Here is an 89,959-nt window from a genome sequence, read left to right as displayed (position 1 = left end):
GCCCGGTCCCGTTCCGAACCCGGAAGCTAAGCCCCATCGCGCCGAGAGTACTGCGGGGCCAGCCCGTGGGAGGCCAGGGCGCCGCTGACCGGTGGACGGCACCGAGCCGTCGAAGGACCTGAGAAGGGGGAGGCCTCGCGCCTCCCCCTTTTTCGTTTCTCAGGCAATTTGTCTCACATAGTAGCTGTGTTTTATAACCCTCGTTTGTCGCATCTTCTTTGAACGGGCTACAATATCGTAGTCTGTGTAGCATGGAGGTGAACATGGCTGAAGCTGGTATCGGCGTTGATATCGTCGAGATTTCCCAAATGAAATCAATCCTTGAGAAGACGCCGTCGTTTGCCCGGCGCGTGTTTACCGATGAAGAGCGTGCGTATTGCGATGCGTCGTCTCGCCCTGCCGCTCATTATGCCAGCCGCTTTGCCTCTCGCGAAGCGGTACTTAAGGCACTTGGAACGGGGTTTAGTCAGGGCGTTGGACGTAAGGACGTTTCCGTAACACGCGATAGGCTCGGCAAGCCAAAGGCTCTGCTTTCTGGTCGCGCTCTCGAAATCGCTCAGGATTTGGGTGTTGTCGAGGTTGCTCTTTCTATTACCCTTACGGGTGACTTGGCTGTCGCTAATGCCATTGCGATCACCGAGGATGCTCGACCTAAGCCTAAGGAAGAAAAAATGAGCACCAAGGAGCGCGTTGCCCAGACATTTAAAGAGGCTCGTTCTGTATTGGATGAGCTTGAACAGCTGCAACAATCTGCTTTGTCGGAGCATTTGATCGATGATCCGCAAGATACGCAAGGAGCATAGATGAAACCGGTTTTGAGTTCCGAGGAAGTCGTTCGCCTCGAGGATATCATCGAGCGCGAGGGCACCTCGAAGGCCGAGCTCATGGAGTTGGCAGGTGAATTTGCCGCCAACGAGATTTTAAAGCTCAACCCTGATCGCGTTCTTGTGCTGGTCGGCTTTGGCAATAATGGCGGTGATGGTTGGGTCGCTGCGGATATCCTGACCCATAAGGGCGTTGATGTTGATATCGTTTCTCCAGTTGAGCCGGATGAGATTCCTGCTGCCCTTGCTCGTCACGTTGCCCGTCGCACCGCCGGTCGCGACGTTCATGTGTGCGTTGGGCCTTCGCGAGACGAGCTAGAGGTTCTCATTAACAAAGCGGATGTCGTGGTCGATGCTATTTTTGGTACCGGTTTTCACGGCAACCTTCGTGCGCCGTTTTCTATTTGGATTCCTACGGTTAACGAGTGCGCCGATCACGTTGTTTCTATCGATGTTCCCTCGGGCCTGAATGCCGAGACGGGCGTTGTGGATGACGACTGCATCCGTGCCGAGCGTACCGTGACGATGATTGCCCCTAAGATCGGCCTCTACAGCGCTGACGGTCCGGAGTATGCTGGCGACCTGGTGTGTGGCGGTCTGTACGACCGCCTCGACGAAGTTATCGATGATGTCGATCATGCTGCCGAGATCGTTGAGCCCGGTGATCTGGTGGACTACTTTGCCCCGCTGCCCACGAATATCGATAAGTATTCGCGCGGCTCTGCGCTCATCGTTGCCGGGTCGGCACAATATCCTGGTGCCGCCATCATGGCCGCAAAGTCTGCCGCTCGTGCTGGTGCCGGTTATGTGGCCGTTGCGACGCCCGATGCGTGCGCCAACCTTATTCGTATGGCGCTCCCGTCGATTCCCGTTTTCGCCATTCCGTCTGATTCCCGTGGATCTTTTGGTGCTGCTGCGCGTATGACAGTGTGCGAGATTGCTAAGAAGTACAGCTGCGTTGTGTGTGGGCCTGGCATGACGACGTCTGCCGGATCGATGCAAGTCGTTTCGGGCCTGCTTGAGCTCGATGTGCCGCTTATCCTAGATGCAGATGCGCTCAACTGCCTTGCCAAGATTGCAATCGACGGCATCGACAGTAATCCCGAGATGTACCGTCGCGAGCAGCCGCTCGTTATGACGCCGCATTATCGCGAGCTTTCGCGTCTCGTTGCCGGCGACGAGGTCAATGATCTTGGCACTGCTATTGCCGCTGCTCAAAAGATTGTCTGGGCTGCCGGTTCCGATAATCTCGTTGTTATCGCTAAGGGCCCGACGACGGCCATTTGCGGCGTCGAGCGCGTGCTGCTGCCGCTTTCGGGCCCAGCGTCGTTGGCGACCGCTGGCTCGGGTGATGTCCTCGCAGGTATCCTTGCAGGAACGCTTGCGACCATGCGTGACGAGATGGACCGTTGGGAGCTGCTGTACTCGTATGCCGTCGCACTCCACAGCTATGCCGGCTTTGCTGCGGCGACGGAGTATGGCGAGAAGAGCGTTATCGCGACTGATCTTATCGACTTGATCGGTCCCGCCATGGAATTGGCGGCAAAGGATGCGCTCGATGATCTGGGAATCATGGACGAAGGGTCGGATGACTAATCATGAATAAAGCCGATTTGACGCGTTGGTCCTGGGTCGAGATCGACCGCGGGGCGCTCCGCCGCAATACGAGGGCCTATAAGAACTTGCTAGATCCGCGTCAGCGCCTGTGCTGCGTGGTTAAAGCCGATGCTTATGGTCATGGAGCCGTCGAGTGCGCCAAGATCATGTATTCGGCCGGTGCCGACATGTTTGCCGTGGCGACGGTCAGCGAGGGTATTGAGTTGCGCCAGGGCGGAATCACCAAGCCCATCCTGATTCTAAGCGAGCCTCCCATCGAGGCTATTCCTTCATTGCTCGAGTTCGATATCATGCCCTCGGTCTATACGTCCGATTTTGCTCTTGCGTATGGTGAATGTGCCGTCGCGGCGGGCAAGGTGGGCAAGTATCATCTTGCCATCGAGACGGGTATGAACCGCATCGGCGTTCACTACACGCAGGTGCTCGACTTTGTCCGCGGTATTAATTTCCATCGCGGTATTCAGTGCGACGGCGTATTTACGCACTTTGCTACGGCCGACGAACCATCGGGTTGGGACTACAAGCTGCAGTGCCAGCGTTTTACCGAGGCCGTTCAGGCCATTAAGGATGCGGGTTTTGAGTGCGGTATCGTGCACTGTGCCAACACGCCGTCCTCGATGCTCGACCCCTCGATGCATTTTGATATGATTCGCGCTGGCGTTGGCTTGTATGGCATGCAGCCGTGCGAGCTGAGCGGCCGCGTGATGCAGCTTGATCCCGTTATGAGCGTTCATGCGCGCGTGACGCGCGTGGCGCATCCTGCGATGGGCGAGGGCGTAGGCTACGGTTTTACCTACCGCGTACCGCGCACACGCGTTCAGATCTGCACGCTGCCGATCGGATATGCCGACGGCCTTTCGCGCACGCTTTCCAATCGTATGGACGTGCTGTATCGCGGTGAGCGCGTGCGTCAGGTCGGTAATATCTGCATGGATCAGTTTATGGTTGCCATTCAGTCCAACCCGGCTCACGAGATTCCCGAGGCCGAACATGGCGACGAGATGATAATTATCGGTCGCGATGGCGATGCCGAGATTACCATGGATGAGATGGCGCGCCTGCGCGGCACGATTAACTACGAGGTCGCCTGCGGCTTTGGCATGCGTCTCGACAAGGTCTACGTGTAGGAGCCGCTATGGGCGTTATGCACATCCCCGGCCATAGCCATCAGGCGCCGCGCGAAGTTGCACTCGAGGAGATCGAGGCCGTCCTGGGTGATTGCCACCTTTGCCAGCTTTACCAGTCGCGCCACAATATCGTGTTTGGGGTGGGAAACCCCCGCGCTCGCGTGATGTTTATTGGTGAAGCGCCGGGCCGTAACGAGGATTTACAGGGCGAGCCCTTTGTGGGGGCGGCGGGTGAAGACCTCAACGGCATTCTGTCCCTGGCGGGCCTTAAGCGTGAAGATGTCTATATCGCCAATGTGCTTAAATGTCGCCCGCCGGGAAACCGCAATCCGCGTCCCGAGGAAGTGCTTGCTTGCTCACCGTTTTTGCGCGAGCAGATTCGAAGCATCTGGCCCGATATCATCGTGACGCTCGGCAATCCCGCAACGCACTTTGTGCTCAAGACCGAGATTGGCATTACCAGGCTGCGCGGCAGGTTCCATCAGATGGGGCACTTTGTGGTGATGCCGACGTTTCATCCCGCGGCGGCGCTGCGCAATCCGGCGTGGCAGGAGTTGCTGGAGGAAGACTTTAAGATGCTGGGCGACTATCTGGTGCGACACCCCGCGCCAGAGGGCGCCTCGGAATAATAAGGAGCGTATATGTCCCTGGAGCGCCTGGGGCTAGGTACCTATAAAACGGCTCGTACCGCCGATACGGAGCATTTTGGCGAGCTGGTCGCACCGTGTCTAGAAAATGGCGATGTGCTGATACTGACCGGCGGCTTGGGCGTGGGAAAGACCCACTTTACCAAGGGCGTCTCGCGCGGCTTGGGCGATGAGCATATGGTCACGAGCCCTACGTTCGCGCTCATGGCCGTTCACGACCAGGGGCGTATTCCGCTGTTCCATTTTGATCTGTACCGCTTGGAGCATGCCTACGAGCTCGAGGATACGGGCATTTTTGACGTGCTCGGCTATGAGGGCGCTTGCCTGTTGGAATGGGGCGAGCAGTTTCAGGACGAGCTGACGGATGAGTATCTCTCGGTGACGCTTAGGCGCGATGAGGACGATAGCGACGTGCGAACGATCGCGCTCGAGGCGCACGGCGAGCGCGCGACGGAGCTTTTCGATTTGATTGATAAGGCTGTACAAGATGAGCTTGCATAACGACAACGCGCTGGTAGTGGCGCTCGATACTTCGACCGACATGCTTGCCTGCGCGGCAAGCTGGATTGATGAGCAGACGGGCGAGGCGAAGCTGGTGAGCGGGGACCATCTGTGTCGTCGCCATGCCAACGTGGAACTTGTGAATACCGTCGATGGCGTGTTGGCGCAGGCCGGGCTGAATCGCGGCGATGTCGGCTGTTATGTGGTTGGACGCGGCCCGGGTTCGTTTACGGGCGTTCGCATTGGCATCTCGACCGCTAAGGGTCTGGCGCGCGGTGCCAACGTGCCGTTGCTGGGCGTGTCGACACTTGACGCTTGCGCCTGGACGGCGTGGAAGGCTGGCGTGCGCGGCAAGCTTGGTGTTCTTGCCGACGCCATGCGTGGCGAGGTGTATCCGGCTCTGTACGTGCTGGGGGACGAAGGCCCCGAGCGTCTGTTTGAGCGCGAACACGTGGTCAAAGCCGCCGTGGCGCTTGATGAGTGGCGCCAGGCTGCGGACTGGCGCCAGGTTAAGCTGACTGGTGACGGTCTCGTACGTTATGGCAAGCTGCTGAGTGAGGACGAGACTGCGCGCTGCGTGGAGCGAGACCTGTGGTGGCCCTCGGGCGAGGGCCTTCTGATGGCGCACGCCGCGGGCGACGGTAATCCGGCTCGCGTTTTGCCGATCTACACGCGTCTTTCGGATGCCGAGGAAAATGAGCGTAAGCGCCTTGGGCTTGCCGAGAGCGCCCAGAGCGAGATTACGGGTGTTGCCGACGAGCTCGCCGGTCGCCATCTGCAGTTCCGTCCCATGGGCGCGGCGGATGCCGAGGGCGCGAGCGCATTGGAGGCCGCCTGCTTTGAAGGCGCCGGACACGAGGCGTGGACGCCGGGCATGTTCCTGTCCGAGCTGGGCGAGGGCGTTGCCGCACCGCGTAGCTGGTGGGTGGCGCACGACGACGGTCAGCTGCTGGGACTTGCCGGCGGCATGGTCGTCGACGGTGACGTTCAGATTATGGACGTCGCGGTTGATCCTGCTCATCGTCGCGAGGGCATCGCCCGCAAGCTGCTGTCGCACGTGAGCTATGACGCCCAGATGCTCGGCTGCACCACTGCTTCGCTTGAGGTTGAGGACGGCAACGAGGGTGCGATTGCGCTCTATAGCGCCTTGGGCTTTACCGAGGCGGGTCGTCGCCGTGGCTACTACGGCGTCGGCAAGGATGCCATCGTCATGACGGCGTCGCTGCCCCTGGTGCTTCCTCTCGACAATGCCTCGCCCGAGCCAACGGCTGCCGAGCAGCGCGTCTGGCCGCTGCCTGAGCCCGAGCGCACCGCCGAGGAGCGTGCCGAAATCGAGCGCCGTCGCCTAGTTCTTGCCATCGAGAGCTCTTGCGACGAGACGGCTGTGGCGATTATCGATGCGGACGGCAATATGCTGGCCAACCAGGTGTCGACGCAGATTGATTTTCATGCGCGCTTTGGCGGCGTGGTGCCCGAGATCGCCTCGCGCAAGCATGTCGAGGTGATTGTAAGTGTCGTAGATGCGGCGCTTGAAGATGCCGCGGTATCGCTTGGCCTTGAGGGTGGAGCGATTGCGCCAAGTGAGCTTGCCGCCGTGGGTGTGACGCAAGGCCCGGGCCTGGTGGGTGCCCTGGTGGTGGGCGTCGCCTTTGCCAAGGGCTTTGCGTATGCTGCCGGTAAACCGCTCGTGTGCGTCAATCATCTGGAGGGCCACCTGTTCGCCAACCTGCTGGCGCAGCCCGACCTTAAGCCGCCGTTTATCTTTACGCTTGTCTCGGGTGGGCACACCATGCTCGTGCACGTAAAGGCATGGGGCGACTACGAGGTGCTTGGCGAGACGCTGGACGACGCCGTGGGCGAAGCCTTCGACAAGGTTGCCAAGGCGCTGGGCCTGGGCTATCCCGGCGGCCCCATCATCTCCAAGCTCGCCGAGACGGGCAATCCCCGCGCGATCGATTTTCCCCGTGCGCTTAACAGCAGGGGAGACTATCGATTCTCGCTTTCGGGCCTCAAGACGGCGGTGACGCTCTATATCGAGCAGGAGACCAAGGCTGGGCGCACGATTCACCTGCCCGACCTTGCGGCCTCGTTTGAGGCGGCGGTCTTTGACGTGCAGTACAAGAAGGCCAAGAACGCCCTGCACGCCACCGGGTGCAAGGAGTATTGCATCGGCGGCGGCGTCTCGGCCAACCCGCATCTGCGCGAGATGATGATTAAGAAACTCGGGCGTCAGGGGATTCGTGTAACGGTGCCGCCTCTCTCGGCCTGTACTGACAACGCCGCCATGATTGCGGAGGTCGCTCGCCGCAAATTCGACCGAGGTGAAATCTCGCCGTTCGACGTCGACGCCGATCCAAACATGACGCTGTAGTCGTATGGGTGCGGTCCCCGACGCTGCCCGGGCGCCAGCGGCCGCATATGAACTTTCCTGCTCTACAGTCCTGCTCACGACGGAGGCCACATTAAGTGGCCTCCTGTTCGTGCGGAACTCGCGATAAAGTTCATATGCGGCCGCTGGCGCCCGGGCAGCGTCGGGGACCTTTCTGTATCGATGCAGCTACTGAGCCGGATCGGCGTCGACAACGTCCGGCAAGGTTAACAGGTCAGCGTCAAATTTCCGGCGTGCTTTAGCTGAAAGAAACCTACCTGATAATCGACTCAATATCTCGGCTTTTATATAGCAGTCGGCGGACTTCCATGACGTCGTCGATGACGACATAAAAAACCATGTAGTTGCCAACGTAGAAGCGGTAATACGGGTGCAACCGTCTTCTTGTCGAAGGGTATGTTGGTGACATGGTTGGATTCTTGAGATGCTCGAGTATGCCTGCTTCAACATTGTCGACAAGCCTATTTGCTGCAGCGGGGTTATTGAGATCAAAGGCGATATATGACGCTGCTTGGCTGAGGTCCTCCCAAAATAGGGGAAGATAGCGGAGCTTATAGTGCCTGTTCATCGAGACCGCCGTCGAGCATTTTTCTGACAGAGCCAAAGACATCGTCGTGTGTATAGCGAAGTTGCATGCTGGCAGCCTGACGATCAGCGGCATCAAGTGCGCTCTCGATTGTATTGCTCAGTGACTTGTACTGCTCAAAGCTCATGACGACCATAGAGCCCCGCCCGTTTTTAGTTAGAAAAACCGGACCCTCCTGTTCGACTTCGCGTTCAACATCCGGGTAGTGATTTCTAAGATCTGAGACTGGCCTAATATTCACAGCTACCTCCTGAGCTATCAGGATATTATCGTAATTATGATAACAGAGTTGAGATTTGGGATGGGAACTCCTCGGGGGCGGGGCGGGCGCCTGCCGCCATATATGAACTTTATCGCGAGTTCCGCACGAACAGGAGGCCACTTAATGTGGCCTCCGTCGTGAGCAGGACTGCCCGAGCAGGAAAGTTCATATATGGCGGCAGGCGCCCGCCCCGCCCCCGAGGAGCATCTCTCAAGCAAAAACTGTCGTGGGGTAAAGTCCGAGGTCAGTGACGTTTTATACCGAGAAATTCAAATAAAGTTGAAAATCCATTACATATTTGCGTTGACTTTAGGCAACTAAAGTTTCATACTCCTTTTCATCCACTGGGGGATGTGAACACGCACGGATTGTTCGCATCATGATTGAAGAGGATTTCTTAGACATGTTCACGCATCAGCTAAACATTATCAGCGTAGTAATTATCTGATGCGGGTTAGCGCATACAGCTAGCCCGTACGATAACGGGCGGCTGATGAAGATGAGGGCCGTCGAGCGCAACCGACGGCCCTCATTTTTTATGTCTAGGAAGTTCTTTTTAGAGGAGGAAATGTAATGAACGGAGTTTTGCTCATGGTTGTGGCCGCGGCGGTGCTCGCCTGCGGCTATCTGGGCTACGGCCGCTGGCTGGCTAACAAGTGGGGCGTTGATAAAGAGGCCCTCACGCCTGCCAAGCGCATGAAGGACGGCAAGAGCTTCTCGCCCGTCTCAGCCTTCACCGCGTTCTCGCATCAGTTCAGCTCGATCTGCGGTGCTGGCCCTGTTACGGGTACGATCGTCGCCATGGCCTTCGGCTGGCTGCCCGTCGTGCTCTGGGTCCTCGTCGGCGGCATCTTCTTTGGCGCCGTTCACGACTTTGGCGCCCTGTACGCTTCGATGAAGAACAACGGCAAGTCCTTGGCTCAGCTCATCGAGAAGTACATCGGCAAGACCGGCCGTCGCCTGTTCCTGCTGTTCTGCTGGCTGTTCTGCATCATCGTCATCGCCGCTTTTACCGACATGGTCTGCAAGACGTTCATGTTCACCCCGGTCGTTGACGCCTCTGGCGCTGCCACCGGTGCCATCGACTTCACCAAGTCCTATGCCGCTGGCTGCGCTGGTACCATCTCCATCCTGTTCACCTTCGTCGCCATGGCCTTTGGTTGGGCTCAGAAGAAGTTCAACCTCACCGGCGCTGCCGAGTTCGTCACCGGCGTGGTGCTCATGGTCCTCATGTTCGCCGTCGGTATGCAGTTCCCGGTTTACCTGGACAAGTTCCAGTGGTTCGCCGTCGTCATGGTCTACCTGGTCTTTGCCGGTGCCATGCCCATCCAGATGCTCAAGACCCCTCGCGACTACCTCACTTCCATCATGATGATCGTCATGATTGTCTGTGCTGTCCTCGGCATCGTCGTCCTGGGCGTTAACGGCCAGGCCACCATCACCGCTCCGGTTTTCACCGGCTTTAGCAATGCCTCGGGCATGATGTTCCCGGTCCTGTTTGTCTCCGTTGCCTGCGGCGCTCTCTCCGGTTTCCACAGCCTCGTTTCTTCGGGCACCTCTTCCAAGCAGGTCGAGAAGGAGCAGGACGCCGTCAAGGTTGGTTTTGGCGCCATGATCGTCGAGTCCTTTGTCGGCATCCTCGCCATCATCGTCGCCGGCATCATGTTCTCCGACATGAACACTGCCGGTACCGGCGCCCTCAACGCCGGCGTCGCTTCCACCCCGTTCCAGATCTTCGCTGCTGGCATTTCTCGCGGTATGCAGGCCTTCGGCGTTGACGGCACGCTTGCTACCGTCTTTATGACCATGAACGTCTCCGCTCTGGCCCTGACCTCGCTCGACGCCGTCGCCCGCATCGCCCGCACCTCGTTCTCCGAGTTCTTTGCCCAGACCAACGACGCCCTGGCCATCGAGTCCAAGGCCGGTTACATGAAGGTCCTCGGCAACCCCTGGTTCGCCACGGTTGTCACTCTGCTCCCCGGCCTCGCCCTCGCCTTTGGCGGCTATGCCAACATCTGGCCGCTCTTTGGTGCTTCCAACCAGCTGCTCGGCGGTATGACCATGATCACCCTTGCCGTGTTCTGCAAGTGCACCGGTCGCAAGGGCTGGATGCTCTACGTGCCCGTCGCCTTCCTGCTCTGCTGCACCTTCACCTCGCTGGTCCAGAGTGCTATGGGCTGCATGACCGCCGTCCAGGCCTACGGCTTCTTCGGTACCATCCCGGCTACCGCCACTACGGCCGCAGTCTCCGTCGCCGCCACCAAGGGCCTGCAGCTCGTCTTTGCCGTCCTGCTGATGGTCCTGGGCCTCATCGTTGCCGTCAACTGCCTCAAGGAACTCTTCGGCAAGGAGGCCGGTTCCATGCCCGACGAGGAGCCCGAGTGGTCCGAGATGGGCAAGGCCGAGTATGGTCGCGCTGCTGCTGCCGAGGCTCCCGCAGGCGCCGAGGCCGCCAAGGCCTAATCGACCTAAGGGATTGAACGTCACATCTATATGACTCGGAAAGGCCGGGTCCGCAACTGCGCGGGCTCGGCCTTTTTTTCCTTGCAAAAGCTAGTGTGCCCGGGTGTTCTCGCAGATGTTTTGCGTGGATAGGGGCGTGCGTTGTACCATATAGACGTATATGTGTACATATGAAAGGGGCCCCGTGGCCAAGACGGTATATTCCGATAACCAAAACAACGTCGATGCCCTGGCTGAGCGTCTGAGCAGCCAGACGTCGCTTTCTGCCGAGCGTGCCAAGCTGGTTGCCTACGACCTGCTCTGCCGCAAGGCGCTCAAGATCAAGTCGAGCGCGCTGGCACAGATTTTCCGTTCCGTCGATAAGGAATGTGACACCAAGGCGATGCGCGATGAGCTTATCGCGGCAAAGATCGTTACCAAGATCGAGGGCAGCGGCATTAACGGGCGCCCAGCGTTCTATACCATTAATGCCGAGATTCGCGATGTCCAGGAGCAGCCTGCCGAGGCTGCCGAAGAGGCCGTCGAGGACGTTGTCGAGGCGCCTGCTGCGGTGGAAACGGCTCCGCGCGAGAACGTCGACACCGATGAGCTGCTTGACGAGAGCGTCGTTCGCGCCTTTACGGCCAAGGCGGGCCGCGGCGGTTTTGGCGGGGGCGGTAAACGCGATGCGCAGCGCCGTGCCCAGCAGGAGCGCTTCCGTCGCGCCGTGGCTCAAAAGGACGAGCTCGATACCGAGACTGTTGAGACCGAGGTTGCTGCCGAGTCGCAGAAGCCTGCGAAGGAGCAAAAGCCCGTGGAGGCCCAAGAGCCCAAGCGTCGTCGTGGTGCTCACTTTAAGGCTGCGCAGCAGGATGTCGCGCATGAGGTTGAAGAGCCTTCCGAGGTTACAGACGATGCTGAGGAGTCTGCCAAGAGGGCTCCGAGTTCGTGTCGTCCCGGTCGCGGCTTTGCAGGTCGCGCGTACCCCGTAAAGCGTCAGGAGAAGGGCAATCCGGCTTCGACCGCTCAGGCCGAGAAGGCCGAACAAACCGAGAAAACCGTTGAGCCGGCGGCTCGCGAGCAGCAACCTTCCGAGTCGCAGCCTGCGACTGACACCGAGGCCAAAGCTCAACAGTCCGCTGATAAGCAGGCGGGGGAGAGCGCCTCAAGCAAGCCCCGTCGTCGTCACCGCGGCGGTCGTGGCTCAAATGCCGAGGCCGCGGCCGAGAAGGCAACGACACAAATCAGAGATGAGAAGGTCGAGACTCCGGAGGATCAGGTCAAGCGCCAGCCGGCGAAGGAGACTAAGTCTGATCGTCCGCAAAAGCACTCGTCCGCGCCCAAGCAGGAACGCAACACCCGGGCAGATTCCAAGCGTAAGCCCCGTGCACAGGCTGAGCCTGCCGCGGCCGATAATGCTGCCCAGCGGTCTGAGCCGACTGTCCACGGCGAGGTTTCGGCATTTGCCCTGGCCCACGTGCTGGGCAGGCAGCTGCTCAAGGTTGTCCCCACGCCTACGGCGCTCTCCAAGATTAAGGAGCAGCAGACCCAGATTGTAAGGGTTGAAGGCAAGGACGGTAAAAAGACGCCGCAGCGCGCTCAGCACAACGAAATGTCCAATCGCAAAATCGCGGAGGAGATTGCGATTATCCAGGCATGGATTGAGCAGAACCGCGGTGCCGATACGCCGGTTGCCTCGCGTCGCCAGCGCGCCTACCAGATTTTTAACGATGAGAAGGCCTTTGACGGCAAGCACGGCGAGCGCTTGATTCGGCGTATGACCGAAAAGGGCATCAGCATGCAGGCGATTAAGGTCGCCCCCAACCGCCCCGTGCACTTTACGGGTTTCTTTACGCTGGGCGCCGACAAGCCGTTCATTATGGTCGAGAACCTAGACACCTATGACGAGATCGTCAAGCTCTTGCGCGGCCGCAAGCACGCTAAGCTTTTTGGCACCAAGGTGGGTGGCGTGATCTTTGGCGGTGGCTGCAAGGCGAGCGTCTCGCACGCACTGGATGATTATCTGGCCGAGATCGGCTATCGCTTTAACTATGTCTACTACGTGGGCGATATCGACCGAGAGGGTGCGCGCATCGTCGAGCAGGCCCGCAATGCCAATGTGGTTGAGATTCGCTTGCATGCCGGCATGTATCGTGCCATGCTCGCCGAGCACAAGCGTCGCGTGAAAGCTGGCGGCGAGTGCGAGCCTGCGGCTGCCAATCAGGGTGTGCCGCAGAATCTGGCGGCGACGATCAAGGATCTGCCTATGGTCACGCGCGTGCAGTTCCGCAATGTGCTGCGCGAGGGAGGTCGCATTCCGCAGGAGATTCTGATGACCGCCGACTATCGGGATGGCGACTCGAGAAGCTTCGACCGCATGCTGAACAATTAGGGACGCGTGGCCCCGGCGGGCCGGGCATTAAGTTTGCTGCTCTACAGTTCTGCGCAAGAAGAAGGCCACATTAAGTGGCCTTCTTTGCGTGCGGAACTCGCGACAAACTTAATGCCCGGCCCGCCGGGGCCACGCGCCATTTTGTAGATGACGGCTCGCTTTTTGGAACGGGGCTGATATTTTCTAGATGTAAGGCGCTCTTGGTCCTTTCGGGCTTGGGGCGTCTGTCTTTTGAGGGTGGATGAGCCGGTACTTGGTGGCGTTCCTTTAGTGCCGGCACTTTGGGAACGTCCCCAAGTGCCGGTTGAGATACGGAGAGCCCGTTGTTGATATGGGACAGAGGGATTCCGCGTCCGCCTGCCGGCGGCCGCGCCCCGCTGCGTCGCTCCGCTCCTTGCGTGCTGCGCTGGAAAACGCTTCGCGTTTCCTCAGCTCCGCACCCTTGCGGGTTCGAATCCCTCCGCATGCCCACAAGAAAGCGCCCCGGGCTGATGAAAGCCCGGGGCGCTCAGTTACCTTGGCTGGGACGGAGGGATTCGAACCCCCAACAGCCGGCACCAAAAACCGGAGTTCTACCGTTGAACTACGTCCCAATGTGTGGTGCTGCCCAAAAGCAGCTTGTCTAGTTTACCTAATCTGCGAGGGCATCGCAAACGCCATCGAGCAGGCGTACGGCGAGTGTCTGTGCATCGCTTGCGGTGAAGGTTCCGTTGTAGCGCGTCATGCCCGTGAGCTCAATGCGGATGCGCGCGGGCTTTTGTTGCGCGGCGATATTGGCAGTGCGGATGCGCTGCGCCAGGTTGTGACATTCGGCAAGGGCGATCGTGGCGCGCGGCGCTGCATCTGCGGGCAGCTCATCGCTTGCGATCTCGAGTACCAGGTCCACGTCGGTCGGAACCTCGGAATCGCAAAGCATCATGCCGCTGTTGTCGGTCGTCGCCGTGGCGATGTTCCACATGCGCGATGCAACGCTGCGTGCGATGGGGTCCTCACCGATAACGGCAATCTGGAAGCGCTCGAGCACGTTGGCGGCGCGGGCAAAGCCGATGCGCGACTCGGCCTCGGTAACCGAGGGTTTGCCCTCCCACACGTGATGCAGACGGTTGATATAGGCGTAGGTATCCTGGAATGCCATGCCGTCGGCAAACAGGCCGACATTTTCTTGGAACTGCTGCAAGGCCGCCTCGGTGTGCGGGCCAAAGTAGCCGTCGTCCTCACCGCAGGCAAAACCCAAAACGTTGAGTGCCCTCTGCAGGGCCCGAACGTCGGCACCATGGAAATTGGGCATGCGCAGATAAAGCGTGCGGTCGCCCAGCTTATACGAGGCGTCTACCAGGGCGCTCCAACAGGGGATATCGACGGCGTAGCCAGCGGCAAGGCCGCTGTCGAGCCTAAAGGTGCCAACAGCCTGCTCGGTGGTGGTGCCAAAGCGCTTATCGGCGACCTCGGCGTCATCGATTGTATAGCCGAGCTGCAGAAGGCGGGACTGGACGTCCTCGACGGCTGCTCCCTGCATGCCCGTTGTGATAGGTTCCATGAACGAACCCCTTTCGGCGTACCATTCGTACTATTTGAGCGTGTGTCGGATAGACAACGCAAAGGGTTGCATAAACATGCACTCAACAGTGTAGCAAGTTGTACCCAAATGCGCTGCTGACAGGTTTTATAACCCCCGCTAGTTAAGGCGCTCCACAAAGAAATCTGCCATGGAGTCGAACAGCTCGCGTGCATGCGGGTCGAGCTCGACACCTTCGATAGCGGCCTTGGCCTTGGCAGTCAGGTTGAGTGCGTAAGTGTGGGCGAAATCGACAGAGCCGGTCTGCTGGAAGATCTCCACGGCGCGTGCGAGTTGCGCGGGGTCCTCGGTGCCCGAGGAAAGGATTGCCTCGACTTCGTCGTGATAACGCTCGTCTGACAGGGCATGCACGGCGACGAGCGTGCGCTTGCCCTCTGTGATATCGGTGCGGAAGTCCTTGTTGGCGGCCTCCTTGGCGCCAATAAGGTTGAGCAGATCATCTTGGATCTGAAAGGCAAGGCCCGTGTGCAGGCCAAAGGTACGCAGCGCCTCAATCTGGTCTTCGCTGCCGCCACCGATAATGGCTCCGGCGGCAAGTGGCGTGGCTCCGCTGTAGTACGCGGTCTTGTGCGTCGCCATGTCCAGATAATCGTCGACCGAGATGTCAAAGCGCCCATCGCGGACCCAGCCCAGGTCGAGCGCCTGACCCTCGATGGTGCGAACGATCATCTCGGTGAGCTCGTGGAGCACGCGGAGCTTCACGTCTGCCTCGAGCGTGGGGTCGTCGAGAACCGTCTTGGTAACCATGGTGAGCGCTAGGTCGCCGCAGTTGATGGCAAGTCCCGTACCCTCGGTAAGGTGCATACAGGGCTTGCCGCGGCGCAGCTGGCCGTTGTCGGCGATGTCGTCATGGATAAGCGCTCCCGACTGAAAGTGCTCGATGGCCGCCGCCGCGCTTCGGGCGCTCTCAAAGCTGCCGCCTACCGCGGTGGCGGCGAGCATGCAGATGAGCGGGCGGTGGCGCTTGCCGGCATTGGCCGTAAATGCCGAGAGCGGGCCATACAGGTAGCGCTCGATATCGGCAGAGGTCGCCTGTCCGTCAAAGAACGTGGCCAGATAGTCGTTAATCTGGTCAAAATGCTGGGCTAAAAAGCTGGTAAACGGACTGGACACGGGTTCTCGCATTCTTTCTTAGGTTGCATCGTTGCGTTATGCAGACAACATATTGCCACATTAGGGCATCGAGCGCGGCAGTTGAAGACGATTGAGCCATGTTGTCGCAAATGCGGCAAGAGGCGCGGCTAGATAAGTCCAAAGTGCTCGAGCGCGGTGACGACGCCGTCGTGGTCGAAGCTGTCGGTGACGTAGTCGGCCTTTTCCTTGAGGAAGTCCGGCGCGTTGCCCATGGCGACGCCAACATCGACCGCCTCCATGAGGGCGATGTCGTTGCTTGCGTCGCCGATGCCGTACACAGTGCCGTGATCTGGCCCCAGGGCGTCAAGCACGGCCTTGATTCCGGCCCGTTTGGTGCACTCGCGAGGCGAGATTTCCGTGACCTCGAGTTCGAGCTCGTTGAGGCAGAGCAGAGGCCCAAGCTCTTCATCTTGGGCGATGCGGTTGGCGAGCGGTGTGGACATAAGAATTTTATAAGCGTTGTAGTGCTTGAGTTGCGTGACGGCGTCGCCCACGGTGCGCGCGTATCCGTACGTCTCGGGGGCATCTGCGCTCATGCGTACGACGCGGTCGATACCCTCAAAGCGAATGACCTCACCCGATTGTTCGAGATAGGGGGCAAGGCGCTGTAGCAGACCGGGGTTTATGGCCGCATTTCGTACGATGCGTCCCTCGAGTTCGGCGTAGCCGCCCGCGAGACATACGATGCCCGCCCACGGCAGCTCGAGCAGCTTGGGATGGATGCAGCTGAGGGTGCGCCCCGTGCAGATAAAGGCTCTGTTGCCGTTGGCGACAAACGTGCGAATTGCCTGTGCAACCGTTTCGTTGGGATAGGGGGAAAGGTCTCGCTCGCCCTCGGGGAGCTCTTGGGCAAGTTTGGGATCTTGCCAGGCAAGCGTACCGTCGATGTCGAAGAAGCAGATATTGCCATGCTTTTTGGCGTCATCGGCGGCATGAGAAAGCGGGGTGGCAAATGCAAAATCCGGTTCGAGTCCCATAATCTGATCAAAGTGCTCTTTGACGCGGGGGACCGAGACGCCGATGATTACCTGGGCGGTCTTGCCGGTGACGATGAGGCCTTTGGCGCCCGCTGCGACAAAGGTTGCGTTGTCCGCGACGATAGAAGGGTCCGCGACTTCGACGCGCAGCCGCGTGGCGCAGTTGGTTGCGCCCACAATGTTGGAGACGCCGCCCAGAAGCGCCACAACCTGCTCGGCGAGCAGACGATCTTGTGATGCCTGGCAGTCGGAAGCGCCGGCTTCGGATAAGCGCTTTTCGGCAACGTCGTTTCCCGTCAAGCGCGAGAGTGCCGTGTTGCTGGCAATGTAGTCCTCGCGTCCCGGGGTTTTAAGGTCAAAGGTCAGGATAAGACCTCGAAAGCTCAGAAAGAAGATGACGCTAAAGACGAGTCCGATTCCGAGTGCCAAAAGGTAGGAGCCGGCATGCGTCCGCATGAGCGGGATAAAGTTGAAGGCAGCCATCTCCATAAGGCCACCCGAGAAGATGCCGACGACGCCAAAGAAGTTCATGGCCATGGCAAGGCAGGAGGATAGGACGGCGTAGAGCAAAAAGAGTCCGGGATAGGTGAACATAAAGAGAAACTCGAGCGGCTCGGTGACGCCGCAGACCATCGAGGCGACGATGGCGGGCAGAAGGATGGTCTTGAGGCTGGCACGGCGTTCGGGCTTGGCCGTGGTGTAGAACGCTACGGCGATGGCGGGAAGACCAAAGAGCTTGACCCAACCGGTGGCGGTGAAACCAGCCCAGGGCGCTAGCTCGTTGAGGGGGCGCGTGCTGTGCGAGAGGATGGGAAGCAAGTTGGTCCACGTGGCGTAGATGCCATCGGTAATAACCAAATTGTCGTAGTAGATTGGCATGTAGAGCAGGTGATGCAGCCCCACGGGCTCGAGTGCTCGCTCTAAAAACACAAAGGCGCCCACGCCGAAGGGACCGACGCCCGTAAGTGCATGGCGCAGTGTTTCGGTCATTGCGTATACGATGGGCACGATGGCGGCCGAGATAGCGGCAAGGGCGGATACGGCAAAAAAGCTAATGAGGTAGACCAACGAGGAGCCCGAGAAAGTACCGAGCCAATCGGGAACCTTGGCATCGTAGAAGCGGTCATGGATGGCGACGACGGTGGCCGATACCGCCAGCGGGCCGATAATGCCGGTGTCGAGCGTCTTGATGCCGTCGATGACGGTGATGCCGCTGGCGGAGGTCAAAGACGACGGGTACTTAAGTCCAAGGTTGTCGCCGCTCAGCTTAATGATCTCGCTCAAAAAGAAGCAATAGGCAAAATAGGCCACGAGTGCCTCGAGGCAGCAGCGCGCCGGTTGCTTTTGGGCAAGGCCGATGGGCAGCGCTACGGCAAAAAGCAGTGGGAGGCGTTTAAAGACCGTCCACGAGCCGCGCTGGATGATAGCCCAAAAAATATACCAAGGGGTTCCGTATACGGCGAGGTTGCCGACGATGTCCGCAGACGTTGCGAGGGCGGAGACGCCGACCATAAGGCCCGATATGGAAAACAGCATGGCGGGCGCGAACATTGCCCCGCCAAAGCGTTGGATTTTCTGCAGCATAATATGCCTTCCGGATGCAACATGCTGTGCGAGCAAGAACGTTTAAACAATGAACTCATTGTAGAGGACTGGCTGCCTGCCGCATTGACGGTTTTGATTCGGTCCGATTTGGGTGCCGGGGGAACCGTCGACGGTAAATAATCCGTGCTTTGCCGATAGACGGTTTAAACAGCCCCAAGAACTGCTATCGTGCCTAGCCATACATATTCATTAGAGGTGAAGCCATGCCAAAAGCGATTTACGAAGGAATCTACCGCGAGATCCGTTCGCGCATCATTAACGGGACCTATGCGTTTCAGGAGATGCTGCCAACCGAAGCCGAGCTGACCGCAGAGTTCGACTGCACGCGCAATACCGTCCGCCGCGCCTTGAGCATGCTGGCCGACGAGATGTTTGTGCAGCCCATACACGGCAAGGGCGTACGCGTTATTTGGCTCAAGGGCGAAACCGACATGCTGGGCGCGCTCGAGGAAGTCGAGTCGTTTGGCGAATTTGCAAAGCGCAACAATGCCGTTGCATCGACGGACGTTAAGTCCTTTGAACATCTGGTCTGCACCGAGCAGCTCTCTCGTCGCCTGGGCTTTAAGGTGGGCGAGGAGCTGATTCGCGTGGTGCGTGTCCGAAGCCTTAACGGCAATGCGCGCCAAGTAGACCATGGTTACTTTTTGGAGTCAATCGCCAAGGGCCTGACGCCCGAGATCGCCGCAAAGTCAATTTACGACTATCTGGAGCACAAACGCGGCGTCAAGGTGATGGCGAGTCGCCGTACAGTGAGCGTCGAGCTTGCCAACGATGAGGACTGCAGCTATCTTGACCTCGGCAAATACAACTGCGTTGCCGTCATGGAGAGTCAGTCGTACACCTCGGACGGCATCTTGTTTGAGGTGACGCATGCTCGCACACACCCCGAGATCTTCCATTACCGCATCAATTCCAAGCGATAGGTAACAGACGCATAAGCTTGCGTTTCGATATGAAGCGCCCCGTGCAGTCGATGGGATATCGGCCGCACGGGGCGCTTTAATTGTTTAGACAATATTTGTCAAGTACGAATGTATCAGGAACCGTTCACCGAAGTTTTTCTACCGCTCTAACAATACTTGTTCAAACAACTAGCCAAATAGCGTATTGTACAAATCAGAAAAAGGGGCAAAGTCCCCGAACCAATCTCCGAAGGCGGCGGCAAAGGGTGCCGCCACGGTGTGAAAGGGTGGATTGTAATGAAGAACGAAATGAGCAGAAGGCAGTTCCTGGGCTTCGCTGGCTCCGCGGCCACAGTCTTTGGCCTGGGTCTCGTGGGCTGCGGTGGCTCCGCCGGCTCCGGCTCCTCTGCTTCTGGTGACGCTGCCGAGGTCTACTTCCTTCAATTCAAGCCCGAGGTCGACAAGGAGTGGAAGGAGATCGCTAAGGCGTACAAGGAGGAGAAGGGCGTCGAGGTCAAGATCGTGACCGCCGCCTCCAACACCTACGAGGAGAAGCTCAAGTCCGAGATGTCCAAGAGCTCCGCTCCGACCCTGTTCCAGGTCAACGGCCCCACCGGTCTTAAGAACTGGAAGGACTACTGCGCCGACCTGTCCGATACCAAGGTCCGCGGTGAGCTCGTCGACGACTCCCTGGCTCTGCAGTCCGACGGCAAGGATCTAGGTATCGACTGGGTCCAGGAGAGCTACGGCATCATTTACAACAAGGAGCTCCTCGAGAAGGCTGGCTACAAGGCGGAGGACATCAACTCCTTCGACAAGCTGAAGGCTTGCGCCGATGACATTCAGGCCCGCAAGGACGAGCTTGGCGTTGACGGTGCCTTCACTTCCGCCGGCATGGATGACTCCTCCAGCTGGCGCTACACCACCCACCTCGCCAACCTCCCGCTCTACTACGAGTTCGAGAAGGAGCACAACCAGGAGGATGACGAGATTAAGGGCGAGTATCTCGACAACTTTAAGCAGATCTTCGACCTGTACATCACCGACTCCACCTGCGATCCTTCGCAGCTTGCCTCCAAGACCGGCGACGACGCCACCAACGAGTTCGCAACCGGCAAGGCCGTCTTCTATCAGAACGGCTCTTGGGCCTACGCCGACCTCATCAAGGCCGGTATGACCGACGATCAGATTGGCATGATGCCCATCTACATCGGTGTCGACGGCGAGGAGAACCAGGGCCTGTGCTCCGGCGGCGAGAACTACTGGTGCGTGAGCTCCCAGGCTTCCGAGGATGCCCAGAAGGCTACCGAGGACTTCATGTATTGGTGCGTCACTTCTGACACTGCCACCAGCATCATCGCTGACAAGATGGGTCTGACTGCCCCGTTCAAGAGCGCCAAGGACACCACCAACGTCTTCTCGCAGCAGGCTGTTGCCATGGCTAAGGACGGCAAGAAGACCGTCGCTTGGGACTTCGTTTACATCCCCTCTGAGGAGTGGAAGAAGAACCTCAAGCAGGCTCTGATTGCCTATGCTGCCGATAACACCAAGTGGGACGGCGTCAAGAACGCCTTCGTCGATGGCTGGAAGACCGAGAAGGCTGCTTCCGAGTAAGCAGTTGCTGCCCAAGCTATCTGATTAGCGACAGGGGGCGGGCAGACGTCGGTTTGCCCGCCCCCTGCATATTGAAAGGACCCTTCTATGGGCAAAGCACTCAAGCGCTGGTGGCCGCTCTTTATGCTGCCCACGTGCCTGGCGTTTATGATCGGGTTCGTGATCCCCTTTATCCAGGGTTTCTATCTCTCGTTCTGCCAGTTTATTACCATTAACAACACGCACTTCGTCGGTATCGAGAACTACGTGCGCGCACTGTCCGATCCGCAGTTTGCCACGTCGTTCTTCTTTACGGTGGCGTTTGCTTTCCTGTCGACGGTGCTCATCAACGTGATCGCCCTCGCCATCGCGCAGGCGCTCACCCGCAAGGCACTCAAGGGCACCAACATCTTCCGTACGATCTTCTTCATGCCTAACCTGATCGGCGGCATCGTGCTGGGCTACATTTGGCAGATTCTGATCAACTGCCTGCTCTCCAACATCGGTGCCGACCTTATCGCCCTTAACTCTGCTGCTGGCTTCTGGGGCCTTATCATCCTGACCCTGTGGCAGCAGGTCGGCTACATGATGATCATCTACATCGCCGGTCTGCAGTCCATTCCGTCAGACTACATCGAGGCCGCCAAGGTCGACGGCGCTACGGCATGGCAGACGTTTTGGAAGGTTAAGATCCCCAACCTGATGCCGACGATCACCATCTGCCTGTTCCTGTCCATCACCAACGGCTTTAAGCTGTTCGACCAGAACCTCGCCCTTACCGGTGGCGCCCCGGCGCACTCCACCGAGATGCTCGCCCTGAACATCTACAACACGTTCTATTCGCGTGCTGGCATCGCATGGCAGGGCATCGGTCAGGCCAAGGCGGTTATCTTCTGCATCCTGGTCGTAGCAATCTCCATGATCCAGCTTAAGGCCACGAGGTCCAAGGAGGTGCAGCAGTAATGAAACGCGATAAGGCTATCAACCGTGCGCTCTCGATTTTCTTTACGATCCTGTCGCTCGCATGGATTTACCCCGTGTTCATGATTGCGCTCAATTCCTTTAAGAAAGGGACCGCAATCAGCACCACCACGGCATTCGATCTGCTCACGCCCGAGACGTTCAACGGCCTTGCAAACTACGTGCACGCCCTTAACGAGCAGGGCTTTGCCTCGGCGTTTATGTACTCGCTCATCATCACGGTCACGTCGGTCGTGCTGATCTTGGTGTGCTGCTCCATGTGCGCTTGGTATGTGGTGCGCGTCAACAGCAAGATCTCGAACTTCTTCTATTACCTGTTCGTGTTCTCGATGGTCGTACCGTTCCAGATGCTCATGTTCACGCTGTCCAATTTGGCGGACCGCATCGGCTTCAACACGCCGTTCAACATCTGCTTTATTTACCTTGGCTTTGGCGCGGGCCTGGCGGTCTTTATGTTCGCCGGTTTTGTAAAGAACATCCCGCTCGAGATCGAGGAGGCGGCCATGATCGATGGCTGCAACCCGGTCCAGGTGTTCTTTAAGATCGTCCTTCCCATCATGAAGCCCACCTATCTTTCGGTCGGCATTCTCGAGACCATGTGGGTCTGGAACGACTATCTGCTGCCCTACCTCACCCTCGACTCCACCAAGTACAAGACCATTCCTATCTTGATCCAGTACTTCCGCGGCGGCTACGGTCACGTCGAGCTCGGCCCCATGATGGCCTGCATCATGATGGTCGTTGTCCCCATCGTCCTCATGTACATCCTCTGCCAGAAGTACATCATCGACGGCGTGGTGGCAGGTGCCGTCAAGGGCTGATGCCGTAACTGTTTTGCAAGTTTCTGCGGCGCCCCTCAGCGTGGCGCCGCGTATCGAAAGGTAGAGACATGGCCGAGATCGTTCTCAAACATGTTCAGAAGGTGTATCCCAACAACGAGTCCAAAAAGAAGGGCTTCTTTGGCAAAAAGAAGAAGACCGAGGAGAAGAAGCACAACCTCAAGGTTACCGAGGATGGCGTGCTCGCTGTAGAGGACTTCAACCTCACTGTTCACGACCAGGAGTTTATCGTCCTCGTTGGTCCCTCTGGTTGCGGTAAGTCCACGACGATGCGCATGGTTGCCGGCTTGGAGGACATTACCTCGGGCGACGTGCTCATCGACGGCAAGCGCGTCAACGACGTGGCACCCAAGGACCGTGACATTGCCATGGTGTTCCAGAGCTATGCTCTGTACCCTAATATGACGGTGTACGAGAACATGGCGTTTACGCTTGAGCTCAAGAAGGTCCCCAAAGACGAGATTGACCGCAAGGTTCGCTCCGCTGCCGAGATTTTGGGTATCACCGAGTACCTCGACCGTAAGCCTAAGGCGCTTTCGGGCGGCCAGCGTCAGCGCGTCGCCATCGGCCGCGCCATCGTGCGTGACCCCAAGGTATTCCTGATGGACGAGCCGCTGTCCAACCTGGACGCCAAGCTTCGTAACCAGATGCGTGCCGAGCTCATTAAACTTCGCCACGAGATCAAAGGCACATTCATCTATGTTACCCACGACCAGACCGAGGCTATGACCCTCGGCGACCGCATCGTGGTCATGAAGGACGGCGTTGTTCAGCAGATCGCCACGCCGCAGGAGGTCTTCAACCATCCCGCGAACATCTTTGTCGCCGGCTTCATCGGCGTGCCGCAGATGAACTTCTTCGATGCCCAGCTGGTGCGCTTGGGCGAGGGCTTTACCGTCAAGACCGACGACATGAATGTCGCACTGGCCCCCGAGACCTGCGCTCAGCTTGCGCTTAACTGGGACGGCGGGGATATGAAGGAGATCACGGCCGGCGTGCGTCCCGAGCAGATTCTGCTTGCCGACAAGGGCGAGGAGGGTGCGCTTCGGGGCACCATCGAGGTCACCGAGCTCATGGGTTCGACCGAGCACGTTCATGTGACGTCTCCCGACGGCCAGTTTGTCCTGATCATCCCTGTCGTCGACCTCGAGGCCAGGGGTTCGCTCAAGGCCGGTGACCCCATCTGGTTCAAGTTCGAGAAGAATGCGACCCACCTTTTCGATAAGGTCTCTGGCAAGAACCTTATCTAGACCCGATTCAATCAGGCCCTCCTTTTGGGCGACTTCGGTTTTGCCATCCTTTTGCCGTAGTCACATATAAGGCTCCCCTCTCGTCCGCTGAGCGAGAGGGGAGCCTTTCTTTGTGCTGGGGCTGTCTGGCCGGTCGTTTGTCTCGATCTGTAACAGGAGGAGGGCCAAATTGGGCCTAGATGTTACAGATTGAGACGGTTTCCCGGAACAATTCTGTTTGTCTCATTCTGTAACAGGTTGACCCAATTTTGCCGGCTAGATGTTACAGGCCGAGATTTTTTGGTCGAGGCAGGTCGCGGGTAACACGAGGGCACAAAAAGCGGAGCCGCGTTGCCGCGACTCCGCTTTCAAAAGGATGGGTAATGGAAGCGAAATTAGCTCAGGTGCCAGATCTCGTCGTTGTACTGGGAGATCGTGCGGTCGGACGAGAAAGTGCCGGCGTTGGCGATGTTGATCAGCGCCTTGCGCATCCAAGCGTCCCGGTCCTCGTAGTCTGCCAGCACGCGCTCCTTAGTCTGGATGTACTCCTCAATGTCGAGCAGGGACATAAACCAGTCCTTGTCCTTGATGTCGTCGTGCAGACGTTGCAGACGCTCGGCGTTGCCGGTCGCCATAAAAGCGGGGTTGGTAATAAAGTCCACCAGCAGCTTAATACCGGGCTTGCGGTAGAGCACGCCGGCGTTATAGCTGCCGTCGGCGTAGAGCTGCTCGATCTGTTTGGACGAGGCGCCAAAGGTGTAGATGTTCTCGTCGCCCACGAGTTCGGCGATCTCGACATTAGCGCCGTCGAGCGTGCACAGGGTCAAAGCACCGTTGAGCATGAACTTCATGTTGGAGGTGCCGCTCGCCTCCTTGGAGGCCAGGCTGATCTGCTCGGAGATGTCGGCGGCGGGAATCACGCGCTCGGCAGCGGTGACGTTATAGTTCTCGATCATGACGACTTGCAGGTAGGGAGCCACGTCGGGATCGTTTGCGATCCACTGCGACAACGTCAGGATCAGATGGATGATGTCCTGGGCGATAGTGTAGGCAGGTGCCGCCTTGCCGCCAAAGATGATGGTGACGGGGTGCTTAGGTCTATTGCCGTTCTTGATGTCGAGGTACTTCCAGATGATGTAGAGCGCGAGCATCTGCTGGCGCTTGTACTCGTGGATACGCTTGACCTGAACATCGATGATCGCGTTGGAGGGAATGGTCACGCCCTGCTCGAGCGCCATGAACTGGCGCATGATGGCCTTGGCCTCGGCCTTGGTGGCGGCCAGGCGCTCAAGAACGTCCTTGTCGTCGGCGAATTCGGCGAGCTTGCTCAGGTCGCCGGTGCTGCGCCAATCGGTACCGATTACATCGTCGAGCAGGCTGGCAAGTGCGGGGTTGGCTCCCTGGATCCAGCGGCGGAAGGTGATGCCGTTGGTCTTGTTGGAGAACTTTTCGGGATAGATCTCGTAGAACGGGCGAAGCTCGGTGTCCTCCAGGATCTTGGTGTGGAGTGCGGCGACGCCATTGATGGAGAAGCCAAAGTGAATGTCCATGTGGGCCATGTGGACGGTGCCGTACTCGTCGATGATGGCGACGCGCGGGTCGCCATGCTCGGCCTTGGCAATCTCATCGAGCTTGACGATGATGTCGGCGATGGCAGGGGAGACCTTCTGCAGGCTGGTGAGCGGCCATTTCTCGAGCGCCTCGGCAAGGATCGTGTGGTTGGTGTAGGCGACCATGGATCGCACGATGGTAACGGCTTCGTCAAACTCGATGTCGTGCTCGGTGGTGAGCAGCCGGATGAGCTCGGGAATGACCATGGTGGGGTGCGTATCGTTGATCTGGACCACGGCGTAGTCGGCCAGATCGTGCAGGTTGCTGCCGCGTTCTACGGCCTCGTCGATCAGGAGCTGGGCGGCATTGCTCACCATGAAGTACTCCTGGTAGATGCGAAGCAGGCGGCCCTGCTCATCGGAATCATCCGGATAGAGGAACAGGGTGAGGTTCTTGGCGATCTTGGTCTTGTCGAAGTCGATGGAGCTGCCGGGGACCAGGCCCTCGTCGACACTTGCCAGGTCAAACAGGCGCAGGCGGTTCTTGGTGGGCTGGCCATAACCGGGCACATCGATGTTGACGAGCTTGGAGGTGACGGCAAAATCACCAAACTCGATGGTGTAGGAGCGGTCGTCATCGATCAGGATGTCCTGCTCGCCGAGCCACTCGTCAGGGACGGCCTTCTGCTGGTTGTCGGCAAAGCGCTGGCGGAACAGGCCGTAATGGTAGTTGAGGCCCACGCCGTCGCCGGTAAGGCCCAGCGTGGCAATGGAATCCAGGAAGCATGCGGCCAGGCGGCCCAGGCCGCCGTTGCCGAGTGAAGGCTCGACCTCAAACTCCTCGATCTTGTTGAGGTCGTGGCCGGCGGCGACGAGCTGGTCCTTAACCTCGTCATAGATGCCGAGGTCGATCATATTGTTGATGAGCAGCTTGCCGATCAAAAACTCGGCAGAGATGTAGTAGAGCTTTTTCTTGCCGTTGTTGAGTGGACAGGCGGCAGAGCGCTTCTGCACGAGCTTGACCAGCAGCTTATAAATACGACGGTCATCGAGCTGCTCGAGCGAGGTGTCAAAGGACTGCTCGGCGAGTTCTGCGAGATTGATACGGGGCATGTTTCCTCCTGTGGTGAGTCGACGACATGTCAGAAATTCAAAAGAAGCCCGCGCGAGGGATTGGGATGGCCTCGCGCGGGAAAAGCGGTCGCGTCCACACGGTGGGGTGGGGTCGGGCGCGGTGGTTCCTATTGGGGAAGCTCGATTTCGGCTTCCGACGGGATGCGGAAGTAGGTCTCGGTCCAGTCGGTGAGCTTGCGCTCGAGTTCGCGGGTGATGGCGCCATCAAGCATGCGCCACGTCCAGTTACCGCCCAGGGTGGCGGGGGTGTTAATGCGCGCCTCGTTGCCCAGATTGAGCAGGTCCTGCATGGTGTAGATACAGGTGTCACTCACGCTGGCGGCGATGGTGCGGTTGAGCGCGTCGGCCATGGACTCGCCTGCCTGCTGGTGGGTATACAGGGCCGCCTGCTCGCGCTGACGCGGGGTGGCCGTTCCCTCATACCAGCCGCGTGCCGTTTCGTTGTCATGCGTTCCGACGTAGGCGACGGTGTTGGCAATGTAGTTGTGCGGCAGGTAGTACGAGTTGCTGCCCTCAAAGGCAAACTGCAGGATCTTCATGCCAGGGAAGCCCGTGGTGTCGCGCATGTCGATGACGCCGGGGGTAAGAAAGCCCAGGTCTTCGGCAATGATGGGAAGCGTGCCGAGCTTTTCCTTGAGCACCTTGAAGAGCTTGAGGCCGGGTCCCTGCGTCCATGAACCATATGACGAATCGGGAGAGGAGAACGGCACCTCCCAAAAGGCTTCAAAGCCGCGGAAGTGGTCCAGACGGATGATGTCGTACATGTCGAGGGCAGCACGGACGCGGTCTTCCCACCAGGAGAAGCCGTCTGCTTCCATAGCATCCCAGTCATAGATGGGGTTGCCCCAGTACTGGCCGGTGGCCGAGAACTGATCAGGCGGCGTTCCCGCGACGCTGACGGGATTGCCGGCGGCGTCGATCTTAAAGAGCTCGGGTGTGGCCCACATCTCGACGGAGTCGCGCGAGACATAGATGGGCAGGTCGCCGATGATCAGGATGTCGTGCTCGTTGGCATAGGCCTTGAGGCGGCTCCACTGGCGATCGAAGAAATACTGCGTCATCTGGTGGTAGAGCATGCGCTCGGGATGGGTGGCGCAGACCTTGGCGGATGCCGCGCCGCGGCGGCGGAGCTCCTCGGGCCACTCCCAAAAGGCTTTGAGTCCGCACTCCTCCTTCACGGTCATAAACTCGCAGTAGGGAATGAGCCAGTCCTCGTTTGCTTGGATAAAGTCGTCGAAATCGGCCGGCTTGTCGGCAGCAAAGCGCTCAGCGGCTCGATCGAGAATCTGACGGCGGCCAACAAAGATGGCACCGTAGTCGACGTTGCTGGGGTCGGAACCAAGGAAGACGCCGTCGATGTCACGCTGCTCCAGATAGCCGGCTTCGATAAGCTCGGCAAAGTCGATCAAGTTGGGGTTGCCTGCGCGGGCCGAGAACGACTGATAGGGCGAATCGCCATAGCTGGTCGTCGTAAGGGGCAGGATTTGCCAGTAATGTTGTTTGCACGAGGCGAGAAAATCGACGAAGTCGTAGGCATTCCAGCCAAAGCCGCCGATTCCGTATGGTCCGGGCAGAGATGAGACGGGCATGAGGACGCCGCTTGCACGCTCCATGAATGCGCTCACCAACCTTCTTGTTGTGGGGTCGGCCTGCCGATGGGTGTGCAGTCCGCCTCCGATGTTCTGATTCGATACACCTATTGTATACATGTTGTTTAAACATGTATAGGCAAGATAAAAAAGTTGGTCGATTTTCGGCGAATGGTTACATGCCATGAAAAAGCCCCGGTCTCACATCGTGAGATCGGGGCAAGAACGGTATGTAGGTTTTTGCTACTCGGCGTCGGCGAAGCCGTTGGGGTTGTGGCTCTGCCAGTTCCAGCTATCGCGGCACATGTCCGCGATGTCGTACTGGGCCTTCCAGCCCATCATGCGCTCGGCCTTGGAGGCATCACACCAGTTGGCGGCGATATCGCCGGCGCGGCGCTCGCGAATCACGTAGGGCAGCTCTTTGCCACAGGCCTTGGAGAAGGCGGCGACGACCTCGAGCACCGAGGTGCCGGTGCCGGTACCCAGGTTAAAGATCTCAACGCCGGTCTTGCCGTTCATCCAGTTGAGGGCGGCCACATGGCCCGATGCCAGGTCGCACACATGGATGTAATCGCGCACGCCGGTGCCGTCGGGGGTGGGGTAGTCGTTGCCAAAGACCTGAACGGCCTCGAGCTTGCCCACGGCAACCTGCGCGACATAAGGCACCAGGTTGTTGGGGATGCCCTTGGGGTCCTCGCCGATCAGGCCCGACGGATGGGCGCCGATGGGATTGAAGTAGCGGAGCAGCACAACGTCCCACTCGGGATCGGCGGTGTGAACGTCCATAATGATCTGCTCAATCATCCACTTGGTCCAGCCATAGGGGTTGGTCGCGGGCTTCTTGGGGTCTTCCTCGGTGACGGGCGGGTTATCCGGATCGCCGTAGACGGTCGAGGAGCTCGAGAAGATGATGGACTTGCAGCCATGGTTGCGCATAACGTCGACGAGCACCAGGGTGTTCTCGATGTTGTTGTGGTAGTACTCGACGGGCTTGCTCACCGACTCGCCGACGGCCTTAAAGCCGGCGAAGTGGATGACGCGGTCGATCTGATGGGTATCGAAGATCTTGTTCATGGCATCGCGGTCGAGCACGTTGGCCTCGTAGAAGGTGAGGTTCTTGGCGGCCTTGTCGCCCACGATGGTCTTGACACGGTCGACGGCGACGGCGCTGGAGTTGGAGAGGTCGTCGACGATGACGACCTGGTAGCCACCCTCGAGCAGCTGAACGACGGTGTGCGAGCCGATAAAGCCGGCGCCACCGGTTACGAGGACGCAGGTGTCTTTGGGGTCGAGTGCTTTGGACATGTAGTCTCCTATCGAATCAGGAACACTTCCTGAGGGAGTATAGCGCAGGCAGGGGCACCCAAAACGTGCAGGGCAGGAAAAGCAGACGAACATGCTAACGTACTCATGGAAATGTTTGGCGTGGGCATAACCTTGACTTTGACGTTTTCATACGAGCCGCCGACCATGGGGTTTGCTGCCGTTCGTGGAAATCGTTGGGACGCGTCGGATGTACGCTAATATGTATGAGTTGAGCGACATATAAATAAACATGTAACGGAGTAGATATGTCACCAAACAGCGATTCCATCCTTTCCCAGGAGCTTTCGCGTCGCACTGCCCTCAAGGCCTTGTTCGGCGCCGCTTCTGCAGCCGTTCTTTTTGGTCTGCCCGCTCGCGCCCATGCTGCGGAGGCCACCAAGGAAACCACCGACAAGCTCAATGCGGCCCAGGCTCAGCTTGACGAGGTCCAGGCCCAGCTCGACAGCATCGCAAATGAATACGCGGCGCTGGCCAACAAGAACGCCCAGACCCTCAACGATATCGAGAGCGTACAGGGCCAGATTGACAGCACGCAGGCGCAGATTGACGAAAAGAAGGCCGAGCTCAAAAAGAAGCGCGGCGATCTTTCCGATCGCGTTTCCGCCAGCTATAAGTCGGGCGGCACCAACATCCTGTCGCTGCTGCTCGCCTCGGGCTCGTTTGAGGAGCTCGTCGCCAATGCGCACTATGTTGAGAAGATCAACAAGAGCGACCGCGACGCCATCGAGGATATCCAGACCATCCAGAAAGAGCTCGATACGCAGAAGTCCGAGCTCGAGTCGCAAAAAGCCGACTTGGAGAAGCTTAAGGACCAGCAGACTGCCCAGATGCAGGACATGCAGGCCAAGCAGCAGGAGGTCCAGACGGTTCTGAACGGCCTCTCCGACGATGTCAAGGAGCTCATGGCCCAGCGCGATTCCGAGATTCTCGCTGCCGCCCAGGCTGAGGAGGCTGCCAAGAAGGCTGCCGCTGCTGCGGCTGCCGCAAACAAGAACAATTCCTACTCGGGTGGTTCGAGCTCGGGTGGCGGATCGTATGCGCCCGGAAATCCGCAACAGAATGCCGGCTCGGGCAAGCAGCAGGCTGTCGTCAACGCATGCTACTCCACGCCTTCGCCTGGCCTGAACTGGTGCGCCGCCTGGGTCACCAACGTCTTCCGCAACGCCGGCGTGGGCTACTTTGGCGGCAACGCGTGCGACATGTTTAACGCCTGGTGCTACAGCTCCGATCGTTCGGCGCTGCAGGTGGGCATGATCGTGGCCGACTCGTCGCACAGTGGCACCGGTATGCCGGGTCTGCTGTACGGACATGTGGGCATCTATGTTGGCGGCGGCATCGTTATGAGTAACGAGGGCGCCATCACGTCGAGGTCGCTTGACTCGTTCATTAGCTTTTACGGTACTGGCTCTGGCGTGCGCTGGGGCTGGCTTGGCGGTATTGCGCTGTCGTAGCTGCGGCTTGGTCCGGGACTGCGGGCGAGGCATAAGGTTGCCTGCTCGGGCAGTCCTGCGCAAGACGAAGGCCACATTAAGTGGCCTTCTTTGCGTGCGGAACTCGCGATCAACCTTATGCCTCGCCCGCAGTCCCGGACCTTCCGGGCTCAAGGCGCGACACACCGGACTGGTTGTCTGAATTAAAGAAAGTGAAGGCCCCTTTCGGGGCCTTCCTTTTATAAAAATTCGCCTACTCGGTGGACTTCGGGTTCTAGGTCTACGCCGAATTGGTCTTTGACGGTTGCTTGGATGTGGCGGATGAGTTCGTCGACGTCGGCGGCGGTGGCGTGGTCGGCGTTGACGATAAAGCCGCAGTGCTTTTCGCTCACCTGGGCGCCGCCGACAGCGTGGCCGCGCAGCCCGGCGTCCATGATGAGCTTGCCGGCAAAGTGGCCCTCGGGGCGCTTGAAAGTGGAGCCGGCGCTCGGCATGTCGAGCGGCTGCTTGTCCTCGCGGCGTTGGCGGTAGTCGTCCATGTCGGCCTTGATCATCGCGGCGTTGCCCGGGGCGAGATTGAAGGTGGCCGAAAGCACGATGAAGCCGTCGTCGGCGATGCGGCTCTTGCGATAGCCCAGATTGAGCTCGTCGACATCGAACTCGATGATGCTGCCGCTACCGCGGGTGCCGTCGTCGAGCGCGCGGGCGGGCTTATAGACGCGCACGGACTCCAAAACATCGGCCATGCAGGCACCGTAGGCGCCGGCGTTCATGTAGCAGGCGCCGCCGACCGATCCGGGGATGCCCGAGATGGGCTCCATGCCGGTGAGGCAGGCTTCGGCTGCCGTGGCCGCAACATCCGAAAGCAGCGCACCGGCTGCTGCCGTAACGTGCGTGCCGTCGACGGTAATGGCGGAGAGGCCCTCGCCTAGCGCTACGACGACGCCGCGTATGCCCTTGTCGCCGACGAGTAGGTCGGAGCCGTTGCCCACGATGGTGAGTGGCAGATCGCAGCGATAGCAGGTATCGAGCGTGGCGACGAGGCCCTGCTCGGTGTCGGGCGTGACAAAGACGTCGGCCGGGCCGCCAATCTTAAACGTGGTGTGCTCGCGCATGGGCTCGCTCATCAACACGTTGTCCTCGCCGGCAACGCCAGCGAGCGCGCACAGCAGGTCCTCGTTAAAAAAGTCGTTCTCGTGCATCCGAATATCCGCCTTTTGGTGGTCGTTGTCATCAATCGATTGCAATATACCCCACCTGGACGTATTTGGTGCGCTGGCGGCAATAAAACAGCCGTCTACCGGATTGGTAAAGTGTTTATCATCGAGGTAGAGGGGCAGTCGCTATACTTTCAAGAGATTGCGCGTAAACCTGGAAGGAGCGAGATGGCCAACAAAGTCACCCTCAAGCAGATCGCCCAGGAGGTGGGGCTTTCCCCCTCGTCGGTCTCGCTTGTTCTCAACAATCGGCCTTGTCGCATCTCGGAAGAAAACCGCAAGCTCATCAAGGAGGTCGCGGCGCGCAACCACTATGTTCCCAACCAGATTGCGCGCAGCCTGGTCATGCGCGAGTCACGCACCCTGGGTCTTATCGTCCCCAACATCGAGAGCCGATTTTTTGCCTCACTTGCCGGTAGCTTGGAAAAGCGCTGCCGCGAGGACGGCTATGCGCTCTTTATTACCAGCTCGGGCGGAAGCGCCGACGATGACTTGGAACTGCTGCGCCAGCTGGTGACGCGCGGCGTCGATGGTGTCTTCCTGGTGGTAGGCGACGAGTTCTCGGACGACCGTGCCCTGCGCGAAGAGGTCAGCCATCTACCCATCCCTGCCGTGATGGTCGACCGCGCCATTGAGGGGCTCGAGTGCGACAAGGTGATGTTCGACCACGAGATGGGTGGCTATATGGCTACCCGCTATCTGATCGAGCAGGGCCACCGTCGCATTGCCTGCTTGGTTAATGCGCGTCGTTCCAATACGGGTCGCAAGCGACTTGCCGGCTATGAGCGCGCGCTGCGCGAGGTTGGCCTGCCTATCGACGCGCGTTTGGAGTTTGAGAGCGAGTACTACATTCCGAGCGCCTACGAGGCCTCGGAGGCGGTGCTCGCAACCGACGCCACTGCCGTGTTCGCAAGCTCGGACAACATTGCCCTCGGTCTGCTCAAGCGTTTGCACGAGATGGGGAAGAGCATCCCGGGCGATATTTCGGTGGTGAGCTATGACAACTCGGCGGCCGACGTTCTCTTTGAGCCGGCGCTGACCGCCATTGAGCAGGATCCTGGTGTCCTCGCGGAACATGCTTTTGGCTGCATGTCCAAGCGTCTTGCCGGTAGGGGCGGTAGGCGTGCCGAAGAGGTCGTCCTGGAGCCGGCGCTTATCGTTAAGGGCAGCGTGCTCGAGCTTACTAAACATAACTAAACACGTTTATCAATTTGCAGAGACCGAATGTGGAGCACCTGTGGCAGACAATGCCGCAGGTGAATGTCGCGTTTTGTTGATCGATGTGATTGATAAGGGTGATAAAACGTTTTTTCACCATGATAAAACGTTTTAGCAAATATACTAGTCCCAACGAATGGTTGCCGTATTGGAGGGCGACCGCACAGCGGAGGGACATAAACAATGGCTAAAACACTGGGGACGCCGTGGCAAAAGCTGGGCCACGAGGTGCCGGCTTCCGAGCTCGAGGGCGTCGACCTGTATTGGCGTGCATCGAATTATCTGTCCGTCGGTCAGATCTACCTTCGCTCTAACCCGCTCATGCGCCCCGACTTTGTCGATGAGAAAACCGGCGAGGTGCGCGACTTTGGTCGCCCGGACGTTAAGCACCGCCTGGTCGGTCACTGGGGCACCACGCCCGGCATCAACTTCCTGTTCGGTCATGTCAACCGCCTCATCGCCGATCACAACCAGAACGCGATCTTCTTGATGGGCCCGGGTCACGGTGGCCCCGCTGGCACCGCCCAGTCGTTGCTCGATGGTACCTATCGCGAGATTCGCCCCGACATTACCAATGACGAGGCCGGCCTGCAGAAGTTCTTCCGCCAGTTTTCCTACCCCGGCGGTATTCCGAGCCATTTTGCGCCCGAGACGCCTGGCTCCATCCATGAGGGCGGCGAGCTCGGCTACACGCTCAGCCACGCCTACGGTGCCGTCATGGATAACCCGAGCCTGCTGGCCGTGGCTGTGGTGGGCGACGGCGAGTCCGAGACCGGTCCGCTCGCGACCTCTTGGCAGTCTAACAAGCTCGTGAACCCGGCAACCGATGGTATCGTCCTGCCGATCCTGCACCTCAACGGCTACAAGATCGCCAACCCCACCATTCTTGCCCGCGTGTCCGACGAGGAGCTCACCAAGTTCTTTGAGGGCATGGGCTATAAGCCGCATTTCTTTGTCGCCGGCTTTGACGACGAGAGCCATGCGAGCATTCATGCGCGTTTCGCCGCCCTGTTCGAGCAGGTCTTCGATGAGATCTGCGACATCAAGGCCACCGCTATGGCTCAGGCCACTGCGGGCGAGACCGTGGTCCGTCCGGCCTATCCCATGATCGTGTTCCGTACGCCCAAGGGTTGGACCTGCCCCAAGCAGATTGATGGCAAGAAGACCGAGGACTCCTGGCGCGCCCATCAGGTGCCGCTGGCGAGTGCCAAGGACACCCACGAGCACTTCCGCGTGCTGCGCGAGTGGCTTCGCTCCTACAAGCCCGAGGAGCTCTTTACGCCCGAGGGCCAGGTGCGCCCCGAGGTGACGGCCTTTATGCCGACCGGCGAGCTGCGTATCGGCGCCAATCCCAACGCGAACGGCGGCAAGGTACGCCGCGAGCTCGAGCTTCCCGATATTCACGCTCACGAGATCCCCATCGCAAGTAAGGGCCACGGCTGGGGCTCCACCGAGGCCGCCCGCGTCTTTGGTGAGTACACTGCCGATGTTCTGGCCAAGAACATGGATGATTTCCGCATCTTCGGTCCCGACGAGACCGCGTCCAACCGCCTGCAGGCTGCCTATAAGGTGACCAAGAAGCAGTGGGATGCCGGTTTCTACGAGGACGATGCCAACGACGAGCTGCTGGCCGGTTCCGGTAAGGTTGTCGAGCAGCTGTCCGAGCACCAGTGCGAGGGCTTCCTCGAGGCCTACGTGCTCACCGGCCGCTCCGGTGTGTGGAGCTCCTACGAGAGCTTTGTCCACGTGGTCGATTCCATGGTCAACCAGCACTGCAAATGGCTCGAAGCAACCAAGCGCGAGATTCCGTGGCGTGCTCCTATCAGCGGCCTCAACATTTTGCTGTCGAGCCATGTCTGGCGCCAGGACCACAACGGCTTTTCGCACCAGGACCCCGGCTTTATCGACCTGCTGCTCAACAAGGCCAACGACACGCATGTCGTGAATGCTTATTATCCGGCCGATGCCAATATGGCCCTTGCTGTGGCCGAGCGCGTCTACCAGTCCACCGACTGCGTCAATGCCATCTTCTGTGGCAAGCAGCCCGCCCCCACCTTCCAGACGGTCGACGAGGCCAAGTCTGAGCTCGCCGAGGGCGTAGCGACCTGGGAGTGGGCATCGACTGCCGACTCGCTCGCCGAGGCCGACGTCGTGGTCGCTACTTGCGGTGACGTGCCGACGCTCGAGGCACTGGCCGCAACCGATATGCTGCGCGGGCTGGACATCAAGGTCTGGTTTGTCAACGTAGTCGATCTGCTCAAGATCCAGAACGTCTGCGAGAACGACCAAGCTATCAGCGATGAGCGCTGGGCTGAGCTGTTTGGCCGCGGCGAGAAGCCCGTGCTCTTCGCATTCCACGCTTATGCCGGCACGATTCGCCGCCTGATCTGGAACCGCCCCGGCCACGATGCCTTCCGCGTCCACGGCTACGAGGAGAAGGGCTCCACGACCACGCCGTTTGACATGCTGCGCCTGAACAACATGGACCGCTGGGCCCTGGCCGCCGACGTGCTGCGCATGGTTGACGCCGATAAGTTTGCCGAGCAGATTGATGAGTGGGAGGCCTTCCGCACCGAGGCCTTTGAGTTCGCGTGCGACGAGGGCTTCGATCACCCGGCCTTTACCGACTGGGTCTGGCCCGATGCCGCGGCCGCAACCGCTGCTGACGGCGTACTCTCCGCAACGCAGCTAACTGCCGGCGACAACGAATAGCATCCGGGACGGTCTCGCCCGGAGGCGGCCCTCTCGACCGTTTCGATATGCGGGGGCTGATTCTATTTTTTGTAATGGGGACCTTGCTTATGCTGCCTTAGAAGCCGTGCATCTAACTATGGTCAGCCAAGATTACATTGCCGGGGGGGGGGGGGGGGGGGGGGGGGGGGGGGGGGGTGGGGGGGGGGCCCGCCCCCCCCCCCCCCCCCCCCCCCCCCCCCCCCCCCCCCCCCCCCCCCGCCCCCGTCCTCGTCCGTGAACTTTTCCGCTGGGCGAGCGGGACCGCGGGTAACCCGCTCCATTGTTTCCAAATGAATACGCTGTGAGCCGAGGGGGACGGTTCTCCCCGCAAGCACTCTAGTATGCTAAAGTACCCAGAAGATCGGCGGAGCTATGCCGGTCTTTCGTTCTATATGAAACGCAGTATGAGGAGGCTCACCAGATGACGGCCACACCGTGGGGATTCCGGGACATATTGCCCGAGGAGGCTCAGGCACGCGAGGAGATCGCGTATACGGTGAAGGGCTGCTTTAGGGAGCATCATTACCTTCCGGTCGAGACGCCGCTGCTCGAGGACAAGGGTTCGCTCGAGGAGGGCGGCCGCATTGCGGACACGCCGTTTAAGCTCTTTGATGACGACGGCCGCCTGCTGGTGGTCCGTCCCGACAACACGCTGCCGATCGTGCGTCTGGTTTCGACCCGCATGCGTGCGGCCGATCTACCCCTGCGCCTTCGCTACGAGGCGCCGGTGGTTCGCGAGTGCCAGCGCAATGCCGGTGGCTCGCGTCAGTTTACGCAGCTGGGCTTTGAGCTTATCGGTGCGGGCGATACCGCGGGCGATGTAGAGATTGTTTCGCTGGTGGCCGAGGCCGTGCGTAAGCTGGCGCTTCCCGATGCTCGTATAATCGCAGGTAGCGTGCGTCCTTTTAAGGAGCTGCTCGCGGCGTGCGAGGATCGCGAGCTGGCAGCCGAGGCCCTGCGCTGCGTGCATGCCAACGACTTTGTGGGCCTCGATGCCCGCGTGGCTGCCAGCACCGAGTCTGATGCCGTCAAGGCCGCCATTAGCGAACTGCCGCGCCTGCACGGTGGTGCCGAGGTGCTCGACCGTGTGGACGCGCTGCTGGAGGCCGCCGGTATCGCCGCGTCGCCGACGCGCGAGCTGCGTGCCCTGGTCGAGGGTTTGGCTCCCGAGGACGCCCAGGTGCTGTCGTTCGATTTCTCCATCATGAACTCTTTCGATTACTACACGGGCCTGGTCTTTAAGGCCTATGCCGGCGGCTTGCCCGATCCGGTGGGTTCGGGCGGACGCTACGACTCCATCTTTACCGGTGCATTTGGCGACGGCATCGAGGTGCCGGCTGCGGGCTTCGCCTTTTCGCTCGAGCGCCTGGAGGCCGCGCGTACCTCGGCAGAGGACACCGCTTCCGACGGCGATCACGCCGCGGGCCGTGGCGCCGAGGGTCCGCTGCGCATTGCCGTGCCCAAGGGCTCGCTTAAGGCAGACACGCTCGACGTGCTCGAGGCCGCGGGCCTGGACGTCTCTGAGTTGCGTGACCCCGGCCGTCACCTGATTGTGCGCGGTCGCGACACGCGTGCCGGTGAGGGCACGGTCGGCGATATCGAGTTTGTTATCGTGCGACCCAGCGATGCGCCCGCCTTTGTGGGCTGCGGTGGCGCCGATTGCGGCATCTGCGGCTGGGATTCGCTCATCGAGGCCGACCTCAACCTGCTGCAGCTGGTCGATTTGGGCTACGGCCTGTGCACCTTTATCGAGGCGGAGCCCGCGTGGCGCGCCGGTCAGGCCGAGCGCAACTATGCCCGCCGCGGGTCGCTTCGCGTGGCAACCAAGTATCCGCGCATCGCGAGTGCCTGGTATGCCGAGCGCGGTGTGAACGCCGATATCGTCTCGCTGCACGGCAACATCGAGCTGGGCCCCATCGTCGGCATGACCGATCGCATCGTGGATATTACCGCTACGGGTGCCACGCTGCGCGACAACGATTTGGTCATCACCGGCCGCATTATGGACTGCACGGCGCGCTTTTTTGTCAACCCGGGCGCCGCTCGCTTAGATCCGCGCGTACGCAATCTGGCAGATCGCTTGGCGGCGGCCGTTAAGGACAAACATTTTGAGCCCGTTGCGGGCTCGGCACAATAGCGCGAGCACGCACGGGCGCCCCAACGTCTGGGCTGCGGGCCGATGGGCGCCGCCGCCCGGCCTCTCGTTTTTCGAACACAACCTCGACCGATAGGGGATACCGATATGAAGACTATCAAGCTTGCTCCCGGTGAGCGTCTCGTTACCAACCAGCTCAACCGTAAGGGCGTGCTGCCGCAAAACATCGTCGACGCCGCCCGCGATATCGTGGCCAACGTGCGCGCCAACGGCGATGCCGCGGTGCGCGACTACTGTCAGCGTTTTGACGGTGTTGAGCTGCAGAGCTTCCGTCTGCCGCAAGAGCAGATCGATGCCGCGCTCGAAGGCCTCGATCCCGCTTTTGTCGCGGCGCTCGAGAAGGCTGCGCGCCAGATTCGCGAGTTCCACCAGCGCGAGGTCGAGCAGAGCTGGTTTACCACGCGTGCAGATGGCACCATGCTCGGCGTTAAGGTGACCCCGCTTGCGGCGGCCGGCATCTACGTGCCGGGCGGTCGCGCGCAGTATCCCTCCACGGTGCTCATGAATGCCATTCCCGCCAAAGTCGCCGGCGTCGAGCGCGTGGTCATGGTGACCCCGCCGCAAAAAGATGGCCTGATCAGCCCCTACACGCTCGCCGCGGCAAAGCTCGGCGGCGTGGACGAAATCTATATGGTGGGCGGCGCTCAGGCCGTAGCCGCGCTGGCATACGGTACCGAGACCATTCCGCGCGTCGACAAAATCACCGGTCCGGGCAACGCCTTTGTTGCCGCGGCCAAGCAGATTGTCTCGGGCGACGTGGGTATCGATATGGTCGCCGGTCCCTCCGAGGTCTGCGTGCTGGCAGATGCCACGGCCAAACCCATGGTGGTCGCGGCCGACCTGATGGCCCAGGCCGAGCACGATCCGCTAGCAGCCTGCTATCTGGTGACCTGCGACGAGCAGTTTGCGCGCGAGGTCGAGGCGGGTATCGACATTTTGGTGGCACAGTCCCCGCGTGCCGAGATCACGCGCGCCTCGCTCGACAACGAGGGCACCATCGTGGTGGCCGCCGATATGGCTGCTGCCGTCGAGGCGGTGAACACCGTGGCGCCCGAGCACCTGGAGCTGCACTGCAAGGATGCGATGGGCCTGCTCGGCGGCATTCGCAACGCCGGCGCCATCTTTGTGGGCGCTTGGAGCTCCGAGCCGCTTGGCGATTATGTTGCCGGCCCCAACCACACGCTGCCGACCGGCGGCACGGCCATGTTCTCCAACCCGCTTTCGGTCGAAGAATTCGTCAAGCGCTCGAGCGTCATTTGCTATACGCCCGAGGGTCTGCTCTCGGACGCTCCCGCGACGCAGCGCCTGGCCGAGGCTGAGGGCCTGTGGGCACACGCGCTTTCCGCCGCGCTGCGCCGCCGCGTGCTGGAGCAGGGCGAGGGTGCCGTGAGTGCTGAGTCTCTGGCCGCGGCCGACCTGACCAAGGTCGCTTGGCCGGGCGACGCCGTGGCGACGGTCACCGAGGGTGTGGACCTAGCGGCTGCAAGTGCGGATGGCGCTGGCGCGACCGGCGAGGAGGCCTAATATGGCCGAGCTGACGTCTCGCATGAAGGAGCTCGTTCAGCCCTACTTGGCTGGCGTTGAGCCCTACGATCCCAACTTTACGCCCACGCGCATCAACCTTTCGGCCAACGAGAACACCTATCCCGTGCCGGCTGGCGTGCGCGAGGCGGTCGACGCCGCCCTGGCTGCCACGCCGCTCAACCGCTACCCCGACCCCATGTCCAACGATCTGCGCGACGAGCTTGCCGCTTGGCATGGTGTGGCGCGCGAGAATGTCTGCGTGGGCAACGGCGGCGACGAGCTGCTCTATAACTACCTGCTGGCGTTTGGCGGTGCGGGGCGGACCCTGCTCAACTGCCCGCCGTGTTTTAGCGAGTATGCGTTCTTTGCGTCGCTCTGTCAGACCGAGGTGCGCGACGTGTGGCGCGACCCGGCGACCTTTGAGCTCGACCAGGCTGCCGTGCTCGCGGCGGCGCCCGAGTGCAACCTGGCCATAGTGACATCGCCCAATAACCCCACGGGTGACGTGGCAACGCTCGATTTTGTCGCGGCCCTGTGCGATGCGTGCCCCGGCATGGTGATGGTCGACGAGGCCTACGTTGAGTTCGCCGACGCTTCGTTTGGCGCGGCCACCACAGCGCAGGGACTTATCGCCGAGCATCCCAACCTGGTGATCCTGCATACGCTGTCCAAGGCGTTTGGCGCCGCCGGCACGCGTCTGGGCTATGTGATTGCGGCGCCCGAGGTCATCGACGTGTTCGCGGCGATTCGCCAGATCTATTCGGTCAACGTGCTGAGCCAGGCGGCGGCGCTTGCCTGCGTGCGCGCCCGCGATGCGTATGCGCCCGTGGTGGCACAGGTCGCTTCCGAGCGCGAGCGCGAACTGTGTGCCCTGCGCGCAATGGCTGCCGGGGGTCTGCCCGTGGAGGCATGGCCGAGTGCGGCGAACTTTGTGCTCGTGCGCACGCCGCATGCTACACGCGTGCGTGAGCGCCTGCGCGACGAGTATTCGATTTTGGTGCGCGACTTTAGCTACGCGCCGGGGCTTGCGGACTGTCTGCGCATTACCGTGGGCACCCCACAGGAAAACGATGAGGTGCTGGCTGCGTTTGCCGCGCTGGTGAAGGAGGAGATGTAGATGAGCCGTTATGCCGAGGTGGTCCGCAAGACGGGGGAGACCGACATTGTTGTCAAACTCGACCTGGACGGATGCGGCGTGTGCGATATCTCGACCGGCGTGCCGTTTTTCGACCACATGCTCAACGCCTTTGGCCGCCATGGCCTGTTTGATTTAACGGTGCATGCAGTAGGCGACGTGGAGATCGACGCGCACCATACCGTCGAGGACACGGGCATTGTGCTGGGTGAGGCGTTTTGCCAAGCGCTGGGCGACAAGGCGGGTATTACGCGCTTTGCCGACGCGGCGATTGCCATGGACGAGACGCTCGTGATGGCCGCCGTGGACATTTCGGGTCGCGGCCAGGCCTACTGCGAGCTGCCCGTGCCGACCGAACGTGTGGGCAGCTTCGATACCGAGCTGGCCGTCGAGTTCTTCTATGCCTTTGCGCGCGATGCCAAGCTCACGCTGCACGTGCGCGAGCTCGCAGGCGGCAACTCGCATCACATTATCGAGGCCGCCTTTAAGGCCGTGGGCCGCACGATGCGCCACGCCTGCGAGCTCGATCCCCGCGTGCAGGGCATCCCCAGCACCAAGGGCTCGCTGTAACCTACCAAAAAGGGACAGGTTTATTTTGGCAGGTTTTATCTGCGGAAATGCTGTCTCATACGGTGGGTGAACGTTTAACCGACCAAAATAAACCTGTCCCTTTTTGGCAGGTTTTGAATGGGAAAAAGGAGGGTCGCGTGGGCGAACCGAAGATCGTGGTGGTCGACTACCACAAGGGCAACTTGTCGAGCGTCGTGCGCGGGCTTGTGCGCGCCGGTGCCGCCGCCTGCACGTCGGACGATCCGGAGCAGATCCGCCGCGCCGACGGCCTGGTCATCCCGGGCGTGGGTGCGTTCTATGACGCGATCGCCTTTATGCGCCAGAGTGGCGAGGAGGCGGCCGTGTTCGACGCCGTCGCCGCCGGAACCCCGCTGTTCGGCATCTGCCTGGGCCTTCAGCTATTTTTTGAGCGCGGCAACGAGGGCGTGCCTGCGGACGAGGGCGCGATCGCCGACGGCAGCGCCCCCGAGCAGGCTGGCGGTCCCTGGGTCGATGGCCTGGGCATTATGCGCGGTTCGTGCACGCGCTTGGAGTCGAGCCGCCTGAAGGTGCCGCACGTGGGCTGGGACCAGGTGCACATGACGCCCGCCGGTGCGGCCGATCCGCTGCTTGCCGGTTTTGCCGAGGGCGCCAACATGTACTTCACCCACAGCTACGCGGTGGCTGACGACGCCGATGCCGCCGATGTGCTGGCGTGCACACACTATACGCGGAGCTTCCCGTGCATCGTGCGCCATGGCAACGTGTGGGGCTGCCAGTTCCATCCCGAGAAATCCTCCGCGCTGGGTCAGCGCATCCTTAAGAACTTTGTGAGCATCGTCGAGGAGGTTGGCCGATGATCCTGTTTCCCGCAATCGATCTGATCGGCGGCAAGGTCGTGCGCCTGGAGCGCGGTGACCGCAGCCGCTGCAAGGTATATTCCGACGATCCCGTGGCCGTTGCCCGCACGTTTGCCGAACAGGGCGCGAGCTGGGTGCACGTCGTCGACCTGTCCGCTGCCTTTGGCGAGGACGAGGGCGCACGTGCTGCCAACTCGGCGGCGATTAAGGCCATCTGCGGCGTCGACGGTCTGTCCGTGGACGTGGGCGGCGGCGTCCGCTCGCTTGCGCGCATCGACGAGTTGGCAGGCTACGGCGCATGCCGTATCGCGCTGGGCACCGTGCTGGTGACCGAGCCGGGTTTTGCCGAAGTGGCAGCCCAAGGCTTTGGCGAGTTGCTGGTGGCAGACATCGCCGCGCGCGACGGCCAGGTCAAGGTGAACGGCTGGCGCGACGGTGCAGGTGTGGCGCTCGACGATGCCGTGGCGCAGCTTTCCGAGCTGGGCTTTAAGCATCTGGTGTATACCGACATCGCGCGCGATGGCATGCAGACGGGTATCGATGTGGCGGCGTATCGCCATGTGGCCGAGGTCGCGGGCTTTCCCGTCGTGGCTTCGGGCGGCATCTCGACGCTCGACGACATCCGCGCACTGGCCGCGGTGGGCGAGGGCGCGATTGAAGGCGCCATTACCGGCCGTGCGCTCTACGAGGGCAACTTTACGCTGGCCCAGGCGTTGGCCGCCGCCCGAGGGGAGGAGTAGCCCATGCTTACCAAGCGCGTAATTCCCTGTCTGGACGTCAAGGACGGCCGCGTGGTCAAGGGAGTTAACTTTGTGAGCTTGCGCGATGCGGGCGATCCGGTGGAACTGGCCCGCGTCTACGACCGCGAGGGTGCAGACGAGGTCGTATTTTTGGACATTACCGCGACGAGCGACAACCGCGCGACGACCATCGAGATGGCGGCACATGCGGCCGAGGAGCTCGCCATTCCCTATACCGTGGGCGGCGGCTTTCGCGACCTGGCGGGCATGCGCACCATGGTTGCCGCCGGTGCCGACAAGGTGTCGCTCAACTCGGCGGCCGTGCGCGATCCGTCGCTGATTAGCCAGGCTGCCGCGGCGTTTGGCAGCCAGGCCGTGGTCGTGGCGATTGATGCCAAGCGCGTCGGCTTGCCCGGCGCATCCGGTGCCGACAAGTGGGAGGTCTTTACCGCAGGAGGTCGCAACGCCACGGGCATCGACGCGGTGGCGTGGGCCGAGGAGGCGGCTCGTCGCGGCGCCGGCGAGATCTTGCTCACCAGCATGGACCGCGACGGCACCAAGGCCGGCTTTGATTTGGCGCTCACCCGCGCCGTGGCCCGCGCGGTGCCAATCCCCGTCATCGCGAGCGGCGGCGTGGGCACGCTCGAGCATTTTGCCGAGGGCGTGATCGAGGGCGAGGCCGACGCCGTGCTGGCGGCGAGCGTCTTTCACTTTGGAACCTTCAGCATTCGCCAGGTGAAGGAGTATATGGCCTCTCAAGGCATCCCTGTCAGGTTGGACTTCTAGCGCTGCGGCTTGCCCAGGCACCGCATCTTGCCGCTCAAACCGTCGCTCGCGTACCAAAGTACGCGTCGCTCCTCTTTCGCGGCAACCTGCGGCACCTGGACAACCCTCGCCGACCTGCGAAGTTTGAATTTGGGGAGAGAAATGGAAGAGATAACCGATCCTTCAAAGCTTGCGTACGACGCCCGCGGGCTGATTCCTTGTGTGGTTCAGCAGTATGACACCGGCGAGGTGCTCATGGTTGCCTGGATGAACGAGGAGTCGGTGGGGCTGACGCTCAAGACCGGCACCACGTGGTTTTGGAGCCGCAGTCGCCAGGAGCTCTGGAACAAGGGCGCGACGTTCGGCAACATGCAGGAGGTTCGCGAACTCTGGGCCGACTGCGATAGCGATACGCTGCTGGTCAAGGTTGACTCGCCGGGTCCGGCCTGCCATACCGGCAACCGTACCTGCTTCTTTAAGAAACTCGCGTAGGGCGGGCGCTCGACCAGGCGCTTGGCCGACCAGAAAGGATTGAACCATGGGTGTGCGTACCGCAAATGTTCAGGATGGAAATATCGGCGAGACGCTAACGGGGCTGGCCGAGGTTATTCACGGTCGTCGCGATGCGTCGCCGCAGGAAAGCTATACCGCTCGACTGCTGACCGATGTGGAGGATGAGCTGCTCAAGAAGCTTGCCGAGGAGGCGAGCGAGGTGATCATGGCCTGCAAGGATAACGACCATGATCACATTCGCTACGAGGCCGGCGACCTGGTCTACCACCTGCTCGTGACGCTTGAGCGCTACGGCATTACCCTCGACGAGCTGGCCGGCGAGCTCAACGCCCGCCGCCACTAGTCGTTAAAGAACGTCCCCGATGACCATAGAAGTTGCGGTGGAATAGTTCTTGTTTGACGGTCTTAGGGCTATAAATAGGAGCTATTTCACCGCAACTTATGAAGGGATGGCTAGGCGAGGGGTGTGGGCTCCCATTCGCCGGTGGGGTGGGGGATGTCGAAGGTTCGGTAGCCGCAGTCGTAGGCATGGGCTTGGGCCTCGCGGATATTCCAGCAAATATCACAGGCGCGGTGCGCATCCGAGCCAAAGGTAATGGGCGCCTCAGCATGGGCAAAGCAGCGCAAAAGGCCGGTCGCGGGATAGTAGTCGTCGAGCCCCTTGCGCGGTGCGGCGGTCGAGACCTCAACGCGGCGGCCCGTATCGTGCGCACACTCGGCCATCTGCCGCCAAAACGGTGCGGGGTCAAAATCGGGCGCAAAGCCTTCCTTCGAAAAGCGCATGACCAGGTCGGGGTGAGCCATCACATCAAAGTTGAGCGAGCTTTCGCAGGCGCGGCACCAGTCATCGACATAGCGCTCCCACACGCCGCGCACGCCTAAGTTTTCCCAAACGTGCAGGTTGGTGTCGTCGTCGATCCAGCCGCAGCGTGAGTCGGGCGTATCGGGGCGTGCGACGCCCTCTGTCCCCGTCGTGCCCGCGGCGCCTGCCATGATATTGCCCGGGCTACCAATCCAATGCACGCTGCCCAGGCGTACGACGGCGCCCCGGGACCAGCGCTCAACCAAAGGCTCGCAGCCTTCGTACCAATCGCACTCAAAGCCATAGACAAGCTCGAGCTCCGGCGCAATCTGCGCGGCAAGCTTGCGGGCATCCTCAAAAGCCAGACGATGCGCCGGCAGGTCGCCCTCGACAACCTGCACCTCGCAGGTGGCATCCATGCTGGCAGGCAGGGTAAGGTGATCGGCCGAGACCATGGTGCGGCAACCGGCCGCAGCAGCGGCGCGGACGTTGTCTTCAAACGAGGCGTGTCCGTCCGAAAACGAGGTGTGAGTATGGCAATCGACCAGCGGGCAAGCAGGCATGGCGGCTCCTTTACGTCAAGCGAATCTGCTCCATTGTAACGGCGCGGCCCCCAGTGCGATGTGCGCGCCGTGGGCCGAAATCGACTGGAAAGGACGGGCGGCGCATAAGGGCGGGCTCGCGACATCGGCCTTGCTTCGAATCATGTACCTCAGCCTCCAAAACTGACAAAAAATGACATGTTTGGAGGCTGATGTACATGTTTGGCCGAGGCGGTGGAGTGTCGGTTCTTGCAGACAAGGAAAATCGCGCTCATCGCGCGCCGCCACACTTGCGCCGCTCGCGATGTGCTAGCGTTTGGGTGAATAAAACGAGCCCGTGCGGAAAGGAGCCGGACCGTATGCAACGTGGAACTACATCTCCGCTGTCCTGCGAGACCGATGCGCCCGAAACCATCGTCAAGCTGGAGTGCGACATCGACGACGCGTCGCCCGAGGTGCTCGCCTACGCCGCCGACCGCCTGCGCGAGGCCGGCGCGCGCGAGGTGCACTGGCTGCCCCTCTATTGCAAGAAAGGCCGCCCTGGCTGGCAGTTGCAGGTAATCTGCACCCACGAGGATATCGAGTGCCTGCAGACGATCATCTTTTTGGAAACCACGACCAATGGCATCCGCCGCCAGGTTATGGAGCGCGTTTGCCTGCCGCGCTACTTTGAGCGGGTAACGACGCCGTGGGGCGAGGTATCCGTCAAGGTGGCCACCTTGCCCGACGGCAGTGAGCGTGCGGCGCCCGAGTACGAAGACTGCGCCCGCCTTGCCCACGAGCACAATGTGCCGCTCCAACGCGTGATGCAGGCGGCCCAGAGCGCGGCACTGCGATTTGAATAACGCGGCTGGTGGCGACATTCCGCGCCCGGCCACGTCAACCCCACCCCGAAAGGACCTCCATGAAATACCTCATCGCTTCTGACATCCACGGCTCGGCATATTGGACCGAGCGCCTCTGCGCCGCCATCGAAGCCGAGCAGCCCGACCGCATCGTCCTGCTGGGCGACCTGCTTTATCACGGTCCGCGCAACGACCTGCCGCGCGACTACGCTCCCAAGCGCGTGATTCCGTTGCTCAACGCCCTGGCCGACCGCATTATCGCGGTGCGCGGCAACTGCGACGCCGAGGTCGACCAGATGGTTCTCGACTTTCCCGTCATGGCCGACTACGCCACACTGTTCGACGAGGTCGGCCGCGAGCTGTTCCTGACGCACGGCCACGTCTTTGGCGCCGGCATGCACAACAGCGTCGATCACGCGCCCGCGCTGCCCGAGGGCTCCGCGCTCGTCTACGGCCACACGCACGTCAAGGTCAACGAGGAAAGCACCGCTCACCCGGGGCTGTGGCTCTTCAATCCCGGTAGCGTGAGCATCCCCAAGGACGGCACGCACAGCTATGGTATCTACGAGGGCGGCGCGTTCCGCCATGTGATCATGGAGGAGGACTAACCATGGCCGAGCACATGGCTCAGCAAAATGCCGAAGGTTCGCGCGACCTGTCCACGCTGGTCGATGCATCGGCCGAGTTACAACATCTGGTACAGACTATCTGGCGCCTGCGTCAGCCCGACGGCTGCCCGTGGGACCGCGAGCAGACGCACCAGAGCATTGGCAAGAACATGATCGAGGAGGCCTACGAGGCGCTCGACTGCATCGAGGCGGATGACGCGGCCCATCTTCGCGAGGAGCTGGGCGATGTGCTCATGCAAGTCGTGCTGCATGCACAGATTGCGGCGGACGCCGGCGAGTTTACGCTGGCCGACGTGGCGCGCGATATCGACGCCAAGCTCATTCGCCGCCATCCGCACGTGTTTGGCGATGTGGATGCCGACAACTCCGACGAGGTGCTCAAGATTTGGGACGAGGTCAAGCTTGCCGAGAAGGCCGCCAAGGACCAGGCCGTGGCGGCGGGCGAGGCTGCGCCCGAGGGCCTGCTCGACGGCGTGCCCACGCATCTGCCGGCGCTGATGCAGGCTCAGAAGGTGTCGCGCAAGGCGGCTGCCGTGGGCTTTGAGTGGGATACGGTCCAGGACGTGTGGGACGAGGTCGCCGAGGAACGTGCCGAGTTTGAGGCCGAGGAGCCCGGCTCGCCCGAGCGCGAGATGGAGTTTGGCGACCTGCTCTTTGCCCTGGTCAACGTTGCACGCAAGGAGGGCATCGACGCCGAGAGCGCCCTTCGTGCCAGCACGGCCAAGTTCCGCCGCCGTTGGGCCGCAATGGAGCAGATGGCGGCCGATGCCCATGTTGATCTTGCCGAGCTTTCGACCCACGGGCTCAACGACCTGTGGGATGCCGCAAAGGCAGAGGAGTAGGACACGGTGTTGGTCGGCGGGGCGTAAGGGCGGCGCCCCGTCGACTTGCCCGTTGGCGACCACGCGCGCTCGAGTAATGGATTTGTCCTACGGCTCGTCCGGCTGGTCCGCCCGCGTGCTATAACTAAAGGACTTAGCGCAAACAAACCTCAACCGCACAAGGCGCACATGGATCAGATTTACGACAACAGGCACTATTCCGCCGGTTCGCGCGAACCGTCACCTCGCCGTGCGCATTCGGTGCAGCTTGGCGGGTCTGGTTATGCTGGCGCTGATCGCTCCAGGTATAGCTCGCCGGCGACTTCGCATCCCAATGCTCAGCCAAATAGTTCCTCGGACAGTCCGGTGTGCCCATCGCGTTCCAAGCATACGTCGCGCCCTTCGACCCAGGCGTCCGACAAGCCGCGCCGTCCCTCAAGCCGTCTTTCGGGCTCGGACTTTATGCACTACGCCAACGATAACGCGGTGGTCAAGGCAATCTATGATTTTACCCACGGTCCCCAGCGAGGGCTGTTTGTTGGCATTGTCGTCGCCCTGGCGCTCGTGAGCCTGTACTTCCCCGTGCGCGACCTGTATGTGGCAAAACGCTCGAGCGACATCTTGGCCAAGCAGGTCGAGATTCGCGAGCAATATAATGACGACCTGCAAAAAAGCGTCGACAAGCTGCTCTCGGAGGAGGGCATTAAGGACGCGGCGACCGAGGACCTGGGTCTGGTGATGCCCGGCGAGAAGAGGATTGAAGTGCAGGGCCTGGACGACGATTCCGATACCTCGTCGAGCCAGAAGTCGTCGAACGCCAAGAAGGCCAGCGAAGTTGCCAAGGAAATCGAAGAGGTCGGCAAGGACGCGCCGTGGTACATTCAGACGCTCGACATGCTGTTTGGTTTTAACGGCGTCGAGGGCCAGGCAGTCGTGTCCAATGGCGAGTAGCGCCCGGAGGGGGGCCGCAATGACGAATTGCAAACGATATAAGGTGGCGGCGATTGACCTGGGAACGGTGTCGTCGCGACTGGTGCTGGCCCAGGTCGAGGACGGGGCGATCGTGGAATCGTCCAAGCATACCGAGATTACCGACTTGGGCGAGGGCGTGGACGCAACGGGGCGCTTTTGCGAGGCGGCCGTTGGGCGCGTGCTCGCTGCGTGCCGAATGTTTGTGGACGAGGCCCGTGCCTTTGGGGCCGCGTGCATCTGCACCACGTGCACGAGCGCCGCGCGCGATGCGTCCAATGCCGCGCTGCTGCTGGACGGCCTGCGCGAGCTGGGGCTCGAGCCGCAGGTGATTCCGGGCGAGGTCGAGGCGCGCCTGACGTTTTTTGGCGTGGCGCACGACTTTGCCGGCGAGCGCATCATTGTTACCGATTCGGGTGGCGGATCCACGGAGCTCGCGACGGGCGTCTATGCGCCGGAGCGTGGGGTCTTTGCGCTGGAGGGAACGCGCTCGCTGGACATCGGCTGTCGCCGCGTGACGGAGCGGTTTTTCTCGGCGCTGCCGCCAACGGGCAGCGAGCTTGCCGCCGCTGGCGCGTGGGCAAACGAGCAGTTTGCGGGCTACTTTAAGAGCTTGCCGGTCGACTTTGAGCGAGCCGAGCGCCTGGTCGCGGTGGGTGGCACCGTCACCACGCTCGTTGCGCTCGTTCACGAGCTGGAGCCGTATGATTCGAGTTTTGTGCACCTGCGCGAGCTTTCGCTGGACCAGGTTTCGGCCGCTATCGGGCGCATGTTCTCGCTGGATGTCGCGGGCATCGCCGCGTTGCCAGGCGTGCAACCCAAGCGTGCGGGCGTGATCCTGGCTGGTGCTGTGGTGATTCGCGAGCTCATGCGAGCCGGCGGCTACGACGCGCTCACTGTAAGCGAGAACAGCCTGCTCGCCGGAATGGCCGCCACCATCAACGAGGTTCTCGACGGCGCGACCCCCACCATCGCCTGGACCCCCAGCCTCAGCGTCCTTTAACCATCCCCTCATAAGTTGCGGTGAAATAGTTCCTAAATGGGCTGATAAACTGCCAAAACAGGAACTATTCCACCGCAACTTAGAGGCTTGACGGTGTCCAAAAGAAACGAGCCCGCATTCCAAAGGGACACGGGCTCGTAAACAATACGTGGTAGGGGCGGTGGGACTCGAACCCACAATCCTTGCGGCGAGAGATTTTAAGTCTCCTGCGTATGCCAATTCCGCCACGCCCCCGTAAGACTAGAAGTCTAGCACAAGCCGTCCGTTACGCGTTGACGGCCATCGAGTGTTGGCCCGACTTCTCGAGGAACTCTTGGAACTTTGCCTCGTCGCCCTTGTTTTGGTACTGCAGGGCCAGCAGGTACTCCAGTCGGCAGCGCTTGACCGGGTCGTTGCCGACATCCTCGAGCATGCGCTCCAGCTCGGGAATGTCGTTGTGGCGCTTGAGGATCATCGTGTCGTACATCAGCTGGCATTCGTGCGCGACTGCCTCGGCTTGGCCACCCTCAAAGCCCTTGATCTCGTGCAGCAGCTCCTTGGACTTTTTGCGGTCCTCCTGGCCAACGTAGTAGTTAAAGGCCTTGATCACCAGATCGACGCGCTGCATCTTGGGCAGGTTGAGCCCCAGCAGCAGGTCAAACATCTCGTCGGCGCGCTCGTGGTCCTCGCGCAGCAGATAGGAGTTCAGGCGCAGGTAGTCGCGGTTGTAGCGCGGGTACAGCATGCTGGTGAGTTTGCCGTCGAGCAAACGATCGAACTCGTCCCACTGTTTGGCGGCCATGAGCCGCTGCAGGCGTTTAAACGTGGTGCGTTTTTTGATGCTAAAGAGCAGCGACACGGCGATACAGATGACAACGACGACGGTCCAGAGTGTGCGGGAATCGGGCATATTGAGCTCCTCGGTCGCTCGTAAAACAAGCGGTATGACAAAACGTACTAGATGTATTATACGCAGCGTGCAAGCAAACTGGCACAAAAGTGCATCGAGGCCGAGCGCCATCGCTCGCTGCGGTACACTTACCTAAAGTAAACCATGAAGGGAGACATTACCTATGAAGAAGATCGTTTTGGCTTGCGGTGCTGGCGCTGCTACTTCCACGCTCGTTGCCCAGAAGGTCGCCACCATGCTCGACGCCAACGGTTACGCCGGCAAGTATGAGATCGTGCAGTGCGCCATTTCCGAGGCCAAGGACGCTTGCGACGAGGGCGCCGATCTGCTGATCGCCACCACCGTTGCCCCCGAGGGCCTCACCTGCCCGTACGTGAGCGGCGTGCCCTTTATGACCGGCATGAACCGCGTCGCTGCCGAGAAGGCCGTTCTCGACGTCATGGCTCAGTAGGCGCTGCCTGTATGAACGAGCAGAACGCCAACCCGGTCGAGCTCTTTGGCATGCGCGTTGCCCATGTGGGCATTAACGCCACCGACCCGGCAGACGCCCTGGAGATCGCGGAGCTGTTCTCGACGATGATGGGCCTGCCCGTCAGCGAGACCCCGATTTCGTACTTTAACGACTCGCTGGTCGAGATCATGAAGCAGAACGGTCGTGGCGCCAAGGGCCACATAGGCTTTGCCGTCAACGACATCGATGCTGCCGAGAAGTGGTTTGCCGAGCACGGGCTCGAGGTCAACGAGGAGTCGCGCGTGCTGCTGCCCGACGGCGGCACCAAGCTTGTGTACTTTAAGCGCGAGTTCGCCGGCTTCGCCGTGCACCTGTGTCGCGAGTAGCGCGCAAGCTGCTATAACGAAAAAAAGGGATAGGGCCGCATGGCCCTATCCCTTTTTTATGCCGAGGGGGCGACCTTTTGAGGGGACATGAAATCGGGGTCTAATACTTTTCCCGAGAAGTGAACGAGCAGAATTGGACCCCCGAAGCATCGACACTTTGTGGGTACCGTTTCCTGCGGTTTTGATGCTGGAATCCTGCGACTTTCCCGTCGAAAAATGTGGATGCTTCAGGGGTCCAAATACGCTCGTTCACTTCTCCGGAAAAATATTAGACCTCGATTCACGAGGGGGCTTCCTACCGTGGCAGGCGAATCGTAAAGCGGCTACCGACGCCCTCGACCGAGGTCACGCCAATGGCGCCGCCATGGCTATCGACAATCCACTTAGCAATGGCAAGCCCCAGGCCCGAGCCCTGCGCGCCGGCATCGCGTGCGTTGTCGGCGCGGTAGAACCGTTCAAACGCGTGAGCTGCGGACTCCTGGTTCATACCGATACCCTCGTCCTCAACACTTATGTCGATCGCGCCCGTGCCCGTATCGGGAGTTATGGCAAACGTGACGGTCGTTCCCGCGTTCGAATACTTGGCTGCGTTCTGCACGATCACGCGCAGAGCCTGCTTCACAAGCGCCACGTCGACAGGTGCGTCGCAGCGCGGATCGCTGGCAAATGCAGCGTCAAAAGCCAGCCGATACGTGTGCGCGGCGTCGATCATCTGCGATTCCTCGCACACCTCGCCGGCCAGTGCGGCCAGGTTGGTATGCGCACGCCGCAGGACCGTGCGCCCGGCATCGCCGCGTGCCAAAAACAGCAGCTGCTCCACGAGCTCCTGCATATGCTCGCTTTCGGCCTTGAGGGACGCGATGGATTCCGTCAGCACGTCCGGGTCGTCTTTGCCCCAGCGGTCGAGCATGTTTACGTAGCCCTGAATCACCGCGATGGGCGTGCGCAGCTCGTGGCTTGCATCGTTGACAAAGCGCATCTGCTGCAGCTTGGCCTCTTGCATCTGGCGCAGCAGCCGGTTGAGCGCGACCTCGATGCTTGCCAGGTCGGCGTCGCCGGTGGTGACGCTCGGCGAGTCGACGCTTGCACGCTCGATGGCCTGTTCCAGCGTTTCCATTTTGCCGCCGGAGAGTTGCATGCGGCCGAGTTCGTCCACGCGCAGGGCCAAGTCGTTGAGCGGCGACATGGTGCGACGCACGTGCCTCGCGCCGCCGAGCATGTTGAGCACGCTGATGACCTGCCAACCCACAACGACAAAGTAGAGAGGCCATAGCGCGACGAGGTCCTGCGCGAGGGGGAAGGTCTTGGTGGTACGCGCAAGTTCGACGGTATAGGTGAGCGTTGTCAGGTCCCAGTCGCGCGCGGGCTTCAGCGACATGCCGTGAACGGCGGCGCTGGGGATCCATCCTGCGGTAAACGCGCCTTCGGGCAGCGTCTGGTTGTATCCATAGACGAGGATCGCCGCCGCAATCACCATCAGCAGCAGATCGAGCCAGACGTAGCTCATCAGGCGGCGCCATATATAGCTCCAGTTGATGGCGCGGGCGATGGAGGTGACACGCTTGGCCTCGGCGTTACGCACGGCAGACATAGCCCACCCCGCGCACGGTCTGGATGATGCGGGCGCCGCCGGCGTCCTCGATCTTGGCACGCAGGTGCGCGATGTGCACGTCGACGTTGTTGGTGTCGCCCACGTATTCGTAGCCCAGCGCCTCGTGCGCGATGCGCTCGCGTGTGAGCACGGTTTCGGCATGTGTCATAAGCAGGGCGAGAACGTCGAACTCGCGGGCCGTGAGCGCGATGGGCGAGCCGCCGACCGTGACTTCGCGGCGGTCGGGGTCGAGCACGACCGAGCCCACGGTGAGCGCGGCGGGGGAGGGCGCGACGGAAGCCTTGGTCGACCTGCTGACCGGGGGCACCGCAGCGGCGTCGCCGCCCGCGCCGCCCGCCATGCCCGCCCCAGCGTCGGCGCCGCCAACGCCCGAAGCCGCCCGCACGGCCTCCGCGCGCTTCAGCGCCACGCGAATCCGTGCGAACAGCTCCTCAATCGCAAACGGCTTGGTCAGGTAATCGTCGGCACCGGCATCGAGCCCGGCCACCTTGTCCATCACGGCATCGCGTGCGGTGACCATAATCACCGGCACATCCTTGTGCTTGCGGACACGCCGCAAGACCTCCATGCCGTTGAGCTGCGGCAACAGCACATCGAGCAGAATCAGATCGTAGTCGTGCTCCAGCGCCAAGTCCACGGCGGTGCGGCCGTCGGCGGCGTGCTCCACCTGGTAGCCCTCGTGCTCCAGCTCGAGCGTCACAAAGCGGGCGATTTTCTCCTCGTCCTCTACGATCAGGATCTGTGCCATGTGTGCCCCCGTCTGCGATTACTTGTCGTCGTTCAGGTTTTGCTTGATGTCGTCCGCGGCGTCGGCGGCGTGATTCATAAGGTTGTTGATGCTGCCGGGCACGTCGCCGTCGCTATCGATGCGGTAGCGCATGCCAAAGAACAGGCCAATCAGCATGAGCCATATCGTGGCGCCCCAGGCAAACAGGGCGACGATGGGGATCAGGATGGGGATGTTGAGGATGATGGCGTCGCGGCGCGTGGCGATAAACTTGGTGTCCAGGCTCAGGCGGAAGAGCTTTTTGAGGTACTCCCACACGCTGTCCATCTTCTTGGAAAAGTCAGTCTTTTCGCTCGACTTCTCGTAGGCTGCCTGCGCGGCGACCATCTCGGCCGAGGGTTCATCGACCGGCTCGGATTCGGTGGCGGCGTGCGCCGATGTGGTCTGGGTCTTGCCTTGCGACTCGAGCCAAATGATGGCGTCCAAAACGTTGCCGTCGGCGGCGTCGAGCGCGGCCTTGGCATCGGTGTAGCTCACGTTGCACTTGGTGCGGATGGTTTCAACTTTTTCGAGGTCGTCCATGACCTGTCCTTTCGTTCGATGGGCGCGACGCCGGGCGATCTGCCCGGGCGCGAGCGTTGCGTTCAGCGGTCTGCGTTGCGCGGCGCCGCCCCGCCCTTGGTCGAACTTTATAGTGCAGGTTATAGATTAAGCGATTCTTGAGCCAAGATTAATGTTGGATGAGTTTTTGGGTGCTGTGGGGAAGGAAGAGGTGCCCTTCTGGGTAGCTAGCAGCGAGGTCTAATACTTTTCCGAGAAGTGAACGAGCTAAAACTGACCCCCGAAGCATCGACACTTTAGAGGTGCCGTTTCCTGGGGTTTCGGTGCTGGAATCCTGCGATTTTGCCGACGAAAAATGTGGATGCTTCAGGGGTCCTAAAACAGACGTTCACTTCGCGGAAAAGTATTAGACCTCGATAGCGGGGGATGGGGTGCCGGTGCAAAACGGCGTTAAGGGTTGGTCGAGCAGGCGGTTTTCAGGCGACTGGGACATGGCGGGCGGTTGATCACCTATACTGGTTGGGCTCAACTGGAGAGGTGATAACTAGTTATGAAATCAATCAATGTTGCAGCAGCGGTTATTCAGAAGGACGGAAAAATACTGAGCTGCCAGCGCGGCTATGGCGAGTTTAAAGACGGCTGGGAATTTCCGGGCGGCAAGCTCGAGCCGGGCGAGACCGGCGAGCAGGCAATTGTGCGCGAGATTCAAGAAGAGCTCGAGGTCACGATCGGTAACCTCGACTATCTTTGCACGGTCGAACACGATTACGAGACGTTCCACCTGTCGATGCAGTGCTACCTAGCTACCATTCTTTCGGGGGAGTTCAAAGAGCATGCTCACGAGGATATGAAATGGCTTGATACCAATAACCTGTGGGATGTCGATTGGCTTCCGGCAGACGTTAAAGTCGTTAAGGAGCTCGAAAAGAAACTCGGGCTTATGTAAGAAAGGGGCGGGCGCCACATGGCGGCCCGCTCTTTTTTACTCGGCCTCGCTCAAATCGCTGAGCATAAACTCGTAGATGTCCTGTCGTACAGGCACATTGAGCTCATATTCGATTTCAACGGCGTTGTCGCCGCTCTTAGTTTTAATAGCTTCGAACTCACCGGTCGGATGCATTTCGCCTAAGAAATAGAACTCCTTGCCACCCTTATCGTCCTTATTCTTTCGCATAAACAAATACGTCTTCAGGCCGTTTTCCGGCCATACCTGCAGTCGCAGAATCTCGGGAGAGTTGAGCGTACGGTTGCCCTTGGAGATTGCGATAAGCTTGCTCGGCGAAACAAAGCGATCTTCATACTGAATTGACTCACTAATGTCGGGCGCCTTGTCATAGTTAATAAACACAGGGAATGTATTGGTCTTTTCGTCGTAAAAATAGCCGCCAAGATTTTGGCCGTTGATGTTCTTTTCCCAGTTCATCAAGCGGCAAACCTCTTCGTACGTGTACTTGGCGTTGAGAACGAAATTTGTGTTTTCGTACGTCTCGGCATAGTCGAGTCGGTTGCGCGCGATACCAAAATCCAGCACCTCAAGAATCTGACGTTTGAACTCTGCGTTGCGCAGGGCGGTCGCAAACACTTCGGTCAGACGAGGTCCGGTTCCATCGTCAATGAGCAGGGAAACGAAATCCTTAGGAGTGGCAAAGTCGCCCTTAAGGACTGCGATTGCCGACCTAACGGCGCTGTCCTTAAGCTGTGCGCGGTAGTTCCTAAGCGCAGCCTCGCGCATATGCCGGTAGCCCTTGTGTCCGGCTTCGACGAGCGTTTGAAGCAAATAGAGGTCCTCGAATCGCTTGCCCGCGGCAAGTTTTTGAGAAATAAATTTGAGAATCTTGGTTTGATCAGAGGAAAATTGAACCGTGTAGTCCGGCTCGTATTTGGAAAGAAATACGTGGTAGGAGCCCAGGCCGCTATTCTTGAAGATAAGCAGCGGATCGATGGAGCCGTTACGATCAAATTCGAGCAGCGAGGGAATCTTGCCGAGTTTTTGGCGCAAGTCGAGATATTCGTTTTTCAAAAACCTGACGGAGGTGAAATCGCCGCCGTCGATGGCCTTGTAAATGCGTGCCTCGGAAATACGATCGAAGCTCACGGTCGAGCATCCGGGGATCGCCGAATCGCCCTCTTGAACAAGACGGCGCAGGCGGTCTTTGTTATATGTCTTGTCACCCGAAAGCGCGATGGGCACCAGGAAGTTGCTCTGGTAGTTGCCAATAAAATCGAGCACCAGTGCGTATTCCTTACCATCATTCAAGCGCAAACCTCGTCCGAGCTGCTGAATAAAGATGATTGCGGAGTCGGTGCGTCGAAGCATGATGATCTGATTGAGCGAGGGGATGTCGACGCCTTCGTTCATGATATCGACCGAGAAAATGTACTCGAGCTCGCCGGCTTCAAGTCGGCTGATTGCGGCATCGCGGACCTCATCGGGATCTTGACCGCTAATCGCAACCGTTCGATATCCGAGAGCGTTGAATTTGCGTGACAGTTCCTTGGCCTCGGCGTTTCGATTGCAAAAAATTAAGCCCCTGCGATTGCTTTTGGTGACGCTATATTCTTCGATCTTCTCGGTGATATGACGCACGCGCTCGTCGGACGTCAAGCGCCCGAACAGGGCGATATCTTCGACCGTTTCGTCGTCAATCTCCAGATCGTGAATGCCAAAATAATGGAAGGGGGCAAGCATCTCCTCGGCCAAAGCGTCCTGCAGCGTGATCTGGAACGCGATGACGTGATTGAAAAGAGCGAAGACGTCATAGCCGTCGGTGCGATTGGGTGTAGCGGTCATGCCCAGATAAAACCGAGGCGTAAAGTGCGACATGATGGATTGGTAACCCTGGGATCCCGTGCGGTGGGCCTCGTCGATGACGATGTAGTCGAACTCATCGGGACGGAAATCGCTCAGATGTTTGGCGACCGAAGAACACATGGCAAACACGCAGGTAGCATTGCTTATATTCTTGCCAGTTTGATAGGTGTCGAACGTATAGGTACTACCTAAGAGGCGTTCGTAGCTTGCGCGGGAGGCGTCGATAATGCGCCGGCGGTGCGCAAGAAAGAGGACGCGCCGGGGTTTAGTTGCGAGCACGTCGAACGCCGAAAGGAAGGTCTTGCCGGTGCCGGTTGCCGAGACCAGCAGGGCGCGGGTCTCGCCCTTGCGGTGGATTACGCCGAGCGCCTCAAGGGCGCGCTGCTGCATTTTATTGGGCTTGATTTCTTCGAGGTCATTCTGCACCGGCGTTTCCGCAGATCTGAATGTCGGTTTCGATTTGGGCTTTGGCGGACGTGCCGATCGATATGCGGCATAGTTCTCAATCCAGTCTTGGGAAAGCAAAACAGTTGAGGTGTCGTTCCACAACGAATTGAACTCGCCCCTCAGTTCGCCGAGTAAGCGGCTGTTATCGACAGTCTGATACAGCACGTTCCATTCTTTATTACAGGTGAGGGCGGTCTGCGTCATGTTCGAGCTGCCGATGATGACCGTGCTGGTTTCGCCCTTATCAAAAATATATCCCTTGGCATGCAAATTACCTTGGAATACGCGAACTTCCATGTTGTCGTATTCCAGGAGCTTGCGAAACGCATCGGGTGAGTTGAAGTTGAGATAGGTGGACGTGAGCAGCCTGCCCTTAATGCCACGCTGTTTGAGCTCCTGGAACGCCTCGACCAGGATTTGAAGACCGCCGTCTGCAACAAACGCTACGCAAAAGTCAAAGGAGCTGCAGGTTGAGAGCTGCTCTTTGATAACGGATAGTAGTGTTCCGCCTGTCGTCTTCGAGTTGGCGATGAGCTTGGGTGAATCGTTCTCGCGTGCAAGCGAGTCGAATTCAATATCAATCTGCTGCTGCGTAGTCATCCCGGCCAAACCTTTCGAAAGACTATGTTGGCGCCAGGATAACAGATCGATCGTTCGTGTTTTGGGCATATGACGGTATTGATTGCCGGCTTTGGTCTGAGGGGCGCGGTTTCTCCATTGATGTCCGCACGGCATGTGACACTTACCCTGCCGCCCTGCTCTGCCGCGGCGGCATGTACCCAAACAACGGCCCTCTAAGGAGTCGATATTGATGAGTGATAACACCAAGCATCTCGCAAAGAAGTGCGTCAAGGACGCGGGGCCGTGCCTCGCGCTGTGCGTGGTCGGCGCAGCGGTCGCGCTGCTGACTGTTCTGGGGCCGTTCGACGCGCTCCGAAGTGCCAGCTCTCTGCACGTTTGCATGGCCCTTGCCGGCGCCATGATGACCGGCGGCGTGCTCGATCTGATTTTTTGGGTGCTTGATCCGTTTGGATGGAAGAACGAGGGGTAAGCCCTAAGGGATGGAAGGGCTGGAACGGTTGGCTTAGTGATCGTGCAGAATGTGGACTAGCTACTTACGGGGAAGTGGTAATCCGATGACGGTCTATGTGACGGGCAATATTCACGGCGGCCTCGACATGCAAAAGCTGCGCGACTGGGATCTTGGGGATAGTCTGACGAGCGATGACTATCTGATTGTCGCGGGCGACTTTGGCTTTCCGTGGGATTTCTCTGCCGAGGAATGCATCGATAACGCCTGGCTGGAATCGCGTCCCTATACCGTGCTGTTCGTCGACGGCAATCACGAGCGTTTCGATCACTGGGCGGAGCGTCCCATGGAGCTGTGGCACGGTGGGCTAACGCAACGCCTGTCGGATACCTCTCCCATACGGCGCCTGACGCGCGGCGAGGTTTTTGAGCTCGACGGCTCAACGATCTTTACCATGGGCGGCGCCACGAGCGTGGATAAGGAATACCGCATTCCCTATTCCAGCTGGTGGCCACAGGAGCTGCCGGACGAGCGCAACTTTGAGGAGGCGCGGACAAAGCTCGACAGCGTGGGCTGGAAGGTTGACTACGTGGTCACCCACACCTGCTCTACGCGCATGCTTTCGCCCACGCTCTATCCGGGGCCTGGCTGGAATTACCCCGACGTCGACCGACTTACAGCATTTTTCGATGAGCTGGAAGACCGCTTGGACTACAAGCGCTGGTACTACGGGCATTTTCATCGGGATGCCAACCCTGCCGAGCGCCATACCGTGCTCTACGACTGCATCGTTCGCTTGGGCGACGAACTCCAGCCCTGGGACGTTGCGTAGGGGCGAGGTATTTGGCTACTCGGCCGTTACAGTGATGTTCTCGCGGTGCGCGCGGATGACATTCCAGCTAAAGTGCTCGACCAGCTGCTCGGCAGAGCGCGACGTGGTGTCCGGCGCGATGCCCGTTTGCCCGGCGAGCCAGCCCAGCAGCGCCTCGGGTGTGCCAAAGCGGGCGCGTAGTTTGCCCAGGTCCAGGTCGCGGTCGCGCTTGGATAGACGGCGGCCGTCCGGCGACATGAGCAGCGGAATGTGCGCGTAGTGCGGCGTGGGAAGTCCCAGCAGATGCTGCAGATAGATTTGGCGGGGCGTAGAGCCCAGCAGATCGCATCCGCGCACGACCTCGGTGACGCCCATGGCAGCGTCGTCGACCACCACGGCTAGCTGGTAGGCAAAAACGCCGTCGCTGCGGCGCACCAAAAAGTCGCCGCACTCGGTGGCGAGTGCCTCGCATTGGGCGCCGTACGTACGGTCCACGAATTCGATCACGTCGCCGGCGAGGTCATCGACGGTAGGCACGCGCAGACGCGTGGCCGGGGCGCGCAGAACGCTGCGGCGGGCGATCTCTTCGGCAGAAAGGTTTCGACAGGCGCCGCGGTAGATGGGCGTGCCGTCGCTGGCATGCGGCGCGCTCGCGGCGTGGAGTTCGGCACGCGTACAAAAGCAGGGATAGGTGAGGTCGGCGTCATTTAGCCGGCGCAAGGCGCTTTCGTACAGGTCCAGACGATCGTGCTGGTAGTAGGGGCCTTCGTCCCACTCAAGCCCCAGCCAAGCTAGGTCATCAATCAATTGGGCGGCAAGTTCCGGGCGCTTGCAGCGATCGTCCAGGTCCTCGATGCGCAACACGATGCTGCCGCCTTGGCTGCGGGCCGAAAGCCACGAGCACAGGCAGCTGAACACGTTGCCCAGGTGCATGCGGCCCGAGGGCGACGGGGCAAAACGGCCTACGACAGGTACGGGAACGGAGGCGGGCGGCGTTGTTGGCGCGTTCGCGGCGGGCGTTGCTATGTTGCGTGCGTTGATATCCATGCGGACGAGTATAGCGCGGGGCGCGATGGGGAGGCGTCACTGTGGTACGCAAGTTGTCGAGGCCCCGCATTGCGTATGGTGGGCCGCAGGCTCGGTGCTTTGATTCCTGTCGATCAACTCAGTACCTTAGACAACAGAAACCCCGGCAGCTCTTCGCAACTGCCGGGGTTTCCGCGGAAAAGGGGGACATGATCCTCGAGCGAACGGCAAAGGGGCAAACCAGTTTCGCTCAACTGCTTTATGCCCCTCGGCTGGCGGCTCAATCAGCGCGTGCCGCGCCCACACAAAGCTGCTACACCTGTGACGGAGCTGTGAAGTGGTATCTATTGCTGGCGCGGGCCATGCCAAGGGTGTCCCTCATGACTAGTCATTTAAGAACGTCCCCAATGACTACCCAATGATTAGCTGCTGGCGGCAGGCATGACTTTCATCCCGTTTGGCGCTCCGGTCGCCTAGATGTTCGTCATGTGTACCCGCAAACGTGGGACAATGGCGCTGTTGGTTTTACAGACAAAGGATGTGCCTATGAACGCCCCCGTTGCCAATGCTTGTCGGCAGCGCTGCCCGTTTGCGCGATTTGCTTCCATTTGCGCACTCGTCGCGTGCGTGCTGCTGCTGTTGCCCGTCGTTGCACGTGCCGACGGGTATTCCATGACCCAAACCTATATCGGTGCCACGGTTGAAGCCGATGGATCGCTGACCGTTGTCGAGGGACGCCAGTTTGATTTCGACGACGACATCAACGGCGTGTATTGGGATATCAATACGGGCACCAACCAGCAGGGTGGTACGGCGGGTGTCGATGTGCTGAGCGTCGAGGAAGATGATGCCGCGTTTAGCAGGGTTGACTATGCAAACAAAGGCGACAACGGCGTCTATACGGTTGAGCAGTCCGACGGCGGCGTAAAGATCAAGGTGTTCAGCCCCCACGAGAGCGGCGACAGCGCGATCTATTACGTGAGCTACACCATGACCGGTGCGGTTATGAACTGGTCCGATACCGCCGAGCTCTACTGGAAGTTTGTGGGCGACGGCTGGTCTGCGGACTCCGATGACGTCGAGATGGAAGTTTACTTCGCAAATGCCGCTGCCGGAACGGCGGCCGTCAAGGGCGATAACTTCCGTGCGTGGGGCCACGGTCCGCTCACGGGCGACGTGTCGCTCGACGCGGACGAGCCCATGGTCACCTATACCATACCCTGCGTGCATCAGGGTGAATTCGCCGAGGCGCGCATCGCCTTCCCCAGCGATTGGGTGCCGCAGCTCGCCGCCTCGGGCAAGGAACGCATGTCGACAATTCTGAGCGAGGAGAAGGCGTGGGCCGAGGAGGCCAACGCCCGCCGCGCTCACGCCCGCATGATCGCCAATGCACTTGCCGTGGTTAGCGTTGTCGCGGCGGTGGCCTTTACCGGCACGATCGTCGTGCTCAAGTTGCGCCGCCGCAAGCCCAAACCGCTGTTCCAGGACGAATACTTCCGCGACGTGCCCTCGGCCGACCATCCCGCCGTGCTTTCGGCCCTCATGAGCTGGAACGAGGTGCCCGATCAGGCATATATCGCCACGCTCATGAAGCTCACCGACGATCGCGTGATCAAGTTAGAGGAGGCAATCGCGACCAAGGGCAAGAAGGGCCTGCTCCGTCGCGAAAAAGAGGAGCAGACGTATCGTGTGACGGTGAGCGATGCGGGTTGGAAGTCGGCCAAGGGCATTGACCGCATGGTGCTCAAGGTCTTCTTTGCCGGTGCTAAGCCCGACGAGAACGGCGATCGCTCGCGCACGTTTGACGAGCTGCAACACTATGTTAAGCAGCACGCTACGCCCGTGGGCGACAAGCTCAAGGACTATCAGAGCACCGTTAAGGGCAAACTGGCCGATAGCGAGTACGTTGCCTCGGACGGCATTGTCGCAATGGTGTTTTGCCTGGTTCTTGGTACTCTGATCGCCTTTGTTCCCGTGGGATCCATCTTCTTTACCGACGGCGCACAGGTGAACATTGTCGCCGCGGTTATCTCGGTGCCGATTGTGCTGGTGGGTATTGGCGTGGGCCTTACGTTCCGCCGCCTTACGCCGGAGGGCGCCGAGGTGGCGGCTCGCTGCAAGGCGCTCAAGCATTGGCTCGAGGACTTCACGCGTCTAAAGGAAGCCGTCCCCGGCGATCTGGTGCTGTGGAATAAACTTCTGGTGATGGGTGCGGCGCTGGGCGTTTCCAAGGAAGTTCTGCGTCAGCTTGCCGAGGCCGTGCCGCCCGAGGTGCGCGAGGCCGACGGCTTCTACGACAATTACCCCTGCTACTGGTGGTACTACCATCACTACGGAAACCAGTCTCCGCTCGATTCGTTCGATGGCGTGTATCACGAGAGCATCCGTGAGCTGGCTTCGAGTTCCGATAGCTCGAGCGGCGGCGGCGGTGGTGGCTTCTCGGGCGGCGGGGGCGGCGGCGTCGGCGGAGGCGGCGGCGGAACGTTCTAGCGGTCCTAAATTATGGGATGGGCTTTTCTCGGCAGCCGTCGGGGAAAGCCCATCCCCTTTTTATGCGCCAAAATGCGCCGATCTTTTACTTTTGCCACCGCTATTTGCAGACTCCTCTATAGGGTGATGCCAGCGAGGGCTTCGGCGACTCTTTTGTTCAAGACTGTCCCCGGCGACTAGTCATTTAAGAACGTCCCCAACGACTAGGTGTGGTTGCTGCCAAGGAGTGTCCCGGGGCGCCGGCACAAAGGGGACGTCCCTAACTGCCGGTTTTAGGCTGTTAGGTCGAGTTCGTAGAGGAAGCTTTCGCGCGGCATGTCGTGGCGGCGCTCTTCGCGGTTGGCGCGGTGCGTGGCCGTGCGCTTAAAGCCGTGCAGCTCGTAGAACTTCCACGAGCAGTTGGAGTCGGTATACAGGTGCGCTCTCGACGCTCCGCGCGAGGACAGGTGCGAGACCGCGGCATCGAGCAGAACCGAGCCAACGCCCAGGCCGTGGACATCGCGATCCACGGCAAGCAACGTGACCTCGTTGTCATGCGGCAGCGGGCTGCTCTCGAGCAGGCGGTTGTTGGTCCGAATGGTGGCGCGCACAAACGAGAGATACTCGGCACAGGCATCGGGCTCCAGCTCACGCATCTGCGACAGCAATGCGCGTTCGGTATCCATCCAATGCTCCTTAACGGTGGCGCCGCTGCTTTGCCCCGCACGTGCGAGTGCAATGCCGCGCGCCTGGCCGTCGATTACGGCGACCTGCGAAAACGTCGAGGAAGAAAGGCAATAGGCAAGATCGCACGCGGCCTCAAGGCGGTTGTACTCTTCGTTATCCGAATTGTTATGCCAAAGCTGCTGCAAGATCAGCGCGATGGCGTCGAAGTCTTCGGTATCAAACGGTCGGTAGAGAACCCGCGAGACCATAGTGCCTCTTTCTATTGCGGATGCATATCGAGCACAGTTCTACCATGCCATTGGCATCTAATTATGGTGCCCCTGTGTTCCATCAACTCACCGTGCCCAGTGGCGCTCCTGCAACCCCCGCTCGCAAGCTTTTTCTGCACATGCGCCCGTTACGGGGTGCATCGATGCGCTCGATGCGCTACATTGAATCAGTATTTTCAATGCCGCTGCGCGAGCGCTGCAGATCGACGTATCACCGACTCACAGAGCACGGCGGCGTACCAGACAGGAGGACTGCATGGGATCTGATGTGAAGATCGCACGCGCGTTGATCTCGGTTACCGATAAGACGGGCGTCGTCGATTTCGCACGGACGCTGGTTGACGACTTTGGCGTCGAGATCATCTCTACGGGCGGCACGGCTCGTGCCATCGAGGACGCGGGCGTTCCCGTAACCCCCATCGAGGAGTTCACGGGCTATCCCGAGATGATGGACGGCCGCGTCAAGACGCTGCACCCCAAGGTTCACGGCGCGCTGCTGGCTCGCCGCGATTCCGAGCAGCACATGCAGGAGGCAGCTCAGCACGGCATTAAGCTGATCGACCTGGTCGTCGTCAACCTGTACGAGTTCGAGAAGACCGTCGCCAACCCCGAGGTCACCTTCGCGGATGCCATCGAGCACATCGATATCGGTGGCCCCTCCATGCTTCGCTCTGCCGCCAAGAACGCCGCGAGCGTTACCGTCATCTCCGACCCGGCCGACTATGATGCCGTCCTGGCCGAGATGCGCGAGACCGGTGGCTGCACCACGCTTTCCACCCGTCGTCGCCTGCAGGTGAAGGTCTACCAGACCACCGCCGCCTACGACACGGCTATCTCCCGTTGGCTTGCTGCCCAGGCAAGCGACGTGGCGGACACCTCTGCCAAACTCGAGGTCTCGCTGGAGAAGGTCGACGACCTGCGCTATGGCGAGAATCCTCAGCAGAAGGCTACGGTCTACCGCTTTGCCGATGGCTGCGAGAACTCCGCGAGCTCGCAGTTCCCGCTCGTGGGCTCCGAGCAGATTCAGGGCAAGCCGCTCAGCTACAACAACTATTTGGACGCCGATGCCGCTTGGAACCTGGTTCGCGAGTTCGACGAGCCTGCCTGCGTGATCCTCAAGCATCAGAACCCCTGCGGCTCCGCCGTTGCCGAGGACATCACGGCTGCCTACGACCGCGCCTTTGCCTGCGATCCCAAGAGCGCTTTCGGCGGCATCATCGCCTGCAACCGCGAGGTTCCCTTTGAGCTGGTTGAGCACTTTGCCGATCAGAACAAGCAGTTCGTCGAGGTCATCATCGCCCCGAGCTACACCGCCGAGGCGCTCGAGCGCATGGCCAAGCGCCCCAACCTGCGCGTGCTGGCTACCGGCGGCGTGGACCACGGCGCCGAGGTGGAGCTGCGCTCCATCGACGGCGGCATGCTGGTGCAGGAGATCGACCACGTGATCGAGGATCCCGCGACCTTTACGTTCCCCACCGACCGCAAGCCCACCGATGCCGAGATGGCCGAGCTTGAGTTTGCCTGGAAGGTCTGCAAGGGCGTCAAGTCCAACGCCATCCTGGTCTCCAAGGGTAAGGCCGGCATTGGCATGGGCCCGGGCCAGCCCAACCGTGTTGACTCCGCACTGCTTGCCTGCGAGCGCGCCGAGGACTTCTGCGAGCGCGAGGGCGTGGAGAAGGGCGGCTTTGCCTGCGCAAGCGACGCGTTCTTCCCGTTCCGTGACAACGTCGACGTGCTTGCTGAGCACGGCGTGACCTGCATCATCCAGCCCGGCGGCTCCAAGCGCGACGACGAGAGCATCCAGGCCTGCAACGAGCATGGCATCGCAATGGTCTTCACGGGCGCCCGCCACTTCCGCCACTAATGATCGTTACGCGGTTTTACCAAACCGCGTAACTGCTCGACGCTGTGCCGGCCCCAAGCACCTCATCTCGCCGCTCAAACCGTCGCTCGCGTACAGAAGTACGCGTCGCTCCTCTTTCGCGGCGACCTGAGGCACTTGGGTCCGGCTCGCTGGCTTATGCTCCACCAGCGGTATTGGCTCGCCCCGAACTAAAGCTATCTATTGCCGCCTGTGCCGGTTGGTGCAGGCGGCTTTTTTGGGTATAACGGTGCGGTGTATGTTTTTGAGAAAGGTTGGATATGGCCGTTGTGGATGATGCCGAGCTGTTTGGCAATGCCGAGGACCAGCGTGCGTACGAGGACTTTTGCGCCAATCAGGAGGCGGTCGAGAAGTTTACGCTCGACAAGCCCGCGCTTGTCTGCCGTTGGCGCATGTCCAACAAAAAGGTGCCCATGCTCAACCGCCACATTCGTGCGCTGTCCGAGCGCCTGGTGCAGGGCGAGCCGCTCACCCATAACATGCTCAGCTGGGCCAAGCAGCACGTTGAGTGGTCGCTTGCCGAGGGCGATTACACCGCGCGCGACGGCGTGCTCATGCTGGTGATCGACGTTAACGGCAATGCCGCCATGACGGTGGGGGAGTACGAGCCGCTGGCCGATACTTCGGCCAAGGCGCTGCGTGCCCGCTCCGCCGAGGCCCGCTCCGAGGCCGACGAAACCGGCGTGGCACCCGAGCTGCTCGCCGCCGTCAACAACGGCGAGCTGGTCTTTGTGGCACCGGCGGACGAGTGCCTGTGTGGCACGGCGACGCTTATCGAGCAGCTGGCCCAGACCAAGGGCATCCCGGTCACGCGCGTGGACATTCCCGCGCAGCTCAAGGGCGCGCTGTTCCTGGTGAGTGACGAGCATGGCGTGGTTCCTGCCGCCGAGACGGACGCCGTCGAGTCCGACGCCGCTACGGTTGCCTTCTTTGCCGAAGGCTACGAAAAGCTCCGTGCCCGCCGCTAAATGATTTTCCTGGGACGGGGATTTAATAATCATTTGATCCTCGCTCCCGTTGCGAGCGAGGGGCGAGCCAAACGCTTTCGTTCGCGAACAGTTCTGTCACCTTGGTGCCTCGCGAGGCACGCACCTGCGGCTCCGCGGTCATAATGGGGCAAGACAACCAAGAGGGGAGCGGAATCCATGGCGCTGATCTATGTCGTTGAGGACGACGAGCGCATTCGTCGTGAGCTTGTCGACATCCTTGCCCGCGCCGGGTTTGAAATCGAGGCCTGCGAATCGTTTGAGCATGTCTCGCGCGATATCCTTGCCGCCGCGCCCGACTTGGTGTTGCTCGACCTCACGCTTCCTGTCAAGGACGGCCAACATATCTGCCACGAGGTTCGCCACGAATCCGAGGTTCCTATCATCGTCCTCACGTCGCGCACGACCGAGATCGACGAGGTCATGGCCATGACGCTTGGCGCGGACGACTTTGTTCCCAAGCCTTACAGCGCCCGTGTGCTCGTGGCGCACATCAATGCGTTGCTGCGCCGCACCGCGGCGGCGGGCGATCGCAGCACGCTCGTCCACAAGGGGCTGGAGCTCGACCTCGCCCGCTCCATGGTCACCAATACGGCAACCGGCGACAGTACCGAGCTCACCAAAAACGAGCTGCGTATCCTCTCGCTGCTCTTGGGCCGCGCGGGCAAGATTGTCTCGCGCTCGGCTATCATGCAGGACCTGTGGGACTCCGACGCCTTCGTGGACGACAATACGCTCACCGTCAATATCAACCGCCTGCGCACCACGCTCGAAAAAATCGGCATCAAGGGGTATTTGACGACGCATCGCGGCCAAGGCTATTCGGTCTAGGAGCCGGTTATGTCGTTTGCCAAGTTCTTTAAAGATGCACTGCTTCCCATTGCCGTGTGGACCTGCGGCGTGCTGCTGAGCTGTTTTGTACTGACGGTCGCCGGCGCCCCGGCATCCATCGTGGTCGTGGCGGTCGGTGTGTCCTTTATCTTTGGCATGCTGGGCATCGTGATCGAGTACGTGCGCCGTCGTCGTTTTCTGTGCCAGCTGGAGCGCGCGGCAGAGGAGCTGGGGAGCCCCGCTTGGGTGCAGGAGATGGTGCAATGCCCGACCTATGCCGAGGGCGAGCTCGAATATGAGGTCTTGCGCCGGGTGGGCAAAGCCGCTTGCGACGAGGTGGCGGAAGGCCGGCGCCAGACCGATGACTACCGCGACTATATCGAGAGCTGGGTCCACGAGGCCAAGCTGCCCCTGGCGGCGGCTCATCTGATTTTAGAAAACCTGGACGGCAGCGAAGACGACCTGTCGCGCGTGGATGACCTGGGTCGCGAGCTGGCTCGCGTGGAGCGCTATATCGATCAGGCGCTGTACTATGCGCGCTCGGAAGTCGTAGAGCGCGACTACCTAATTCGCCGCTGGGGTCTCAAGAGCTTGGTGACGGGCGCGATTAAAGCCAACGCGCGCGAGCTCATTGCGGCGCACGTGGCTCCGGTGTGCGAGAACCTCGACTTTGAGGTGTTCACCGACGAGAAATGGCTCGAGTTTATTCTGGGCCAGCTCATTCAGAACAGCATTAAATATGCGCGTGAGGACGGCGCGAAGATTGTGTTTTCGGGTGCGTTGCTGGACGAGGGCCTGGCAAGCGAGCGCATCGAGCTTACCGTCGCGGACAACGGCTGCGGCGTGAGCGCGGCTGACCTGCCGCGCGTGTTCGAGAAGGGCTTTACCGGCGATAACGGCCGCACCACCAAGCGCGCAACGGGCATCGGCCTCTACCTGGTGGCGCGCCTGTGTTCCAAGATGGGCATCGACGTCACCGCGGCATCGGAGCCGGGCGAAGGCTTTGTCGTAACATTCGCTTTCTCGACCAACAAGTTTCAATACTTCGAGTAGTCGGGCCGTCTTGTGGTGCGGATGGCCATGTTCCCGAGCGTGAACATGGCTATGAGGCTCTAAAAAATCACCCAAACAAAACGTGCCGCCCCGTTTGGGGCGGCACGCCATTTTTTATCAGCCAACTCGTTGAAGTAAGGCTGCGAAGGCCGCGGGGCCGGGAGGGGTTTCCTAAGGGCACATCCCGCAGCCGCAACGCGGCGAGGACGTGCCCTTAGGAAACCCCGCAGGCCCCGCGGCCGGTGGGAGCAACGCTACTTCACGACCAAGATGTCGCAGTCGGTGTTGCGCAGCAGGAACGTCGAAATCGAACCCAGGAGCGCATACTTGATCGAGGAAAGGCCACGAGCGCCGCAGAGCACCAGATCGGGCTTGACCACGTCGAGCATCTCGTCCTTGAGCGTCTCGCGAATACGGCCGGCGCGAATCATGACTTCGACCTCGGGAATGTTGGGATTAGCCTTGGCCTCTTCGAGCTGCTTGGCGATGGAGTTCTTAAAGGCCTCCTCCAGGCCGTTGACCAGATCGACCGGATAGGAACCGGCGCTCTCGAGCGCCGTGGAATCGATGACGTGACCGATGATCAGCTTGGCGCCATTGTTTGCGGCGACCTTGATAGCGCGTGTGAGCACAAAATCCTGCTGCTCAGTACCGTCGAGTGAAACAAATACCTTGGTATAGCCCTCGTTCATGGTTTCCTCCTTGGTCTATCGCACGGGCGCGGGGCTCGTGCATCGGACGACGTGTTGGCTGCCGGACACTTTAGCTTGTTGCAGTTATACCCAAGGATTTCGGTTTGACCGCTCGCAATTCTGTGAACGGGCGAGATTTTTGGTAAGGGTGGGCGCGGCCGCGGCCGAACGGTTGATAATGGGACATCGCCCGCAACCGTCCGCAGAACAACTATCGGCGGGTGACAAACGAGGGGGTCCCTTTGGATATCATCGAGCTTCTAAAATCTGCCTTCATGGGCCTGGTCGAGGGCATCACCGAATGGCTGCCCGTTTCGTCGACGGGCCACATGATCTTGGTGGACGAGTTCGTCAAGATGAATGTGAGCGAGACATTCTGGAATATGTTCCTGGTCGTGATTCAGCTTGGCGCCATTTTGGCCGTTTGCGTTCTGTTCTTCTACGACTTAAATCCGTTCTCGCCCAGCAAGGGCAAGGAGGGTCGTCGCGACACCTGGGTGCTGTGGGGCAAGATTGTGCTTGGCTGTATTCCCGCCGCGGTGATCGGTCTGCCGCTCAACGACTGGATGGAGGAGCATTTCTATAACGCTCCCGTCGTGGCGCTGGCGCTCATCGTGTACGGCGTGTTGTTTATCGTGATTGAGAACTGGCGTGCAAGTAAGCGCGAGAACGCCGCTCTTGCCGATTCGTTTGGTTCGCGTGCTGTGGTGGCGGGCGGGCGTCCCGCCGGTGCACACTTCGCGGCGCCTGCGGCGGATATTGCCGAAGACAATGACAATGACGAGGATTTGGATTTTGGATCCATCGCCACGCTCGAGGACCTGAGCTGGAAGACCGCATTGGGTATCGGTTGCTTCCAGGTGCTTTCGTTGATTCCGGGCACATCACGTTCCGGCTCCACCATCATCGGCGGCCTGCTGCTGGGCTGCACGCGCTCGGTGGCGTCCAAGTTCACGTTTTTCCTGGCCATTCCCGTTATGTTTGGCGCGAGCGCGCTCAAGCTGGTCAAGTACTTCGTTAAGGGCGGTACGTTTGGCACCAACGAGATTGCCATTCTGGGCGTGGGCTGCGTCGTGGCCTTTGTGGTTTCGCTTATTGCCATCAAGTGGCTCATGGGCTTCGTTCGCCGTCACGACTTTAAGTGCTTTGGCGTCTACCGCATTATTCTGGGCATCGTGGTGCTCGCGTACTTCTTTGTTCTGGAGCCTATGCTCGGTCTGTAACTTGGTTGACGCTGCGCGGCGGCCAGAGCGCGGCGCACGGAGTCGTGGGGTGATTTGCATCGGTGTCCGCGCGGCTCGGTATACTGGTACGGCTCAAACTATGGCGCCGCCCGCAGGCGCGCCGTCCGTCAGATGAGGAGTCGCCCATGACCCAGCCCTTGCCCTGGGAAAAGAACGCCGCGGTACCCGTGCCGCCCGCGCCGGAACCCGTGCCGCTCGATGCATACACCGCCCCCGCTGCGCCGGAGCCCGAGCTCGTTCCGCTCGACATCTACGACGCTCCCGCGCCGGCACCCAAGCCCGTCAAGCCGCTCGTCGACATCGACAGCCTTAATCCCGCCCAGCGCGAGGCCGTCCTGACCACCGAGGGCCCGTTGCTGGTCCTCGCCGGCGCAGGCTCGGGCAAGACCCGCGTCCTGACCTTCCGCATCGCGCATATGCTCGGCGACCTGGGTGTTAAGCCTTGGCAGGTTCTTGCCATCACGTTTACCAACAAAGCCGCGGCCGAGATGCGCGAACGTCTGACGGCGCTCATTCCCAGCGGTACCCGCGGCATGTGGGTGTGCACCTTCCACGCCATGTGCGTGCGCATGCTGCGCGAGGACGCCGACCTGCTGGGTTACACCGGTCAGTTCACCATCTACGATGACGATGACTCAAAGCGCATGGTGCGTGACATTATGCAGGCGCTCGGCATCGAGCAAAAGCAGTTCCCCATCAACATGATTCGCAGCAAGATCAGTTCGGCCAAAAACGCCATGATCGGCCCCGAGGACATGCTCAAATCCGCCGATAGCCCCAACGACAAAAAGGCCGCGCAGGTCTACCTGGAGCTGGAGCGCCGCCTGCGCGCCGCCAACGCGATGGACTTCGACGATTTGCTCGTGCGCACACTCGAACTGCTGAGCACCCGCCCCGAGGTGCTCGACAAGTACCAGGAGCGCTTCCGCTACATTAGCGTCGACGAGTATCAGGACACCAACCACGTCCAGTACGAAATCGCCAACCTTCTGGCCGCCAAGTACCAAAACCTCATGGTTGTGGGCGACGATGACCAGTCCATTTACAGCTGGCGTGGCGCCGACATCACCAACATCTTGGACTTTGAGCAGGACTTTAAAAACTGCAAGACCGTTAAGCTCGAGCAGAACTACCGCTCTACGGGCCATATCCTAAACGCCGCCAACGCCGTGGTGCGCCACAACTCGCAGCGCAAGGACAAGCGCCTGTTTACGGCCGAGGGCGATGGCGAGAAGATTCAGGCCTTCCAGGCGAGCGACGAGCGCGACGAGGGCCGCTGGATTGCCGGCGAGATCGAGAAACTGCATGCCAAAGGCACGAGCTACGACGACATCGCCGTGTTTTATCGCACCAACGCCCAGTCGCGTATTCTCGAAGATATGTTTCTGCGCGCGGGCGTGCCCTACAAGATCGTGGGCGGCACTCGATTCTTCGACCGTGCCGAGATTCGCGACGTCATGGCCTACCTCAAGATGATCGTGAACCCGGCCGACGAGATGAGCGTCAAGCGCGTCATCAACACACCGCGCCGCGGCATTGGCTCCACCTCAATCCAAAAGATCGAGCAGCTGGCACGCGACAACCGTTGCTCGTTCTTCCAGGCTTGCGAGATCGCGTGCGCCGAAACCGGCATGTTTAGCGCCAAGGTGCGCAACGGCCTGTCGAGCTTTGTCTCACTGGTACGCGAGGGCCGCCGCATGGACGGCGAGCTCAAGGACGTTGTCGAGATGATCGTCGATAAGACGGGCCTGCTGCAGGCGTTTCGCGCCGAGGGCACCATGGAATCTGAGAGCCGTGCCGAGAACATCCAGGAATTTCTGGGCGTTGCGGCGGAATTTGAGGAGACGCACGAGGATATCGAGGGTACGCTCGAGAGCCTAGAAGAGCTGCGCGCAGCCGGTGTTGCCGACGTGCCTGCCGGCGCCGAGCCCGAGCCCGTCGTGGTGAGCGCGCCTGCGCCCGAACCGGGGCCATCTGTCCCGGCATCCTCGTTTGAGGCGCTCGTCGGCGCCCGTGACGCCGCGGGCTCCAATCCGCTCGATGGCTTGGCCGCTCCGGCGCTGTCTCCGCAGGATGCCCTGGCAGCCGCCATCGCAGGCAACGCGTATGCCGCGCCGACGGAGCTGTCGGCGGGTGCCGTGCATGCCGGCGAGATCGAGCGTACCTACGGTTCGCTCACCTGTAAGGCGCTGCCGGCACTCATGGAGTGGCTGGCCTTGCGCTCCGACTTGGATTCCCTGGCCGGCGAGACGCATGCCATTACCATGATGACCATCCACTCCGCCAAGGGCCTGGAGTTTCCGGCGGTGTTCGTGGCCGGCATGGAGGAGGGCATCTTTCCGCACGTGCACGACTTTGGCGGCAGCGATGATCCGGGCAAGCTCGAGGAGGAGCGTCGCCTGGCCTACGTCGCCATCACGCGTGCCCGCAAACGCCTGTTCTTGACCTATGCGGCCACGCGTCGCACCTACGGTTCGACCTCCGCCAACCCGCGTTCGCGCTTTCTCAACGAGATTCCGTTTGAGGATATCGAGTTTAGCGGTATCGGTTCTGCCGGTTTTGAGGGCACGGGCTGGGAGAAGCGCGGCGACCGTCGCGGCACCTTTGGCTCGGGCATGGGTTCGGATATGTATGGCGGCAAGGTGTTTGGTTCGCATACGCGCTCGACCGGCGGTTCCGGTTCGCGCGGCGGATCGAGCTTCGACGATTTCTTTGGCGGCAGCAGCTACGGGACCGAGCGCCATCGTGGGGTCTCGCCCGACGCCGGTCGCGTTGCCTCGACCTTTGGCTCGGGCGCACCGCGAGCCAAAAAGCCGTCGTCTAAGGTGTCCCCGACAGTGGAGCGCAAGGTCGATCGCGCCAGCGCGTCGCAGGACTTTGCCGCGGGCGATACCGTGAGTCATAAGACCTTTGGCACGGGTACCGTGATCTCGGTCGCTGGAGACATGATCGAGGTCCAATTCGAAAAGACCGGCCAGACCAAAAAGCTAATGAAAGGCTTCGCTCCGATTGTTAAGCTGAATGCCTAACTGCGAGGTTGGCCGGGCGCGCCGGGGGCTTTGGTCGCCTGCTCGGACAGTCCTGCTCGCACGGAGAGCACATTAAGTGCTCTCCGGCTCGTGCGGAACTCGCGATCGACCAAAGCCCCCGACGCGCCCTCTTCCTTGTGGCGTTTTGGCCTGCAGCTTGCGAACGTCGCTCTGCTCGTTCGCTTTTGATCTGGAGAGCCGGGTGGGCTGATATATAGATACGAGTAGGGGCTCTCCCGTACATGGACGGGAGAGCCCCTTGTTGCGTTTTGGTTGTTGGCGCGACCTAGAGGTGGCTGATAATCAGTTCCATCTGGCCTTCGAGGTCAATGGAGCTGACGGTGCTGGGTGCCAGCAGGTGACTTCCCTTGTGGACGGGGTCGCCGCAGACGGTGCCTTCGCCGTCGATGACCGACAGGCACATGAAGGGCCAGCGCTGCTCCAAGGTCTTGCTGCCGTCGACGCGTACGCGATCGACAGTGTAGCAGGAGCAAGACTCGAGCTCGGTTACGCCGTTCACCTCGGGCGCGGCCACCGTGCCGTCGGTCGGAGCCTGAGCATCAAAGTCGATGCAGTCGAGGCTCTGCTCAATGTGCAGCGGACGCAGCTTGCCGTCGGTGCCGGGACGGTCGTAGTCGTACAGGCGATATGTCACGTCGCTTGACTGTTGCGTCTCCAAAATGAGCGTGCCGGTCTTGATGGCGTGCACGGTACCGGAATCAATCTGGAAAAAGTCGCCCTTGTGGATCGGCAGCACGTTGAGCATGTCGTCCCAACGGCCCCCCTCGATCATCTGTGCGGCCTCGGCGCGGTCATGCGCGCGCTGGCCGACGATGATCGTGGCGCCGGGCTCGCAGTCCAGCACATACCAGCACTCGGTTTTGCCCAGGCTGCCGTTCTCGTGCTTGGCGGCGTACTCGTCGTTGGGATGAATCTGGATCGAAAGGTCGTCCTTGGCGTCCAGAATCTTAACGAGCAGCGGGAACTCCTTGCCCTCGCACCTGCCAAAGAGCTCGCGGTGCTCGGCCCACAGCCACGACAGCGTGTGGCCGGCATACGGGCCCTCCACAATCTGGCAGTCGCCGTTGGGGTGGGCCGAGATGGCCCAACACTCACCGATGGGTCCATCGGGAATGTCGTAGCCAAATACGGTTTCGAGCTGGCGGCCGCCCCAGATCTTCTCGTGGAAGATCGGCGTCAGTTTAATCAAATCGGACATATTCATACCCCATTGTGTTGCGCGGGCGTTGCACAAACAGCTCAAAACGAGCGCCCGCATGACTACAAAAACCTATGCCAACGTTACGTTGTGCAACTCAAAGCGGTCGCCAACGTTGCGCGAGACCGAATACTCAAAGGCCGCGCCGCTGTCCAAAAAGCCAATCTGGTTGAGCTCGAGCAGGGGAGAGCCAGGTTTGGTGTCCAAGCGCTCGGCTTCTTCCTCGGTTGCTGCCACGGCGCGAATGGTACGGTGGAAGCTCGAGATCTTCAGCCCACATTGCTCGCGGACAAAGCGGTAGACCGATCCGTACAGGTCCTTCTTTTTAAGGCCCGGAATCAGCTCGAGGGGCATGTAGGTGTACTCGATAACGATGGGCTTCTCATCGGCCTGACGCACACGCACGATGTGATAGGCGAAGTCATCCTCGGCAATTCCCAGCTGGGCTGCGATGTCCGCTGGTGGATTAACAATCGAGAAATCGTAGACCACCGAGGTCACCTTCTCCCCGCGGTGCTCATACGAAAAGCCCTGGGCACGGTCGTTTTTGCCCTGGAAAAACGCTTGGCCGGGAAGCCCCGCCGTGTCCTTAACGTAGGTACCCGATCCACGACGGCTGGTAACAAGACCTTCCTCGGTGATTTGCTCGATAGCTCGTTTGACGGTGATTTTGGAAACGCTATAGAGCTCGCAGAACTCAACGACGGTGGGAAGCTTGTCGCCTGGTTTAAGAGCGCCATCCTCAATACTTCGACGAATATCTGCAGCTATCGCCTCGTATTTGGGAATCATGAAACCTCCTTTCCAACTTGATTGAGTATAAAAGAAAGTATACTCAACACCTAAGTATCCCTATTGAGTCATTGAAAAGTTCGATAGATATATTACTAAAAGTCGCTTTGCACTAAAAATAAAAGCGCTCTAAATAAATATACATTCGAATAATGTCGTGTTGAGAAATCTAATCGGTCCGAGGACGGGGCCGAACCGATTTAGCACCCAGCGAACCGAATCCTGTATTCTGCATTTCCCCAGATAAAACCTACCAAAACAAACCTGTCCCTTTTTGGTAGGTTTTTGCCTTGGGAGCGGTACCATACAGACAATGTTTAAACGAGAAAGGCGGGCCCCTATGGAACCTAAGCAGTACTACATCGGCATCGACGTCGGCGGCACTTCGGTTAAGGAGGGCCTGTTCGACGGGGATGGCAACCTGCTTGCGAAGGTCAGCGTGCCCACGCCTCCCATCGTTGACGCTGCGGGCTTTGCCGCGGTGACCGAGGCTATCGACCAGGTGGTCGCCAAGGCACAGATTCCGCGCGCCTTTGTGGCGGGCATTGGCCTTGCTGTTCCGTGCCCCATTCCGGCAGCGGGCGATGCCAAGGTCAAGGCAAACATTGCCATTAACCTGCCCGAGTTGAAGATCGCCATTCAGGAGCACTGCCCCGATGCGGTCGTTAAGTACGAGAACGATGCCAACGCCGCTGCCATGGGCGAGGCTTGGCTCGGTTCTGCCAAGGACGTGCAGAATGTGGTGATGGTCACCATCGGTACCGGCGTGGGCGGCGGCGTTATCGTCAACGGCGATGTGGTGTCGGGTGTTGTGGGCGCCGGCGGCGAGATTGGCCATATGTGCCTGAATCCGGCTGAGGAGCGCACTTGCGGCTGCGGCGGCCATGGCCACCTGGAGCAGTATTCCAGCGCCACCGGAGTGGTGAGCAACTACCTTGCCGAGTGCAAGAAGGCGGGCGTCGAGCCCATCGAGCTCACCGGCCCCTCCGATTCCAAGGACGTGTTCCAAGCCTGCCGCGAGGGTGATAAGCTCGCGCTGGCCGCGGCCGATACCATGGCCGACTATCTCGGCCGCGCCCTGGCGCTTATTGCCAACGTGGTCGATCCCGAGATGTTCCTGATCGGCGGCGGCGCCTCCGCCTCGGCCGATGTCTACCTCGATAAGGTTCGCGAGTACTTCCAGCGCTACGCGCTATCCGCCTCGCGCGAGACGCCCATTAAGGTTGCCTCGCTCGGAAACGACGCCGGCATCATCGGTTCTGCCTACGTAGCCCTGCGCGCTGCCGGCAAATAGCTGGTGCAAGGGGGCCAGGTTACTTTGCACCAACATGGTGCAAAAGGGACAGCCTTGGCCCCCATACCTGCCACAAAATATGCCGTGGCCCTTCCGTCCCCAAAGGCCAGCTGCCAGCGTGCTACCATAGCTACGTCTAAGTACACATACCAAGTGGAGGATACCCATGGCAAACGTTCTTGTCTTTGGTCACCAGAACCCCGATAACGACGCCATCATGAGCGCCGTCGTTCTGTCTCAGCTGCTCAACCAGGTTGAGTATGCCGGCAACACCTATGAGGTCTGCGCTCTTGGTCAGCTTCCGGCAGAGTCCGCCAAGCTGCTCGCAGACGCCGGCATTGCCGAGCCCCGCGTGATTGAGTCCGTCGAGGCCGGCCAGCTTGTCGTTCTCACCGACCATAACGAGTCCGCCCAGTCTGTCGCCGGCCTTAAGGACGCCACGGTCTTTGGCGTCGTTGACCATCACCGCATCGGCGACTTTGAGACCGCCGGCCCGCTGCACTACATCTGCCTGCCCTGGGGTTCCAGCTGCACCATCGTCACTAAGCTCGCCGGCGTGCTCGGCGTTGAGCTTTCCGACGTTCAGGCCAAGCTGCTGCTCTCGGCCATGATGACCGACACGCTCATGCTCAAGAGCCCCACCACCACCGATGTCGACCGCGCCGTCGCCGCCAAGCTCGGCGAGCAGGTGGGTGTCGACCCGGTCAAGTTTGGCATGGAGGTCTTCCTCACCCGTCCGTCCGGCTCCTTCACCGCAGCCGAGATGGTCGGCAACGACATCAAGATGTTCGAGCCCGCCGGCAAGAAGCTGCTCATCGGCCAGTACGAGACCGTCGACAAGAGCCGTGCGCTCGGCATGATTGACGAGATCCGCGAGGCCATGCGCGCCTACGCCGCCGAGAAGGGTGCCGACGGCATCGTCCTGTGCATCACCGACATCATGGAGGAGGGCTCGCAGGTCCTGCTCGAGGGCGAGACCGAGGCCGCTCAGAAGGGCCTGGGCATTGCCGACGAGCACGACGGCGTCTGGATGCCGGGCGTCCTCTCCCGTAAGAAGCAGGTCGCTGCCCCCATCATGGCCGCCTGCTAGGTTTTGTAACCTGCTACGACCGGACCGCGGACGCCCCGCGCTCCGGTCGTTTTTTGTGCGCGGGACCGCGTCCTCTATTGGACAGGGGCGCCCGTACCGTTGGGCAAATAATGTTCAACCTGTGGTTCCGCTTTTCGGCCACGCCTGCGTGCTTGTCGTGCAGGGTAGGCTAGATGCAAGCGTAATACGTTGGAGCGCGGTGCCGCCACTTGGGCGGGCCGTGCTTTTTTAAGACGGGAGCTTTCCCGTGAAAGGAGCCGCCCATGGCAGCAACTGAGCAGCTGTTCAACGTTCGTGAGCGCAAGCGCTTTGAACGTCATGACATCTGGGAGCGCATCGCCGAGAACGGCACGATTTCTGCCGCCGTCATGGTCGTCGCCGCCATCGCCGCCGTTATCTGCGCCAACACCGATGTCTACGAGGCTATCCATCACTTTTTGGAGACCCCGCTGTATGTGGGTCTGGGCAACCTTACGGCTGGCCTCACCGTCGAGCTTTTCGTCAACGACTTTCTCATGGCGATCTTCTTTTTGTTGGTGGGCATTGAGCTTAAGTACGAGATGACGGTCGGCGAGCTCAAGAATCCGCGTCAGGCCATGCTTCCCATGCTGGCAGCCGTGGGCGGCGTCGTCGTTCCCGCCTGCATCTACCTGATCTTTAACCATGCCGGCGCCCGCAACGGTTGGGCCATCCCCATGGCAACCGATATTGCCTTTGCGCTGGGCGTGCTGTCGCTTTTGGGCAATCGCGTGCCCAACGGCGTGCGCGTGTTCTTCTCGACGCTCGCCATCGCCGACGACCTCATCTCCATCGCCGCCATCGCCATTTTCTACGGCCAGAGCCCCAGTCCGTTTTGGCTGGGTGCCGCTGCAGTTGTGACCTGCGCACTTGTGTGGCTCAACAAGACTCAGCATTATCGCCTTGCCCCGTACTCGGTGCTTGGTCTGCTGCTGTGGTTTTGCATGTTTAAGAGCGGCGTGCACGCCACGCTTGCCGGTGTCATCCTGGCCTTCACCATCCCGGCCAAGTGCGGTGTTAAGCTCGATAGCCTTACCGATTGGCTAGGCGAGTACCTGCCGTTGCTCGACGACCGTTACGACGACGAGGCGCACATCCTGGGCCAGCACGACTTTACCCTTTCGACTACCAAGGTCGAGCGTGTCATGCACCGTGTGACCCCGCCGCTCATCCGCATGGAGCGCCTGATCTCCACGCCGGTCAACTTTGTGATCCTGCCGATCTTTGCGTTTGTCAACGCGCAGGTTCGCCTTGTGGGCGTGGACATGAGCGTGCTGCTTACCGACCCGGTGACCCTCGGCGTGTACTTTGGCATGCTGCTGGGTAAGCCGATCGGTATCTTTGGCGTGACGTTTGCCCTGGTCAAGCTTAAGGCTTGCGAGCTGCCTCATAACGTTAACTGGCATATGATCGCCGGCGTGGGCATTTTGGGTGGCATCGGCTTTACCATGTCGATCCTCATCAGCGGCCTTGCCTTCCCGACGGCCCAGTTCGAGGTTCTGGCCGCCAAGGCCGCCATTCTTGCCGGTTCTGTTACCGCGGCCGTGCTGGGCATGATCTACATGAGCGTGGTCTGCAAGCACCCTTCGCCCAAGGACGAGTAGGAGCGCGAAAACCGGGGCCGGACATGCCCCGGATGCCCTCGTGTGAAAAAATGCCGTTTGTGAGCACTGTCACAAACGGCATTTCATTTATTTGCCATTTTTATTCCACGGTGCCGTAGACGGCGCCCCAGCCGTGGGCGGCAAGGGCCGAGTTAAGCTGGTCGCAAAGCGATTGGCGGTCGTAGTGGCCGGGCGGCAAAAGATTCACGATTTCCATGAGATCGGGCGCCAGGTCCAAGATCTCCGCCTGAACGATTAGATCCAGGCGGTCAATGGCCTTACGGTCATAAAACAAGCCGTCGACCAGACGCTGCAGGTCTCCGAACTCCTCGGCTTGAAAAGAGCCGTATTCCATACTGCCTCCTTGGATGTGCCATGCGGCTATACGGGTCATACGGTGGATATCGTAATTCATTGCGATGGACTTAATCTATCACGGCTTCATACCGTTGCGGCGGTAGCGGTCTATACTTAGACAAACTGCAACGTCCCGCTTTGCGAAAGGTCGCACCCATGCAGACGATCTACCAGAAGATGGAAACCACCGAACTCGATGCCGCCATCGAGGCTCTCAAAGCCGAGGTTGCCGAGGTCAAGGCCAAGGGCCTGGCGCTCGACATGGCGCGCGGCAAGCCGTCGCCCTCCCAGGTGGACATCTCGCGCCCCATGCTCGATATCCTCAATGCCGACGCCGATCTGCACGACGGTAACGTCGACTGCTCCAACTACGGCTGCTTTGAGGGCATCCCCTCGGCACGCAAGCTGGCGGGGGAGTTCCTGGGTTGCCCCGCCGATCAGACGCTCGTACTGGGTTCGTCGAGCCTTTTGATCGAGCACGATATCGCCGGTATGTTCTGGCGCTGCGGCTCGTGCGGCAGCGAGCCTTGGGAGGCTTATGAGGCCGCGCACGACGGTAAGAAGGTCAAGTTCCTGTGCCCGGTTCCTGGCTACGACCGTCATTTTGGCATCACCGCCGACCTGGGTATCGAGAACGTCCCCGTCGCGATGACCGGCAGCGGCCCCGACATGGACGAGGTAGAGCGCCTGGTTGCCGCCGACGACTCCATCAAGGGCATCTGGTGCGTGCCCAAGTATTCCAACCCCACGGGCATCACCTTTAGTGAGGACACCGTGCGCCGCTTGGTCGAGATGCCCACGGCCGCGCCCGATTTTCGCATCTTTTGGGACAACGCCTACTGCGTGCACGACCTGTACGACGAGACCGACGAGCTCGCCAACATCTTCGATCTTGCCCGCGCGGCGGGTACCGAGGACCGCGTGGTGGCATTCGCCTCGACGTCCAAGATCACCTTCCCGGGCGCGGGCATCGGCTTTATCGGTGCGAGTCCCGCGGTCATCGCGGAGTTCTCCAAGCGCCTGAAGGCCGGTCTTATCAGCGCCGACAAGCTCAACCAGCTACGCCACGTGCGCTTCCTTCCCACCATCGAGGCGGTCAAGGAGCACATGAAAAAGCATGCCGAGTTCTTGCGTCCGCGCTTTGAGGCCGTCGAGCGCAAGCTCACTGAGGGCCTGGGCGATACGGGTTGCGCTACTTGGACGCATCCCCGCGGCGGCTACTTTGTGAGCTTTGATGGCCCCGAGGGCTCGGCCCAAAAGGTCGCCGCGCTTTGCGCCGACCTGGGTGTCAAGCTCACGCCGGCAGGTGCCACCTGGCCTTATGGCAAGGATCCGCGCGACACCAACATCCGCATCGCGCCGAGTTATCCCACGGTCGAGGACCTGGAGGCCGCACTCGACGTGCTGGTGCTGGCCGTCAAGCTCGTCGCTGCCGAGCTTGCTCGTGCCGAGCGCGCCTAACGCGTAGGGCCCCGCAAATCCGCGTCCAGTACCATCCGCACTCTCGATACGCAAAGGAGCGTATACATGGATTTGGGTATTTCCACCAACCCCACGCCGGAGCTCTACACCATCAGGGTGACCGGTGAGATTGATATCTCTAACGCCGATAGCTTGCGTAACGCCATCGACTTGGCGCTCGAGCAGCCCACCGAGGCCGTTGAGCTCGACTTTGCCCAGGTGAGCTATATCGACTCGACAGGTATTGGCGTACTTGTGGGCGCCGCACACCACGCAGCCGATCACGACAAGCGGTTTGGCTGCGTCAACGTGCAGCCCCCGGTGATGCGCGTGGTTCAGTTGCTGGGTGTCGACCAGGAGATTTCAATTACGGCGGCATAAGCCCTGCCCCAAAAAGGGCGTGCCGTTTGGTATATGTTTGTGATGCGCTCGGATGTTTTGACGTCCGGGCGCTATACTTGACCGAATGAATAGACGAGTTCCGGCCGAATGGCGCGGTGCGGGCTCGACTCACATCGAGCCTTGGAGGTATGTGTGTTTGGTATTGGAGAGGGTGAGCTCGCGATCATCGTGGTCTTCGGCTTTTTGCTGTTTGGCCCGGATAAGCTCCCGCAGATGGGCCGCACGATCGGCCGTGCCATCCGTCAGTTCCGCGAGACGCAGGAAAAGATGACGGCTGTTGTTCAGTCCGAGATTATCGATCCGGTAAGCGAGGCCGCTTCGGCTCCGGTCAAGCCCAAGAAGGCTGCCGTCGATGACGATTCCGATGCGGACGAGGATGCCGTCGAGACGGCCGCGCCCGCAAAGAAGGAGACCTTTGCCGAGCGCCGTGCCCGCCTTGCCGCCGAGAAGGCCGCGAGTGAGGGTGCTGCCGAGGACGAAGGTGCTGCTGGTGAGGCTGAGGGCCCCGAGTCTGCCGCTGCCGCCGTCGAGCCCGAGCCTGCTGCAGAGCCGGAGCCCGAGCCCGAGCCGGCAGAGCCCACGACGGCTGACCTCTACGCCCGTCGTCCCCGCAAGCGCAAGGCCGTCGTCGACCAGCTCGCTCGCGAGCTCGAGGCCGAGGACGACGCCGCTGCCGCTCATGCCCCGAAGGGAGGCGATGAGTAATGCCTATCGGACCTGCGCGCATGCCGCTCTTCGATCATCTGGGTGAGCTCCGTCGTCGCCTGACCATCGTGGTCGTGTCAGTCTTTGCCGCCGCCATCGTGCTGTATTTCGCCACGCCCGTGGTGCTTGACATCCTGGAAGACCCCATCCGCTCCTTTGTGCCGGACGGCAAGTTCTACATCACCACCACGCTCGGCGGCTTTGGTCTGCGCTTTTCGCTGGCCCTCAAGATGGCCGTTGTCATGTGCACGCCTATGATCATTTGGCAGATTCTGGCGTTTTTCCTGCCGGCGCTTCGCCCCAACGAGCGCAAGTGGGTTGTGCCCACGGTGCTCGCCTCGACGGTGCTGTTCTTCCTGGGCGCAATCTTTTGCTACTTCATCATCATCCCTGCGGGCTTTGAGTGGCTCATCGGCGAAACCTCGGCCGTCGCTACGGCGCTGCCCGATCTGGAGAACTACGTCAACATGGAGCTGCTCTTTATGATCGGCTTTGGTGTGGCGTTTGAGCTGCCGCTCATCATCTTCTACCTGTCTGTCTTCCATATCGTGTCCTATGCGGCCTTCCGCGGTGCCTGGCGTTACGTATACGTTGGCCTGCTTGCGGGCTCGGCTGTGATTACGCCCGACGGCTCGCCCGTTACGCTGGGTCTCATGTATGGCGCCCTGCTCTCGCTCTACGAGATTTCGCTCGCCATCGCCCGCGTGGTCATTACCGCGCGCGATGGCAAGGAGGGCTTGTTTGTGAGCCGTCTGGATCTGTTCTCGAACGACGACGAGGACGACGACGAGGAGTAAATCCGTATGCACGAGGTTGGCATTGTCAACGGCATACTCGATACAGTGATTCGCGCGGCGCGTGGGGCGGGGGCCTCGCGCGCTGTTTTGGTAACGCTGCGCATTGGGGATATGACCGAAGTTGTGCGTGAGGCGCTCGACTTTGCGTGGGAGACGTTTCGCGACGAGGACATGCTCACGCGCGGCTGCGAGCTTGCCGTGGAGGAAGTCCATCCACAAAGCGAGTGCCTGGACTGCCGCGAGGTCTTTGAGCACGACCGCTTCCATTGCCGCTGTCCTCAGTGTGGCGGCACCAACGTGCGCCTGCTGCACGGCCGCGAGCTCGACATCGCCAGCATCGAGATCGAAACCCCCGACAATTAACCAGCCTGCCATTTGGGGACGGGGTATAAATGGTAGAAGTAAGGAGTGCCGAGTATGGCCGAGAAAACTATTGATATCGCATCGCCGATTCTGTCGCGCAATGAGCGCCTGGCAGATCAGCTGCGTCAGCGATTCAAAGAGACAGGCACCTATGTGATCAATGTGCTGTCGAGTCCCGGCTCTGGTAAGACCACCACGATTCTGGGCACCAACGAGCGCCTGCGCGACAAAGCCGGCCTGCGCTGTGCCGTCATCGAGGGCGATATCGCCTCGGATGTCGACGCCATCACCATGAAGGAAGCCGGCATGCCCGCCATTCAGATCAACACGGGTGGTCTGTGCCACCTCGAGGGCAACATGATCATGGAGGCCGTTGACGCGTTCGACCAGGCAGTGGGCCTTCAAAACATCGATGTTATCTTTATCGAAAACGTGGGCAATCTGGTCTGTCCGGTCGACTTTGACCTGGGCGAGAACCTGTCCATCATGATTCTCTCGGTGCCCGAGGGCGACGACAAGCCCATTAAGTACCCGGGCATCTTCCAGCACGCTGGCGCACAGCTGCTCAACAAGGTCGATGTGGCCCCGGCTTTCGATTTTGACATGGATAGGTATACTAAGACACTCGATGACCTCAATCCGCAGGCGCCGCGGTTTGCCGTGAGCGCACGCAAGGGCGAGGGCATGGATGCCTGGTGCGATTGGCTCATCGGGCAGATCGAACAAACAAGGGCGTAAGTCGGCCGTCGTACGTGCGGGCGCAGCCGCAGACACACGAGATAGGAGCCTCTTTTGAAGCTCATCATCGCCGAGAAAAACGACGCCGCGCGTCAGATTGCCGAGCGTCTTTCCACGGGCAAGCCCAAAAAGGACAAGGTGTACAACACCGCCATCTACCGTTTTGAGTGGAAGGGCGAGGAGTGCGTGACCATCGGCCTTGCCGGTCACATCCTTGCGCCCGATTTTTGCGACAGCGTGCTGTTCGATAAAAAGCTGGGTTGGTATTCGGTCACCGAGGACGGCGAGATGCTGCCGGCCGATATGCCCGATGGCCTGGCGCGTCCGCCCTATGACACCAAGCGTAAGCCGTTCCTTGCCGATGGCATCTCCATCAAGGGTTGGAAGCTCGAGAGCCTGCCTTACCTCACCTGGGCGCCCGTCATTAAGCTGCCGGCCGAGAAGGAGCTCATTCGCTCGCTCAAGAACCTCGCTAAAAAGTCCGACAGCGTCATTATTGCCACGGACTTCGACCGCGAGGGCGAGCTGATCGGCTCGGACGCTCTCAACAAGGTGCGCGAGGTTGCGCCGGACTTGCCGGTTGCCCGCGCCCAATACTCTTCGTTTACCAAGGCCGAGATTACGCACGCCTTCGATAATCTCGTCTCGCTCGACCAGAATCTGGCCGACGCCGGCGAGAGTCGCCAACACATCGACCTCATTTGGGGCGCGGTGCTCACGCGTTACCTGACGCTCGCCAAGTTTGGCGGCTTTGGCAACGTGCGCTCCGCCGGCCGCGTGCAGACGCCGACGCTCGCCCTGGTGGTCGAGCGCGAGCGCGAGCGCATGGCGTTTGTGCCCGAGGACTATTGGCAGATTCGCGGCATGGGTGCCGCGCAGGGCGCTGCCGAGGACGATCGCTTTAAGATCGCGCACAAGACGGCGCGCTTCACCGACAAGGATGCTGCCGAGATGGCGTACGGCCACGTGGACGGTGCTACGACGGCGACCGTTGCCGCGGTGACCAAGCGCTCGCGTAAGCAGCAACCGCCCACGCCGTTTGCGACGACCTCGCTGCAGGCTGCCGCTGCGGCCGAGGGCATCTCGCCTGCGCGTACGATGCGCATCGCCGAGTCCCTCTACATGGCGGGTCTTATCAGCTATCCGCGTGTCGACAATACCGTGTACCCTGCGACGCTCGATCTGGGCGCCGTGGTGAGCGACCTGGCAAAGATCAACCCGGCGCTGGCGCCCGTGTGCAAAAAGGTGCTTGCCGGTCCTATGAAGCCCACGCGCGGCAAGGTCGAGACCACCGACCACCCGCCTATCTATCCCACGGGCGAGGGCGACCCATCCACGCTCGACGGCGGCCAGCGCAAGCTCTACGACCTCATCGCCCGTCGCTTCCTGGCAACGCTTATGGGTCCCGCGACCATCGAGAACACCAAGCTCGAGCTCGACGTCAACGGCGAGCCGTTCGTGGCCTCGGGCGACGTGCTCGTGACCCCTGGCTTCCGCGAGGCCTATCCGTACGGCCTTAAGCGCGACGAGCAGATGCCGCCGCTGGAGCAGGGCGATACGGTCGACGTGTTCGACATTAAGCTCGAGGCCAAGCAGACCGAGCCGCCCGCGCGCTACAGCCAGGGCAAGCTCGTGCAGGAGATGGAGAAGCGCGGCCTGGGTACCAAGTCCACGCGCGCGAGCATCATCGAGCGCCTGTACGCCGTGCGCTACCTCAAAAACGATCCCGTTGAGCCGAGCCAGCTGGGCATCGCCATCATCGACGCGCTGTCGCAGTTTGCCCCGCGCATCACGAGCCCCGATATGACCAGCGAGCTCGACGGCGATATGACCCGCGTGGAGCGCGGCGAAGATACCGAAGAGCATGTCGTGACGCACTCGCGCGCGCTGCTGGCCGGCGTACTCGACGAGCTGCTCAAACATACGCAGGAGCTGGGCGACGCCATCAGCGACGCCGTCACGGCCGATGCGCGCGTGGGTGCCTGCCCCAAGTGCGGCAAGGACCTGGTCATGAAGACGAGCGCCAAGACCCGCGGCAGCTTTATCGGCTGCATGGGCTGGCCCGACTGCGACGTGACCTATCCGGTGCCGAGCGGTGTCAAGGTGAGCCCGCTCGAGGGCGAGGCCGCCGTGTGCTCCGAATGCGGCGCGCCGCGCATTAAGTGCCAGCCGTTCCGCCAGAAGGCCTTCGAGATCTGCGTGAACCCGACGTGCCCCACCAACTACGAGCCCGACCTTAAGGTGGGCGAGTGCAAGGTGTGCGCCGAGGCCGGACGCCATGGCGACCTGATCGCGCACAAGAGCGAGAAGAGCGGCAAGCGCTTTATCCGCTGCACCAACTACGATGACTGCGGCGTGAGCTATCCGCTGCCGGCGCGCGGCAAGCTCGAGGCGACGGGTGAGACCTGCCCCGAGTGCGGCGCCCCCATCGTGGTGGTCAACACGGCGCGCGGTCCGTGGCGCATCTGCGTGAACATGGACTGCCCGACCAAGGAGAAGAAGCCCGCCCGCGGCCGCAAGACCACGACTAAGGCGAGCACGGCAAAGAAGGCCACGGCGGCAAAGAAGACTTCGACCGCCAAGAAGTCGACTGCCAAGAAGGCTGCCGCGAAAAAGACGACCACCAAGAAGCCAGCTACCGACAAGTAGCGGTGCAGCCGAAACATTACCCAAACCAAAAACGAGCGAGGGTCTCATGATCCTCGCTCGTTATTTATCCGGCAGTTAGGGACGTTCCTTTTCTGCCGGGCGGCGAAAGAGTGCGCCCAACGACCAGCCGTTTAAGAGCGCCCCCGATACATAGTTGTCGGAACCTGGTCGTCTGTTGATAAAAAAGAAACCGCTAACGGACAAAATGGCGCCTTTTGCGGATTAGTCGCTGTGCCGGATAATAAATTGTCAGAACCAGGCGATAATTAAAATGCTGCTGCTGTCGTTACATATGACACGTGACAGGAGGACATGATGAAAAAAAATGCCCAGGTTGTTGTTAGCAATGGTTGTCCTATTTTTCGCCACCGGATTTATTTTATTGCCCTCCGCAAATGCTTCTGAGTATTTGACGCCCGCCGACGCATGCTTCGATTTGAATGATGGGCCGAAACAAGAACGTACTATCGAGCTGCCAGATGGCTCTACAGGTGTTTTTGGGATAGAGAAAGAGCAAGCGGATGTTGCCCCGATTTGGGACGGCTACTACAACGCTACTGATGGGAATTGGAAGGTTTACTTCTATACTGGAGTGCTCGATGCTGAGTACTGGATATCAATCAAGAACTACAACATTACATCGTGGTGGGGCCATAAGGCATCTTCCGTTGGTGGCGCCTTATCGAATTTCAGTAAGAGTTTTTCTTCCAAACGAACAAAGTGGAGCTTTCTTTTTACCGGTGTAGGCGGTATGACGTCTGCGACTTATACTCTTGGAGCTGAAATAAATGGCTCTCGACTGCATACATATCTAGCGTGATTCAATATGGGCGTGTTGGGTAAGATCAACATTGGTGGAGAGGTTTCCCTCCTGGCTATAGTTCTGGTTGAGGTCGGAATCACCGCTGCGGTGATCTATCTCGTTTACAAGTTGATAAAGGCTCTCAAAAAGGTTATTGAACGAACCAAACAAGAGTAGGCGGTCAGTCCACTCGATTTCGAACCCATTTCAGCGGGTGGCATCCTCTCTGTCTGCTTCTCTGTGGGCGGAGAGGATTTTTCTATGACTGAGACCGCGTCAGTGCCAAATCCACGCCTATCCTCAACCCGAAATTCGCCCACTCGGTGGACTTCGGGTTTAATGCTTAGGGGCGGGGATTTACCAAATTGAAATTTTAATGAAAAGAAACCCAGCTGCAACAATTGCCATGGTGAGGGCTCGAATTGGCCATATGGATCTAAAATAGTAACGATATACAAATGTCGAGAGACGTTGGGGATATAGATGAAAAGAACTAAGGGTTTTCTTTTGTTGGTAATGATGCTGCTCGGACTGTTCTGCCTGAGTGGCCCTTCTTGGGCCGAGGCTGCCTGTCCTGAAGGTGAGCCTCAGCAGTCTTATACGGGCAACCTGCTGATAACTGCTAAGGAGGGCGATGCCGACTCTCAGTCTGGGGTAAATCCCCTTGCCACTTTTGAGGGGGACGGCGGAACGGTCAAGCTTGACCATATTGGTAGCGGGATTTTGAGGTGGCAAGTTCTTCCGGACAAAATTGCGAACGATCCCTTCTCTTTTGCTGGAACGATATATCTATACAAGGTTGTGAGCGGAAAACAAAATTACGTCGATTGCTATCCGACAAACGGGTCTGGAATTGCATTCACCGGCATTTCGGGGCAGATTGATACACATGTACGAAAGGGAACCTATGTAGTGCGTTGGGTTGGAGCTGCTGCAGGCCCGATATGGATTGCGGTCTTGCGCCCCGATGTCCAAATAGGTTTCTCTCTCTAGACGGGAAGTTGCTCATGGACGCCATATATGACGGGGATGACTGGGTCGATCATTATACTTGGCGCCTGGTCGGCTCGAACGACAATGGGGATGTGGTGTTTGATGGACTATGTCCAAAGCATCTCCATCCTTTTGTCTCGTCGTTAATTGAGAGTTCCGCTCGTGTTGCCCCCTACAGCTCGGCATCGCTTCATGATGCGGACGTTTTGAAGACCATAAGGGAATCAATTGACGAGGGCACGATGAGCGGCCCGCTGTTTTCTCGGCTTGTGGGGCTAGATGAGATTGGCTCGAAACGACTGCTTGCGGGCGAAAAAGTGGAACTCACTTATCGGTCGATGATTTCAATCCTGCGGCTAGCCGATGTTCTTCGCAAATAAATGAGGCTTATAGGACAAAATGTGTGTCTACGTTGGGGGCATCGGCGCAGGTCGATGCCCCTTTTTCAGCCGTTTAAATTCCGTGCCCGCTTTTAACCGCTCGGACAGAATGTGTGTCCGGTTGCCTATCGTTCCCGCAGGTGGATAACCTTTTCCGGAACCGTTAAACACCCTTTCGGAAGAGGTGCCCATGAAGGCCGTTTATTGCCCCTACTGCGGCGGTCGGACCAAGCGCAACGACGGGACCTCATCGGGATCCCAGCGGTGGAGGTGCACGGCCTGCGGCGCGTCGACGACGGTGAGGTACGACGACACGGCGACGAGGCTGGACGAGTTCCTCGGGTGGCTCCTCTCCAAGGACTCCCAGGCGGCGATGCCGGGCGGCGGGCGGTCCTTCAGGCGCAGGACGGCCGAGTTCTGGGAGGTCTGGCCCATGCCCGTCCCCGACGGCGAGCTCCACCGCGTGCTCTACGTCGACGGGATTTGGGTCGCGCGCGAGCTCGTGGTGCTCATATGCTGCAGCGGCGAGCGGGTGGTCTCCTGGTACATGGCGAGGTCGGAGAACTCGAGGGCGTGGTCGGCCCTCATGGCGCCGATCCCGGCGGGATCAGGCTCGAGGGGGCCCCAGCGCGACGTGCTCGAGTACTACGTCACGGCCGCGAGGTGCGCGGAGTCGGACCGCCGGCAGCTCGAGAAGAAGGTGCTCGCCCTCGCCCGGACCGACCGGTG

77 protein-coding genes, 2 tRNA genes and 1 rRNA gene are annotated in these 89,959 nt (G+C 60.3%); 57 read left to right on the top strand and 23 right to left on the bottom strand.

The window, feature by feature from the left end; genetic code table 11:
* The 7 genes from rrf to tsaD all read left to right on the top strand — a co-directional run.
* Positions 1-90: ribosomal RNA gene (gene rrf, locus ACTQWD_RS05340) — 5S ribosomal RNA — on the top strand; the annotation flags it as partial.
* A 173-nt stretch (positions 91-263) separates the two neighbouring features.
* Complete coding sequence (acpS, locus tag ACTQWD_RS05335; RefSeq protein ID WP_441055366.1) at positions 264-803, top strand: holo-ACP synthase; 540 nt, start codon at positions 264-266, stop codon at positions 801-803.
* Positions 804-2,420, top strand: a complete 1,617-nt coding sequence (locus ACTQWD_RS05330; protein ID WP_441559444.1) for an NAD(P)H-hydrate dehydratase — start codon at positions 804-806, stop codon at positions 2,418-2,420.
* A gap of 2 nt (positions 2,421-2,422) precedes the next feature.
* Entirely contained in the window at positions 2,423-3,568 is a 1,146-nt protein-coding gene (gene alr / locus ACTQWD_RS05325) for an alanine racemase (protein ID WP_154515162.1), read from the top strand.
* An 8-nt stretch (positions 3,569-3,576) separates the two neighbouring features.
* Positions 3,577-4,197, top strand: coding sequence for a uracil-DNA glycosylase (locus ACTQWD_RS05320; protein WP_441559443.1), 621 nt, complete (start codon positions 3,577-3,579; stop codon positions 4,195-4,197).
* A 12-nt stretch (positions 4,198-4,209) separates the two neighbouring features.
* A complete protein-coding gene (gene tsaE / locus ACTQWD_RS05315) occupies positions 4,210-4,716 on the top strand; it encodes a tRNA (adenosine(37)-N6)-threonylcarbamoyltransferase complex ATPase subunit type 1 TsaE (RefSeq protein ID WP_427794389.1) in 507 nt (168 codons plus the stop codon).
* Positions 4,703-7,087 (top strand): tRNA (adenosine(37)-N6)-threonylcarbamoyltransferase complex transferase subunit TsaD, encoded by a 2,385-nt coding sequence (gene tsaD / locus ACTQWD_RS05310; protein WP_441559442.1) that lies wholly within the window; start codon positions 4,703-4,705, stop codon positions 7,085-7,087. The genes tsaE and tsaD overlap by 14 nt, the downstream gene beginning before the upstream one ends.
* A gap of 271 nt (positions 7,088-7,358) precedes the next feature.
* Here the strand turns inward: tsaD and ACTQWD_RS05305 are convergent, their stop codons facing one another.
* Together ACTQWD_RS05305 and ACTQWD_RS05300 are read right to left on the bottom strand one after the other, a co-directional pair.
* Positions 7,359-7,673, bottom strand: coding sequence for a type II toxin-antitoxin system RelE/ParE family toxin (locus ACTQWD_RS05305; RefSeq protein ID WP_154515154.1), 315 nt, complete (start codon positions 7,671-7,673; stop codon positions 7,359-7,361).
* On the bottom strand, positions 7,657-7,932 hold the full coding sequence (locus ACTQWD_RS05300) for a type II toxin-antitoxin system Phd/YefM family antitoxin (protein WP_152077364.1): 276 nt from the start codon (positions 7,930-7,932) through the stop codon (positions 7,657-7,659). The genes ACTQWD_RS05305 and ACTQWD_RS05300 overlap by 17 nt, the downstream gene beginning before the upstream one ends.
* A gap of 594 nt (positions 7,933-8,526) precedes the next feature.
* On the opposite strand from ACTQWD_RS05300, the gene ACTQWD_RS05295 reads away from it, so the two are divergent.
* Both ACTQWD_RS05295 and ACTQWD_RS05290 read left to right on the top strand, forming a co-directional pair.
* Positions 8,527-10,416 (top strand): carbon starvation CstA family protein, encoded by a 1,890-nt coding sequence (locus tag ACTQWD_RS05295; RefSeq protein ID WP_427794386.1) that lies wholly within the window; start codon positions 8,527-8,529, stop codon positions 10,414-10,416.
* A gap of 184 nt (positions 10,417-10,600) precedes the next feature.
* On the top strand, positions 10,601-12,787 hold the full coding sequence (locus ACTQWD_RS05290; protein WP_441559441.1) for a hypothetical protein: 2,187 nt from the start codon (positions 10,601-10,603) through the stop codon (positions 12,785-12,787).
* A gap of 518 nt (positions 12,788-13,305) precedes the next feature.
* Here ACTQWD_RS05290 and ACTQWD_RS05285 read toward each other — a convergent pair.
* The 4 genes from ACTQWD_RS05285 to ACTQWD_RS05270 all read right to left on the bottom strand — a co-directional run bounded on the left by ACTQWD_RS05285 (position 13,306) and on the right by ACTQWD_RS05270 (position 18,058).
* A tRNA-Gln gene (locus tag ACTQWD_RS05285) sits at positions 13,306-13,380 on the bottom strand.
* A 38-nt stretch (positions 13,381-13,418) separates the two neighbouring features.
* On the bottom strand, positions 13,419-14,324 hold the full coding sequence (locus ACTQWD_RS05280) for a peptidoglycan-binding domain-containing protein (protein WP_195838517.1): 906 nt from the start codon (positions 14,322-14,324) through the stop codon (positions 13,419-13,421).
* A 138-nt stretch (positions 14,325-14,462) separates the two neighbouring features.
* A complete protein-coding gene (locus tag ACTQWD_RS05275; protein WP_441559440.1) occupies positions 14,463-15,476 on the bottom strand; it encodes a polyprenyl synthetase family protein in 1,014 nt (337 codons plus the stop codon).
* A gap of 128 nt (positions 15,477-15,604) precedes the next feature.
* A complete protein-coding gene (locus ACTQWD_RS05270) occupies positions 15,605-18,058 on the bottom strand; it encodes a PTS transporter subunit EIIC (RefSeq protein WP_441559439.1) in 2,454 nt (817 codons plus the stop codon).
* A 224-nt stretch (positions 18,059-18,282) separates the two neighbouring features.
* Here ACTQWD_RS05270 and ACTQWD_RS05265 point away from each other — a divergent pair, with 224 nt between their 5' ends.
* From ACTQWD_RS05265 to ACTQWD_RS05245, 5 genes are all read left to right on the top strand, one after another.
* Positions 18,283-19,002 carry a GntR family transcriptional regulator gene (locus ACTQWD_RS05265; RefSeq protein ID WP_441559438.1) on the top strand — a complete coding sequence of 240 codons (720 nt, stop codon included), beginning with the start codon at positions 18,283-18,285 and terminating at the stop codon, positions 19,000-19,002.
* Between the two features lie 276 nt (positions 19,003-19,278).
* Complete coding sequence (locus tag ACTQWD_RS05260; RefSeq protein WP_427795333.1) at positions 19,279-20,595, top strand: ABC transporter substrate-binding protein; 1,317 nt, start codon at positions 19,279-19,281, stop codon at positions 20,593-20,595.
* An 87-nt stretch (positions 20,596-20,682) separates the two neighbouring features.
* Positions 20,683-21,537 (top strand): carbohydrate ABC transporter permease, encoded by an 855-nt coding sequence (locus tag ACTQWD_RS05255; RefSeq protein WP_152073297.1) that lies wholly within the window; start codon positions 20,683-20,685, stop codon positions 21,535-21,537.
* Complete coding sequence (locus tag ACTQWD_RS05250; protein WP_154515140.1) at positions 21,537-22,376, top strand: carbohydrate ABC transporter permease; 840 nt, start codon at positions 21,537-21,539, stop codon at positions 22,374-22,376. Before ACTQWD_RS05255 ends, ACTQWD_RS05250 begins: the two co-directional genes overlap by 1 nt.
* A 68-nt stretch (positions 22,377-22,444) precedes the next feature.
* Entirely contained in the window at positions 22,445-23,644 is a 1,200-nt protein-coding gene (locus ACTQWD_RS05245; protein ID WP_441559437.1) for an ABC transporter ATP-binding protein, read from the top strand.
* Between the two features lie 374 nt (positions 23,645-24,018).
* Here ACTQWD_RS05245 and ACTQWD_RS05240 read toward each other — a convergent pair whose 3' ends face one another.
* From ACTQWD_RS05240 to galE, 3 genes are all read right to left on the bottom strand, one after another.
* A complete protein-coding gene (locus ACTQWD_RS05240) occupies positions 24,019-26,286 on the bottom strand; it encodes a glycogen/starch/alpha-glucan phosphorylase (protein WP_441559436.1) in 2,268 nt (755 codons plus the stop codon).
* A gap of 128 nt (positions 26,287-26,414) precedes the next feature.
* Positions 26,415-27,932: a 4-alpha-glucanotransferase gene (gene malQ, locus ACTQWD_RS05235; RefSeq protein WP_441559435.1), complete on the bottom strand. Its 1,518-nt coding sequence runs from the start codon at positions 27,930-27,932 to the stop codon at positions 26,415-26,417.
* Positions 27,933-28,139: 207 nt separating this feature from the next.
* Entirely contained in the window at positions 28,140-29,201 is a 1,062-nt protein-coding gene (gene galE, locus ACTQWD_RS05230; protein WP_441559434.1) for a UDP-glucose 4-epimerase GalE, read from the bottom strand.
* Between the two features lie 266 nt (positions 29,202-29,467).
* Between galE and ACTQWD_RS05225 the strand changes: the two genes are divergently transcribed.
* The gene (locus tag ACTQWD_RS05225) at positions 29,468-30,673 is read left to right on the top strand and encodes a coiled-coil domain-containing protein (RefSeq protein ID WP_152067824.1); all 1,206 of its coding nucleotides are present in this window, start codon (positions 29,468-29,470) and stop codon (positions 30,671-30,673) included.
* A gap of 218 nt (positions 30,674-30,891) precedes the next feature.
* On the opposite strand, the gene murB is transcribed toward ACTQWD_RS05225, so the two are convergent.
* Complete coding sequence (gene murB / locus ACTQWD_RS05220) at positions 30,892-31,854, bottom strand: UDP-N-acetylmuramate dehydrogenase (protein WP_441559433.1); 963 nt, start codon at positions 31,852-31,854, stop codon at positions 30,892-30,894.
* Between the two features lie 183 nt (positions 31,855-32,037).
* Here murB and ACTQWD_RS05215 point away from each other — a divergent pair, with 183 nt between their 5' ends.
* From ACTQWD_RS05215 to hisE, 11 genes are all read left to right on the top strand, one after another.
* On the top strand, positions 32,038-33,066 hold the full coding sequence (locus ACTQWD_RS05215; protein ID WP_118388843.1) for a LacI family DNA-binding transcriptional regulator: 1,029 nt from the start codon (positions 32,038-32,040) through the stop codon (positions 33,064-33,066).
* 204 nt (positions 33,067-33,270) lie between these two features.
* Positions 33,271-35,799: a phosphoketolase family protein gene (locus tag ACTQWD_RS05210; protein ID WP_441559432.1), complete on the top strand. Its 2,529-nt coding sequence runs from the start codon at positions 33,271-33,273 to the stop codon at positions 35,797-35,799.
* A gap of 442 nt (positions 35,800-36,241) precedes the next feature.
* Positions 36,242-37,957 (top strand): ATP phosphoribosyltransferase, encoded by a 1,716-nt coding sequence (gene hisG / locus ACTQWD_RS05205; RefSeq protein ID WP_441559431.1) that lies wholly within the window; start codon positions 36,242-36,244, stop codon positions 37,955-37,957.
* A 105-nt stretch (positions 37,958-38,062) separates the two neighbouring features.
* Positions 38,063-39,499 (top strand): histidinol dehydrogenase, encoded by a 1,437-nt coding sequence (gene hisD, locus ACTQWD_RS05200; protein ID WP_441559430.1) that lies wholly within the window; start codon positions 38,063-38,065, stop codon positions 39,497-39,499.
* Between the two features lies 1 nt (position 39,500).
* A complete protein-coding gene (gene hisC, locus ACTQWD_RS05195; RefSeq protein ID WP_441559429.1) occupies positions 39,501-40,616 on the top strand; it encodes a histidinol-phosphate transaminase in 1,116 nt (371 codons plus the stop codon).
* Complete coding sequence (gene hisB, locus ACTQWD_RS05190) at positions 40,617-41,204, top strand: imidazoleglycerol-phosphate dehydratase HisB (protein WP_441559428.1); 588 nt, start codon at positions 40,617-40,619, stop codon at positions 41,202-41,204. It begins immediately after the preceding gene.
* A gap of 137 nt (positions 41,205-41,341) precedes the next feature.
* A complete protein-coding gene (hisH, locus tag ACTQWD_RS05185) occupies positions 41,342-42,043 on the top strand; it encodes an imidazole glycerol phosphate synthase subunit HisH (protein ID WP_441040911.1) in 702 nt (233 codons plus the stop codon).
* A complete protein-coding gene (locus ACTQWD_RS05180) occupies positions 42,040-42,783 on the top strand; it encodes a HisA/HisF-related TIM barrel protein (RefSeq protein ID WP_427718862.1) in 744 nt (247 codons plus the stop codon). The genes hisH and ACTQWD_RS05180 overlap by 4 nt, the downstream gene beginning before the upstream one ends.
* A 3-nt stretch (positions 42,784-42,786) precedes the next feature.
* On the top strand, positions 42,787-43,569 hold the full coding sequence (gene hisF / locus ACTQWD_RS05175; RefSeq protein WP_441062951.1) for an imidazole glycerol phosphate synthase subunit HisF: 783 nt from the start codon (positions 42,787-42,789) through the stop codon (positions 43,567-43,569).
* A 141-nt stretch (positions 43,570-43,710) separates the two neighbouring features.
* Entirely contained in the window at positions 43,711-44,040 is a 330-nt protein-coding gene (gene hisI / locus ACTQWD_RS05170; RefSeq protein WP_441559427.1) for a phosphoribosyl-AMP cyclohydrolase, read from the top strand.
* A 46-nt stretch (positions 44,041-44,086) separates the two neighbouring features.
* Positions 44,087-44,404 carry a phosphoribosyl-ATP diphosphatase gene (gene hisE, locus ACTQWD_RS05165; protein WP_006235893.1) on the top strand — a complete coding sequence of 106 codons (318 nt, stop codon included), beginning with the start codon at positions 44,087-44,089 and terminating at the stop codon, positions 44,402-44,404.
* Between the two features lie 110 nt (positions 44,405-44,514).
* On the opposite strand, the gene ACTQWD_RS05160 is transcribed toward hisE, so the two are convergent.
* Positions 44,515-45,426: a PHP domain-containing protein gene (locus tag ACTQWD_RS05160; RefSeq protein WP_441559426.1), complete on the bottom strand. Its 912-nt coding sequence runs from the start codon at positions 45,424-45,426 to the stop codon at positions 44,515-44,517.
* A gap of 338 nt (positions 45,427-45,764) precedes the next feature.
* Between ACTQWD_RS05160 and larC the strand changes: the two genes are divergently transcribed.
* From larC to ACTQWD_RS05135, 5 genes are all read left to right on the top strand, one after another.
* Positions 45,765-46,250, top strand: coding sequence for a nickel insertion protein (gene larC / locus ACTQWD_RS05155; protein ID WP_441559425.1), 486 nt, complete (start codon positions 45,765-45,767; stop codon positions 46,248-46,250).
* Positions 46,251-46,309: 59 nt separating this feature from the next.
* The gene (gene yfcE / locus ACTQWD_RS05150) at positions 46,310-46,858 is read left to right on the top strand and encodes a phosphodiesterase (protein WP_427748071.1); all 549 of its coding nucleotides are present in this window, start codon (positions 46,310-46,312) and stop codon (positions 46,856-46,858) included.
* A gap of 2 nt (positions 46,859-46,860) precedes the next feature.
* Positions 46,861-47,721, top strand: coding sequence for a nucleoside triphosphate pyrophosphohydrolase (mazG, locus tag ACTQWD_RS05145; protein WP_441540189.1), 861 nt, complete (start codon positions 46,861-46,863; stop codon positions 47,719-47,721).
* A gap of 168 nt (positions 47,722-47,889) precedes the next feature.
* Positions 47,890-48,651 (top strand): hypothetical protein, encoded by a 762-nt coding sequence (locus ACTQWD_RS05140; protein ID WP_427795099.1) that lies wholly within the window; start codon positions 47,890-47,892, stop codon positions 48,649-48,651.
* Between the two features lie 19 nt (positions 48,652-48,670).
* Positions 48,671-49,672 (top strand): Ppx/GppA phosphatase family protein, encoded by a 1,002-nt coding sequence (locus ACTQWD_RS05135; RefSeq protein WP_441559424.1) that lies wholly within the window; start codon positions 48,671-48,673, stop codon positions 49,670-49,672.
* Between the two features lie 149 nt (positions 49,673-49,821).
* Here the strand turns inward: ACTQWD_RS05135 and ACTQWD_RS05130 are convergent.
* Both ACTQWD_RS05130 and ACTQWD_RS05125 read right to left on the bottom strand, forming a co-directional pair.
* A tRNA-Leu gene (locus ACTQWD_RS05130) sits at positions 49,822-49,906 on the bottom strand.
* Between the two features lie 31 nt (positions 49,907-49,937).
* A complete protein-coding gene (locus ACTQWD_RS05125; protein ID WP_427718884.1) occupies positions 49,938-50,561 on the bottom strand; it encodes a hypothetical protein in 624 nt (207 codons plus the stop codon).
* Between the two features lie 163 nt (positions 50,562-50,724).
* Here ACTQWD_RS05125 and ACTQWD_RS05120 point away from each other — a divergent pair, with 163 nt between their 5' ends.
* Together ACTQWD_RS05120 and ACTQWD_RS05115 are read left to right on the top strand one after the other, a co-directional pair.
* Positions 50,725-51,012 (top strand): PTS sugar transporter subunit IIB, encoded by a 288-nt coding sequence (locus ACTQWD_RS05120; RefSeq protein WP_055252380.1) that lies wholly within the window; start codon positions 50,725-50,727, stop codon positions 51,010-51,012.
* A gap of 11 nt (positions 51,013-51,023) precedes the next feature.
* Entirely contained in the window at positions 51,024-51,398 is a 375-nt protein-coding gene (locus tag ACTQWD_RS05115) for a VOC family protein (protein WP_427718886.1), read from the top strand.
* A gap of 295 nt (positions 51,399-51,693) precedes the next feature.
* Here ACTQWD_RS05115 and ACTQWD_RS05110 read toward each other — a convergent pair whose 3' ends face one another.
* Genes ACTQWD_RS05110 through ACTQWD_RS05100 form a run of 3 tightly spaced genes read right to left on the bottom strand, consistent with a single transcriptional unit; the run spans position 51,694 to position 54,319 of the window.
* Positions 51,694-52,989: a sensor histidine kinase gene (locus ACTQWD_RS05110; protein ID WP_441559423.1), complete on the bottom strand. Its 1,296-nt coding sequence runs from the start codon at positions 52,987-52,989 to the stop codon at positions 51,694-51,696.
* On the bottom strand, positions 52,973-53,758 hold the full coding sequence (locus ACTQWD_RS05105; RefSeq protein WP_441559422.1) for a response regulator transcription factor: 786 nt from the start codon (positions 53,756-53,758) through the stop codon (positions 52,973-52,975). The genes ACTQWD_RS05110 and ACTQWD_RS05105 overlap by 17 nt, the downstream gene beginning before the upstream one ends.
* 18 nt (positions 53,759-53,776) lie before the next feature.
* On the bottom strand, positions 53,777-54,319 hold the full coding sequence (locus ACTQWD_RS05100) for a hypothetical protein (protein ID WP_055252376.1): 543 nt from the start codon (positions 54,317-54,319) through the stop codon (positions 53,777-53,779).
* Between the two features lie 529 nt (positions 54,320-54,848).
* On the opposite strand from ACTQWD_RS05100, the gene ACTQWD_RS05095 reads away from it, so the two are divergent.
* Positions 54,849-55,244 carry a (deoxy)nucleoside triphosphate pyrophosphohydrolase gene (locus ACTQWD_RS05095; RefSeq protein WP_441048718.1) on the top strand — a complete coding sequence of 132 codons (396 nt, stop codon included), beginning with the start codon at positions 54,849-54,851 and terminating at the stop codon, positions 55,242-55,244.
* Between the two features lie 36 nt (positions 55,245-55,280).
* Here the strand turns inward: ACTQWD_RS05095 and ACTQWD_RS05090 are convergent, their stop codons facing one another.
* Positions 55,281-58,157: a DUF3427 domain-containing protein gene (locus ACTQWD_RS05090; protein ID WP_441559421.1), complete on the bottom strand. Its 2,877-nt coding sequence runs from the start codon at positions 58,155-58,157 to the stop codon at positions 55,281-55,283.
* A gap of 211 nt (positions 58,158-58,368) precedes the next feature.
* On the opposite strand from ACTQWD_RS05090, the gene ACTQWD_RS05085 reads away from it, so the two are divergent.
* Both ACTQWD_RS05085 and ACTQWD_RS05080 read left to right on the top strand, forming a co-directional pair.
* On the top strand, positions 58,369-58,608 hold the full coding sequence (locus ACTQWD_RS05085; RefSeq protein WP_441559420.1) for a hypothetical protein: 240 nt from the start codon (positions 58,369-58,371) through the stop codon (positions 58,606-58,608).
* Positions 58,609-58,693: 85 nt separating this feature from the next.
* Positions 58,694-59,419, top strand: coding sequence for a metallophosphoesterase (locus ACTQWD_RS05080; RefSeq protein WP_441559419.1), 726 nt, complete (start codon positions 58,694-58,696; stop codon positions 59,417-59,419).
* A 15-nt stretch (positions 59,420-59,434) separates the two neighbouring features.
* On the opposite strand, the gene gluQRS is transcribed toward ACTQWD_RS05080, so the two are convergent.
* Positions 59,435-60,445: a tRNA glutamyl-Q(34) synthetase GluQRS gene (gluQRS, locus tag ACTQWD_RS05075; protein WP_441559418.1), complete on the bottom strand. Its 1,011-nt coding sequence runs from the start codon at positions 60,443-60,445 to the stop codon at positions 59,435-59,437.
* Between the two features lie 525 nt (positions 60,446-60,970).
* On the opposite strand from gluQRS, the gene ACTQWD_RS05070 reads away from it, so the two are divergent.
* Positions 60,971-62,914: a DUF2207 family protein gene (locus tag ACTQWD_RS05070; RefSeq protein ID WP_441559417.1), complete on the top strand. Its 1,944-nt coding sequence runs from the start codon at positions 60,971-60,973 to the stop codon at positions 62,912-62,914.
* Between the two features lie 272 nt (positions 62,915-63,186).
* On the opposite strand, the gene ACTQWD_RS05065 is transcribed toward ACTQWD_RS05070, so the two are convergent.
* A complete protein-coding gene (locus tag ACTQWD_RS05065; protein ID WP_427728515.1) occupies positions 63,187-63,828 on the bottom strand; it encodes a GNAT family N-acetyltransferase in 642 nt (213 codons plus the stop codon).
* A gap of 277 nt (positions 63,829-64,105) precedes the next feature.
* Between ACTQWD_RS05065 and purH the strand changes: the two genes are divergently transcribed.
* From purH to ACTQWD_RS05045, 4 genes are all read left to right on the top strand, one after another.
* On the top strand, positions 64,106-65,713 hold the full coding sequence (purH, locus tag ACTQWD_RS05060; protein WP_441545391.1) for a bifunctional phosphoribosylaminoimidazolecarboxamide formyltransferase/IMP cyclohydrolase: 1,608 nt from the start codon (positions 64,106-64,108) through the stop codon (positions 65,711-65,713).
* 278 nt (positions 65,714-65,991) lie between these two features.
* Positions 65,992-66,699, top strand: coding sequence for a hypothetical protein (locus tag ACTQWD_RS05055; RefSeq protein WP_427718908.1), 708 nt, complete (start codon positions 65,992-65,994; stop codon positions 66,697-66,699).
* Between the two features lie 177 nt (positions 66,700-66,876).
* Positions 66,877-67,548 (top strand): response regulator transcription factor, encoded by a 672-nt coding sequence (locus tag ACTQWD_RS05050; RefSeq protein ID WP_154515056.1) that lies wholly within the window; start codon positions 66,877-66,879, stop codon positions 67,546-67,548.
* 9 nt (positions 67,549-67,557) lie between these two features.
* A complete protein-coding gene (locus ACTQWD_RS05045; protein WP_154515054.1) occupies positions 67,558-68,601 on the top strand; it encodes a sensor histidine kinase in 1,044 nt (347 codons plus the stop codon).
* Between the two features lie 254 nt (positions 68,602-68,855).
* Here ACTQWD_RS05045 and ACTQWD_RS05040 read toward each other — a convergent pair whose 3' ends face one another.
* A complete protein-coding gene (locus ACTQWD_RS05040) occupies positions 68,856-69,293 on the bottom strand; it encodes a universal stress protein (RefSeq protein ID WP_154515052.1) in 438 nt (145 codons plus the stop codon).
* 242 nt (positions 69,294-69,535) lie between these two features.
* Between ACTQWD_RS05040 and ACTQWD_RS05035 the strand changes: the two genes are divergently transcribed.
* Together ACTQWD_RS05035 and ACTQWD_RS05030 are read left to right on the top strand one after the other, a co-directional pair.
* A complete protein-coding gene (locus ACTQWD_RS05035; RefSeq protein WP_441559416.1) occupies positions 69,536-70,516 on the top strand; it encodes an undecaprenyl-diphosphate phosphatase in 981 nt (326 codons plus the stop codon).
* A 146-nt stretch (positions 70,517-70,662) separates the two neighbouring features.
* Positions 70,663-73,566, top strand: coding sequence for an ATP-dependent helicase (locus tag ACTQWD_RS05030; protein ID WP_441559415.1), 2,904 nt, complete (start codon positions 70,663-70,665; stop codon positions 73,564-73,566).
* Positions 73,567-73,852: 286 nt separating this feature from the next.
* Here ACTQWD_RS05030 and ACTQWD_RS05025 read toward each other — a convergent pair whose 3' ends face one another.
* A complete protein-coding gene (locus ACTQWD_RS05025) occupies positions 73,853-74,785 on the bottom strand; it encodes a type I phosphomannose isomerase catalytic subunit (protein WP_441559414.1) in 933 nt (310 codons plus the stop codon).
* 72 nt (positions 74,786-74,857) lie between these two features.
* Complete coding sequence (locus ACTQWD_RS05020; RefSeq protein WP_154515044.1) at positions 74,858-75,577, bottom strand: GntR family transcriptional regulator; 720 nt, start codon at positions 75,575-75,577, stop codon at positions 74,858-74,860.
* Positions 75,578-75,917: 340 nt separating this feature from the next.
* Between ACTQWD_RS05020 and ACTQWD_RS05015 the strand changes: the two genes are divergently transcribed.
* The 3 genes from ACTQWD_RS05015 to nhaA all read left to right on the top strand — a co-directional run bounded on the left by ACTQWD_RS05015 (position 75,918) and on the right by nhaA (position 79,583).
* Positions 75,918-76,871 (top strand): ROK family protein, encoded by a 954-nt coding sequence (locus ACTQWD_RS05015; RefSeq protein WP_427728539.1) that lies wholly within the window; start codon positions 75,918-75,920, stop codon positions 76,869-76,871.
* Between the two features lie 166 nt (positions 76,872-77,037).
* Positions 77,038-77,961: a manganese-dependent inorganic pyrophosphatase gene (locus tag ACTQWD_RS05010; protein WP_427718922.1), complete on the top strand. Its 924-nt coding sequence runs from the start codon at positions 77,038-77,040 to the stop codon at positions 77,959-77,961.
* 263 nt (positions 77,962-78,224) lie between these two features.
* Positions 78,225-79,583, top strand: a complete 1,359-nt coding sequence (nhaA, locus tag ACTQWD_RS05005) for a Na+/H+ antiporter NhaA (RefSeq protein WP_441559413.1) — start codon at positions 78,225-78,227, stop codon at positions 79,581-79,583.
* A gap of 100 nt (positions 79,584-79,683) precedes the next feature.
* On the opposite strand, the gene ACTQWD_RS05000 is transcribed toward nhaA, so the two are convergent.
* The gene (locus ACTQWD_RS05000; protein ID WP_154515036.1) at positions 79,684-79,938 is read right to left on the bottom strand and encodes a hypothetical protein; all 255 of its coding nucleotides are present in this window, start codon (positions 79,936-79,938) and stop codon (positions 79,684-79,686) included.
* A gap of 158 nt (positions 79,939-80,096) precedes the next feature.
* Between ACTQWD_RS05000 and ACTQWD_RS04995 the strand changes: the two genes are divergently transcribed.
* From ACTQWD_RS04995 to ACTQWD_RS04945, 11 genes are all read left to right on the top strand, one after another.
* Complete coding sequence (locus ACTQWD_RS04995; protein WP_427718927.1) at positions 80,097-81,401, top strand: aminotransferase class I/II-fold pyridoxal phosphate-dependent enzyme; 1,305 nt, start codon at positions 80,097-80,099, stop codon at positions 81,399-81,401.
* Between the two features lie 66 nt (positions 81,402-81,467).
* Positions 81,468-81,782, top strand: a complete 315-nt coding sequence (locus tag ACTQWD_RS04990) for an STAS domain-containing protein (RefSeq protein WP_154515032.1) — start codon at positions 81,468-81,470, stop codon at positions 81,780-81,782.
* A gap of 153 nt (positions 81,783-81,935) precedes the next feature.
* Entirely contained in the window at positions 81,936-82,508 is a 573-nt protein-coding gene (locus ACTQWD_RS04985) for a twin-arginine translocase TatA/TatE family subunit (protein ID WP_427718929.1), read from the top strand.
* Positions 82,508-83,305: a twin-arginine translocase subunit TatC gene (gene tatC, locus ACTQWD_RS04980; protein WP_427718932.1), complete on the top strand. Its 798-nt coding sequence runs from the start codon at positions 82,508-82,510 to the stop codon at positions 83,303-83,305. Before ACTQWD_RS04985 ends, tatC begins: the two co-directional genes overlap by 1 nt.
* 6 nt (positions 83,306-83,311) lie before the next feature.
* Entirely contained in the window at positions 83,312-83,668 is a 357-nt protein-coding gene (gene hypA, locus ACTQWD_RS04975; RefSeq protein WP_152068469.1) for a hydrogenase maturation nickel metallochaperone HypA, read from the top strand.
* A gap of 54 nt (positions 83,669-83,722) precedes the next feature.
* Positions 83,723-84,406 (top strand): hydrogenase nickel incorporation protein HypB, encoded by a 684-nt coding sequence (gene hypB / locus ACTQWD_RS04970; protein ID WP_152068470.1) that lies wholly within the window; start codon positions 83,723-83,725, stop codon positions 84,404-84,406.
* A gap of 54 nt (positions 84,407-84,460) precedes the next feature.
* On the top strand, positions 84,461-87,055 hold the full coding sequence (locus ACTQWD_RS04965) for a DNA topoisomerase I (protein ID WP_441559412.1): 2,595 nt from the start codon (positions 84,461-84,463) through the stop codon (positions 87,053-87,055).
* 334 nt (positions 87,056-87,389) lie between these two features.
* The gene (locus tag ACTQWD_RS04960) at positions 87,390-87,875 is read left to right on the top strand and encodes a DUF5626 family protein (RefSeq protein ID WP_441559411.1); all 486 of its coding nucleotides are present in this window, start codon (positions 87,390-87,392) and stop codon (positions 87,873-87,875) included.
* Between the two features lie 465 nt (positions 87,876-88,340).
* Positions 88,341-88,850 carry a hypothetical protein gene (locus ACTQWD_RS04955; protein WP_441559410.1) on the top strand — a complete coding sequence of 170 codons (510 nt, stop codon included), beginning with the start codon at positions 88,341-88,343 and terminating at the stop codon, positions 88,848-88,850.
* A gap of 14 nt (positions 88,851-88,864) precedes the next feature.
* Entirely contained in the window at positions 88,865-89,230 is a 366-nt protein-coding gene (locus tag ACTQWD_RS04950) for a hypothetical protein (RefSeq protein ID WP_441559409.1), read from the top strand.
* 190 nt (positions 89,231-89,420) lie between these two features.
* Positions 89,421-89,959: transposase-like zinc-binding domain-containing protein (locus ACTQWD_RS04945; protein ID WP_441559408.1), on the top strand; the 539-nt coding region annotated here is incomplete at its 3' end.

It is taken from the genome of Collinsella sp. LCP19S3_B6, assembly GCF_052121815.1.
Classification (GTDB): domain Bacteria; phylum Actinomycetota; class Coriobacteriia; order Coriobacteriales; family Coriobacteriaceae; genus Collinsella.
The sequence above is the reverse complement of the archived record's forward strand: the minus strand, read 5'-3'. Positions and strand labels throughout refer to the sequence as shown.

Bases quoted from the DNA above. Each gene is read 5' to 3' on its own strand.
- acpS (WP_441055366.1), top strand. From the start codon at position 264: ATGGCTGAAGCTGGTATCGGCGTTGATATCGTCGAGATTTCCCAAATG.
- ACTQWD_RS05330 (WP_441559444.1), top strand. From the start codon at position 804: ATGAAACCGGTTTTGAGTTCCGAGGAAGTCGTTCGCCTCGAGGATATC.
- alr (WP_154515162.1), top strand. From the start codon at position 2,423: ATGAATAAAGCCGATTTGACGCGTTGGTCCTGGGTCGAGATCGACCGC.
- ACTQWD_RS05320 (WP_441559443.1), top strand. From the start codon at position 3,577: ATGGGCGTTATGCACATCCCCGGCCATAGCCATCAGGCGCCGCGCGAA.
- tsaE (WP_427794389.1), top strand. From the start codon at position 4,210: ATGTCCCTGGAGCGCCTGGGGCTAGGTACCTATAAAACGGCTCGTACC.
- tsaD (WP_441559442.1), top strand. From the start codon at position 4,703: ATGAGCTTGCATAACGACAACGCGCTGGTAGTGGCGCTCGATACTTCG.
- ACTQWD_RS05305 (WP_154515154.1), bottom strand. From the start codon at position 7,673: ATGAACAGGCACTATAAGCTCCGCTATCTTCCCCTATTTTGGGAGGAC.
- ACTQWD_RS05295 (WP_427794386.1), top strand. From the start codon at position 8,527: ATGAACGGAGTTTTGCTCATGGTTGTGGCCGCGGCGGTGCTCGCCTGC.
- ACTQWD_RS05280 (WP_195838517.1), bottom strand. From the start codon at position 14,324: ATGGAACCTATCACAACGGGCATGCAGGGAGCAGCCGTCGAGGACGTC.
- ACTQWD_RS05270 (WP_441559439.1), bottom strand. From the start codon at position 18,058: ATGCTGCAGAAAATCCAACGCTTTGGCGGGGCAATGTTCGCGCCCGCC.
- ACTQWD_RS05265 (WP_441559438.1), top strand. From the start codon at position 18,283: ATGCCAAAAGCGATTTACGAAGGAATCTACCGCGAGATCCGTTCGCGC.
- ACTQWD_RS05260 (WP_427795333.1), top strand. From the start codon at position 19,279: ATGAAGAACGAAATGAGCAGAAGGCAGTTCCTGGGCTTCGCTGGCTCC.
- ACTQWD_RS05255 (WP_152073297.1), top strand. From the start codon at position 20,683: ATGGGCAAAGCACTCAAGCGCTGGTGGCCGCTCTTTATGCTGCCCACG.
- ACTQWD_RS05250 (WP_154515140.1), top strand. From the start codon at position 21,537: ATGAAACGCGATAAGGCTATCAACCGTGCGCTCTCGATTTTCTTTACG.
- ACTQWD_RS05245 (WP_441559437.1), top strand. From the start codon at position 22,445: ATGGCCGAGATCGTTCTCAAACATGTTCAGAAGGTGTATCCCAACAAC.
- ACTQWD_RS05240 (WP_441559436.1), bottom strand. From the start codon at position 26,286: ATGCCCCGTATCAATCTCGCAGAACTCGCCGAGCAGTCCTTTGACACC.
- galE (WP_441559434.1), bottom strand. From the start codon at position 29,201: ATGTCCAAAGCACTCGACCCCAAAGACACCTGCGTCCTCGTAACCGGT.
- ACTQWD_RS05225 (WP_152067824.1), top strand. From the start codon at position 29,468: ATGTCACCAAACAGCGATTCCATCCTTTCCCAGGAGCTTTCGCGTCGC.
- murB (WP_441559433.1), bottom strand. From the start codon at position 31,854: ATGCACGAGAACGACTTTTTTAACGAGGACCTGCTGTGCGCGCTCGCT.
- ACTQWD_RS05215 (WP_118388843.1), top strand. From the start codon at position 32,038: ATGGCCAACAAAGTCACCCTCAAGCAGATCGCCCAGGAGGTGGGGCTT.
- ACTQWD_RS05210 (WP_441559432.1), top strand. From the start codon at position 33,271: ATGGCTAAAACACTGGGGACGCCGTGGCAAAAGCTGGGCCACGAGGTG.
- hisG (WP_441559431.1), top strand. From the start codon at position 36,242: ATGACGGCCACACCGTGGGGATTCCGGGACATATTGCCCGAGGAGGCT.
- hisD (WP_441559430.1), top strand. From the start codon at position 38,063: ATGAAGACTATCAAGCTTGCTCCCGGTGAGCGTCTCGTTACCAACCAG.
- hisC (WP_441559429.1), top strand. From the start codon at position 39,501: ATGGCCGAGCTGACGTCTCGCATGAAGGAGCTCGTTCAGCCCTACTTG.
- hisB (WP_441559428.1), top strand. From the start codon at position 40,617: ATGAGCCGTTATGCCGAGGTGGTCCGCAAGACGGGGGAGACCGACATT.
- ACTQWD_RS05180 (WP_427718862.1), top strand. From the start codon at position 42,040: ATGATCCTGTTTCCCGCAATCGATCTGATCGGCGGCAAGGTCGTGCGC.
- hisF (WP_441062951.1), top strand. From the start codon at position 42,787: ATGCTTACCAAGCGCGTAATTCCCTGTCTGGACGTCAAGGACGGCCGC.
- hisI (WP_441559427.1), top strand. From the start codon at position 43,711: ATGGAAGAGATAACCGATCCTTCAAAGCTTGCGTACGACGCCCGCGGG.
- hisE (WP_006235893.1), top strand. From the start codon at position 44,087: ATGGGTGTGCGTACCGCAAATGTTCAGGATGGAAATATCGGCGAGACG.
- ACTQWD_RS05160 (WP_441559426.1), bottom strand. From the start codon at position 45,426: ATGCCTGCTTGCCCGCTGGTCGATTGCCATACTCACACCTCGTTTTCG.
- larC (WP_441559425.1), top strand. From the start codon at position 45,765: ATGCAACGTGGAACTACATCTCCGCTGTCCTGCGAGACCGATGCGCCC.
- yfcE (WP_427748071.1), top strand. From the start codon at position 46,310: ATGAAATACCTCATCGCTTCTGACATCCACGGCTCGGCATATTGGACC.
- mazG (WP_441540189.1), top strand. From the start codon at position 46,861: ATGGCCGAGCACATGGCTCAGCAAAATGCCGAAGGTTCGCGCGACCTG.
- ACTQWD_RS05140 (WP_427795099.1), top strand. From the start codon at position 47,890: ATGGATCAGATTTACGACAACAGGCACTATTCCGCCGGTTCGCGCGAA.
- ACTQWD_RS05135 (WP_441559424.1), top strand. From the start codon at position 48,671: ATGACGAATTGCAAACGATATAAGGTGGCGGCGATTGACCTGGGAACG.
- ACTQWD_RS05125 (WP_427718884.1), bottom strand. From the start codon at position 50,561: ATGCCCGATTCCCGCACACTCTGGACCGTCGTCGTTGTCATCTGTATC.
- ACTQWD_RS05120 (WP_055252380.1), top strand. From the start codon at position 50,725: ATGAAGAAGATCGTTTTGGCTTGCGGTGCTGGCGCTGCTACTTCCACG.
- ACTQWD_RS05115 (WP_427718886.1), top strand. From the start codon at position 51,024: ATGAACGAGCAGAACGCCAACCCGGTCGAGCTCTTTGGCATGCGCGTT.
- ACTQWD_RS05110 (WP_441559423.1), bottom strand. From the start codon at position 52,989: ATGTCTGCCGTGCGTAACGCCGAGGCCAAGCGTGTCACCTCCATCGCC.
- ACTQWD_RS05105 (WP_441559422.1), bottom strand. From the start codon at position 53,758: ATGGCACAGATCCTGATCGTAGAGGACGAGGAGAAAATCGCCCGCTTT.
- ACTQWD_RS05100 (WP_055252376.1), bottom strand. From the start codon at position 54,319: ATGGACGACCTCGAAAAAGTTGAAACCATCCGCACCAAGTGCAACGTG.
- ACTQWD_RS05095 (WP_441048718.1), top strand. From the start codon at position 54,849: ATGAAATCAATCAATGTTGCAGCAGCGGTTATTCAGAAGGACGGAAAA.
- ACTQWD_RS05090 (WP_441559421.1), bottom strand. From the start codon at position 58,157: ATGACTACGCAGCAGCAGATTGATATTGAATTCGACTCGCTTGCACGC.
- ACTQWD_RS05085 (WP_441559420.1), top strand. From the start codon at position 58,369: ATGAGTGATAACACCAAGCATCTCGCAAAGAAGTGCGTCAAGGACGCG.
- ACTQWD_RS05080 (WP_441559419.1), top strand. From the start codon at position 58,694: ATGACGGTCTATGTGACGGGCAATATTCACGGCGGCCTCGACATGCAA.
- gluQRS (WP_441559418.1), bottom strand. From the start codon at position 60,445: ATGGATATCAACGCACGCAACATAGCAACGCCCGCCGCGAACGCGCCA.
- ACTQWD_RS05070 (WP_441559417.1), top strand. From the start codon at position 60,971: ATGAACGCCCCCGTTGCCAATGCTTGTCGGCAGCGCTGCCCGTTTGCG.
- ACTQWD_RS05065 (WP_427728515.1), bottom strand. From the start codon at position 63,828: ATGGTCTCGCGGGTTCTCTACCGACCGTTTGATACCGAAGACTTCGAC.
- purH (WP_441545391.1), top strand. From the start codon at position 64,106: ATGGGATCTGATGTGAAGATCGCACGCGCGTTGATCTCGGTTACCGAT.
- ACTQWD_RS05055 (WP_427718908.1), top strand. From the start codon at position 65,992: ATGGCCGTTGTGGATGATGCCGAGCTGTTTGGCAATGCCGAGGACCAG.
- ACTQWD_RS05050 (WP_154515056.1), top strand. From the start codon at position 66,877: ATGGCGCTGATCTATGTCGTTGAGGACGACGAGCGCATTCGTCGTGAG.
- ACTQWD_RS05045 (WP_154515054.1), top strand. From the start codon at position 67,558: ATGTCGTTTGCCAAGTTCTTTAAAGATGCACTGCTTCCCATTGCCGTG.
- ACTQWD_RS05040 (WP_154515052.1), bottom strand. From the start codon at position 69,293: ATGAACGAGGGCTATACCAAGGTATTTGTTTCACTCGACGGTACTGAG.
- ACTQWD_RS05030 (WP_441559415.1), top strand. From the start codon at position 70,663: ATGACCCAGCCCTTGCCCTGGGAAAAGAACGCCGCGGTACCCGTGCCG.
- ACTQWD_RS05025 (WP_441559414.1), bottom strand. From the start codon at position 74,785: ATGTCCGATTTGATTAAACTGACGCCGATCTTCCACGAGAAGATCTGG.
- ACTQWD_RS05020 (WP_154515044.1), bottom strand. From the start codon at position 75,577: ATGATTCCCAAATACGAGGCGATAGCTGCAGATATTCGTCGAAGTATT.
- ACTQWD_RS05015 (WP_427728539.1), top strand. From the start codon at position 75,918: ATGGAACCTAAGCAGTACTACATCGGCATCGACGTCGGCGGCACTTCG.
- ACTQWD_RS05010 (WP_427718922.1), top strand. From the start codon at position 77,038: ATGGCAAACGTTCTTGTCTTTGGTCACCAGAACCCCGATAACGACGCC.
- nhaA (WP_441559413.1), top strand. From the start codon at position 78,225: ATGGCAGCAACTGAGCAGCTGTTCAACGTTCGTGAGCGCAAGCGCTTT.
- ACTQWD_RS05000 (WP_154515036.1), bottom strand. From the start codon at position 79,938: ATGGAATACGGCTCTTTTCAAGCCGAGGAGTTCGGAGACCTGCAGCGT.
- ACTQWD_RS04995 (WP_427718927.1), top strand. From the start codon at position 80,097: ATGCAGACGATCTACCAGAAGATGGAAACCACCGAACTCGATGCCGCC.
- ACTQWD_RS04990 (WP_154515032.1), top strand. From the start codon at position 81,468: ATGGATTTGGGTATTTCCACCAACCCCACGCCGGAGCTCTACACCATC.
- tatC (WP_427718932.1), top strand. From the start codon at position 82,508: ATGCCTATCGGACCTGCGCGCATGCCGCTCTTCGATCATCTGGGTGAG.
- hypA (WP_152068469.1), top strand. From the start codon at position 83,312: ATGCACGAGGTTGGCATTGTCAACGGCATACTCGATACAGTGATTCGC.
- hypB (WP_152068470.1), top strand. From the start codon at position 83,723: ATGGCCGAGAAAACTATTGATATCGCATCGCCGATTCTGTCGCGCAAT.
- ACTQWD_RS04955 (WP_441559410.1), top strand. From the start codon at position 88,341: ATGAAAAGAACTAAGGGTTTTCTTTTGTTGGTAATGATGCTGCTCGGA.
- ACTQWD_RS04950 (WP_441559409.1), top strand. From the start codon at position 88,865: ATGGACGCCATATATGACGGGGATGACTGGGTCGATCATTATACTTGG.